101 protein-coding genes, 2 tRNA genes and 4 pseudogenes (2 of these 107 running past the window's edge) are annotated in these 113,575 nt (G+C 61.0%); 58 read left to right on the top strand and 49 right to left on the bottom strand.

The window, feature by feature from the left end; all coding sequences use genetic code 11:
• The 5 genes from WGT02_RS06200 to WGT02_RS06220 form a co-directional block, all read right to left on the bottom strand.
• Positions 1–16, bottom strand: the 5' end (the start) of a protein-coding gene (locus WGT02_RS06200; protein WP_024314222.1) for a metal ABC transporter solute-binding protein, Zn/Mn family. It extends 887 nt beyond the left edge of the window; 16 of the gene's 903 nt are visible here — the first part of the coding sequence; the start codon lies at positions 14–16; its stop codon lies beyond the left edge, outside the window.
• Between the two features lie 18 nt (positions 17–34).
• The gene (locus WGT02_RS06205) at positions 35–907 is read right to left on the bottom strand and encodes a metal ABC transporter permease (protein WP_024314221.1); all 873 of its coding nucleotides are present in this window, start codon (positions 905–907) and stop codon (positions 35–37) included.
• A complete protein-coding gene (locus WGT02_RS06210; protein ID WP_024314220.1) occupies positions 904–1,644 on the bottom strand; it encodes a metal ABC transporter ATP-binding protein in 741 nt (246 codons plus the stop codon). Before WGT02_RS06210 ends, WGT02_RS06205 begins: the two co-directional genes overlap by 4 nt.
• On the bottom strand, positions 1,641–1,775 hold the full coding sequence (locus WGT02_RS06215; RefSeq protein ID WP_258579358.1) for a hypothetical protein: 135 nt from the start codon (positions 1,773–1,775) through the stop codon (positions 1,641–1,643). The genes WGT02_RS06210 and WGT02_RS06215 overlap by 4 nt, the downstream gene beginning before the upstream one ends.
• Positions 1,776–1,892: 117 nt before the next feature.
• The gene (locus tag WGT02_RS06220) at positions 1,893–2,288 is read right to left on the bottom strand and encodes a hypothetical protein (protein WP_208248643.1); all 396 of its coding nucleotides are present in this window, start codon (positions 2,286–2,288) and stop codon (positions 1,893–1,895) included.
• Positions 2,289–2,465: 177 nt separating this feature from the next.
• Here WGT02_RS06220 and istA (WGT02_RS06225) point away from each other — a divergent pair, with 177 nt between their 5' ends.
• Positions 2,466–3,950 (top strand): IS21 family transposase, encoded by a 1,485-nt coding sequence (gene istA, locus WGT02_RS06225; RefSeq protein WP_208244988.1) that lies wholly within the window; start codon positions 2,466–2,468, stop codon positions 3,948–3,950.
• Positions 3,947–4,786, top strand: coding sequence for an IS21-like element helper ATPase IstB (istB, locus tag WGT02_RS06230; RefSeq protein ID WP_208245483.1), 840 nt, complete (start codon positions 3,947–3,949; stop codon positions 4,784–4,786). Before istA (WGT02_RS06225) ends, istB (WGT02_RS06230) begins: the two co-directional genes overlap by 4 nt.
• A 101-nt stretch (positions 4,787–4,887) precedes the next feature.
• On the opposite strand, the gene WGT02_RS06235 is transcribed toward istB (WGT02_RS06230), so the two are convergent.
• From WGT02_RS06235 to WGT02_RS06245, 3 genes are all read right to left on the bottom strand, one after another.
• Positions 4,888–5,877 carry an IS4 family transposase gene (locus tag WGT02_RS06235; protein WP_208248640.1) on the bottom strand — a complete coding sequence of 330 codons (990 nt, stop codon included), beginning with the start codon at positions 5,875–5,877 and terminating at the stop codon, positions 4,888–4,890.
• A gap of 86 nt (positions 5,878–5,963) precedes the next feature.
• The gene (locus WGT02_RS06240; RefSeq protein ID WP_024315830.1) at positions 5,964–6,449 is read right to left on the bottom strand and encodes a peroxiredoxin; all 486 of its coding nucleotides are present in this window, start codon (positions 6,447–6,449) and stop codon (positions 5,964–5,966) included.
• A gap of 69 nt (positions 6,450–6,518) precedes the next feature.
• Positions 6,519–7,355, bottom strand: a complete 837-nt coding sequence (locus WGT02_RS06245; protein ID WP_208248638.1) for a protein-disulfide reductase DsbD domain-containing protein — start codon at positions 7,353–7,355, stop codon at positions 6,519–6,521.
• Between the two features lie 140 nt (positions 7,356–7,495).
• On the opposite strand from WGT02_RS06245, the gene WGT02_RS06250 reads away from it, so the two are divergent.
• Positions 7,496–8,101, top strand: coding sequence for a YqgE/AlgH family protein (locus WGT02_RS06250; protein ID WP_024315828.1), 606 nt, complete (start codon positions 7,496–7,498; stop codon positions 8,099–8,101).
• A gap of 146 nt (positions 8,102–8,247) precedes the next feature.
• Positions 8,248–9,300, top strand: coding sequence for a putative zinc-binding metallopeptidase (locus WGT02_RS06255; protein WP_024315827.1), 1,053 nt, complete (start codon positions 8,248–8,250; stop codon positions 9,298–9,300).
• Between the two features lie 27 nt (positions 9,301–9,327).
• Here the strand turns inward: WGT02_RS06255 and WGT02_RS06260 are convergent, their stop codons facing one another.
• The 4 genes from WGT02_RS06260 to thrC are packed head-to-tail and all read right to left on the bottom strand — an operon-like array spanning position 9,328 to position 15,597.
• A complete protein-coding gene (locus WGT02_RS06260) occupies positions 9,328–12,240 on the bottom strand; it encodes a sensor domain-containing phosphodiesterase (protein WP_024315826.1) in 2,913 nt (970 codons plus the stop codon).
• Positions 12,237–12,851: a GNAT family N-acetyltransferase gene (locus WGT02_RS06265; protein WP_024315825.1), complete on the bottom strand. Its 615-nt coding sequence runs from the start codon at positions 12,849–12,851 to the stop codon at positions 12,237–12,239. Before WGT02_RS06265 ends, WGT02_RS06260 begins: the two co-directional genes overlap by 4 nt.
• A gap of 29 nt (positions 12,852–12,880) precedes the next feature.
• Positions 12,881–14,179 carry a pitrilysin family protein gene (locus tag WGT02_RS06270; protein ID WP_024315824.1) on the bottom strand — a complete coding sequence of 433 codons (1,299 nt, stop codon included), beginning with the start codon at positions 14,177–14,179 and terminating at the stop codon, positions 12,881–12,883.
• A 26-nt stretch (positions 14,180–14,205) separates the two neighbouring features.
• Positions 14,206–15,597 carry a threonine synthase gene (thrC, locus tag WGT02_RS06275; protein WP_037070204.1) on the bottom strand — a complete coding sequence of 464 codons (1,392 nt, stop codon included), beginning with the start codon at positions 15,595–15,597 and terminating at the stop codon, positions 14,206–14,208.
• 237 nt (positions 15,598–15,834) lie between these two features.
• Between thrC and WGT02_RS06280 the strand changes: the two genes are divergently transcribed.
• Together WGT02_RS06280 and WGT02_RS06285 are read left to right on the top strand one after the other, a co-directional pair.
• On the top strand, positions 15,835–16,488 hold the full coding sequence (locus tag WGT02_RS06280) for a hypothetical protein (protein WP_024315822.1): 654 nt from the start codon (positions 15,835–15,837) through the stop codon (positions 16,486–16,488).
• Positions 16,489–16,543: 55 nt separating this feature from the next.
• Positions 16,544–17,464 (top strand): diacylglycerol kinase family protein, encoded by a 921-nt coding sequence (locus WGT02_RS06285; RefSeq protein ID WP_024315821.1) that lies wholly within the window; start codon positions 16,544–16,546, stop codon positions 17,462–17,464.
• 254 nt (positions 17,465–17,718) lie between these two features.
• On the opposite strand, the gene WGT02_RS06290 is transcribed toward WGT02_RS06285, so the two are convergent.
• The 3 genes from WGT02_RS06290 to WGT02_RS06300 all read right to left on the bottom strand — a co-directional run bounded on the left by WGT02_RS06290 (position 17,719) and on the right by WGT02_RS06300 (position 20,294).
• Positions 17,719–18,588, bottom strand: a complete 870-nt coding sequence (locus WGT02_RS06290) for an MBL fold metallo-hydrolase (RefSeq protein WP_208248635.1) — start codon at positions 18,586–18,588, stop codon at positions 17,719–17,721.
• A gap of 209 nt (positions 18,589–18,797) precedes the next feature.
• Positions 18,798–19,487 carry an HAD family hydrolase gene (locus WGT02_RS06295; protein ID WP_024315819.1) on the bottom strand — a complete coding sequence of 230 codons (690 nt, stop codon included), beginning with the start codon at positions 19,485–19,487 and terminating at the stop codon, positions 18,798–18,800.
• A 120-nt stretch (positions 19,488–19,607) separates the two neighbouring features.
• On the bottom strand, positions 19,608–20,294 hold the full coding sequence (locus WGT02_RS06300) for a helix-turn-helix transcriptional regulator (protein WP_024315818.1): 687 nt from the start codon (positions 20,292–20,294) through the stop codon (positions 19,608–19,610).
• A 72-nt stretch (positions 20,295–20,366) separates the two neighbouring features.
• Here WGT02_RS06300 and WGT02_RS06305 point away from each other — a divergent pair, with 72 nt between their 5' ends.
• From WGT02_RS06305 to WGT02_RS06320, 4 genes are all read left to right on the top strand, one after another.
• Positions 20,367–20,696 (top strand): NIPSNAP family protein, encoded by a 330-nt coding sequence (locus tag WGT02_RS06305; RefSeq protein WP_024315817.1) that lies wholly within the window; start codon positions 20,367–20,369, stop codon positions 20,694–20,696.
• Complete coding sequence (locus WGT02_RS06310; RefSeq protein WP_024315816.1) at positions 20,693–21,046, top strand: antibiotic biosynthesis monooxygenase; 354 nt, start codon at positions 20,693–20,695, stop codon at positions 21,044–21,046. Before WGT02_RS06305 ends, WGT02_RS06310 begins: the two co-directional genes overlap by 4 nt.
• 655 nt (positions 21,047–21,701) lie before the next feature.
• A complete protein-coding gene (locus WGT02_RS06315; protein ID WP_024315815.1) occupies positions 21,702–22,832 on the top strand; it encodes a site-specific DNA-methyltransferase in 1,131 nt (376 codons plus the stop codon).
• A gap of 177 nt (positions 22,833–23,009) precedes the next feature.
• The gene (locus tag WGT02_RS06320; protein WP_024315814.1) at positions 23,010–23,477 is read left to right on the top strand and encodes a DUF6790 family protein; all 468 of its coding nucleotides are present in this window, start codon (positions 23,010–23,012) and stop codon (positions 23,475–23,477) included.
• Here WGT02_RS06320 and WGT02_RS06325 read toward each other — a convergent pair.
• From WGT02_RS06325 to mutY, 3 genes are read right to left on the bottom strand one after another with little or no spacing between them, the layout of a single operon-like run.
• Positions 23,465–23,830 carry a nuclear transport factor 2 family protein gene (locus tag WGT02_RS06325; protein WP_024315813.1) on the bottom strand — a complete coding sequence of 122 codons (366 nt, stop codon included), beginning with the start codon at positions 23,828–23,830 and terminating at the stop codon, positions 23,465–23,467. The genes WGT02_RS06320 and WGT02_RS06325 overlap by 13 nt on opposite strands.
• 2 nt (positions 23,831–23,832) lie before the next feature.
• A complete protein-coding gene (locus WGT02_RS06330; protein ID WP_024315812.1) occupies positions 23,833–24,441 on the bottom strand; it encodes an HAD family phosphatase in 609 nt (202 codons plus the stop codon).
• A gap of 3 nt (positions 24,442–24,444) precedes the next feature.
• Positions 24,445–25,536 carry an A/G-specific adenine glycosylase gene (gene mutY, locus WGT02_RS06335; RefSeq protein WP_024315811.1) on the bottom strand — a complete coding sequence of 364 codons (1,092 nt, stop codon included), beginning with the start codon at positions 25,534–25,536 and terminating at the stop codon, positions 24,445–24,447.
• A gap of 97 nt (positions 25,537–25,633) precedes the next feature.
• On the opposite strand from mutY, the gene WGT02_RS06340 reads away from it, so the two are divergent.
• The 4 genes from WGT02_RS06340 to ppdK all read left to right on the top strand — a co-directional run bounded on the left by WGT02_RS06340 (position 25,634) and on the right by ppdK (position 33,630).
• Positions 25,634–26,122 carry a DUF721 domain-containing protein gene (locus WGT02_RS06340; protein WP_024315810.1) on the top strand — a complete coding sequence of 163 codons (489 nt, stop codon included), beginning with the start codon at positions 25,634–25,636 and terminating at the stop codon, positions 26,120–26,122.
• A 158-nt stretch (positions 26,123–26,280) separates the two neighbouring features.
• Entirely contained in the window at positions 26,281–26,976 is a 696-nt protein-coding gene (locus tag WGT02_RS06345) for a DsbA family protein (RefSeq protein WP_024315809.1), read from the top strand.
• 78 nt (positions 26,977–27,054) lie between these two features.
• The gene (locus tag WGT02_RS06350) at positions 27,055–30,516 is read left to right on the top strand and encodes a chromosome segregation SMC family protein (RefSeq protein WP_208248633.1); all 3,462 of its coding nucleotides are present in this window, start codon (positions 27,055–27,057) and stop codon (positions 30,514–30,516) included.
• Positions 30,517–30,912: 396 nt separating this feature from the next.
• Complete coding sequence (gene ppdK, locus WGT02_RS06355; RefSeq protein ID WP_208248630.1) at positions 30,913–33,630, top strand: pyruvate, phosphate dikinase; 2,718 nt, start codon at positions 30,913–30,915, stop codon at positions 33,628–33,630.
• On the opposite strand, the gene WGT02_RS06360 is transcribed toward ppdK, so the two are convergent.
• Positions 33,563–33,838, bottom strand: a complete 276-nt coding sequence (locus WGT02_RS06360; protein WP_082321173.1) for a hypothetical protein — start codon at positions 33,836–33,838, stop codon at positions 33,563–33,565. The two genes, ppdK and WGT02_RS06360, sit on opposite strands and share 68 nt — an antisense overlap.
• Before the next feature lie 194 nt (positions 33,839–34,032).
• On the opposite strand from WGT02_RS06360, the gene WGT02_RS06365 reads away from it, so the two are divergent.
• Entirely contained in the window at positions 34,033–34,278 is a 246-nt protein-coding gene (locus WGT02_RS06365; protein ID WP_024315806.1) for a hypothetical protein, read from the top strand.
• A 1-nt stretch (position 34,279) separates the two neighbouring features.
• Here the strand turns inward: WGT02_RS06365 and WGT02_RS06370 are convergent, their stop codons facing one another.
• Complete coding sequence (locus WGT02_RS06370) at positions 34,280–34,666, bottom strand: hypothetical protein (protein WP_208248628.1); 387 nt, start codon at positions 34,664–34,666, stop codon at positions 34,280–34,282.
• A 219-nt stretch (positions 34,667–34,885) separates the two neighbouring features.
• On the opposite strand from WGT02_RS06370, the gene WGT02_RS06375 reads away from it, so the two are divergent.
• On the top strand, positions 34,886–35,794 hold the full coding sequence (locus WGT02_RS06375) for a DUF1499 domain-containing protein (RefSeq protein WP_208248626.1): 909 nt from the start codon (positions 34,886–34,888) through the stop codon (positions 35,792–35,794).
• 48 nt (positions 35,795–35,842) lie between these two features.
• On the opposite strand, the gene WGT02_RS06380 is transcribed toward WGT02_RS06375, so the two are convergent.
• Genes WGT02_RS06380 through WGT02_RS06390 form a run of 3 tightly spaced genes read right to left on the bottom strand, consistent with a single transcriptional unit; the run spans position 35,843 to position 37,510 of the window.
• Complete coding sequence (locus WGT02_RS06380; protein WP_024315803.1) at positions 35,843–36,292, bottom strand: thiol-disulfide oxidoreductase DCC family protein; 450 nt, start codon at positions 36,290–36,292, stop codon at positions 35,843–35,845.
• A gap of 3 nt (positions 36,293–36,295) precedes the next feature.
• Positions 36,296–37,213 carry an MBL fold metallo-hydrolase gene (locus WGT02_RS06385; RefSeq protein ID WP_024315802.1) on the bottom strand — a complete coding sequence of 306 codons (918 nt, stop codon included), beginning with the start codon at positions 37,211–37,213 and terminating at the stop codon, positions 36,296–36,298.
• Positions 37,214–37,510, bottom strand: a complete 297-nt coding sequence (locus tag WGT02_RS06390) for a cupin domain-containing protein (protein WP_208248624.1) — start codon at positions 37,508–37,510, stop codon at positions 37,214–37,216.
• A 162-nt stretch (positions 37,511–37,672) separates the two neighbouring features.
• Here WGT02_RS06390 and WGT02_RS06395 point away from each other — a divergent pair.
• Positions 37,673–37,747, top strand: a tRNA-Gln gene (locus WGT02_RS06395).
• Between the two features lie 387 nt (positions 37,748–38,134).
• Here WGT02_RS06395 and WGT02_RS06400 read toward each other — a convergent pair.
• A complete protein-coding gene (locus WGT02_RS06400; RefSeq protein ID WP_024315800.1) occupies positions 38,135–38,548 on the bottom strand; it encodes a hypothetical protein in 414 nt (137 codons plus the stop codon).
• A gap of 270 nt (positions 38,549–38,818) precedes the next feature.
• On the opposite strand from WGT02_RS06400, the gene WGT02_RS06405 reads away from it, so the two are divergent.
• From WGT02_RS06405 to istB (WGT02_RS06415), 3 genes are all read left to right on the top strand, one after another.
• A tRNA-Pro gene (locus WGT02_RS06405) sits at positions 38,819–38,895 on the top strand.
• Positions 38,896–39,651: 756 nt separating this feature from the next.
• Positions 39,652–41,124: an IS21 family transposase gene (gene istA, locus WGT02_RS06410; protein ID WP_208245170.1), complete on the top strand. Its 1,473-nt coding sequence runs from the start codon at positions 39,652–39,654 to the stop codon at positions 41,122–41,124.
• On the top strand, positions 41,121–42,017 hold the full coding sequence (gene istB, locus WGT02_RS06415) for an IS21-like element helper ATPase IstB (protein WP_208245168.1): 897 nt from the start codon (positions 41,121–41,123) through the stop codon (positions 42,015–42,017). The genes istA (WGT02_RS06410) and istB (WGT02_RS06415) overlap by 4 nt, the downstream gene beginning before the upstream one ends.
• Positions 42,018–42,066: 49 nt before the next feature.
• Here the strand turns inward: istB (WGT02_RS06415) and WGT02_RS06420 are convergent.
• Together WGT02_RS06420 and WGT02_RS06425 are read right to left on the bottom strand one after the other, a co-directional pair.
• Positions 42,067–42,518 (bottom strand): annotated as a pseudogene (locus WGT02_RS06420) (transposase); the annotation flags it as partial.
• 348 nt (positions 42,519–42,866) lie between these two features.
• Positions 42,867–43,630, bottom strand: a protein-coding gene (locus WGT02_RS06425; RefSeq protein WP_375679387.1) for an IS5 family transposase whose coding sequence is annotated in 2 segments (ribosomal slippage) — positions 42,867–43,294 and positions 43,294–43,630 — 765 coding nt in all. Because the reading frame shifts where the segments join, the coding sequence is not laid out codon by codon here.
• 238 nt (positions 43,631–43,868) lie between these two features.
• On the opposite strand from WGT02_RS06425, the gene WGT02_RS06430 reads away from it, so the two are divergent.
• Positions 43,869–48,116 carry a hypothetical protein gene (locus WGT02_RS06430; protein WP_208248621.1) on the top strand — a complete coding sequence of 1,416 codons (4,248 nt, stop codon included), beginning with the start codon at positions 43,869–43,871 and terminating at the stop codon, positions 48,114–48,116.
• 177 nt (positions 48,117–48,293) lie between these two features.
• On the opposite strand, the gene WGT02_RS06435 is transcribed toward WGT02_RS06430, so the two are convergent.
• On the bottom strand, positions 48,294–48,509 hold the full coding sequence (locus tag WGT02_RS06435) for a hypothetical protein (RefSeq protein ID WP_024318011.1): 216 nt from the start codon (positions 48,507–48,509) through the stop codon (positions 48,294–48,296).
• Positions 48,510–48,637: 128 nt separating this feature from the next.
• Here WGT02_RS06435 and WGT02_RS06440 point away from each other — a divergent pair, with 128 nt between their 5' ends.
• Positions 48,638–49,459: a bifunctional allantoicase/(S)-ureidoglycine aminohydrolase gene (locus WGT02_RS06440; protein WP_024318010.1), complete on the top strand. Its 822-nt coding sequence runs from the start codon at positions 48,638–48,640 to the stop codon at positions 49,457–49,459.
• Positions 49,460–49,520: 61 nt separating this feature from the next.
• Here the strand turns inward: WGT02_RS06440 and cysN are convergent, their stop codons facing one another.
• The 3 genes from cysN to WGT02_RS06455 form a co-directional block, all read right to left on the bottom strand.
• A complete protein-coding gene (cysN, locus tag WGT02_RS06445) occupies positions 49,521–51,005 on the bottom strand; it encodes a sulfate adenylyltransferase subunit CysN (protein ID WP_024318009.1) in 1,485 nt (494 codons plus the stop codon).
• A 1-nt stretch (position 51,006) separates the two neighbouring features.
• On the bottom strand, positions 51,007–51,960 hold the full coding sequence (gene cysD / locus WGT02_RS06450; RefSeq protein WP_024318008.1) for a sulfate adenylyltransferase subunit CysD: 954 nt from the start codon (positions 51,958–51,960) through the stop codon (positions 51,007–51,009).
• A gap of 111 nt (positions 51,961–52,071) precedes the next feature.
• A complete protein-coding gene (locus WGT02_RS06455) occupies positions 52,072–52,818 on the bottom strand; it encodes a phosphoadenylyl-sulfate reductase (RefSeq protein ID WP_024318007.1) in 747 nt (248 codons plus the stop codon).
• A 413-nt stretch (positions 52,819–53,231) separates the two neighbouring features.
• On the opposite strand from WGT02_RS06455, the gene WGT02_RS06460 reads away from it, so the two are divergent.
• The 4 genes and pseudogenes from WGT02_RS06460 to WGT02_RS06475 all read left to right on the top strand — a co-directional run.
• Positions 53,232–53,678: an Rrf2 family transcriptional regulator gene (locus tag WGT02_RS06460; protein ID WP_037125403.1), complete on the top strand. Its 447-nt coding sequence runs from the start codon at positions 53,232–53,234 to the stop codon at positions 53,676–53,678.
• Between the two features lie 200 nt (positions 53,679–53,878).
• Positions 53,879–54,265, top strand: coding sequence for a DUF6152 family protein (locus WGT02_RS06465; RefSeq protein ID WP_024318005.1), 387 nt, complete (start codon positions 53,879–53,881; stop codon positions 54,263–54,265).
• Positions 54,266–54,268: 3 nt separating this feature from the next.
• Positions 54,269–54,745 carry a hypothetical protein gene (locus WGT02_RS06470; protein ID WP_024318004.1) on the top strand — a complete coding sequence of 159 codons (477 nt, stop codon included), beginning with the start codon at positions 54,269–54,271 and terminating at the stop codon, positions 54,743–54,745.
• A gap of 57 nt (positions 54,746–54,802) precedes the next feature.
• A pseudogene (locus WGT02_RS06475) lies at positions 54,803–54,982 on the top strand (type II toxin-antitoxin system RelE/ParE family toxin); the annotation flags it as partial.
• Between the two features lie 12 nt (positions 54,983–54,994).
• Here WGT02_RS06475 and betA read toward each other — a convergent pair.
• The 3 genes from betA to betI form a co-directional block, all read right to left on the bottom strand.
• Positions 54,995–56,647 carry a choline dehydrogenase gene (gene betA / locus WGT02_RS06480; RefSeq protein ID WP_024318003.1) on the bottom strand — a complete coding sequence of 551 codons (1,653 nt, stop codon included), beginning with the start codon at positions 56,645–56,647 and terminating at the stop codon, positions 54,995–54,997.
• A gap of 135 nt (positions 56,648–56,782) precedes the next feature.
• Positions 56,783–58,252: a betaine-aldehyde dehydrogenase gene (betB, locus tag WGT02_RS06485; RefSeq protein ID WP_208248618.1), complete on the bottom strand. Its 1,470-nt coding sequence runs from the start codon at positions 58,250–58,252 to the stop codon at positions 56,783–56,785.
• The gene (betI, locus tag WGT02_RS06490; RefSeq protein WP_024318001.1) at positions 58,249–58,848 is read right to left on the bottom strand and encodes a transcriptional regulator BetI; all 600 of its coding nucleotides are present in this window, start codon (positions 58,846–58,848) and stop codon (positions 58,249–58,251) included. The genes betB and betI overlap by 4 nt, the downstream gene beginning before the upstream one ends.
• Before the next feature lie 141 nt (positions 58,849–58,989).
• Between betI and WGT02_RS06495 the strand changes: the two genes are divergently transcribed.
• The 4 genes from WGT02_RS06495 to WGT02_RS06510 all read left to right on the top strand — a co-directional run bounded on the left by WGT02_RS06495 (position 58,990) and on the right by WGT02_RS06510 (position 62,963).
• A complete protein-coding gene (locus tag WGT02_RS06495; protein WP_024318000.1) occupies positions 58,990–59,538 on the top strand; it encodes an HdeD family acid-resistance protein in 549 nt (182 codons plus the stop codon).
• A 186-nt stretch (positions 59,539–59,724) separates the two neighbouring features.
• Positions 59,725–59,967 carry a type II toxin-antitoxin system ParD family antitoxin gene (locus tag WGT02_RS06500; protein WP_024317999.1) on the top strand — a complete coding sequence of 81 codons (243 nt, stop codon included), beginning with the start codon at positions 59,725–59,727 and terminating at the stop codon, positions 59,965–59,967.
• 89 nt (positions 59,968–60,056) lie between these two features.
• On the top strand, positions 60,057–61,889 hold the full coding sequence (locus WGT02_RS06505) for a GGDEF domain-containing protein (protein ID WP_024317998.1): 1,833 nt from the start codon (positions 60,057–60,059) through the stop codon (positions 61,887–61,889).
• Between the two features lie 78 nt (positions 61,890–61,967).
• Positions 61,968–62,963 carry an NAD(P)H-quinone oxidoreductase gene (locus tag WGT02_RS06510; RefSeq protein ID WP_024317997.1) on the top strand — a complete coding sequence of 332 codons (996 nt, stop codon included), beginning with the start codon at positions 61,968–61,970 and terminating at the stop codon, positions 62,961–62,963.
• A 15-nt stretch (positions 62,964–62,978) separates the two neighbouring features.
• Here the strand turns inward: WGT02_RS06510 and WGT02_RS06515 are convergent.
• Positions 62,979–64,332, bottom strand: a pseudogene (locus WGT02_RS06515) (MFS transporter).
• A gap of 188 nt (positions 64,333–64,520) precedes the next feature.
• On the opposite strand from WGT02_RS06515, the gene WGT02_RS06520 reads away from it, so the two are divergent.
• The 3 genes from WGT02_RS06520 (at position 64,521) to WGT02_RS06530 (ending at position 67,123) form a co-directional block, all read left to right on the top strand.
• Positions 64,521–65,141 (top strand): metalloregulator ArsR/SmtB family transcription factor, encoded by a 621-nt coding sequence (locus WGT02_RS06520; RefSeq protein WP_024317995.1) that lies wholly within the window; start codon positions 64,521–64,523, stop codon positions 65,139–65,141.
• A gap of 88 nt (positions 65,142–65,229) precedes the next feature.
• A complete protein-coding gene (locus WGT02_RS06525; RefSeq protein ID WP_024317994.1) occupies positions 65,230–66,237 on the top strand; it encodes an asparaginase in 1,008 nt (335 codons plus the stop codon).
• A gap of 139 nt (positions 66,238–66,376) precedes the next feature.
• On the top strand, positions 66,377–67,123 hold the full coding sequence (locus WGT02_RS06530; RefSeq protein WP_024317993.1) for a hypothetical protein: 747 nt from the start codon (positions 66,377–66,379) through the stop codon (positions 67,121–67,123).
• On the opposite strand, the pseudogene WGT02_RS06535 reads toward WGT02_RS06530, so the two are convergent.
• Positions 67,098–67,523, bottom strand: a pseudogene (locus WGT02_RS06535) (DeoR/GlpR family DNA-binding transcription regulator); the annotation flags it as partial. The gene WGT02_RS06530 and the pseudogene WGT02_RS06535 overlap by 26 nt on opposite strands.
• Before the next feature lie 19 nt (positions 67,524–67,542).
• Here WGT02_RS06535 and WGT02_RS06540 point away from each other — a divergent pair.
• Both WGT02_RS06540 and WGT02_RS06545 read left to right on the top strand, forming a co-directional pair.
• Positions 67,543–67,899 (top strand): hypothetical protein, encoded by a 357-nt coding sequence (locus WGT02_RS06540; protein ID WP_024317991.1) that lies wholly within the window; start codon positions 67,543–67,545, stop codon positions 67,897–67,899.
• Between the two features lie 92 nt (positions 67,900–67,991).
• Positions 67,992–68,609: a glutathione S-transferase family protein gene (locus WGT02_RS06545; RefSeq protein ID WP_024317990.1), complete on the top strand. Its 618-nt coding sequence runs from the start codon at positions 67,992–67,994 to the stop codon at positions 68,607–68,609.
• Between the two features lie 59 nt (positions 68,610–68,668).
• Here the strand turns inward: WGT02_RS06545 and WGT02_RS06550 are convergent, their stop codons facing one another.
• Both WGT02_RS06550 and WGT02_RS06555 read right to left on the bottom strand, forming a co-directional pair.
• Positions 68,669–69,022: an MmcQ/YjbR family DNA-binding protein gene (locus WGT02_RS06550; protein ID WP_208248615.1), complete on the bottom strand. Its 354-nt coding sequence runs from the start codon at positions 69,020–69,022 to the stop codon at positions 68,669–68,671.
• Complete coding sequence (locus WGT02_RS06555; RefSeq protein ID WP_024317988.1) at positions 69,019–69,249, bottom strand: hypothetical protein; 231 nt, start codon at positions 69,247–69,249, stop codon at positions 69,019–69,021. Before WGT02_RS06555 ends, WGT02_RS06550 begins: the two co-directional genes overlap by 4 nt.
• Before the next feature lie 120 nt (positions 69,250–69,369).
• On the opposite strand from WGT02_RS06555, the gene WGT02_RS06560 reads away from it, so the two are divergent.
• Entirely contained in the window at positions 69,370–70,266 is an 897-nt protein-coding gene (locus WGT02_RS06560) for a LysR substrate-binding domain-containing protein (RefSeq protein WP_024317987.1), read from the top strand.
• Here WGT02_RS06560 and WGT02_RS06565 read toward each other — a convergent pair whose 3' ends face one another.
• Together WGT02_RS06565 and WGT02_RS06570 are read right to left on the bottom strand one after the other, a co-directional pair.
• Positions 70,267–70,926 (bottom strand): glutathione S-transferase family protein, encoded by a 660-nt coding sequence (locus tag WGT02_RS06565; protein WP_024317986.1) that lies wholly within the window; start codon positions 70,924–70,926, stop codon positions 70,267–70,269.
• Positions 70,927–71,025: 99 nt separating this feature from the next.
• Complete coding sequence (locus WGT02_RS06570) at positions 71,026–72,402, bottom strand: TIGR03808 family TAT-translocated repetitive protein (protein WP_029710376.1); 1,377 nt, start codon at positions 72,400–72,402, stop codon at positions 71,026–71,028.
• 132 nt (positions 72,403–72,534) lie between these two features.
• Here WGT02_RS06570 and WGT02_RS06575 point away from each other — a divergent pair, with 132 nt between their 5' ends.
• The 5 genes from WGT02_RS06575 (at position 72,535) to WGT02_RS06595 (ending at position 78,050) form a co-directional block, all read left to right on the top strand.
• Complete coding sequence (locus WGT02_RS06575; RefSeq protein WP_208248612.1) at positions 72,535–73,545, top strand: ligase-associated DNA damage response exonuclease; 1,011 nt, start codon at positions 72,535–72,537, stop codon at positions 73,543–73,545.
• Complete coding sequence (locus tag WGT02_RS06580; RefSeq protein ID WP_024317983.1) at positions 73,545–75,173, top strand: cisplatin damage response ATP-dependent DNA ligase; 1,629 nt, start codon at positions 73,545–73,547, stop codon at positions 75,171–75,173. The genes WGT02_RS06575 and WGT02_RS06580 overlap by 1 nt, the downstream gene beginning before the upstream one ends.
• 110 nt (positions 75,174–75,283) lie before the next feature.
• Positions 75,284–76,207, top strand: coding sequence for a S9 family peptidase (locus WGT02_RS06585; protein WP_024317982.1), 924 nt, complete (start codon positions 75,284–75,286; stop codon positions 76,205–76,207).
• A gap of 113 nt (positions 76,208–76,320) precedes the next feature.
• The gene (locus WGT02_RS06590; RefSeq protein ID WP_024317981.1) at positions 76,321–77,160 is read left to right on the top strand and encodes a L,D-transpeptidase; all 840 of its coding nucleotides are present in this window, start codon (positions 76,321–76,323) and stop codon (positions 77,158–77,160) included.
• Between the two features lie 167 nt (positions 77,161–77,327).
• Positions 77,328–78,050, top strand: coding sequence for a L,D-transpeptidase (locus WGT02_RS06595; RefSeq protein WP_024317980.1), 723 nt, complete (start codon positions 77,328–77,330; stop codon positions 78,048–78,050).
• Between the two features lie 37 nt (positions 78,051–78,087).
• Here the strand turns inward: WGT02_RS06595 and WGT02_RS06600 are convergent, their stop codons facing one another.
• The gene (locus WGT02_RS06600; protein WP_208248609.1) at positions 78,088–78,801 is read right to left on the bottom strand and encodes a DUF1194 domain-containing protein; all 714 of its coding nucleotides are present in this window, start codon (positions 78,799–78,801) and stop codon (positions 78,088–78,090) included.
• A 116-nt stretch (positions 78,802–78,917) separates the two neighbouring features.
• On the opposite strand from WGT02_RS06600, the gene WGT02_RS06605 reads away from it, so the two are divergent.
• Positions 78,918–80,852 (top strand): BTAD domain-containing putative transcriptional regulator, encoded by a 1,935-nt coding sequence (locus WGT02_RS06605; RefSeq protein ID WP_037069135.1) that lies wholly within the window; start codon positions 78,918–78,920, stop codon positions 80,850–80,852.
• Positions 80,853–80,877: 25 nt separating this feature from the next.
• On the opposite strand, the gene WGT02_RS06610 is transcribed toward WGT02_RS06605, so the two are convergent.
• A complete protein-coding gene (locus WGT02_RS06610) occupies positions 80,878–81,345 on the bottom strand; it encodes a MarR family winged helix-turn-helix transcriptional regulator (RefSeq protein WP_024318974.1) in 468 nt (155 codons plus the stop codon).
• A 123-nt stretch (positions 81,346–81,468) separates the two neighbouring features.
• On the opposite strand from WGT02_RS06610, the gene WGT02_RS06615 reads away from it, so the two are divergent.
• The 3 genes from WGT02_RS06615 to WGT02_RS06625 all read left to right on the top strand — a co-directional run bounded on the left by WGT02_RS06615 (position 81,469) and on the right by WGT02_RS06625 (position 83,077).
• Positions 81,469–81,891 carry an organic hydroperoxide resistance protein gene (locus WGT02_RS06615; RefSeq protein ID WP_007791565.1) on the top strand — a complete coding sequence of 141 codons (423 nt, stop codon included), beginning with the start codon at positions 81,469–81,471 and terminating at the stop codon, positions 81,889–81,891.
• Between the two features lie 87 nt (positions 81,892–81,978).
• A complete protein-coding gene (locus WGT02_RS06620; protein ID WP_072380361.1) occupies positions 81,979–82,362 on the top strand; it encodes an antitoxin Xre-like helix-turn-helix domain-containing protein in 384 nt (127 codons plus the stop codon).
• Positions 82,322–83,077 carry an RES family NAD+ phosphorylase gene (locus WGT02_RS06625; RefSeq protein WP_208248606.1) on the top strand — a complete coding sequence of 252 codons (756 nt, stop codon included), beginning with the start codon at positions 82,322–82,324 and terminating at the stop codon, positions 83,075–83,077. The genes WGT02_RS06620 and WGT02_RS06625 overlap by 41 nt, the downstream gene beginning before the upstream one ends.
• A gap of 23 nt (positions 83,078–83,100) precedes the next feature.
• Here the strand turns inward: WGT02_RS06625 and WGT02_RS06630 are convergent, their stop codons facing one another.
• Complete coding sequence (locus tag WGT02_RS06630) at positions 83,101–83,547, bottom strand: MarR family winged helix-turn-helix transcriptional regulator (protein ID WP_024318977.1); 447 nt, start codon at positions 83,545–83,547, stop codon at positions 83,101–83,103.
• 89 nt (positions 83,548–83,636) lie between these two features.
• Between WGT02_RS06630 and WGT02_RS06635 the strand changes: the two genes are divergently transcribed.
• The 4 genes from WGT02_RS06635 to WGT02_RS06650 all read left to right on the top strand — a co-directional run bounded on the left by WGT02_RS06635 (position 83,637) and on the right by WGT02_RS06650 (position 96,971).
• Positions 83,637–84,365: a thioredoxin family protein gene (locus WGT02_RS06635; RefSeq protein ID WP_024318978.1), complete on the top strand. Its 729-nt coding sequence runs from the start codon at positions 83,637–83,639 to the stop codon at positions 84,363–84,365.
• A gap of 33 nt (positions 84,366–84,398) precedes the next feature.
• Positions 84,399–84,866 (top strand): DUF1579 domain-containing protein, encoded by a 468-nt coding sequence (locus WGT02_RS06640; protein WP_024318979.1) that lies wholly within the window; start codon positions 84,399–84,401, stop codon positions 84,864–84,866.
• 44 nt (positions 84,867–84,910) lie between these two features.
• Positions 84,911–85,693 (top strand): VOC family protein, encoded by a 783-nt coding sequence (locus WGT02_RS06645; protein ID WP_208248604.1) that lies wholly within the window; start codon positions 84,911–84,913, stop codon positions 85,691–85,693.
• A 313-nt stretch (positions 85,694–86,006) separates the two neighbouring features.
• The gene (locus WGT02_RS06650; protein WP_208248600.1) at positions 86,007–96,971 is read left to right on the top strand and encodes a DUF5801 repeats-in-toxin domain-containing protein; all 10,965 of its coding nucleotides are present in this window, start codon (positions 86,007–86,009) and stop codon (positions 96,969–96,971) included.
• A 341-nt stretch (positions 96,972–97,312) separates the two neighbouring features.
• Here the strand turns inward: WGT02_RS06650 and WGT02_RS06655 are convergent, their stop codons facing one another.
• A complete protein-coding gene (locus tag WGT02_RS06655; RefSeq protein ID WP_225039581.1) occupies positions 97,313–97,936 on the bottom strand; it encodes a GGDEF domain-containing protein in 624 nt (207 codons plus the stop codon).
• A gap of 454 nt (positions 97,937–98,390) precedes the next feature.
• On the opposite strand from WGT02_RS06655, the gene WGT02_RS06660 reads away from it, so the two are divergent.
• Genes WGT02_RS06660 through WGT02_RS06675 form a run of 4 tightly spaced genes read left to right on the top strand, consistent with a single transcriptional unit; the run spans position 98,391 to position 103,884 of the window.
• Entirely contained in the window at positions 98,391–99,752 is a 1,362-nt protein-coding gene (locus WGT02_RS06660; protein ID WP_208250502.1) for a TolC family outer membrane protein, read from the top strand.
• A 19-nt stretch (positions 99,753–99,771) separates the two neighbouring features.
• Positions 99,772–101,934, top strand: coding sequence for a type I secretion system permease/ATPase (locus WGT02_RS06665; RefSeq protein ID WP_208248596.1), 2,163 nt, complete (start codon positions 99,772–99,774; stop codon positions 101,932–101,934).
• The gene (locus tag WGT02_RS06670) at positions 101,931–103,223 is read left to right on the top strand and encodes an HlyD family type I secretion periplasmic adaptor subunit (protein WP_208248593.1); all 1,293 of its coding nucleotides are present in this window, start codon (positions 101,931–101,933) and stop codon (positions 103,221–103,223) included. The genes WGT02_RS06665 and WGT02_RS06670 overlap by 4 nt, the downstream gene beginning before the upstream one ends.
• 1 nt (position 103,224) lies before the next feature.
• On the top strand, positions 103,225–103,884 hold the full coding sequence (locus WGT02_RS06675) for a ribbon-helix-helix domain-containing protein (RefSeq protein ID WP_208248591.1): 660 nt from the start codon (positions 103,225–103,227) through the stop codon (positions 103,882–103,884).
• A gap of 68 nt (positions 103,885–103,952) precedes the next feature.
• Here the strand turns inward: WGT02_RS06675 and WGT02_RS06680 are convergent, their stop codons facing one another.
• A complete protein-coding gene (locus tag WGT02_RS06680) occupies positions 103,953–104,909 on the bottom strand; it encodes a transglutaminase-like cysteine peptidase (protein WP_208248589.1) in 957 nt (318 codons plus the stop codon).
• Between the two features lie 227 nt (positions 104,910–105,136).
• On the opposite strand from WGT02_RS06680, the gene WGT02_RS06685 reads away from it, so the two are divergent.
• The 3 genes from WGT02_RS06685 (at position 105,137) to WGT02_RS06695 (ending at position 107,878) form a co-directional block, all read left to right on the top strand.
• The gene (locus tag WGT02_RS06685; protein WP_024317903.1) at positions 105,137–106,384 is read left to right on the top strand and encodes an ABC transporter substrate-binding protein; all 1,248 of its coding nucleotides are present in this window, start codon (positions 105,137–105,139) and stop codon (positions 106,382–106,384) included.
• 47 nt (positions 106,385–106,431) lie between these two features.
• A complete protein-coding gene (locus WGT02_RS06690) occupies positions 106,432–106,965 on the top strand; it encodes a GNAT family N-acetyltransferase (protein ID WP_029710364.1) in 534 nt (177 codons plus the stop codon).
• Between the two features lie 79 nt (positions 106,966–107,044).
• On the top strand, positions 107,045–107,878 hold the full coding sequence (locus WGT02_RS06695; RefSeq protein ID WP_208246952.1) for an IS5 family transposase: 834 nt from the start codon (positions 107,045–107,047) through the stop codon (positions 107,876–107,878).
• A gap of 19 nt (positions 107,879–107,897) precedes the next feature.
• On the opposite strand, the gene WGT02_RS06700 is transcribed toward WGT02_RS06695, so the two are convergent.
• From WGT02_RS06700 to WGT02_RS06710, 3 genes are all read right to left on the bottom strand, one after another.
• A complete protein-coding gene (locus tag WGT02_RS06700; protein ID WP_024317905.1) occupies positions 107,898–109,418 on the bottom strand; it encodes an ABC-F family ATP-binding cassette domain-containing protein in 1,521 nt (506 codons plus the stop codon).
• A 504-nt stretch (positions 109,419–109,922) separates the two neighbouring features.
• Entirely contained in the window at positions 109,923–110,138 is a 216-nt protein-coding gene (locus WGT02_RS06705; protein ID WP_024317907.1) for a GrpB family protein, read from the bottom strand.
• Between the two features lie 49 nt (positions 110,139–110,187).
• On the bottom strand, positions 110,188–110,421 hold the full coding sequence (locus tag WGT02_RS06710; RefSeq protein WP_258579414.1) for a GrpB family protein: 234 nt from the start codon (positions 110,419–110,421) through the stop codon (positions 110,188–110,190).
• 170 nt (positions 110,422–110,591) lie between these two features.
• Here WGT02_RS06710 and WGT02_RS06715 point away from each other — a divergent pair, with 170 nt between their 5' ends.
• Positions 110,592–110,894, top strand: coding sequence for an alkylphosphonate utilization protein (locus WGT02_RS06715; protein ID WP_024317909.1), 303 nt, complete (start codon positions 110,592–110,594; stop codon positions 110,892–110,894).
• Positions 110,895–110,955: 61 nt separating this feature from the next.
• On the opposite strand, the gene WGT02_RS06720 is transcribed toward WGT02_RS06715, so the two are convergent.
• On the bottom strand, positions 110,956–112,515 hold the full coding sequence (locus WGT02_RS06720; protein ID WP_208248587.1) for a helicase HerA-like C-terminal domain-containing protein: 1,560 nt from the start codon (positions 112,513–112,515) through the stop codon (positions 110,956–110,958).
• Between the two features lie 231 nt (positions 112,516–112,746).
• Here WGT02_RS06720 and WGT02_RS06725 point away from each other — a divergent pair, with 231 nt between their 5' ends.
• A complete protein-coding gene (locus WGT02_RS06725) occupies positions 112,747–113,142 on the top strand; it encodes a hypothetical protein (protein ID WP_024317911.1) in 396 nt (131 codons plus the stop codon).
• Positions 113,143–113,198: 56 nt separating this feature from the next.
• Here the strand turns inward: WGT02_RS06725 and WGT02_RS06730 are convergent, their stop codons facing one another.
• A protein-coding gene (locus tag WGT02_RS06730) for a hypothetical protein (RefSeq protein ID WP_024317912.1) crosses the window boundary here: on the bottom strand, positions 113,199–113,575 show its 3' portion. Its footprint extends 55 nt past the window's final position; the window shows 377 of its 432 coding nt (coding positions 56–432); its start codon lies beyond the right edge, outside the window; the stop codon is at positions 113,199–113,201.

Here is a 113,575-nt window from a genome sequence, read left to right on the forward strand (position 1 = left end):
GTCTGCGGGAAATCATGCGAAGTCTCCGGGGTTGTCAGCCGTTCAGGTGCGGGCGAGGGAAATACCGCCGGGCGAGGCCCGACGGGGCGAGGAAGATCGAAAGGCCGTAGATCAGCGCCGCCGTCATGATGATCGTCGGTCCGGACGCGAGTTCGAGATGGTAGGAGGCAACAAGCCCGAGATAGCCTGCGGCAGTTGCGCTCGCAGCCGCAATCGCCATCATGGATGGGAGGTTGCGTGACCAGAGTTGTGCGATCGCCGCCGGCAGCATCATCAGGCCGACCGCCATCAGCGTCCCCAAGGCTTGGAAACTGGCGACCAGATTAAGCACGACCAGCAGCAGGAAGAGAAAGTGATAGGTCGGTCCGCGCCCGCCGATGGCCCTTAGGAAACCGGGATCGAAGCATTCCGCGACCAGCGGCCTGTAGATGATCGCGAGCACTGCCAGTGTCACCGTGCTGATGGCGCCGATCTCATAAAGGGCCGGACTGTCGATAGCGAGGATGGTGCCGAAGAGGACGTGCAACAGGTCGATATTCGAACCGCGCAACGAAACGATGAGGACGCCGAGCGCCAGCGAGGACAGGTAGAAGCTGGCGAAGCTCGCATCCTCCTGCAAGGAGGTCACGCGGCTGACCATGCCCGACAGGAGTGCAACCGAAAGCCCGGCAACGAGCCCGCCGAGCCCCATTGCCGTCAGCGAGAGCGAGCCGGCAACAAGATAGCCGATGGCGGCGCCAGGCAGCACGGCATGGCTCATCGCGTCGCCGACGAGACTCATGCGCCGCAACATCAGGAAGACCCCGATCGGACCGGAGCCAAGTCCCAGGCACAGGCAGGCGACAAGCGCGCGGCGCATGAAGCCGTAGTCGGCGAAGGGCGCGAAAAGGAGATCATAGGCCGTCATGCTGCGGGCTCGCACATGCCGGCGCTTTCGTCCCACCGCTCGGCCATGGCACGCGCTTTGCCAAGGTTGAGGGGAGACATAACGTCTGCCGTCGCGCCCCAGCCGATGGTTTCGCGCGCAAGCAGGAGCGTTTGCGGAAAATGCGCCCGGATCTGCTCGAAATCATGAAGGACGGCGAGTACCGTGCGCCCTTCGGCGTGCCAGCGTGCGACGATGTCCAGCAGATCCCGCGTCGTGCGAGCATCGATGGCCGTGAACGGCTCGTCGAGAAGAATGACGCCGGCATCCTGCAGGAGCAGTCGCGCAAATAGGACGCGCTGAAACTGGCCGGCAGAGAGAGACCCAATGCTGCGCCCCTCGAAGCCTTCCAGTCCGACCACGCCAAGCGCCTTGTGCGCCCTGTTTCGCGCCGCCGGTACGACGCATCCGAAGGCTCCAGTTTGCCGCCAGGATCCCAACAGGACCGTGTCGAGCACCGAAATCGGGAACCGGCGGTTGATATCGGCAGCCTGTGGCAGGTAGCCGAAATCGGTGCGCTTCAACTCGTGCCTGACGATCCCCGAGGTGGGACGAAGTTCACCTATGATGGCCTTCAGCAGGCTGGATTTGCCGGCTCCATTCGGGCCGGCGATCGCGATCAGGCTTCCAGCCGCAATCGTTCCGGAGACATGATGGACGGCGGGATGCCGCTCGTAGGCGACGGTCAGATCCACAAGTTCGATCGCCGCGGTGCTCATGGCAGCAGCGTCGCCCAGTGGATCGCCGCCCAGAGCGGGAGGCTGATCAACGCGACGTAGAAGACACGACGCACGGCGGAAAGCTCCATCAGCCCCGCCGGACTATGATCTCGAATCTTTGAAAAACGCATATCGCACCAAAATGTAATAACATTACAGTTATGGTATAACGACTAAGGCGAAAAAGTGGCGATGGTCAATCATCTTTGATGTGAAAACAAAAAAGCGGCCGCAGGGGCTAATGCAGTTCACTTAGGTTTGCTTACGGCTCTTATCGGGTATCTGGCAGGCAGTTTTTTGACGACACGGGGGCATGATCGCCCCCGTTTTTCTGTCAGCAGCAAGTCTGCCAATCTGTTTCTCAATCTGGTGAGGTGGGCGGGGATTTTGCCGGGTGCTTCGATCGCCATCCATCCCCATTCGTGACGCAGGTAATGCAGGGCTGTGATAAAGCTTAGTCGGGTTGGCTCGACTTGGGCTTCGGTCGCGACCTCTGCCATTTCGAGCCGCACCAGATTGTAGGCCAGCAACGCGCCCCAGACCTCCTGATAGACAGTCTCCGGCGTGCCGCTTCGCAGGGTCAGTTCGCTACCGAGAAGCTCCTGCTTGTGCGGCGCGACAATCAGGATGAGAATGCGCGTCAATCAAGATGAGAATCTGTCAGCGCTGCTGGAACGTAGGGAGGGCGTAGCCCGACCGGAGTTCCAGCAGCGCTGATGGCGAGATTTTTCGGCTCGTTTGTGTATCGCGGCCGGCCCAGTATCGAGGTGTATTCCTGAGAGGAGCACCGATTGCCGGGTCGCCATGTAAACGATCATCAAATGAGGCTTTTTATGAAGTTGCGTCAGACGCATTCGGTCACTGTTGCGGCCGCCAAATCCTCCATAAGCGTTGCCACAGCCTACCGCCTTGATAGCGATGCCAGGCTACCATCCCAAAAGAAGCCGGCCCGTGAACGGCGGCGTCCCGATCCACTCGTCGACATCTTCGACGCCGAAGTTGTGCCGATCCTGAAGTCCTCGCCAGGTATTCGATCTGTGGCCCTCTACGAGGAGATGCTGCGGCGTCATCCGGAACTCGGACAGGGAATTCGGCGGACTCTGGAGAGGCGGATCAGTGCATGGCGGTCAATACATGGCCAAGAACAGGAGGTTATCTTTCGGCAGGTTCATGAGCCAGGCAGGCTTGGACTATCCGACTTCACCGATATGGGCAGCATTGGCGTTCGCGTCGCCGCTGCGCCGCTTGATCATCTTCTTTATCACTTTCGTCTTGTCTGGTCCGGCTTTGAGCATGCGCACGTCATCTTGGGCGGAGAGAGCTTTGTCGCCCTGGCGGAAGGTTTGCAGAATGCTTTGTGGTCGGTGGGTGGGGCACCATTGAACCACCGAACGGATAGCCTCTCTGCTGCTTTCCGCAATCTCGACAACGACGCAAAGCGGGATTTGACGCAACGCTACGAGCAGCTCTGCGAGCACTACCTGATGACGCCGACGCGCAACAACAAGGGTATCGCCCATGAGAACGGCTCGATCGAAAGCTCCCATGGCCATCTCAAGAGTGCGATTAAAGACGCACTCTTGATGCGAGGTTCAAATGATTTCGACGACCTCGACAGCTATCGCAGCTTCATCGATGAGATTATCGGCCGTCGCAATGCGCTGAAGGGCAAGCGAACCGATGTGGAACGAACGCATCTGCAACGTTTGCCCGAAAGACGAACGACCGATTTCGAGGAGATCGTTCTGCGTGTCGCGCGCACCGGGGGCTTCACACTGCGTAAAGTCTTCTACACAGTTCCTTCCCGACTGATCGGACACACGCTGCGCATTCGCCTTTTCGACGATCGCCTTGATCTGTTTGTCGGCGGAACACCATTGATGACACTGCCCCGAGGGCGCGCTCACTCCAGTGGCAAGCATAGTCAGATCGTCGACTATCGGCATGTCATTCATTCGCTGCGCCGCAAACCCATGGCTCTGCTCGGCCTTGTTTATCGCGATCAGCTCTTTCCACGGCAATCGTATCGGCAGACCTTCGACCTCTTGATTGAACGGATGCCAGAGAAGCAGGCGTGTAAGTTGATGGTCGAGCTCCTCGCACTTGCGCATGACCGCGGCTGCGAGGCTGAACTCGCCGACCAACTTCAGCTCAGTCTCGACGCCGGTAAACTGCCGAACATGCAGCGCCTGAACGCACTGTTCGCTCCCGATCCGGCCGCGATACCCGGTGTCGTCGTCCAACTGGCTCCTCTTTCCAGCTACGAAGTTCTGCTCGCATCGAACGAGATGGGAGATGCAGCATGAAGAATAGCAGCTCCGTCGACGCCGCACGCCTTTCCCTGCTGCTCAATGAACTCCGCCTGCCAGCGATCAAAGTTCTGTGGCCGCAATTTGCTGAACAGGCCGACAAGGAAGGCTGGCCAGCAGCGCGCTTCCTTGCGGCCATCGCCGAGCACGAGCTCTCGGAACGAGACCGGCGCAGGATTGAACGTCATCTCGCTGAGGCAAGACTGCCGCCCGGCAAGACCATTGACAGCTTCGACTTCGATGCCGTGCCAATGATCTCGAAAGCCCAGGTCATGGCGATCACCGCTGGCGACGCATGGATCGCTAAGGGCGCTAATGTCCTGATGTTCGGCCCACCAGGCGGAGGCAAGAGTCATTTGGCGGCCGCCATCGGGCTGGCACTTGTCGAAAATGGTTGGCGGGTTCTCTTCACGCGCACGACGGAACTTGTTCAAAAGCTTCAGGTCGCTCGCCGCGAACTTCAACTGGAATCCGCGATCAACAAGCTCGAAAGATTCGATCTGCTCATTCTCGATGATCTTGCTTACGTCACCAAGGATCAGGCCGAAACAAGCGTTCTGTTTGAACTGATCTCCGCGCGATACGAGCGTAAATCCATGCTGATTACGGCAAACCAGCCGTTTGGAGAATGGAACCGTGTATTCCCGGATCCGGCGATGACGCTCGCCGCGGTGGACCGGCTTGTTCATCACGCAACGATCTTCGAGATGAACGTCGAAAGTTACAGGCGTCGCTCTGCCATGGAGGCAAAACGCCAACGTGGAAGACCGTCCTCCTACGCGACAATCAACAACACAAACGAGATTGTCGCGGAGCGTCAATCAGACCAATGAATGACGCTTGCGAGCGTCAATCAAACAGATAAACTCACCCAGCCAGCGACACACGGGATTCTCATCCAGATTGTCGCGCGCCTCTCATCCAGATCGCCGCGCTATACCTGCTTGAGTTCGCGATAACTTGTCTCGATGCGCCATCGCTCTTCATACTGATGGACGATTTCGCTTGCCGGATAAGTTTGTCTGTCCATCAGCGATGTCAACAATATGCGCTTTTTGCCATGGCTGGTGGTCGTCTCGATGGCCCTGACCTCCCAGAAGGCCGGCAAGTCCGGTTCTGCCTGCCGCGCCTGGGGCGAGACCTTCATGCGCACCCGATAATCGGTGGGGTGCGGATCCAGTCGTTCCCATGTGCTGTTGGCTTTGGCCGGAATCAGCCAGTGACGCTCATGTCCCTTCGTCTGCAATTGCAAGAGAAGGCTGGCACTGAAGAAGCCCTTGTCGAAGACCGTCAGCGAATGGTCCGGAACCCGGTCGAGCAGGCTTTTGGCATAGAGCATCTCGTTTGTGCCATAGGCTCCGAACACCGCATCACGCACCAGATGCGTCGCCAGCGCCGTCAGCGTCAGCAGCCGCAATTGCGGATAGCTTGCGACAACGCCAGACGCGTAGGCCTGCGCTCCAAAATGCGCCCGGTTCTCCGGGCTGTCGGACGTCCGCAGCGTGCTGCCGTCCACGGCATAACGACAAAGACCCCGCCAGGCACGCCCGGATTGGTGGCGTTCATCCCAGCATGATGCACTCATTGCAAACAACTGCGCCAACGGTGCCTGACCCAAGCGCTGCCGTGCCTGTGTCAACGCGCTCTTGGCAATATCCGCGTTGACCTCATCGGGCAAAACCAGATCAAGATGGGCCACCACCTCCGGGATCGACTGATGACGATAAAGGGCCAACGCAATCACCAGCCAGACGACCTGCTCGGCTGGCAGCTTGCGCTTGCGGATGCTCGCCTTGCCTGTCGTGGCGAGAGCCTGAGCGATCCAGTCCGGGTCGATCGCCTGCGAAAGAGCCGATAATTCGGCCGAATGTCCAAGGGTGCGTGACATCACAAACAAAAACAGGATGGGAAAACGAATCCCCATCCTGAACCATCAAACTTGCCCGCAGCTCACTAAGTGAACTGCATTAGGCCGCAGGGGCCGCTTTCTGATGATCGAGATGCGAAGGCTTACAGTTGCCCTAGCATGGTCGCGGCGCCGGAAACGGTGGCCTGACCGGGGCTCTCTTCGATGTTCAGCGATTTCACGACGCCGTCCTCGACCAGCATGGAGTAGCGCCTCGATCGGACGCCAAGGCCGCCTGCCGAAAGATCGGTGTCGAGACCGAGGGCTTTGGTAAACCCTGCATCCCAATCGGCAAGGAAGTGGATCTTGCCCATGCCGCCGGAGGACTGAGCCCAGGCCCCCATCACGTGCCAATCGTTGACGGCGACGACGGCGATGTCATCGACGCCTCTGGAAAGAATGGTATCGCGGTTCTCCAGATAACCCGGCAGGTGGTTCAGCGAGCAGGTGGGCGTAAACGCGCCAGGGACCGCAAAGAGGACGACGCGCTTGCCCTTGAAGAGTTGCTCCGTGGTGATCTCGACCGGGCCATCCGCCGTCTTTTCCTTGAAGGTGGCCGTAGGAAGCTTGTCGCCGATTGCGATGGTCATGGACGTCTCCTTGTCATGTCTATTCAGGCGGCGCAAATACCGCGATTTGGGCGCGACTATAGAACGCGATCACTCAAAGGCAAGCGGTGCCTCGATGGCGCGCGTGCCATCGATGATGAGTGCGCTCCATGTCTTTCCATGGACATCGTATCCCTTGGGAAGCTTGCCAATGGAAAGCGTTGTCGCGAAGCTTTTGCCGTCGCGGTGGGTGGCCATCTGCCTGGTGAAGACGTGCCCGCTCGGGCCCGCCACAATCACCTCAGGTGCGCTCTCACCGCTCTCCGGCAGGGTAATGTTGAGGGAGAGTTCCTTCATGTCGGTCGACAGCTCGTGGTGGTCGACTTTGAATTCGGAAGAGGCGGCTTCCGGCAAGGTAGAATCGGCGTCCCTGAGAATTGCCTCCTCGGCCGGGCGCGATTGCGCCGATGGCTCAAGGGTCAGCGACAACTCGGCTTGAAAGGGGATACAGATTTCCTTGCAGATGCCGATGAAGGCATTTGCCTTGAGCTCGCGGACAGCGGGGTTTTTCGCCGTCAGCTGCAGCGGGAACGTCACCGACGCGTCGTAGGCGACCTCGTCGACCTTTCCGTCGACGATATGTTTCGGGATCGGGTAGCTGATCCTGTCAAGGGAAACACCCTCGGATAACAAGGTGACCTGCGGCGGAATGCCGCTGTTCCCGGGCTCGTGCCAATAGGTGATCCAGCCTGGCTTAGGCTCGATCTGCAGTCCGGCGCGTATCGTCCCGCTGTCGTCGGGCGGAAGCGCGATCAGCCGCATCCGGCCGCCTTCATTGTCGGCCCAAGCGCTCGTCTCCGCCCGCGCCGGCTGGGAAAGCTGCAGCATGGCCACGAGCAGGCACGAGGCGGGCCAGAGTTGGCGAACGGCGAGTGAAATAGTCTCCATGGATCAACCGTTTATTGAAAATCCCCATGCTCGGCTAGAACTCACCATCGTTTAAGTTTTCATTTTCAGTTGATTGATCTGTGACATTGGCTCATGCTCATCGTGTCGGGGCCTCGTGCGGTCTGGCAGCAGGAGGAATAATGTCCTTAGCAACCCTGAAAAACAGACGCGAACGTGGCTTCTTCGATGGCCAGTTCCTCATTGCCATGCCGGCCATGGAGGATCGCAACTTCGCCCGCACGGTAATCTACATCTGCGCCCATTCTGATGCCGGCGCGATGGGGTTTGTGATAAACCGCCCCCAGAATCTGACCTTTACCGATGTTCTCCTGCATCTCGATATGATCAAAGATGAGGAGGCGATCGTACTTCCCGCTCATGCGCGCGACTGCCCAATCCAGACCGGCGGGCCGGTGGAGAGCGGCCGCGGCTTCGTGCTGCACTCCGACGACTATCTCTGCGATTCCAGCATTCCGGTCAGCGACGATATCTGCATGACGGCGACGCTCGACATCATCCGGGCGATCTCCAAGGGCAAGGGACCGAAGCGGGCCACCATGCTGCTCGGCTATGCCGGCTGGGGCGCCGGCCAGCTGGAGGCCGAAGTCGGAAACAATGGCTGGCTTACATGCCCGGCGAACGAGGAACTGATCTTTGATCGCGGCCTCGACGACAAGTACGAGCGCGCGCTGGCCACCATGGGCATCAATGCTGCCATGCTTTCGGCCGATGCAGGCCACGCATAATCCGCGGAACGATCTGCAAAGAGCGCATTTGCTCCTGGCGCCGGGGCAGCAAGCCTGAGCTTTGAGCGCCGCCTGACGGCAGTCGAACACGCCCGCTGCGTTCCGCCTCGCGGGCTTTTTCGATGATGATATAGGCGAGGGGCGCGATGAGACTGTTTGCCTGCGACAACTGCGATCAGGTCGTGCATTTCGACAACCGTCAATGCGTCCGATGTCATCATCGGCTCGGCTTCCTGCCGAATGACCTTACCATGCATGCGGTGGAGCCGCTGGACGGTGATGTGTGGCAGCTAGCAGGCCGCCCGGATCGATCCGTCCGCTTTTGCGCCAATGCGGGGCTCGATATCTGCAATTGGCTGATCGGTGAGGGGGATGACGGCGATTTCTGCGTCGCCTGCCGCCACAATCGACTGGTACCGAACACCAACACACAGGACGGTGTGGACCGTTGGCGAAACATCAGCCAGGCACAGAGGCACTTGTTCTATTCCCTCCTGCGGCTGAAGCTTCCGCATCCGGATCGGCGGCAGGATCCAGAGGGCGGCCTGGTGTTCGATTTCCTCGAGGACACCGTGCAGAGCGACGGCAACGTCGTTGCCGCGATGACGGGCCACGAAGAAGGCGTGGTTGCGATCCGTGCGGCGGAAGCCGATGGCGTCACCCGCGAACTGGCGCGCACGTCGATGAACGAGCCCTATCGTACGCTGCTCGGTCACTTCCGTCATGAAGCCGGACACTTTATCTGGAACAAGCGGGTTCGCGACCGCAATGCCCTCGACGACTTCCGCACAATCTTCGGCGACGAGCGACAGGACTACGCCACCGCGCTGCAGAACCACTATGCAAACGGCGCGCCGCTCGGGTGGCAGGAAAACTTCATCAGCGCCTATGCGGCAGCACATCCCTGGGAGGATTTCGCCGAGTGTTTCGCCCACTATCTCCATATTGTCGACACTCTGGAGGCGGCGCGCGCATTTGGGATTGCGATCGATCCCCGAGGACATGAGGAGATGGCGGCGGAGGTGGACTTCAAGCCGTATCGGGCGCGCAGCGCCGAGCAGCTTGTCAGCGCCTGGATCCCGCTGAGCGTGGCGATCAACGCCATCCAGCGCAGCATGGGGCAGCCGGATTCCTATCCGTTCGTCCTGTCACCGCCTGTGGTGGCCAAGCTTGAATACGTGCATCAACTCGTCCAGTAACGCGACAGCAGAGCTGCCGCGACCGGCTTACGCGCGTTTCGTCAGCGGGAACCGCTCCTTCAGCAAGCGCAATACGGATTCCGATGCCATGGGCGGCCCGAAAAGATAGCTCTGCCCAAAGGTACAACCCATCTTGGCGAGCTCGATCGCATCCTCGTTCGACTCGATCCCCTCGGCAACGACCTTCATATCAAGTTCGCGCGCCATGGCGATCACGGAGCGAAGCACGGTCGCCTTCTTGTCACTGGCGTCGCGCACCATCGTCTTGTCGAGCTTGATCGTGTCGAACGGGAAGCGCGTCAGATAGGCGAGGGAGGAATAGCCGGTTCCGAAATCGTCGAGAGCAAGGCCGAGACCCATTTCCCTCAGCTTCTCGAGTACAAGGCGTGCCTGCTCCGGGTTCTCCATGACCATGGATTCCGTGAGCTCGAGCTTCAGACGCGAAGGATCGCAATGGGTCTTCGCCAGCACCGACCGCACGTCGTCGTAGAGCTCGTTGTTCAGCAACTGCGCACTGGAGAGATTGATCGAGACGAAGATCGGCAGCTCGCCGGTCTGGTTTTCCCAGCCCATCAGGTCGTTCGTCGCCTGCTCCAGAGCAAAGATCCCAAGCATGTCGATGATATCTGATGTCTCCGCAATCGGAATGAACTCCGAAGGCGGGATGCTGCCGCGCTTCGGATGCTCCCATCGCATAAGGGCTTCGAAGCCGGCGATCTCCACGTCCTCCAGCCCGGCGATCGGCTGGTAAACCATCGACAGTTCCTTGCGCTCGATGGCGCGGCGCAGATCGGATTCGAGCTGCAGCCTGTCGGCGCCGAAATCGCGGAAGGCTGGTTGGAACGGCTCGACGCGATTGCCGCCGGCGCGCTTGGCGCGGTACATCGCGAGCTCCGCGTCGCTGAGCATGCCAGCGGCGCTTTCCTGTTGATCAACGAAGGAGGCAAGCCCGATCGATGCCGTCAGAATGATCTCGCGATTGGCGAAGTTGATCGGCACCATGATCGCCTTGCTGATTGCATCGGCGAAGTCGGCAACCTTGGTCGGATCACGCTCGGAAGTCAGGATGAGGCCGAACTGGTCACCGGAGAGACGGGCGAGCGTATCCTGCGGCTTGAGCAGACGACGCAGGCGGCGCGTGAGCGCTATCAGGATATTGTCGCCAGCGGCGATCCCGAGCGTGTCGTTCACCAGCTTGTAGCGGTCGATATCGATCACCATCACGGTCGGGCGCAGCGTCTCGCCGCCGGGCGCCAGCGCAAGCACGGACTGCAAGCGATCGAGGAACAGCTGGCGGTTCGGCAGGCCGGTCAGGTTGTCGTGCAGCGCGTCGTGCAGCAGCCGCTCGACGGAATTCTTCTGTTCGGTGACGTCGACGATCGTGCCGACGCAGCGGATGATCTCGCCGTTGGAGCCAAGCACCGGCCGGGCGCGGATGAGAAGCCAATGGAAATGACCATCTTCCGCGCGGATACGGAATTCGTGGTTCAGCCGCCCGCGGCGATGTTCGAGCAGGACGTCGAGCGTCGCCCGGAAGCGATCGCGATCGTCGGGATGGAGCCGCGGCAGCCAGTTGCGGGCGGCGCCATGCATCGCGCCGGCCGGAAGGCCGAGCTTGACGGAAACATCCGGGATCGTGACGACGCGGTCGCGCGCCACATCCCAATCCCACACCATGTCTCCCGATCCCGTCAGAGCCAGCGATTGACGCTCCAGATCGGAAAAAAGACCCTGCTGGAACGCGCCGCCGGCAAAGGCGTGCTGCATGACGGTAAAGCCGATCAGCAAGACGATGAGAACGAGGCCGCCGCCGAGAGCCGGCTGGATGATGTCGTTGTCGAGCCGGCCGGTGATCGTCAGCCAGGCTCCGAAGATCCAGACGAGGATCAGCGCCCAGGCAGGCACCAGCAGGATAGCGCGGTCATAGCGGTTGAGGCCGAGATAGACGATCAACAGAAGGCCCATCGTCGCGGTCAGCGCAAACGACAGGCGTGCGATGCCGGCGGCGATTGCCGGGTCGTAGATCGCGACGCCGAAGAGCAGCGCCAGGCCGAGCACCCAGGCAAGCGTCAGGTAACCGAGATGCGTGTGCCAGCGGTTGAGGTTGAGGTAGGTAAACAGGAAGATGACGAAGCTGGAGGCGAGGGCGACTTCCGCACAGGCACGCCATATTCGCTGGTCGGTCGAAGCAATGCTGATCAGCTTGCCGAGAAAGCCGAAGTCGACGCAGATATAGCCAAGCACCGCCCAGGCGAGCGCGGCCGTTGCCGGAAGCATCGATGTGCCCTTGACCACGAAAAGGATCGTCAGGAACACCGCAAGCAGGCCGGCAATGCCGAGCACGATGCCGCGGTAGAGCGTGAAGGCGTTGATTGTGTCCTTGTAGGCGTCGGGTTCCCACAGATATATCTGCGGCAGCTCCGGCGTCGTCAGTTCGGCAACGAAGGTGATCACCGCACCGGGGTTGAGCGTGATGCGGAACACGTCGGCCTCGTCGCTCGGCTGCCGGTCGAGTGCGAAGCCTTCACTCGGCGTGATGGCGATGATGCGTTGCGAGCCCAGGTCCGGCCAGAACAGCTTCGAATTCACGAGACGGAAGTGGGGCGCTACGATCACGCGCTCAAGCTGCTCGTCGGAAACGTTGGCGAGCGCGAAGACGGCCCAGTCGCCCTGATGGTTGTCGGAGCTGGCACGTACCTCAATACGGCGGCGGATACCATCGGCAGCGGCAGCAGTGGAGACCTGAAAGGCTTCCCCCTGATTGGCGTAAATTTCCGTCGTGGCAGTCAGATCGAGTGCGGTATCGTCGCGGGAGATCTTGACCGGTTCGGCTGCCTGAACATGACCTGCCGCTAGCATGAATGCCGACAGCAAGAGAGCTGCGATCACCGCGATCAATCGTCCGGCCGGTGATGAGAGCAGCATGCGGTTGTTAGTCATCGGCTGTCGGTTATCCTGCCTTTATCCGTGTCGGTGGCGAGCAATGAGAACATCATATGGTCGTGCCACTGACCGTTGATTTTCAAGTATCCGCGCAGATAGCCTTCCCGCTGAAACCCGGCTTTTTCAAGCAGGCGTATGCTCCGAGCATTGTCTGGAATACAGGCTGCTTCGATACGGTGCAACTCAAGCCCTGCGAAGATGTAGGGTATAACCAATTGAAGTGCGGCGAACATATGGCCCTGGCCGGCGTATGCCTCGCCCATCCAGTAGCCGATCATACAGCTTTGTGCTGCGCCACGGCGGATGTAGCCGATCGTGATGCCGCCGAGCAGCGTCGCGTTCTGCTTGTGAAACAGGAAAAGCGGAATGGCCTGGCCGGAGGCGTATTCCTGCTTGCCGCGGATGACGCGGGCGCGGTAGGCGCCCTCCGTCAACTCATCGCGGCGCCATGTCGGTTCCCACGGTTCCAGAAACTGCCGGCTGGCCGCCCGCAGCTTGTGCCACTGGTTGAAATCCTGGTAGCGCGGCAGTCGCAGCACATAGTGCTCGTTCTCGAGCTCTACTGAATCCGGCTGCCGCGACAGGAACCGAAAAACCGATTTTGGCATCGATCACTCCCGGCAGGATGGATGTCAGATCAGACGAGGGCCTGTTTGCTCTGAGGAGCGGGCGAGGAAAGAGACGCGGCGATGTCTTCCATCGGCGCCAGATGTTCGAGCGGGCCGATGGCAGAGAGCGTCGGCACGGTATCGAAGAACAGGCGTCCTGCAAGATCCGTCAAGCGTTCGACCGTGATACCTTCCAACCGTTCCATCATCTCCGGGTTGGAAATAGGGCGGCCGTAGAGCATCATTTGCCTTGCGATCTGGCCGGCGCGGGCAGCCGGGCTTTCCTGGCCCATCAGCAGCTGGGCGCGGATCTGGGCGCGGGCGCGTTCGATTTCCTTCTGCTCGATGGTCGCTGCCGACTTGTGCAGCTCGTCAATGATAACGGGCACCAGTTCCGGCAGGTTCTCGCCACCGGTGGCGGCATGGATGCCGAAGATGCCGGTATCGGAAAAGCCCCAGTGGAAGGCATAGATGGAGTAGCAGAGGCCGCGGATCTCCCGCACTTCCTGGAACAGGCGGGACGACATGCCCCCGCCGAGGATGTTGGCGAGAATCTGCGAACAGTAGAAGTCGCGGGCGTGATAGGCCTTGCCTTCGAAGCCGAGCAAAATCTGCGCATCCATCAGGTCGCGCGTCTCGCGGATATTGCCGCCGATATATTTTGCCGGCTCCATGACGGGCGTTGCCGATGGAGAGGTCGGAAGGCTGGCGAAGCGTTCCTCGACCATGCGGACGAATTCGTCATGCTGGACGGCCCCGGTCGCGACGACGAACATCCGGTCGGTCGTGTAGTTGCGGCTGAGATAGCCGCGAATCTGCTGTGGCGTGAACGATACCACCGTCTGCGGCGTGCCGAGGATCGCCCGGCCGAGTGTCTGGTCGCGATAGGCGGTCTCGGAAAACTTGTCGAAAACCACGTCGTCAGGCGTGTCGTTCGCGGCGTTGATTTCCTGCAGGATGACCTGCTTTTCGCGCTCGAGTTCTTCCTCCTCGAAGGCCGATTCCGTCAGGATATCAGCAAGGATGTCGACCGCGAGCGGCACGTGGTCCTTGAGGACGCGGGCATAGTAGGAGGTCGTTTCCGTGGAGGTCGCGGCATTGACCTCGCCGCCGACATCCTCGATCTCTTCGGCGATTTCACGTGCGCTGCGGCGTGCAGTGCCCTTGAAGGCCATATGCTCGAGCAGGTGGGCGATGCCATGCTCGTCTGTCGTCTCATTGCGCGATCCTGATTTGATCCAAACACCCAGCGCAACGCTTTCCAGATGCGGCATGGTCTGTGTGACTACTGTCAGCCCGGATTTGAGCCGGGTGCACTCAACTGTCATTGGCTATCTTTCTGCGCCTGCGTTCCTTAGGCCCGAGCATGCTCGCCGATGAAGGTCTCAATGGCTTTGAGCTCAGGCTTCACAATCTGAAAGCGCTCCTCCTTGTGCATCAGATCAGCAAGCCACGTCGGAAGCGCGGGGTCAATACCGGAGGCCGATTTTACGGCGGCGGGGAATTTCGCCGGGTGTGCGGTGGCAAGGGTCACCATCGGCGTGTTCGGCTTCTCGTGCTTTGCTGCAACGAAGGTGCCGATCGCCGAATGCGGATCGAGAAGATAGCCCGTTTCGGCGTAGGTTTTCTTGATCGTCTGGGCGACCTGCTTCTCGCTGGCGCGGCCGGCGCGGAAGTCCTTCTTGATAAAGGCTAGCGCGTCCTTTCCAATTTCGAAGCCGCTGGACTGCTTCAGGCTGTCCATCGCTGCGCGAACCTTCGAGGCGTCGCGATCATAGGCTTCGAACAGCAGCCGCTCGAAGTTCGAGGAGATCTGGATGTCCATCGATGGCGAGGTCGTGGCCTTAACGGCCTTCATCTCGTAGCGGCCGGTTTTCAGCGTGCGGTCGAGGATATCGTTCTCGTTGGTGGCGACCACCAGCTTGCCGATTGGCAGGCCCATGCGCCTCGCGCAGTAACCGGCAAAGATGTCGCCGAAATTGCCGGTCGGTACGGTAAACGAGATCTTGCGATCCGGCCCGCCGAGCGCGATTGCCGTTGTGAAGTAGTAGACGATCTGGGCCATGATGCGGGCCCAGTTGATCGAGTTGACGCCGGAGAGCTTGACGCGGTCGCGGAACGGCGCGTCGTTGAACATCGCTTTGACGAGGTTCTGGCAGTCGTCGAAATTGCCTTCGACGGCAAGCGCGTGAACATTGGAGGCGGTGGAGGTCGTCATCTGGCGCTGCTGCACCGGCGAGACCTTGCCGTGCGGGAAGAGGATGAAAATGTCGGTGCGTTCGCGGCCGGCAAAGGCGTCGATCGCAGCTCCTCCCGTGTCGCCCGAGGTGGCGCCGACGATGGTCGCGCGCTGGCCGCGCTGTTCCAGCGCGTAGTCCATCAAGCGGGCGAGCAGCTGCATGGCGACATCCTTGAACGCCAGCGTCGTGCCATGGAAGAGCTCCATGATGAAGCTGTTCGGGCCGGTCTGCACGAGCGGGGCGATCGCCGGGTGGCGGAAAGTGCCGTAGGCCTCATCGATCATCGCGCGGAAGGTTTCGTCCGGAATTTCACCGTTGGTGAAGGGCGACAGGACCGCAAAGGCGACCTCCTGATAGCTCTTGCCGCGAAGCGCACGGATTTCCTTTTTCGAGAAATGCGGCCACTTGCGCGGTACATAGAGGCCGCCATCGCGCGCCAGACCCGCCAGCAATGCATCGCAGAAACCGAGGGAAGGGGCTTCGCCGCGGGTCGAGATATAATCCACTGTCGTTATCCTTGATGTGCCGGCCGGAGAAAGTCCGGGTTGGAGGGAAAGTAGGCCTCGCGCCGCATCTCGCTTGCTCTGCCGGCCGTCGCCTGCGATCCGGAAATGTGCATCAAAACGGTTCTTACCCAATCGATTTTTGTTTGCGCCGCTGATATAGACCATCGCAAACTGTCACGAAAGGCCTGCCATCAAGTGATTGGGCCTGCCAAAAAACTTTGTGGAGAGGGTGGAATAATCGTGCTTGGCAAGGTCTCGCGTCTCATCGTTTCGGCTTCGTTTGCGACAATGCTCGCCGGCTGCAATTCACTCGGCGTCGGCGGTGGCTCAGACAGCGCAACGGCACCAGCCCAGCCGAATGGCAATGGGCAGATCATGCCGCTGGCACCGGCCAATCCGTCGTCCAACAATCCTTCGATCGGTACCGCCACGACTGCGTCGGGCACAACTGCCCCCGTCGTCCAGGGTGCGTGCCCGCAGATGTTCATGAAGGACAGTGATGCGATCTTCCGCACCTATGCGGGCGGCGCCAAGACCGGCGATGCGCAGAAACTCGCCTACCAGGCATCGATCGGCGACTACACGCGCCAGTGCAGCCTGAACGATACGAACCTGACGATGACCGTGGTAGCGCAGCTTCGCGTTCTCGCCGGTCCGAGCGGTGGTTCGTCCGGCAAGATCACACTCCCGGTTCGCATCACGGTCTACGACGGTGAGGACGCGCTCTACTCGGAGGTGACGAATTTCCCGGTCGAGGTCGGCTCAGGAGCCTCGCAGGCCTTGTTCCGCAAGGACGGCATCAAGCTGCCGGTCGGTTCCGGCGCGCTGGTTCGTGTGAACATTGGCTTCGACCAGGGGCCGGTGCCGACGAGCAAGAAAAAGAAGACCTGAGGAACGCCCGTGTTTCCGCATCGCCATGCTGGCCGGCGCGGGGAGAGCAGATCGCTTGAAAATCGGTATCGTATTGAATCCGGCGTCGGGCCGTCGCGGGAAGAGGTTGTTCTGGTCGGCGCTGCGGCGCGCCATCGAGGCGAGATTCACCGATCTTAGCCTGCGTGAAACCAAGGGTTTCGGCGATGCCGAACGCTTCGGGCGCGAGCTGGCGGATGACGGGGCCGATCTGGTGATCGCCGTCGGTGGCGACGGGACGATCGGCGAGGTCGCCGGCGGCATTCTGAAGTCGCATCGGCCGGCCACGGCTTTCTCTTTCATCGCCACTGGCACCGGATGTGATTTCGCCCGCAATTTTCCGATGTCGCGCGATCCTGCCAAGATTGCCCATGAGCTGATCTCTCCTTGCGTTCGGCAGATCGATGCCGGATTGCTCACCTGCGACGATGAGGACGGCGATACGGTCGCGCGCCACTTCGCCAACATCGCGAGCTTTGGCGTGTCCGGTCATATCGTGCGTGCCGTCAATGCGGCGCGCAGGGGCAGACGCCTGACGGGACCGACAGTTTTTTTCTTCCACAGCCTGCTGCAGATCCTGCGCTACAAGCCTCCCAATATCCGCCTTCGGCTCGATGAAGAGAATATTTACGAGGGTCCGATCACGGCGGTCGCCGTTGCCAATGGCGCCTGGTTCGGTGGCGGCATGATGGTGGCTCCCGACGCGGATGTCGCCGATGGCCTGTTTGACGTGGTCATCATCCGCGGTGCGGGCAGGCTGAAGGTGCTGTCGCTGATGAACAGCATCTACAGTGGCGGCCACCTCAAGAGCCCGCTTGTCAGCATCCATCGCGCCAGGCTCGTTGAGGCTTGGCCGATTGGCAAGGCCGCGGTCCCGATCGACAGCGACGGCGAGGCGCCCGGGCAGCTCCCGGCGCGTTTCGAGATTTTGTCGGGCGCCCTCAGCTTGAAAGTGTAGTCTTTGCGGAGGAATTTGTGACCGGCCTCGAAAACCGCCGCCTGGTCAAGCTGGGCGCCGGCGCACACTCCCCGCAGGAAGATCACCCGAGGGATCGGCAGGGCCGTGGCTCAGTGAATGACCGAACACGGCTTATGCAACAGCGCAGATCTGCGGGAAAGCAAAGGTTCGGAGCCAGATCCACGATGCCCCCTGTGGAATTGCGCGTGAGCCAGCGAAAAGCCGCTCGTTGCAGCAGGCCGCGAGCGGCTATCTTATGCGAAGTTCAACCCTTCTATGCGTGCCTGAACCGTCGCGCCGAGGTTGTTTTCGTGGCATTTCTCATAGAATTCCACCACGTGCTGTGCCATGTCGGCCGGGATTGCGACGAAATCCTGAAGCCGAAGGCCAGTTGATTTACCTAGCTCGGGATTCGCTAACTGTGCCTCGCTTAAATTTGCGACGCAGCCGGCCAATGCTTTGAAGTATAACAAGTTGTCGTTCACTGTCGAAGGAGAGAGCGTCCTTCCATGGGCAGGGATGACGAATTCTGCGTCCAAGTCGCGTATTCGTTTGAGGGATGAGCAGATCAGCCGAAGATCACGCGCATTTCTGCCCCAGACCTCCGGGATGGGGTGCTCCACGGCGTCAACGGCCAAGCACACGCGGATTTCAGGAATCCATACCGCAATATGGTCAGGCGTATGAATCAATTCGAGCGTGAGATCGCCGCCATGAAGGACCGTTGAACCTGAAAAGGTAATGTCTGGACCTATGAGTTCGACGTTTCGAAATCGCGAATCCTCACGTGTCTTATCTTTCAGAGCTTGAAGAGAAGACGGATCACTCAACCGTTCACGCGCTGCAGCGTGGGCCACAACAAGGGCTTTCCCTGCAATCGCGGCGTTACCCCAGAAGTGATCCCAGTCCATGTGGGAGTTCACGACGACCAAGGGACGTGCGCGCACTTCCTCACCAAGTAGGTCCAGCGCCATCCGGCACTGCTCAGGCGTTCCGAGAGTGTCGATCAGGACGTTCAATCTCTCGGTGCGTACGAACATGGCATCAACTTCGTCTCCTGCCCTGACAACGGTGATCCGATCGTCGAGTTCGGGAAGAGAGCACAATTCCACGGAAACGTTCATGCGAGACAGCCCCACTGGACGGAGATTGTTGCTTCGATATCTGAATAGGTCCGCTTCGTCGCAGAGAGCAGACGTTCCGCTGCGACGGCGCAATTTATCGCAGTTCCCGCCGAAAAGGGGGCGCAGAGCTTCGACTTCTGGTACCGGCTGGGAACTAGCTTCGAATAGGGCTGGGCGCGAGCGCCGCCTGCGCTCGAGAGCAAGCTGAGTTACAAAACGCCTTCCCACTCGGCGAGTGCGGCGACGACGCCGGGCAGATCGCTCATGCGGGAAATCACCGTTTCAGCACCGGCATCGGTCAGTTTGTCGGCATGGGCGGGATAGGTGTGCGAGGCGCCGGTAAAGCCGATGACGCGCATGCCCGCAGCCCGCGCGGCGTGGATGCCATGAACGGAATCTTCGACGACAACGGCGCGATCAGGCGAAACGCCCATCTGCTTGGCGCCGTGCAGGAAGATATCCGGCTTCGGCTTCACGCGATCGGGCCCGAGGTCCTTCGCCGAGAAGATGTGGGGCGCAAAGAGGGGCTTCAAGCCCACCTTGCCGAGCATCATGTCGAGCCGCGCGCTGCCGGAGTTCGAGCAGATGCAACGCTTCAGCTTCAGTCGCGAAATCGCGGTTTCGGCGCCTGATATCGCCTGCACTTCTTGCTCCAGACGGAGATCGAGCAACGTCTCGGACTTATCAAGCAGGGAGGCCGGAATCGGAATGCTGGCCTCGCGCTCGACCTGGAAGAGAATGTTCTGCCAAGTCATGCCCGCGAAGCGCTCGCCCATTTCCTCGACGCTGATCGGGTAGCCCGCTTCGGTGAGAAGCTTGGATTCCACATCCGCAGCGATGATTTCCGAATCGACCAGAACGCCGTCGCAGTCGAAGATGATGAGGTCGAAGCCGTCCATTTACTCGCGCCTTGTTTGGGATGATGCCCCTTTACACGATGCCTGGGCGAAGCTCAACCGATAGCAGGGCATGGCTGGATTGCGCGCCGCGGGCGGCTTGGATCTTGCGGTCGTTCGCAGCTATTTGGTGGCGGGAAACAGGGCAAGAAACTGTCGTTCGCCTTCCGGGGAAAATATGACGGAGCGGCTTTCCGCGGTGCGACGGGCCCAACCCGTCTCCAGGAAATTGGAAAGCAGCGCCTTGCCGAGGCTGCCGGCCAGATGCGCCCGTCGCTCGCTCCAGTCCAGGCAAGAGCGGCAGAGCGGTCGGCGCGACGACTTCAGGGCGTGCACATCTATGCCGATGCGCTTCAGTTCGCTTTCGCCGTTCTCCGTTAATGCAAGGCCTTCGCCGATCGCATCGATCGCGCCCCGGGCAATCAGGCTGTCCAGCATCCGCACGCCGTAATCGCCGGCGAGGTGATCGTAGCAGATGCGGGCTTTGCGCAAGGCCGGCTCCTTCGGCCCTGGCTTGTGGCGCAGATGGCCGCGCCCTGCCGCAAAGCCCATGATGCTTTCCAGGAATTTGCCGACGCTGTCATCTGCCAAGGTGAAATAGCGATGGCGGCCCTGCTTGCGTTGCGCGAGGAGATTGCCTGCCTCGAGCTTGGCGAGGTGCGTGCTTGCCGTCTGCACAGTAATGCCGCCCACCGCTGCGAGCTCTGTCGCCGTCAACGCCTTGCCGCCCATTAGCGCGGTCAGCATGTTGGCACGGGCGGGGTCGCCGATCAGCGCACCGATCTGGGCTATGTCAGGTCCTTCATTCATACTTCGATCTTAACCGAAGCATCGTCGTCCGGCAATGTGCGAAAACTGTTTCCAGATAACAAGGAGACGACGATGATTACCTGTTTCATCCGCTATGAGATCGATCCGTTCAAGAAGGACGCCTTTGCCGAATATGCCCGCAACTGGGGCCAGGCGATCCCGCGCAATGGTGCCGATCTGATCGGTTATTTCGCACCGCATGAGGGCTCGGCGACGACCGCCTACGGCGTCTACAACATCGAGAGCCTCGCCGCTTACGAAGCCTATCGCGTTCGTCTTGCGACCGATCCGCTCGGCAAGGAAAACTACGAGTTTGCCAAACGCGAACGTTTTCTCCTGAAGGAAGATCGCATCTTCCTCAGGAACATTTCCCTGCCTCACGCAAAGCTGGTGATGCCATGATCGCTGTAATCTTCGAAGTTCTGCCCTTCATGGGCGAACGCCACACCTATCTCGATCTCGCCGGCGAGCTTCGGGGTGAACTGGAAAAGATCGACGGCTTCATCTCGATCGAGCGCTTCGAAAGCCTTACCAACCGCGGCAAGCTGCTCTCGCTGTCCTTCTGGCGCGATGAAGAGGCAGTAAGGGCATGGCGAAACCTGGAGGCACATCGCGCCGCCCAGCACGCCGGCCGCAACGGTATCTTCGCGGACTATCGGCTGCGCATCGGCCATATCGTCCGCGACTACGGCATGAACGAGCGAGCGGAAGCTCCCGCCGATAGCCGCAAGGAGCATGACGTCGCGGCTTAGATTAGGCCCCGTTCGCGAAACGCACAGATCGTCGATGGCGCCGCGGAGCCGCGCAATCTCATCGACGATTACACCCCAAAATATCTTGCCGGAGAGACCGTGATATTCGTGGCGTCCGCCGTTTCCGATTGCTTTGATCTGCGGCCAAGGAACCTCTGGACGGATTGCCTTGACGTCTTCTGGCAGGGCTCGGCTTGCGTGCCGGATTTCGCGCGGCATCAAAAGACCTGCCTGGTCGATTCTTCGATCCTTGATCGAAGGCGCGGATGCAAACCGTCACGCGTTGTAATGTCCACGGAGGCGTCAAGCCTTTCCCAGAGCATCAGCTTGATGCTGATCAGGTCGAAAGCGTTGAAACGACTGCTCGGGTCGTAATCGATGAACAATCGATATCACCTTCCCGTTCCGCCTCATCACGGGAGACCGAGCCAAACAGATAAAGCGAAGTAGCACCGAGTGCGCGGATCGCTTCGGCGTTGCTCTTCAATCGTTCGATTGTTCGCTCCTTCCCATGAAATCTGTCTCTAGCATTCCGCTGCGCTTTTCCACGAGACGAGTTATTTTCCTGAAATCGCTCATGCCTTCAGGCTTTGGTAACCAAACTGAGTAACCATAACAGACAGTAAAAGCGTAATGTGTATGAGCGAGTTTCCAGATGGCGTCAGTATTTCCGCTTGCCGATCTCAAGGCCTCCGCAAAGCCGGACTCCTGGATCGACACGATCATCAAGGGCGATTGCGTTGCTGCCCTTGAAGCCCTGCCGAACCATTCCGTAGACGTTATTTTCGCTGACCCGCCCTACAACCTCCAGCTCGGTGGCACCTTGCATCGTCCCGATCAGTCGCTGGTCGACGCCGTCGATGACGAATGGGATCAGTTTGCCTCCTTCGAAGCCTATGATGCCTTCACCCGCGCCTGGCTGCTCGCCTGCCGCCGCGTGCTGAAGCCGACGGGCACGATCTGGGTGATCGGCTCCTATCACAATATTTTCCGCGTTGGCGCCACGCTGCAGGACCTGACCTTCTGGATCCTGAACGACATCGTCTGGCGCAAGACCAACCCGATGCCGAACTTCAAGGGCCGTCGCTTCCAGAACGCGCATGAGACGATGATCTGGGCGAGCCCGAACGCCAAGGCCAAGGGCTACACGTTCAACTACGACGCAATGAAGGCGGCGAACGACGACGTGCAGATGCGCTCCGACTGGCTGTTCCCGATCTGCAGCGGCAATGAGCGCCTGAAGGGCGACGACGGCAAGAAGGTGCATCCGACACAGAAGCCGGAAGCGCTGCTTGCCCGCGTCATCATGGCCTCCTCGAAGCCAGGCGACATCATACTTGACCCGTTCTTCGGCTCGGGCACGACGGGAGCCGTCGCCAAGCGCCTCGGCCGCCACTTCGTTGGCATCGAGCGCGAGCAGGATTATATCGACGCAGCTTCCGCTCGCATCGAAGCGGTCGAGCCGCTCGGCAAGGCCGAACTGACCGTCATGACCGGCAAGAAGCAGGAAGTCCGCGTGGCTTTCAACGTGTTGGTCGAAAGTGGTCTGATCAAGCCCGGCCAGGTGCTGACCGATGCGAGACGCCGTTACAGCGCGATCGTTCGCGCTGACGGCACTGTCGCCTCCGGTGGCGAGGCAGGTTCCATTCATCGCCTTGGGGCAAGGGTCCAGGGTCTTGATGCATGCAACGGATGGACATTCTGGCACTTCGACGACGGGCAGTCCCTGCGCCCGATCGACGATTTGCGGTCCGTTATTCGCAGTGATCTGGCAAAGGCGGAATGACACCCGCTTCGACCTGACGAGACTGCCTTCTTCCGGTGTTTTGTACCTCCAGTTACGGAAGAAGGCCTGGCGCCCGGGGATCAACACCCCGGGCGCTCTTCATTTTGGCTCGCGCGGCGGCGCAATTCCGTGTCATGTATCGGCGACTGATGATCCGAAGCAGGCAAGGAACCCGCCATGTATTTTGCGATCATACTGTTGCTGATGCTTGTTCTGCCGTTGGGCTCCGTTGTCGCCGAAGCGCTCTGGAGCACAGATGCAAACCTCGTCTTCCTCGTCGGAAAATGGTTCGTCTTCTGGGGCGTAGGCCTGCGTCTGCTTGTTGCCAGCCTGAAGCAGATCATCAATCCGGCCTTCACGGCCGAGACGATTTTCGGTGTGACCGATCACAAAGCCCAGTCGCTGGTGCAGGAGATCGGCTTTGGCAACCTGTCGATCGGTATGTTCGGCGTGCTCAGCCTCTTCGAGCCGCAGTGGATTGTCCCGGCAGCGATGACCGGCAGCCTGTTCTACGGGCTTGCCGGTCTCAAGCATCTCCTTGAGCCGGCCAGAAACCGGTCGAGGAACATCGCCATGATCTCCGACCTGTGGCTCTCTTTTGTGCTCGTCTTCTATCTTTCCGCAGCGTTGTTTCAGAACACCTGATAGTCCGTCACTTCGACGTGGGTGACACGACCATCTTCGTTGAAGGTGATCGTCTCTTCGCCCTCCCGCACCAACGGTTTTCCCGTTTTGCTGTGCGTCGCGCGAACCGACCACACGGCGCGGCCGGCATTCGGGCTGACCTTCTCGACCAGCGTGTCGATTGCCGTCTGGTCCGGGTAGTCGTCGAAATACTTGCAGAAGGCGACCATGATGTCGGCTCGCCCGGAAAGGCTTCCAACACCATTCGAGACATAGGTCGCATCCTGCGCGAAGCAGTTCTCGATCGTATCGAAATCCAGCGCATTGATGGCGCCGTGGAAGCGCTTGATTTCCTCAACCGGATCGAATGCCATGGTCAGACCCTGACGCCGCGCGCTGCAAGATCGGCACGCAGCTTGTCGGCGCCGGTAAAGAGAACCGCATCCCAGCCGGCGGCTTTGGCGCCCTCGACGTTGGGGGCGGAGTCGTCGATGAAGATCGTCGCCGCCGGCTTGAGGCCGAAGCTCTTCGCATGCGTTTCGTAGATCGCGATATCGGGCTTGATCAGGCCGACGTCGCCGGAGACCGTGACGCCGCGCGGCTTGGTCAGGAACGGGAAGCGGACCTGTGCCTCGCGGAAGGTGTCGGATGCGAAGTTGGTGAGCATCGTCACATCCTTGCCGTCGGCAATCAGGCCCTCCATGATCGCGACGCTGTCGTCGTAGGAGTGCGGGACCATCTCATGCCAGTGCTTCCGGAACGCGCGGATATGCTCCTCACGATCCGGATGAACCTCGATCAGCAGGGCTTCGGCATCGGCCCAAGTGCGGCCGCGGTCCTGCTCGACGTTCCAATCATGGGTGCAGACATTCTCGAAGAACCACTTGCGCTCGCCATCATCAGGAATGAGGCGGCTGAATGGAATACTCGGATCGTAATGGATGAGAACTTTTCCGATGTCGAAAACAATATGATCAATGGGCATCGATTAATCCTTGGCATGTTTGAACGCGAGCGGGATAGCCGCGGCGATTGCTTTTTTCATGACAGTCGGCAGCGCCTGCGAGTCAAGATTTGTAACCGCTTCCCACCAACCGTTATCTGTTTGAATTAGAGAAGCGATCGCGGCCCGGTAGATCGAAAGCCGGAGTTCGAAATGGGTGAAGACGTGGATCACTGTCCCGCAAGGCTCCCAGGCTGCCGGGAAAGGCGCCGCATCGGCCGACGTCGCTCCGTCCTGTCGCGCCGTCCAATTCGTCGTCGGCACTTCGGTCATGCCGCCGAGCAGGCCGCTCTCGATGCGCCGCCGTAGCAAAATGTCGCCATCCGCCGTCACCGCGATGAAGGCTGCGCCATGGCGAACCGGCTTTTCTTTCTTGGTCGCCTTGACCGGGAAATGCTCGGGATCGTGCAGGCGCAACGCTTCGCACGATCCCCGGAAGGGACAGAGCGAACAAGCTGGCCGCTTCGGCGTGCAGATGGTGGCACCGAGATCCATCATTGCCTGCGCAAAGTCGCCGGGCCGGTGCTGCGGCGTCAGTAGCCCAACCTTCTGCTTGATCAGTGGCTTGGCTGTGGGCAGCGGCGCGGCGATCGCGAAGAGGCGGGAGATCACACGCTCGACATTGCCGTCCATGACCGCGGCTTGCCGGTTGAAGGCGATCGCCGCCACTGCGGCAGCGGTATAGTCGCCGATGCCGGGAAGCGATTTCAGACCCTCTTCGGTGCTTGGAAAGACGCCATCATGGTCGCGTGCCACGGCCTCGGCGCATTTCTTGAGGTTGCGGGCGCGGGCGTAATATCCGAGCCCGGCCCAAGCCGCCATCACGTCTTCGCTGGCGGCATCGGCAAGATCCCGCACGGTCGGCCAGCGTGCCAGGAAGTTGGTGAAGTAGGGCTTTACCGCTGGCACCGTGGTCTGCTGCAACATCACCTCGGAGAGCCAGACATGATAAGGATCGGCCTTGATGCCGCGCGCCGCCATCGGCGGCGAAACCCGCCACGGCAGGTCGCGATGGTGCCGGTCATACCAGTCGAGAAGGGGCTTGGCGGCGCGCGCGTCCAGTGTCGTCGATGTCATCATTTGCCGTCGTCAGGGGAAGTGCCCTATACTTGGCGAAGCAATGCCGCGCGATCAAGGCAGTGGCGCCGGATGGCAGCGCGATGTGAAGGTTTCGATGAGTTATCCACGCAAAGGTGAAAAGCAGATCTCCGAATTGGCGAACGGGCTGATCGATCCGGTGCTTGCAAAGCGCGCCGGCATCAACACGGCGCTGCTCGGCTCGTGGGACGAGATCGCCGGCGCGGAATTTGCCGATTGCACCCGGCCCGAAAAGATTGCCTGGGCGCGCGGCAATGATGACGGAGGCTTCCGCCCAGGTGTGCTCACGATTGCCTGCGAGGGCGCCCGAGCACTCTTTTTGACCCATGCGCAGGGCGAACTCATCCAACGCGTCAACAGTTTCTTCGGCTTCGCCGCCGTTCACCAGATCCGCATCGTCCAGAAGCCTGTTTATCAGGCGGTCAAGCGCTCCCGCACGCCCCCGCCTCTGAAGGGTGCGGCGGCCGCAAGGCTGGAGGATATGATGGAGGGCATCGAGGGCGACAGGCTGCGCGAAGCGGTGAAGCGTCTCGGCACGGCCGTGCTGGGGAAGCGCGGTCGCTAGCGCCTTCCAAGTATTGTCGCGGCAATTCTGTCCGATTTAATCTGGCCGTCCAACCAAGGTCACAATTCTTTGAAGAAAGTTGGCGAAGCGTGCCTTGTTCAGGGCTTCGAGCCGTTATATCGCACTGTCAGCCACTACTCTCATTCATGGGGAACTTCATGCCGATTTCCGAAATGCAACTGACGAAACGCCAGCTCCTGGGCGGCGTGGCTGCCGCGACCGCGTCGACCCTGGCCGGTTTCGGCACCGCGCGTGCCGCCACCGAAATGCCGCAGTCCGATGGCGACGTCGACATGGCCGCCGTCCTGGAGCCGGGCGAGTTGCCGGAAATGGCACTCGGCAAGGAAGACGCCCCGGTCAAGATCGTCGAATACATGTCGATGACCTGCCCGCACTGCGCCCACTTCCACACGACGACCTTCGACGAAATCAAGAAGAAGTACGTCGATACCGGCAAGGTGCGCTTCATCATCCGGGAATTCCCGTTTGATCCGCGTGCGGCTGCCGCCTTCATGCTGGCCCGCTGCAATCCTTCCAAGCCGGAAGAATTGAGCACGGCCGAACAGTATTTTCCGATGGTCGCCATGCTGTTCAAGCAGCAGCAGACCTGGGCTGCCGCGGACGATGGCCGCGCTGCACTGCTTCAGATGTCCAAACTTGCCGGATTTACTGAGGATAGCTTCACGAAGTGCTTGACGAACCAGAAGCTGCTGGATGAAGTGAACGCAACGCGGGAAAGGGGTTCCAAGGAGTTTGGCGTCAATGCCACGCCGACTTTCCTCATCAACGGCAAGCGCTATTCTGGAGACATGACGGTTGACACCATGTCGGCCCTTATCGAGAGCCTGCTCTAGCCTGAACCGTATCCGATCGACGGGCGACGGCGGAAGCCGTGCGCCCGTCGTTTGCTTTGTGCCGCGCGGGGGCGCCGCATGAAGTTCAACAAGCTTCGCGTCGTCGGCTTCAAGTCTTTCGTCGAACCCACCGAATTCATCATCGAGCGTGGATTGACCGGTGTCGTCGGCCCGAACGGTTGCGGCAAGTCGAACCTCGTCGAAGCGCTCCGCTGGGTGATGGGCGAGAATTCCTACAAGAACATGCGTGCGTCCGGGATGGACGACGTCATCTTCTCCGGCTCCGGCAATCGTCCTGCCCGCAACACCGCCGAAGTCGCTCTCTATCTCGACAATGGCGAGCGCACCGCGCCTGCCGCCTTCAACGATAGCGACGAAATCCAGGTCACTCGCCGCATCGAGCGCGAGCAGGGGTCGATCTATCGCATCAACGGCAAGGAAAGCCGCGCCAAGGATGTGCAGCTTCTCTTCGCTGATGCCTCCACCGGCGCCCGTTCGCCGTCGATGGTGGGGCAGGGGCGTATCGGTGAGCTAATCTCGGCAAAGCCGCAGGCCCGCCGCCAGCTCCTGGAAGAGGCAGCTGGCATTTCCGGCCTGCATTCGCGCCGGCATGAAGCCGAGCTTCGCCTGCGTGCTGCCGAAAGCAATCTCGAACGCCTCGACGACGTGACCTCTCAGCTTGAGAGCCAGATCGAGAGCTTGAAGCGTCAAGCCCGTCAGGCGAGCCGCTTCAAGTCGCTGTCCGCAGATATCCGCGCCCGGGAGGCGATGCTTCTGCATATCCGATGGGTTCAGGCCAAGGAAGCGGAAGCCGAGGCAGATAGCGCGCTCAATCAGGCCACGGTCATCGTCGCCGAGAAGGCGCAGATGCAGATGGAGGCTGCCAAGGCCCAGGGCATTGCGAGCCTCAAGCTGCCGGAACTGCGCGAGGGCGAAGCGCGTGCCGCCGCCGCGCTGCAGCGCCTGCAGATCGCCAAGACGCAACTCGAGGAGGATGCCAACCGCATCCTGCGCCGTCGCGATGAACTGACCCGCCGCCTTGCGCAGCTCGGCGAGGACATTCGCCGCGAGGAGCGGCTGGTCGCAGACAACGCCGCGATCTTGGCGAGGCTCGATGCCGAAGAGACCGAAATTGCCGAGATCCTTGCCGATTCCGGTCGGCTTGCCGAAGAGACGCGCGGGGCTTTCGAAGAGGCGGCCGCCAAGCTTGCCGACAGCGAGCGTGTCTTTGCAGTGCTGACCGCCGAACGCGCCGAGGCTGCAGCCGGGCGCAACCAGCTCGAGCGCGCCATCCGCGACCTTGCCGATCGCAAGATGCGCCTTGAGCGGCAGATGGACGAGGCCAATCGCGAGCTCTCCGCAATCGGCGAAACGATTGCCAGCCTACCCGATCCGGACGAGAAGCGGGCCGTGGTGAAGGCGGGCGAGCAGGCTGTTGCCGAGGCGGAAGCCGCGATCCAGGGTGTCGAGCAGGCCTTGGCCGCTGCCCGCCGGACCGAAGCTCTTTCCCGATCACCGGTCGATCAGGCGCGCGCCAAGCTGAACGCCATCGAAACCGAAGCCCGGACCATTTCGCGCATGCTCGCTGCCGGTGCCGCCGCAGGCGAATTTGCGACGGCCGCCGATCAGTTGCGCGTCGACCGCGGCTTTGAAACGGCGCTCGGCGCCGCGCTGGGCGACGACATTGAATCCCCGCTTGATCCCAAGGCGCCGGCTCATTGGTCTGGCAATGGCGACGGTGCCGCGGATGAAGCGCTGCCAGCCGGCACGACGCCGCTAATTGACTATGTTCGCGCCCCTGCCGCGCTAATGCGTCGCCTGAAGCAAATCGGCCTTGTCTCCAGTTCGGATGCTGCAGCCTTGATGAGGGACCTTAAACCCGGCCAGCGTCTTGTGACCAAGGAGGGCGCCGTCTACCGCTGGGACGGCCATGTCACCGGTGCCGATGCCCCGAGCGCGGCCGCGCTGCGGCTGGCGCAGAAGAACCGGCTCGCCGAACTGGAAAACGAAGCCGCACTTGCCCGCGACTTACTCACCGAAGCAGAGGAACGGTTGGCGGGTGCCGTCGATGCCATTGGCCTTCAAGAACAGCGCCTCGCCGAGGCGCGTGAAACAAGCCGCATCTCCGCTCGGCAACTCGCCGAGGCGCGCGAAGCGCTGGCCGTGGCGGAACGAGCCTCCGGCGATCTCATCCGTCGCCGCGATGTCATTGCCGAAGCGGTCAGCCAGCTTCAGATCCAGCTTGAGGATCTCTCTGTCCAGGAAGAGAACGCCCATATCGAGCTGGACGATGCCCCTGATCTAACGGCGATCGACGAGCGGCTTCGGTCGCAGCAGGTCGAGGTCGCGACCGACCGGGGCGCGCTCGCCGAAGCACGGGCCCGCCATGAAAGCCTCGACCGCGAAAACGAGGCCCGCCAGCGCCGCATCGTTGCCATCGGGCAGGAACGCGAGACCTGGCGCCAGCGCGCCGCGAGCGCCGAGGATCACATCGCCACGCTTCGCGACCGCGAGGAGGAAGCGCGCGAGGAAGCGGCCGAGCTCGAAATGGCTCCCGATGAGTTCGACGACAAGCGACGCGCGCTGTTGAACGCACTCCAGAAGACCGAGGATGCGCGCCGCCACGCAGCCGATGTGCTTGCCGAAGCCGAGCTCGTGCAGCGCGATGCCGACCACAAGGCGGCGACGGCTCTCTCCGAGCTCGCCGAGAGCCGCGAGCGCCGCGGTCGCGCCGAAGAACGCCTGGTATCCGCCCGTGAAAAGCGGCAGGAAACGGAGGCGCGAATTCGCGAGACCCTGAACGTCGCGCCCCATGAGGCACTTCGGCTTACCGGACTGGAGTCGCTGCAAACAGCACCTGACCTTCGCGAGGTCGAGCGCGAACTCGAGCGCCTCAAGATGGAGCGCGAGCGACTTGGCGCGGTCAACCTGCGCGCCGAGGAAGAACAGGAGGAGCTGAGCGGGAAACTCGAGGCACTGATCAAGGAGCGAGACGACGTGATCGACGCGATCCGCAAGTTGCGTGGCGCGATCCAGAGCCTCAATCGCGAGGGCCGCGAGCGGCTGATCGTTGCGTTTGATGTCGTCAACGGCCAGTTCCAGCGCCTCTTCACCCATCTTTTCGGCGGAGGCACGGCCGAACTGCAGCTGATCGAGTCCGACGATCCGCTCGAAGCCGGTCTCGAAATCCTCGCCCGTCCGCCAGGCAAGAAGCCGCAGACGATGACGCTCCTTTCGGGCGGCGAGCAGGCGCTAACGGCAATGGCGCTGATCTTTGCGGTCTTCTTGACCAATCCGGCACCGATCTGCGTTCTGGACGAAGTGGACGCCCCACTGGACGACCACAATGTCGAGCGCTATTGCAACCTGATGGACGAAATGGCTGCGTCCACCGAGACGCGTTTCGTCATCATCACGCACAATCCGATCACCATGGCGCGCATGAACAGGCTGTTCGGCGTGACGATGGCGGAGCAAGGGGTATCGCAGCTCGTGTCCGTCGATCTTCAGACGGCTGAGCAACTGCGTGAGATCGCCTGAGCAAGCGGCCGAGAAAAGCCCAAAAAAAGTCTGCCGGAATTGGGATATCTCCCCCTTCAGATGATGTTTTCGTACCGATCTTGTATTAGAGATTGCTTCATGTCGCCGCCGAATGACCGCGAAAGCGTATCGGCAGCAGAGTTTCCTGCGCGACGCGCTCGGAGCAATACGCTTTTGGCTCCGACAGTCGTATGGGCGGAACCCCCCGTCCGGTTTTCCTGGCCGGACGGACATAAGGCTTTGCGGGACTTTGTTGCAGTCCCGCAAAGCTTTTTTTCCCTTCAATTGCTTCAGTCTGTCGCAGTTATTGTGCGTCGCAACATTTCGGCCGCATTTGTCGATTTTCATTTCAACACCAACGGATTAAGTTGATCCGGATTTGGTGTTGGGGGGAATATGACCAAGTGGGTCTATACATTTGGCAGTGGTCAGGCAGAGGGCAGTGCCCTCGACGGTGAGCGCTTGGGCGGCAAAGGCGCAAACCTCGCGGAGATGTGCAATCTCGGCCTTCCTGTCTCTCCCGGTCTGACGATCATTGCTGACGCCTGCTCTGCTTACTACAAGAACGAGCGCCAGATTGCCGAAGAGCTGAAAGTGCAGGTCCGCGCCGGCATCGAACGCATCGAGGAAATCACCGGCCGTCGGTTCGGTGCGGGTGATCGGCCGCTGCTGCTGTCCGTGCGCTCCGGAGCGCGGGTTTCGATGCCAGGGATGATGGACACCGTCCTCAATCTCGGCCTCAACGACGAGACCGTCCAGGCGCTCGGCCACGACGCCGGCGACGCACGTTTCGCCTGGGATAGCTACCGGCGTTTCATCCAGATGTATGCCGACGTCGTCATGCGTCTCGATCATGAGGTGTTCGAGGAGATACTCGAGGATGAGAAGGCGCGCCTTGGCTATGAGTTCGACACCGAAATGACCGCCAGCGAATGGCAGCACGTGGTCTCGCTCTACAAGAGCGTGATTGAGGAAGAACTGGGTTTGGAATTTCCCCAGGATCCCGAGGTGCAGCTTTGGGGGGCAGTCGGCGCCGTATTCGCCAGTTGGATGAGCGCCCGTGCCGTTACCTATCGCCAGCTTCACAATATTCCCGAAGGCTGGGGAACGGCGATCAACATCCAGGCCATGGTCTTCGGCAATCATGGCAATTCGTCCGCGACGGGTGTTGCCTTCACGCGCAATCCTTCGACGGGCGACAAGTCGCTCTACGGCGAATTCCTCGTCAATGCGCAGGGCGAGGATGTCGTCGCCGGCATCCGCACGCCGCAGAGCATTACCGAGGAAGGCCGTATCAGTTCCGGCTCCGAGCGGCCGTCCATGGAAAAGCTGATGCCGGATGCCTTCAAGGAGCTGTCGCGCATCTGTTCCGAGCTTGAGACGCATTATCGCGACATGCAGGACATCGAGTTCACCATCGAGCGCGGAAAACTCTGGATGCTGCAGACGCGGTCCGGCAAGCGCTCCACGCGCGCGGCGATGAAGATTGCCGTCGACATGGTAGATGAGAAGGTGATCACCGAAGAGGAGGCGGTGCTGCGCATCGAACCTTCGTCCCTGGATCAGCTCCTGCATCCGACGATCGATCCGCGTGTTGCACGCGAGGTCATCGGCAGCGGCTTGCCGGCGTCGCCCGGCGCAGCCACCGGTGAAATCGTCTTCACGGCCGAGGAGGCTGTGACGGCGTCCGATGAGGGGCGCAAAGTCATCCTGCTGCGCGTCGAGACCAGTCCCGAAGACATCCATGGGATGCATGCAGCCGAGGGCATTCTGACGACGCGTGGCGGCATGACCAGCCATGCCGCTGTCGTCGCGCGTGGCATGGGTATCCCCTGTGTCGTCGGGGCCGGCAGCATGCGCATCGACGCCCGCAACGAGCGCCTGATTGGCGTCGGTGTCACGCTGAAGAAGGGCGATGTCATCACCATCGACGGCTCGGCTGGACAGGTGCTGAAGGGCGACGTGCAGATGGTCCAGCCTGAGCTTTCGGGTGATTTCGGGCGCATCATGCAATGGGCCGATCGGGCACGCCGCATGACCGTGCGCACAAATGCCGATACGCCGGCAGATGCGCGCGCAGCTCGCTCCTTCGGGGCCGAGGGCATCGGCCTTTGCCGCACCGAGCATATGTTCTTCGAGGGCGACCGCATTCATCTGATGCGCGAGATGATCCTTGCTGAGGACGAGACCGGCCGCCGTACCGCTCTCGACAGGCTGTTGCCGGTGCAACGGCACGATTTCACCAGCCTGTTCAATGTCATGCACGGACTGCCGGTGACGATCCGGCTGCTCGACCCGCCATTGCACGAATTCCTGCCGAAGACGGACGAGGAGATCGCCGACGTTGCCGCTGCGATGGGCATGGACGCGGCGGCGCTGCGCCTGCGCGTCGATGCGCTGCACGAATTCAATCCGATGCTCGGGCATCGCGGCTGCCGGTTGGCAATCTCCTATCCTGAAATTGTCGAAATGCAGGCGCGCGCCATTTTCGAGGCGGCCGTCGCGGCAGCCCATGAAACGGGTGCGGCTGTCGTGCCAGAGATCATGGTGCCGCTTGTCGGGCTGCGCTCGGAACTGGACTACGTCAAGGAGCGCATCGATGCCATCGCCGGGGACGTAATGGCGGAGGCGGGTATGCGGATCGATTACTTGGTCGGCACGATGATCGAACTGCCGCGCGCAGCTCTCAGAGCCCATATCATTGCAGAAGCGGCGGAATTCTTCTCCTTCGGCACCAACGACCTGACGCAGACGACCTTCGGCATCTCGCGCGATGATGCATCCGCCTTCATTCCCACCTATCAGCGCAAGGGAATCATCGAACACGATCCCTTCATTTCGCTGGATTTCGATGGTGTCGGGGAGTTGATCCGCATTGCCGCCGAACGCGGCAGACGGACGCGCAACGACATGAAGCTCGGAATCTGCGGCGAACATGGCGGCGATCCCGCATCCATCCATTTTTGCGAGGAAATTGGATTGGACTACGTGTCCTGTTCACCCTTCCGCGTGCCGATTGCGCGGCTGGCCGCGGCGCAGGCGGTGATTACCAATGGCGCCAGTATCGGCGGCCATAGTAAGGATGGTCGAGATCGTAAGCCATCTGCATCATGAGCATATCACTGTCGTAGCGGGCCTGTGCACGGCGATAGAGATCGATGCGTTGCAGGCACGCCGCAAAGCCATCCGTGCCACGTCTGAAACCATAGTGTAGGCATTGCGTCTCGTCGGCGGCGTGCCGCTGCTCCGGCGTCAGCGTTTGACATGCCGAGAGGCAAGTGGCGGCTGCGGCAAGTGCGAGAGATAAAGCGAGAATGCGCATCGGCGTGTCTTTGCAACGAAAATTCCCCACAGGCAGATGACGCTGATCGCGGCTTACAGTCAACTAAAAGAACGGCTTAGGGTTGATGTTGCTCTTTGGGATCGCGCCCAGCCACCCAACTTGGCGCGCGGACGGCTTTCGCCGGACCGGGATCGTCTGTAAGAAGGCTGCTCGGACGACATTGGAAGGCAAGCATGGCACTGCGCGATCGATTCTCGAAGAAACTGACCTGTCCGCAATGCGGCAATACCGGCTTTGCAGAAGCCTCCGAGATCGACGATGCGAAACGCAAGCATCCGGGCTTCAGCGTCGATCACCTGCCGCGCGGCTTCTTCGTCCAGCGCGCATCCAATCATCAGGAAACCTGCATGATCAAGTGCGAGTGCGGGCGAAAATTCCCATTCCGCAGCGTGGCGGAAGCGGCAGCCCAGCGCGACTAGGTCAGAACCGTGCGAGGACCTTGACGAAGGCCTCGGCGAAACGGGCGAGGTGGGCTGTCGCAGGGTCCGGCGCTTCCATGCGGATTTCGGTGCCGCTGTGATCGAGCACGGCAAGAACGACGCGCATTTGCTGTTCGGACGACGGGATACGAAGCACGGCGATCCGCTTGCAGTCGTCCATCAATCCTTCGGCCGGAAGATCGAAGAGAAGTTCTCCCCCGGCCTTGGCCGAAGCCACGCGGACTGTCTCGCAGAAGTCGGATTTGCCATCGTATCCGTCGAGCGACAGTTCCAGTTCCAGAAGCTCCATCGGCAGAAGTGGATCCGCATGATCGGCTCTCCTCAGCGGCGGCGCCTGGGTTCCCGATGCAAGCCCCGGTGCAATCATTGCCCTTCTCCTGTTGGTCGGTGTGCGACGCAATCTACACAACCGCAAATCAAGGAATATCAGAAAATGCTTACGCACGCCATTGTCGTCTTCTTCGTGGATTGCGCCCCCCGGATCGACACAACAGTTTCAATTTAGGCGAATCTTGCACTAAACAAGTCGAGGGCGATTTTGCGCGTTCATGCGGGACGCGCCGCTTGCGACTCACCGGTAAGTTTGATGGCAATCCGTTTCGACCGCCCTGTTTCAAATGCCGCCCGCTTCTCGCGACGCTTGGGGGCATTTGCACTGGTTCTCTGCCTTGCGGCTCTGGTTGGTCACCGCTTCGCCGGCCTTGTCACGCCATACCTGGTGCTGGTTCTGCTCGTTTCGGCCGGTTTCGCGCTGCTGGCGGCGCTGCTTGCCGTTGCCGGGCTGCGCAGCCTTTGGCTGACCGGTGCCGAAGGCGGGCTTGATGCGCTGAAGGCCCTGATTTTTGCTGCTCTTCCGCTTGCGATCGGCGGGATTGCGGTCGAGCGTTATTTCATGCTGCCGGCTATCTATGATGTATCGACCGATCTCGTCTCCGCGCCGGATTGGCTGAAGACGCCGAACGCCGATCAGATCTGGCTGAAGCGCCAGCCGGCGGTGACGCCGGAGGACCGTGAAAAGCAGCTCGAAGCCTATCCGGAACTCACAGGCCGTCGCTATGACGGCGCGATCGATCGTGTGCTCGAGGCCGTCAAGAAGGTCGCCAAGCAGGGCGGCGTCCGTATCACCCGCGCCGACGGCGACAGCGAGCCAAACCGCGATCTCGAAGACCGGCCGGCGAAGCCGCAGCCGGACGAAGGCGCGGTTGACGAAGCGCCGGAGGCCGTGCCGATCCCGATACCGCGGCCCTATGACGACGATGTGGCGCTGTTGATTCGCCGGGCTAATGGCGTGACGCTGCAGGGCGAAACCCGCACCCTCGTCCTCGGCCTGCGTTTCGACATCGTCATCCGCCTGCGCGAAGAAGCAGAAACCACCCTCGTCGACGTTCGCGTCGCCTCGCGCTACGGCCCGCACGACCTTGGCCTCAGCGCCGATATTGCTGAGGATTATCTAAGGGCTCTCGATTCCGAATTGCTCGGCATCGCCGGCAGCTAATCGGTCCGCATTTTGGCGATCGATTGAGCGGCCTTCGCCGCCGGACAGCTATCCCAGGAAGCGGTCCTTAAGCTCAGGGCTCGGCACGAAGCAGGTCTGGCGTTGGCCGGCAATTCGAAGCCGGTTGCGGGCGATAAGTTCGTAAAGCCTGTCGGCAAGTCCCTGCGGCAGCACCCGAAGGATCTTGACCAGCGACCAAGGAAAGCCGAGGCCTGCAAGCATCCGGATTGTGCCTCTCGACTTGAAGTGGGCGCTCCCGTCTTCGATCAGGATGTTGGTCTCGTAGTCGCGCTCGTTCAGTCCATAGTGCCGGTAAAGCGCTTCCCCGAGCGGCGACTGCGCCGCGAGGAAGCGATAGCGCTTCGCCTTGTCATGCCTCAGGACGAACTGGACCCAGGTGGAGCAGAACACACACGCTCCATCGAAGACGATGAGCGGCTTGTCATCGGCAAAGGTCGGCACAGCGACGTCGGCACGGTAACTGTAGGCATTGCCCATGAGCTATCTCCGCGTCGCAGGCCGGTACGATCCGAGCAGGGCAGGCGGGTCGTCCGTTTCGACCTCGCCGCGCTCTACCAGGTCCTCGATATGGGCAAGAACCGAAAGGGCCGCGGCGCCGTGGAGGCGCGGATCGGTCTCGCGATAAATCACCTTCACCATCTCGGGAATATTGCGATCGCCGGCACGGATGCGGCCGAGCACGGCGCGTTCGCGCATCCGCCGATGGGTTTTGAGCGCCCGCATGAACGAGATCGGCTTGCGGACTGGGCCCCCATGGCCGGGAAGCAGGAGACGATCGTGCCGCGCGATCAGCTTGTCGAGGGACGTCATGTAGTCGGACATGGAGCCGTCTGGCGGCGCGACGATGGAGGTAGCCCATGCCATCACATGATCGGCGGAAAACAGGATGCCCGTTCCCTCGAGCGCGAAGGCCGCATGGTTGGCGGTGTGGCCCGGCGTCAGCACGCCCGTCAGCCTCCATCCGTCGCCCTCTATCGTCTCTCCGTCGCCGATCGCAATGTCGGGCCGGAAATCCACGTCAGAGCTCTCGTCGAAGGGATTGACCTCGCCTTGGTGCAGCGGACGGGCTGCGCGGTGTGGCCCCTCCGCAACGATCTGCGCACCGGTAGCGGCCTGCAGGCGCCGAGACAGTGGGGAGTGGTCGCGATGCGTATGGCTGACGAAGATATGCGTGACTTCGCGTCCCCCGAGCGCTGCCATCAACGCCTGGAAATGCGCCTCGTCCTCAGGGCCGGGGTCGATGACCGCTGTGGAACCATGACCGACGATATAGCTGTTGGTGCCATGGAAGGTGAAGGGACTTGGATTGTTGACCGTGATCCGTTGCACGCCGGGGGCAATCGGAAGAGCCTGGCCGTACGCTGGCTCAAAGGCAAGATTGAACTCGGGACTTGCCATCTATTTGTATTCGATCTCGACGAAGGACATCGGCTGATCGCCGGCGTTGACGACATTGTGCTCGATGCCGGCATCGCGCCGGTAGGCCGCGCCCTTGGCGACATCGACCCTGCGGCTTTCACCCTTTTCCTCAAGCAGAAATTGGCAATCGGTCATCGGCACGACAACGTAGCCCAGACCATGCGTGTGAACGCCAGTGTCCGCCCCCGGCTCGAAATCCCAACGCGTGATCCGAACCACGGCATCGTCGAGCAGCAGCGTTGCAAGGGCAGGCGGGCGGGCGCGGTACTGGCTCATCGTCACTCCTGATCGTCTTGGACGGCTGACCCGAGACCTAGCATGGCGACGCAAAAAGCGCACAGAAATATGCCGTGGCCCGAAACTTAATGATTGTGACTGCCGGCGAGCTTTGCTAAGCAGGCGTCGATTTGGAAAGCGGTCTCCGCTTTCAAGCTCTGGTGGGGCGTCGCCAAGCGGTAAGGCACCGGTTTTTGGTACCGGCATTCCCAGGTTCGAATCCTGGCGCCCCAGCCATCCGACTGTTGCTCGCCTCTTGCTCGCCACATACCCCTGAACTTTCGCCACTGAAATTGAGCAAGCCAAATCGCAGGCGGCGGCTTCACAATGCTTGCTCTTAAATGCTATCTTCGGTTGCGCTGGTGGCGTGGCATCTCGTTTTACAACGAGCGAGGATTGGGCGAAGCTTCTCGTCTGGTCGTTCCGGCTTCTCTGAAAGGTTGGCGCCGGAGATTCTGGACAATCGGTCGGCCAGAGTGCGCACCTCGGAAGCCGGCTTTGCCGAGGCAGCCGAGCCAAAGGGGAACGCGACCAAGTGTGTGGCCGTCGATTGACGATCGGTGTTTGCGCTCGTCGAAAAGCGACCCGCCGGGCCGCCTTCCAAATTCGCTCGCTCTGAACCTCTTACTGCGTGGGCTGGGCCGGTGCCAGGAACTCGGCGCAATAGGACGGGCCGTTGACGCCGGGGATGTCGCCGACGACGCGGATGCTGCGGATCGTGTAGTCGGAGCTCGTGGCGATTTCCGCCTGGCAGCGCAGGTACTGCGTGCGTGCGGGCGAGATCTGCTTGCCGCGCTTGCCATCGGCACCTTCTGCGTATTTCGCCGGGACGCGAACCGTCTTGTAGCCGCCCTTCCAGGTGTAGTTGACGCCGGCGCCGTTCTCGGTGTCGCTGATCGGCGGGCCGAAGGCGGCGAAGAACTTGCCAGCCGACTGACCAACCCAGCGGCTGGAGATCGGATCGGCGGAGGTCGGAATCGTCGTGCAGCCGGCAAGCGCAATGGCAAGCCCAGCCGCGGCAAAGGTGCGGAGTGTCATTCTATCGTCCCTGAAGTTGTCGCGCATTCGACGGCGGGAAACGCTGGTCTGCAGCGGTTTCCGCTTGTCCCGCCGAGCGCTTTAGCGCGGAACCCGACAAAAGAAAATCGACCCACCTTCGCAATCGCAAAATTTGCCGCAAGTGTGTCTTTTTGCTCCAGTTAGCCCTGCGCAGAGGTGCGCCAGCCGCGCCGGCGAAAAATGCGCCGGCTTTTGAATTTTCGTGCTTGCGCAACAGGATGCGCCGGTCTATAGAGGCGCCGCTGGTCACGGAGTGTAGCGCAGTCTGGTAGCGCACCACGTTCGGGACGTGGGGGTCGAGTGTTCGAATCACTCCACTCCGACCAGCCGATAACCTCTTGAATTAAAAGAGGAAATGTCTCTCCCGAAACGCTCTCCGAATTTACGTCTCCTGAAATGTCTCCGGACTGAATCGGGGCAGACCCCTTATGCCTTCCTTCGAGTCGGCCAAACTTGCCGCAACATAGGTGCGCGCTGGCGACCGGGTCTTGATCGGAACATGACGATGTCCGTGGTCGATGTATGGCAGGACGGCCGGCCACACGAGACACCTCGCGCAGCGAAAAGGAAGCTTGAATTTGCACAATAGGGGAGGCCGAAAGCACCAGGAATGCGACAGCGCTTTTTGGGGAGCTTCTGACTGATAGACCATTGTGCGTGTGACCGGCCGAGGGCAATGTCGTTAGACCGAAGGGACCGAAGGTTGCACTGGAGACGCTGCACTAAGCCGCTCACTATCCGCCGGTATTTGGTTTTAGGGGTGCCGACTTAGACCTACCCATGGTCAAATTGAGTAGCCGAAACCATACATCTTACCCGGTGACGATAGGCGGATTGACGCCGGACGGCTCTGCGTGCGCGGCGACAAACAAGGTGAGACTCAGCGTCAATCAGGATGAGACTCGGCGGCGGGGGTGTGACGAAGGGAGGGCGTAGCCCGACTGGAGTTACACCCCCGCCGCGGCGCAATTTTTCGGCGTCTCATGATCGCGGTTGGCCCGGTAGCGTCGGTGATTTTCTGAGAATGGAGAATCACCTTTGTGCCGGGTCGCCATGTAACCGATCATCAGACGAGGCTTTTTATGAAGTACCGACAAAACAACCCCATTGAGGTCGCTGCCGCCAAGGCGTCGATCAGCCGGGCGACGGCTTACCGCATCGAGAAGGATGCGCGTCTTCCATCGCAGACCAAGCCGCCGCGCGACCGGCGTCGCCCCGATCCCCTTGAGCACATCTTCGACGCCGAGGTTGTTCCGCTCCTCAAGGCCGCGCCCGGCATCCGAGCGGTCGCCGTTTACAACGAGATGCTGCGGCGTCATCCAGAGCTGTCAGAAGGTGTTCGCCGTACGATTGAGCGTCGTATCCGATCATGGCGGGCTGTTCACGGTCAGGAGCAGGAAGTGATCTTCCGTCAGATGCACGAACCCGGTCGGTTAGGACTGTCGGATTTTACCGACATGGGCAGCCTCGGCGTGACGATCGCCGGCCAATCGCTCGATCATCTGCTTTATCACTTCCGGCTGGTCTGGTCGGGCTTCGAGCATGCCCATGTCATCCTGGGTGGAGAGAGCTTCGTCGCTCTGGCCGAGGGGCTGCAGAACGCCCTGTGGTCGGTTGGCGGTTCGCCGCTCTATCATCGCAGCGACAGCTTATCGGCCGCCTTCCGCAACCTCGATGCCGACGCCAAGGTCGATCTGACGCATCGCTACGACGAACTGTGCGCCCATTATCGCATGACGCCGACGCGCAACAACAAGGGCGTCGCGCACGAGAACGGCTCGATCGAAAGTTCCCACGGCCATCTCAAGAATGCGATCCGCGATGCTCTGCTGATGCGCGGAACCAGGGACTTTGGCGACCTCGGATCCTATCGCGCCTTCATCGATGAGATCGTCAGCCGCCGCAATGCCGCACATGGCAAGCGCATCGATGCCGAGCGCACGCATCTGCAAGCTCTTCCCGATCGTCGCACCACCGACTTCGAAGAGGTCATCGTCACCGTATCGAGCACCGGCGGCTTCGCCTTGCGCAAGGTCTTCTACACCGTGCCTTCCCGTCTGATTGGCCACCGGCTGCGGGTGCGTCTGTTCGACGATCGCCTCGACGTCTTCATCGGCGGCACGCATCTGCTGACATTACCCCGAGGCCGCGCCCATGCGAGTGGCAAGCACGATCAAGTCGTCAACTATCATCACGTCATTCATTCCCTGCGCAAAAAGCCGATGGCGCTTTTGGGGCTCGTCTATCGCGACAAGCTCTTCCCCAGGCCGGAATATCGCAGGACTTTCGACGCGCTCATCGAGCAACTGCCCGAGCGGCAGGCTTGCAAGATCACCGTGGAACTGCTTGCCTTGGCTCACGATCGCAGTTGCGAGCGTGAACTGGCCGAGGAGCTTGCCAAAACGCTCGACGCCCACAAACTGCCTGATCTGGCGGCTTTGAGAGCGGTCTTCAGCCCGGACCCGGATCAGTTGCCGATCGTTCATGTGCAACTCGCGTCGCTCAATGGTTATGAAGCCCTGATCGGCACGGCCTATGCGGGAGAGGTCGCATGAAGAGCAACATCCACACAGTCGATGAAGCCCGCCTCGGCATCATGCTCAACGAACTGAGGCTGCCGACGATCAAGACGTTCTGGCACCAATTTGCCGAGCAGGCCGATCGGGAAGGATGGCCTGCTGCCCGTTTCCTCTCGGCCATCGCCGAGCATGAATTGGCCGAACGCGCCCATCGCAGGATCGAAAGACACCTCGCCGAGGCCCACCTGCCACCCGGAAAGACGCTCGACAGCTTCGCCTTCGACGCTGTTCCCATGGTCTCCAAGGCCCAGGTCATGGCGATTGCAGCCGGCGATAGCTGGCTCGCCAAAGGCGCCAATATCCTGATGTTCGGTCCGCCCGGCGGCGGAAAGAGCCATCTCGCCGCAGCCGTCGGCCTCGCGCTAATCGAGAACGGCTGGCGCGTGCTCTTCACCCGCACGACCGATCTCGTCCAGAAGCTTCAGGTCGCGCGGAGGGAGCTTCAGCTCGAAGCCGCCATCGCAAAGCTCGACAAGTTCGATCTTCTCATCCTCGACGACCTGGCCTACGTCACCAAGGACCAGGCCGAAACGAGCGTGCTCTTCGAACTCATCTCCGCAAGATATGAGCGGCGTTCCATCATGATCACCGCCAATCAGCCCTTCGGAGAATGGAACCGCGTCTTTCCAGACCCGGCCATGACGCTTGCCGCGGTGGACCGACTTGTCCATCACGCAACAATCTTCGAGATGAATGTCGAAAGCTACCGGCGGCGTTCGGCCATGGAAGCCAAACGCCAGCGCGGCAGACCCGCCTCATTCGCGACAATCAAAAGCTCTTCCCAGCTTGTCGCGGAGCGGCAATCAGAACACGATGAAACTCTTGCCAGCGACAATCAACATGATAACTTCGCTCCAACCGCGACATAAGAATCTCATCCAGATTGTCGCTCGCGTCTCATCCTGATCGTCGCGCTATATCTGCGTCTCGTCGAAGCAGGATGAACAGCCGACGATAGCCAAAGCGCCGTCGTTCATTTGCGAGGTTGCGTAACTTCGCTCGCAACTCGACCTCCGGCGGTCGGCATCGGTAGCGGATCGACTTGCGGTCGGCGGATATAATCTGGCAGGCCCGCCGTTCCGAAAGACTTATGGCGGCCTTCAGATGTGTGACGGCATCACGATTGGCGGCAGGCCCGACCGTTTTTTTTGAAGAAGCTCGCGGAGTGCGGCTGCCAGCATATGCTCGCCAAGCAGTTTCTTCAGTCTGGCATCCTCATCTTCCAGCGCCTTTAACCGCTTCGCCTCGGACACTTCCATGCCGCCATATTTGGCTTTCCAGTTGTAGAAGGTCGCTTCCGAGATGCCGTGGTTGCGGCAAAGGTCGGCCGTTTTCGCGCCAGCTTCCTGCTCACGCAAAACGCCGATGATCTAATCAATTCTGGAGGAAATTCGCAGTGGCAGGTCACAGGACTTCTATCTTGGGATGGTGACTAGTCATAATGGGCACATTACTTCGCAGACTTATCAAGTGGGAGATCGTGTCCGGATATTCATGGGGCCATTACACAAAACGAGACATAACTTGAGGGGAATAACGGTACATTAACTCATAATTAGTGGTTGCAGCATAATTGTTTGCTCAGTCAGTCTATGGCGAATCTCATCGTCTAGGCTCAACGATGTTCGGGTTTGGTCCTGTCGAATGTCGAGGTTTAGGAGACGGTCGTTTCACGCACCGTGCGCATGATGCCTTATCCTAAACATTAGGGCGTCGACTCATAAACTCTGACACCAGATGCGCGCCGCGACAAGTTTGACAGCGGCGAGATAGTTTTCCGGGCGCTTGTCGTAGCGTGTGGCGATACCTCTGAACTGTTTGATCTTGTTGAAAAACCGCTCCACGAGGTTTCGCTGCCGATAAACCCAGCGCGAGAATGAGAAGGAGCCCGTCCGATTTGCTTTGGGCGGGATGTTGGCCCAGGCTTTGCGCGCGGCCGCCTTAGCCCGGATGGCGTTGCTGTCATAGCCCTTGTCGGCAAGCAGGATGTCGCCTTCGCCGAGGCTGTCAGTCAGCGCATCGGCTTCAGTGCAATCAGCAATCTGCCCGCCGGTCAGACGGAGCGTGACGGGCCGACCTTCAGCATCGACGAGCGCGTGGATTTTGCTCGTGAGCCCGCCGCGGGAACGTCCCATGCCACCATCGTCTTGATCCCCTTTTTTCCCGTGGCCGCGTGCTGGTGAACGCGAACACAGGTCGAGTCGATCATGACGATGTCGCCATCGTAAGCTTCTGAAACCGCTTCAAGAAGCCGATCCCAGACACCAGCCTTCCGCCAGCGGACGAAGCGGTTGTAGCAGGTGGTTGGCGGCCCATACCGCTCAGGAACTTCCGCCCAAGGAGAGCCTGTTCGGAAGCGCCAAAGGATGCCATTCAACACCCGTCGGTCGTCGACACGGGGAACGCCGCGCGGCTTGTTGGGAAGAAGTGGCGAAATAATCGACCATTCCTGGTCCGTGAGTTCGTAGCGGCGGCGTGTCATCATGGCTCCTCATTCGGAAGCCTTGAATCACGAGGCACGCAAAACGCCAAGAACATTAATGGGTTTACGCCCTAGCTCCTTCGAGCGATGTCTTCCGAAATATTTTGTCTAAGCGTCTCGGCCATGCAGTTGTGCACGGCGCGAACCCTCCACCTATGGACTGGCGCGCGCCAGCTTTTGCTACGAGACGCGAGACGAAAGACACCGTCACCGCTAACGCCAGTGCAAGGGCAATTTCATGACCTCGATCGTTTCTTCTCTTTCCAATACCCAGATCAAATCTCTATCGGCAAAGACGATTAAGGGCTTCTCTACCGAGGATGTCGCGGCGCTTTCCACAGAGCAGCTCAAGATTTTCAACAAAGATCAGATATCCGCCCTTGAGGCTGAAGATATCGAAGCGCTCGATTCAGATCAGCTCGGCGCGATTTCAACGACCGCGATCGCAGGATTGAAGCCGGAATTGCTTGCCGCACTCGACGCCACGAAAATCGGGGCTCTGGGGAACGATCAGATTGCAGCCTTCAGCGCCACGCAGATTGCGGCTCTTACTCCCGACCAGATCGAAGGCCTCACGGCTGATCAGATCAAGGGCCTAAATGCGACACAGATCGGCTCCATCGGTGCGGAAGACATTGCCAAGTTCTCTGACGACGAAATTGCGGCCATCAGCACCAAGGCCATCGGCAGCCTGAAGAACGAAGCGATCGCTGTGTTGAGCGACAGCCAGGTCGGCAAGCTCAGCGCCGATCAGATCAAGGTGATGACACCGAAGCAGATCAGCGGCTTCACGGCTGGCCAGATTGGCAAGTTCAGCGACGAGCAGATCGGTGCCCTGTCGGCAGCCCAGGTGGGTGCGCTCACCAACGACCAGATCGGCGGTCTTTCCGCAGGTCAGATCGGCAAGCTCAGCAACGCGGCCGTTGCCGGTCTGAAGGCAACGCAAGTCACTGCGATGAGCGCTGATCAGGTGGCGGGCATCACTGCGGGCCAGAGTGCTCTACTGAGCGCCGCACAGGTCGCAGGCTTCAGCGCCACGAACGTCACCAAGCTGACCGACGATGCCGTTGCAGCCCTCAGCACCAAGGCCATCGGCAGCCTGAAGAACGAAGCGATCGCTGTGTTGAGCGACAGCCAGGTCGGCAAGCTCAGCGCCGATCAGATCAAGGTGATGACGCCGAAGCAGATCAGCGGCTTCACGGCTGGCCAGATCGGCAAGTTCACCGATGAGCAGATCGGTGCGCTGTCGGCAGCCCAGGTCGGTTCGCTGACCAACGACCAGATCGGCGGTCTCTCCGCCGCTCAGATCGGCAAGCTCAGCAACGCGGCCGTTGGCGGTCTGAAGGCAACGCAGATCGCTGCGATGAGCGACACGCAGCTTGAAGGTCTGAGCGTTGCTCAGGCTGGTGCGCTGACGGCAGCCCAGGTGGGTGCTCTGAGTGCTGAAGACATTGCCAAGTTCTCTGACGACGAAATTGCGGCCATCAGCACCAAGGCCATCGGCAGCCTGAAGAACGAAGCGATCGCTGTGTTGAGCGACAGCCAGGTCGGCAAGCTCAGCGCCGATCAGATCAAGGTGATGACGCCGAAGCAGATCAGCGGCTTCACGGCTGGCCAGATTGGCAAGTTCAGCGACGAGCAGATCGGTGCCCTGTCGGCAGCCCAGGTGGGTGCGCTCACCAACGACCAGATCGGCGGTCTTTCCGCAGGTCAGATCGGCAAGCTCAGCAACGCGGCCGTTGCCGGTCTGAAGGCAACGCAGATCACTGCGATGAGTGCTGATCAGGTTGCTGGCATCACTGCAGGCCAGAGTGCTCTACTGAGCGCCGCACAGGTCGCAGGCTTCAGCGCCACGAACGTCACCAAGCTGACCGACGATGCCGTTGCAGCCCTCAGCACCAAGGCCATCGGCAGCCTGAAGAACGAAGCGATCGCTGTGTTGAGCGACAGCCAGGTCGGCAAGCTCAGCGCCGATCAGATCAAAGTGATGACACCGAAGCAGATCAGCGGCTTCACGGCTGGCCAGATCGGCAAGTTCACCGATGAGCAGATCGGTGCCCTGTCGGCAGCCCAGGTCGGCTCGCTGACCAACGATCAGATCGGCGGTCTCTCCGCCGCTCAGATCGGCAAGCTCAGCAACGCGGCCGTTGGCGGTCTGAAGGCAACGCAGATCGCTGCGATGAGCGACACGCAGCTTGAAGGTCTGAGCGTTGCTCAGGCTGGTGCGCTGACGGCAGCCCAGGTGGGTGCTCTGAGTGCTGAAGACATTGCCAAGTTCTCCGACGATGAAATCGGAGCGATCGGTGCGAAGGCGATCAACGGCCTGAAGAACGATGCGATTGCCGCCCTTCGCGAAAGCCAGATCGGCAAGCTCAGCACCGATCAGATCTCTGGTCTGCTATCGACTCAGGTCGCCAGCTTCACGGCAACCCAGATCGGCAAGTTCAGCGATGCGCAGATCGGTGCCCTGTCGGCAGCCCAGGTGGGTGCGCTCACCAACGACCAGATCGGCGGTCTTTCCGCAGGTCAGATCGGCAAGCTCAGCAACACGGCCGTTGCCGGTCTGAAGGCAACGCAGATCACTGCGATGAGCGCTGATCAGGTGGCGGGCATCACTGCAGGCCAGAGTGCTCTACTGAGCGCCGCACAGGTCGCAGGCTTCAGCGCCACGAACGTCACCAAGCTGACCGACGATGCCGTTGCAGCCCTCAGCACCAAGGCCATCGGCAGCCTGAAGAACGAAGCGATCGCTGTGTTGAGCGACAGCCAGGTCGGCAAGCTCAGCGCCGATCAGATCAAGGTGATGACACCGAAGCAGATCAGCGGCTTCACGGCTGGCCAGATTGGCAAGTTCAGCGACGAGCAGATCGGTGCGCTGTCGGCAGCCCAGGTGGGTGCGCTGACCAACGACCAGATCGGCGGTCTTTCCGCAGGTCAGATCGGCAAGCTCAGCAACGCGGCCGTTGCCGGTCTGAAGGCAACGCAAGTCACTGCGATGAGCGCTGATCAGGTGGCGGGCATCACTGCGGGCCAGAGTGCTCTACTGAGCGCCGCACAGGTCGCAGGCTTCAGCGCCACGAACGTCACCAAGCTGACCGACGATGCCGTTGCAGCCCTCAGCACCAAGGCCATCGGCAGCCTGAAGAACGAAGCGATCGCTGTGTTGAGCGACAGCCAGGTCGGCAAGCTCAGCGCCGATCAGATCAAGGTGATGACGCCGCAGCAGATCACCGGCTTCACGGCAGGCCAGCTCGGCAAGTTCACCGACGAACAGGTCGGCGCACTGTCGGCAGCCCAGGTCGGAGCGCTGACCAACGATCAGATCGCGGGTCTCTCCGCCGCTCAGATCGGCAAACTCAGCGACACGGCCGTTGCAGGTCTCAAGGCAACGCAGATCACCGCGATGAGCGACACGCAGCTCGAGGGTGTCAGCACTACTCAGGCTGGCGTGCTGACGGCAGCCCAGGTTGGGGCTCTGAGTGCAGCAGACATCGCCAAGTTCTCCGACGATGAAATCGGAGCGATCGGTGCGAAGGCGATCAACGGCCTGAAGAACGATGCGATTGCCGCCCTTAGCGAAAGCCAGATCGGTAAGCTCAGCACCGATCAGATCTCTGGTCTGCTATCGACTCAGATCCCTGGCTTCACGGCAACCCAGATCGGCAAGTTCAGCGATGCGCAGATCGGTGCACTGTCGGCAGCCCAGGTGGGTGCGCTCACCAACGATCAGATCGGCGGCTTGACTGCGGGTCAGATTGGCAAGCTCAGCAACACGGCCGTTACCGGTCTGAAGGCAAGCCAGATCACCGCGATGAGCGCTGATCAGGTGGCGGGCATTACTGCAGGCCAAGCTGGCCTTCTGACTGCGCTGCAGGTCGCAGGCTTCAGCGCTGCCAACGTTACCAAGCTGACCGATGACGCAGTCGCCGCGATCAACACCAAGTCGATCAGCGGTCTGAAGAACGAAGCCATCGGTGTTCTCAGCGACAGCCAGATCGGCAAGCTCAGCGCCGATCAGATCAAGGCTGTCACCACGCAGCAGATCACCGGCTTTACGGCAGGCCAGCTCGGCAAGTTCACCGATGAACAGATCGGCGCACTGTCGGCAGCTCAGGTCGGAGCGCTGACCAACGATCAGATCGCGGGTCTCTCCGCCGCTCAGATCGGCAAGCTCAGCGACACGGCCATCACCGGCCTGAAGGCAAGCCAGATCACCGGAATGAGCGTCGCTCAGATCGAAGGGATCACGCTGTCGCAGACTGCTAAACTGAACGCTGCACAGATCGGCGCAATGGCACCGGAAGGCGTAGCGAAATTCTCTGTCGACGAAATCGCCGCAATTGACGTCAGCGCGATCTCGGGACTTTCTGCGGATGACATCTCGGCCTTGGACAAGGATCACGCCAACGCCTTCACCACACCGCAGATCCAGGCAATGAATGACGATCAGCTGGCCGCCGTCGTGGCAGCCTACAACGAAGCCTAAAGAGCAAAGGAGGCGCGGTCTTCATGGCCGCGCCTCACCGAATTGTCGCGATCGGGCCTGCAGCCTTGCAGGCCCTCTTCGTTTTCTGACGTCAACTTCGGCGCGGGGGCCGGAAGCAAAGCGAGGAACTCGGCCAGGGGTTTAAACATCCCGAACATCACATCCGTCGGGTGCGTCCTATGCCCCGAGAATGGCATCGATTTCCGCAATCAGAGCCGCATAGGTCTCGATGTGCCGATAATACTCGTTGCGGATCTGCTCGGTGATATCGGAGAGCGGCCCGGCTCCCTCCGCGCGGAAGTGCTTGACCTCATTCTCGGTCATGGATTTGAGATTGTCCTCGTACTCCTTGACCCTCTGAACATAGTCTTCCCGAAGCTTTTCCAGGTTCATCACGTCCCTCCTGCGGTAGCCAAGCGCCGCGGACATTCTGACGCGCGGCGGCGGCAATCTAAAGGTTGCCTAGAAGAGATGCGGCGCTTAAAGCAGATTGACAATCCCGGCCGGTGAAAAGTGAACCAATGAGCAGCTCGAACTTCTATTCCAACATGGGCGGCCTGCCGCCACAGACCGAACTCCTGTCCAGCAAGGCCGTGTTCACGACGGCCTATGCCGTCATCCCCCGCACCGTTATGACCGACATTGTCACCAGCTATCTCCCGCACTGGGACGGTACGCGAGCCTGGGTCATCTCCCGCCCGTTGAGCGGTTTTTCCGAGACCTTTTCGCAATACATCATGGAAGTGCAGCCGGGCGGCGGCAGTGATAGGCCGGAGCCGGAAAAGCGCGCGCAAGGCGTGCTTTTCGTCGTCGAGGGCGAGATGACCGTCGAGTTCGAAGGTGCGTCGCATGCGATGCGTCCCGGCTCTTTCGCCTTCCTGCCGGCCGGCTCCCGCTGGACTTTGTGGAACAAGAGTGCTGCACCCGTGAAGTTTCATTGGATCCGCAAGGCCTTCCAGGAAGCCGAAGGCCTGGAGCCGCCGCCGGCGATCTTCACGCATGAGGAAAACCATCCGCCTCAGCCGATGCCAGATACGGACGGCGCCTGGGCGACGACGCGCTTCATCGACCCGGCCGATCTTCGTTATGACATGCACGTCACCATCGTCACCTTCGAGCCCGGCGGCGTGATCCCCTTCATGGAAACGCATGTCATGGAACACGGCCTCTATGTGCTCGAGGGCAGGGCCGTCTATCGTCTCAACAAGGATTGGGTTGAGGTCGAAGCGGGCGACTTCATGTGGCTGCGCGCCTTCTGCCCGCAGGCCTGCTACGCCGGTGGCCCCGGCCGCTTCCGCTACCTGCTCTACAAGGACGTCAACCGCCACATGCCTTTGTGGTAGGCGGAGAGAGAGACGGGTTACAATGAGAAACGGGGCCGATCTGGCCCCGTTTTCGTTTTATCTAGATGTCGCTTGCCGCATTCGACCAGAGGTCGGCGGCCTGGGCGGCGGTCATGCGCCGCACCTCCGCCTCGTGGCGGCGGTTGGCGAAGAGTTCGCTCGCCATGATCTGGTCGGCGAGGTCGGCGGGCAGCGACAGGATCACGCGGGCGTCGCCGCCGTGGATGCCGCCGAGTTCGCTGCGCTTTCCGCTCACCATGCCACCGGCCACCGTGTTGTTGGTGTCGGGGTCGATCAGGATGAACGAGCCGGATGCACGGTTCTGCTCATAGGGGTCGAAGATTGCCTGTTCGTCGAAGGCGAGGCGCACCTTGCCGATGGCATTCATGTAGAGCGTATCGACGGGAACCCAGGCACCGCTCTTCAGCTCAAGCTGCGCCAATGGCTGCACCTGCACACGCTGGCGGCGGCTGCCGCTCTTCAGCCAGTAGCGCTTGCCGGCTTCGATGCCTTCCGGCTGCAGCGCAACGATCTGTGCGTCGAAGGAGAGGCCGACCTGCGGCTGGCTGTCGATCGAGACGATCATGTCGCCGCGCGCGACGTCCACCTGCCGGTCGAGAACCAGCGTGATCGCGTCGCCGGCAACTGCGGCATTGCGCACCAGATCGAAGGTGACGATCTTGGAGACGTTGGCGACCATGCCCGAGGGCAGGATCATGACGCTGTCGCCCGGCTTGACGGAACCGCCGGCAACCGTGCCCTGGTAGCCGCGGAAGCTTTCGCCGGGGCGCGAGACGCGCTGCACAGAGAAACGGAAGCCCGTCGCCTGCGAGGAGCGGACGGTAGCAAGCTCAAGGGTTTCGACCAGCGTCGGGCCGGCATACCACGGCATCGACGCTTCACCGGAATAGACGACATTCTCGCCCTTCAGGGCGGACATCGGGATCGCGGTGATCTGCTTGACGCCGAGCGACAGCGCGAACTCGCGGAATTCATGGGTGATCTTGTCGAAGCCGGAGCGGTCGTAGTTCGTCAGGTCGATCTTGTTGATCGCAAGCACGAACTGCTTGATGCCGAGCAGGGAGGCGATAGTTGCGTGGCGGCGGGTCTGTTCCAGAATGCCGGCGCGGGCGTCGACCAGCAGGATGGCGAGGTCGGCGGTGGAAGCGCCGGTTGCCATGTTGCGGGTGTACTGCTCGTGGCCGGGTGTGTCGGCGACGATGAAGGAGCGCTTGTCAGTCGAGAAGTAGCGATAGGCAACATCGATGGTGATGCCCTGTTCGCGCTCGGCCTGAAGGCCGTCAAGCAACAGGGCAAAGTCAGGCAAGCCGAGGTCGTTCTGCTTGCCCGTCGAATCGCGCTGGAGCGTAGCGGCCTGGTCTTCCTTGACGGCCTTGGTATCCCAGAGCAGGCGGCCGATCAGGGTGGACTTGCCATCATCGACGCTGCCGCAGGTGATGAGGCGCAGCGGTCGCGCGTCGCGCGTCGCCGTTGCAGGTTCTGCGGCGGGCACGGTAAGGGCGTGTGCGGTTACGGCTGCGGTCATCTCAGAAATATCCTTCACGCTTCTTCTTTTCCATGGAGCCCGACTGGTCGCGGTCGATGGCGCGGCCCTGTCGTTCGGAAACCGTGGCAATTTCAAGTTCGGCGATCACCTCTTCGAGCGTGGTCGCTTTCGATGGGATGGCGCCCGTCAGCGGAAAATCGCCAAGGGTGCGGAAACGGATCATGCCTTCCTGGCGCACTTCGCCGGGAAGCAGTTCCAGCCGCGGATCTTCGGCGAGGATCATCATGCCGTCGCGCTCAACATAGGGACGCTTCTTGGCGTAGTAGAGCGGTACCAGCGGAATGTCTTCGGCCTGGATGTAGCGCCAGATATCGACCTCGGTCCAGTTCGACAGCGGGAAGACGCGAACGCTTTCGCCCTTGCGGATCTGGCCGTTATAGATGTTCCAGAGTTCCGGCCGCTGGTTGCGCGGGTCCCAGCGATGATCCGGCGTGCGGAATGAATAGATGCGCTCCTTGGCGCGGCTCGCCTCCTCGTCGCGGCGCGCGCCGCCGAAGGCTGCATCGAACTGGCCGGCATCGAGAGCCTGGCGCAGCCCTTCGGTCTTCATGATGTCGGTGAAGGCTGCCGAGCCATGCGTGAACGGCGTCACGTTTTCAGCCGCACCGCGCGGATTGATGTGCTCGATCAGGTCGAGGTCGTATTTCTTCGCGGTTTCGTCGCGAAAAGCGATCATCTCGCGGAATTTCCAGCCGGTGTTGACGTGCAGCAGCGGGAAGGGGACGCGACCGGGATAGAATGCCTTGCGTGCGAGATGCAGCAGGACGGACGAGTCCTTGCCGATCGAGTAGAGCATGACGGGCTTCTCGAACTCGGCGGCGACCTCGCGGAAAATGTGGATCGCTTCGTTTTCGAGCGCCTTCAAATGCGGATCGAGCGGCGGCTTCGCGCTCCGGGGATTGTTGATTTCCGTATCCGGACGGCTATCGGGCATTTCTAACTCCAGACTTCAATCATTCTCGGAAGGGAGGCGTCCGGAATGAGGTGCATTTCAGACTTCGAGGAGCGCAGGCGGCAGCCGCGCTCCGATCCCGAAGTCGACGGGTTACTGTTGCGCGGAAATCGCCGTGGCCTCTTCGGCCACGTGCAGACCGCATTCACGCTTTTCGTCCTGTTCCCACCACCAGCGGCCAGCGCGTTCCGGCTCGCCGGGCTTGATCGCCCGGGTGCAAGGCTCGCAGCCAATCGAGGGATAGCCGCGGGCGTGCAGCGGATTGACCGGCACGCTGTTGTCGGCAACGTAGGCCTTGATGATGTCGAGATCCCAGTCAGCGAGCGGGTTGACCTTCAAGAGATGACGCTCGGCGTCATACTCGGCAAACGGCGTGTCGGCGCGGTTGCTCGACTGGCCGCGGCGCAGACCGGTGATCCAGATCGTCGCCCCTGCCAGGGCTCGCGCAAGCGGCTTCAACTTGCGCACGCCACAACAGGCATGCCTGGCTTCGACGCTCTCATAGAAGCCGTTGAGGCCATATTTGGCGGCATAGGCGTCGATATCGGCCTGCTCGGGCTCGTAGCGGCTGATGTGGATGTCGTACTGCTTCTCGGTCTCGTCGATCAGGGAGAGCGTTTCCGGAAACAGCCGTCCGGTCTGCAGCGTCACGACATCGATCGGAAGGCGGTGGTTGCCGATCTCAGCGGTGATGACCTGGTCCTCAATACCGAGAGAGGTCGTGAAGACGACGCGGCCGCCGAGACCGGCGACAAGCGACAGACGCTCTGCAAGGTCAAGGCCTGCGAGTTTCGCGTTCAGCGTTTCCGCTTCGGCGTTTGGATTGGCAGCAACAGTCATGGGGATCCTGTCCTTGATGTTGGCCGGAGTATCGCAGGTCGGGGTCGGATCGGACAGAAAAACGCATTTCGAAAGCGGGCGCGATAGGAGCAAATATCTCTCCCCCGCCGCTGCAATGCGGAAAAGCAGCCGCACCGGCGATGTTTTGCCGACGGTCAGCCTAATTGGCTATTGATTTAGTAGAGTAACACGTTGCCTGTCAATCGGAAATGTGAATTGATGACATCAGGGGCACATTTTGCAGTAGATTTCAGGTATCGGCCGAGGGTGAAAAAACAAGGCCAAAAACCTTGTCTCTCAAGGGTTTCGCAGGCTTGTTCAAATTCCGTTCATGCTGCGCATGCCATAGAGGCAGGATCGAGCTTGCGGTGAGCTGGTGATTCCGCCCACCATGTGTGTGTCGACGGTCAAATATGATTACGCAGAAGGCAAAATATGCGCTGAGGGCGCTGACGGTATTGGCTGAAGCCGATGACGGCGAGCCTGTGATGATCTCCGACATCGCAGCGCAGCAGAAGATACCGAAGAAGTTCCTGGAACAGATTCTGCTCGACCTGAAACATCAGGGCATCGTCGTCAGCCGTCGCGGCAAGCAGGGGGGGTATCTCTTGCTGAAGCCGGCCGACATGATCACCTTCGGCGAGGTGCTGCGCATCATTGACGGTCCGATCGCACCGCTTCCCTGCCTCTCGATCACGGCTTATCGCAAATGCGATGATTGCGACGGCGAGCAGAACTGCGAGATCCGCCACGTCTTCGCCAAGGTGGCGGACGCAACCCGCAAGGTGCTGTTTTCCACGACGATCGCTGATGCCGTGGCGCCGGCAAAGGGCGCGCAAGTCACCCGCCTGCTGGCCTAGCGCAACCGCCTCGACGGCCGCTTATGCTCTGCCGCACGCCGCGCGCGAATGGCGGCCGCGACTGCAATTTGGGCACAGGATCGCAATTCACTGCCTTCCGGGATGTGCGCTTGATGCTTGCTTCAAGATTCGGTGAGATAGCTTTCAATCGCTCGCCTGTGCGCCAATTCGCTCCTGTCCAGTGGTAGGGAGAAACGAACATGCACGTCATGGGCTCGAAACGAATGGCAATCGGCGCAATCCTCGCAGTCACTTTGGCCACGGGAGCGGCCGCGCACCACGGCTGGTCATGGGCCGAGGGAGAGCAGACGGAATTGCGCGGCACCATCGAAAAGGTAACGATGGGCGGCCCACATCCGACGCTCGATGTTGCGACCGCCAGCGACGGCGTCTGGCTCGTCGAACTCGGCAACCCGCGGCAGACGGAGCGCTCGGGCTTTGTCGAAGGCTCGGCGAAGAAGGGGGATCCGGTTGTCGTTCTCGGAAACCGTTCGCTAAAGGCTGACGAAAAGCGAATGAAGGCCGTGCGGATCACGGTCGCCGACAAGCGCTACGATATTTACCCGGAACGGATCCAGACGAACTGAGTGATGGCGATCGAGTTCCTGGAATGGCTCGCCGCAACGCCGCTGTCGTCCGGGCTGCGGCGCTCAGCGCTTGTCTATATGGCAGTCAACGCCGCCCATATCCTCTCGATCGGGCTGCTGATAGGGGCAATCCTGCCGCTTGATCTGCGGCTGATGGGCCTCTTCGGATCGGTGCCGCTGGCGGTCATAGGTCCGTTCTTGTCGAGGGCGGCGGCCATCGGACTTGTCGGAGCGGTGATCACCGGCCTTGCCCTTTTCAGCGTAAAGCCGGTCGAATATGCGTCCAACACTGCCTTTCTTTGGAAGCTTGGACTGATCTCATTCGGGTTCTGTAATGCAGCGTTTGTTCATCTCGGGCGAGGATGGCGGGCGGGCCTTTCCAAGGGTTCGGCTACGACTGGCGTCAGATTGTCCGCAGCCCTATCGGCCGCGATTTGGGTCAGCGCTCTGATCTCAGGGCGATGGATCGGTTTTCTGTAATGATTCTGAGCTCCAAGAAGGTCGCTGTGCATTGCAATTGCAACGATCGTATAGGGCATTGCGACGTTGGAGGAGTTTCCGTTCAGTTGTCGAAAGGCGACGGGCAGCAGCGCTCTCTTGCGCGAACTGCTGATCCCCTTCGGTTCGGCAGGCCACGTCGTGCTTTTCCAGATCGAAGACAGCCACACAGTCATCATCGCTGCCGTCCGTCATCAGCGCGAAGAAGACTACCACTGATCGCGCGGCAGTCTACCGATCACTCACCGCCCAGCGCGGGCTGATCCATGGCTCCTGGTTGGAGCGCGGCAGCGCCTGCTTGCCGAGGATATGGTCGGCCGCCTTCTCACCGGTCATGATCGAGGGACCGTTGAGGTTTCCGTAGGTGACGTGCGGAAAGATCGACGAATCTGCTACGCGCAGCCCGTCTACGCCGATGACACGGGTCTCGGGATCGACGACCGCCATCGGGTCGCTCTTCGCGCCCATCTTGCAGGTGCCGCAGGGGTGGTAGGCGCTTTCCAGATGCTTGCGCAGGAAGGCGTCGATCTGCTCGTCGGTCTGCACAGTCTCGCCCGGCTGGATCTCCGGTCCGCGATACTGGTCGAAGGCCTTTTGTCCGAAGATCTCGCGCGTGAGCCGCACACAATGACGGAATTTCTCCCAGTCCTCTGGATGGCTCATATAGTTGAAGCGAATGACGGGGTCGGCCTTCGGGTCCGAGGACTGCAGCGTGACGTTGCCGCGCGACTTCGACAGATTGTAGCCGACATGCACCTGGAAGCCATGGCTCTTGGCCGCCGCCTTGCCGTCATAGCTGATCGCCACCGGCAGGAAGTGATACTGGAGGTCAGGCTGCTTGACACCAGGCGCCGAGCGCAGGAAGGCGCAGGCCTCGAACTGGTTCGAGGTGCCGAGCCCGGATCTGGTGAACATCCACTGCGCGCCGGCGACGCCCTGCCAGAACCAGGGAAGCCACGAATAGAGCGAGACCGGTTTGGTGCTGACCTGCTGGAAGTAGAATTCCATGTGATCCTGCAGATTGGCGCCGACGCCCGCCCGGTTCGCCTTCACCTCGATGCCCATGTCCTGCAGATGGGCGCCGGGGCCGATGCCCGAGAGCATCAAGAGCTTCGGCGAGTTGAAGGAGGAGGCCGAAACGATGACCTCCCGGTTCGCCTTCACCACCTCGACCCTGCCGCCGCGCTCGATCTCGACGCCGGTCGCCCGGCCGTTCTCGACCACCACCTTGTGGGCGTGGCCATAGACGACCTCCACGTTCGGCCGCTTCAGCGCCGGTTTCAGATAGGCGTTGGCCGCCGACCAACGGCGGCCGCCGAAGATGGTTTGCTCCATCAGCCCGAAGCCTTCCTGCTTCGAGCCGTTGTAATCCTCCGTCGCCTCGAAGCCCGCCTGCTTGCCAGCCTCGATGAAGGCGTGGAACAGTGGGTTGCGAAAGACGCCGCGCTGGACATGCAACGGTCCGTCAGTGCCGCGCCAGCCTTCCTCGCCGCCGTGGCTGTGCTCCATCCGCTTGAAGTAGGGCAAGACGTCCGCATAGGCCCATCCCTGGGCCCCGAGCTCTTCCCAGCGATTATAGTCCTCGGCGTGGCCGCGCACATAGACCATGCCGTTGATCGAGGAGGAGCCACCGATCACTTTGCCGCGCGGCGCGGTGATGCGCCGGTTGTTGAGAGCAGGCTCGGGCTCGGAGAGATAGCCCCAGTTGTAGCGCTTCATGCTCATCGGCCAGGCAAGGGCTGCCGGCATCTGGATGAACGGCCCGAAATCGGAGCCGCCCGCCTCGATGACGATCACGGTGTTCTTGCCGTCTTCCGAAAGCCGATAGGCGAGGGCGGAGCCCGCCGAGCCGGAGCCAATAATGACGAAATCTGCCTGCTGCATGGTAGTTCCTCTAGTGTTTTATCGTGCCGTGCCGCTCGTATGGCCTCGTGGTTCGAGACGGCCCTCAGGGCGGGCCTCCTCACCATGAGGCGGGAGCGAAGCGACCCTCGAAGGGTGAGGGCAGGCCGCGCCCCGTCAATACGGCGCCTCGACCTTTCCCATGCCGACGTACACCGTCTTCAGTTCCGAATAGTGTTCCAGCGCTGCGAGCGAGTTCTCGCGCCCGAAGCCGGATTGCTTTAAGCCGCCGAAGGGAATCTCGACAGGGCAGAGGTTGTAGGTGTTGATCCAGAGCGTGCCGGCCTCGAGCTGATCGACGACGCGATGGGCGCGTGTCAGATCGGCGGTGAAGACGCCGGCCGAGAGGCCGAATTCCGTGGCGTTGCCGCGCGCGATCACCTCTGCCTCGTCGTCGAAGTCGAGAACGCACATGACAGGCCCGAAGATCTCTTCACGAGCGATCGTCATATCGTCAGTGACGTCGGCAAAGACCGTCGGCTGGACGTAATAGCCTTCGCCGGAGACATTGTTCGGAATGCCACCGCCGGTGACAAGCGTCGCGCCCTCCGCCTTGCCCTTCTCGACGTAGGATAGAACCTTGTCGCGCTGCGCCCAGGAGACCATGGGCCCGAGCTGCGTGGCCTCATCCATCGGGTCGCCGATCAGGATGGCCTCCGTACGGGCCTTCAGCCGCTTCAGGAATTCCGCCTTGATCTTTCGCTGCACGAAGACACGCGTGCCGTTCGAGCAGACCTGGCCGGTCGAATAGAAGTTGCCGAGCATGGCGCCGCCAACGGCACTGTCGATATCGGCATCGTCGAAGACGACAAGCGGCGACTTGCCGCCGAGCTCCATGGTGACGTGCTTCAGGCTGCCGGCAGCAGCGGCAGCGACCTTGCGGCCGGTCGGCACCGAGCCCGTCAGCGACACCTTGGCGACGTCAGGATGGTTGACGAGCAGCGGGCCGGTTTCGCGGTCACCCTGGATGACATTGTAGAGCCCCTTCGGCAGGCCGGCCTCGTGCAGGATCTCTGCGATGGCAAGCGCGCCAAGCGGCGTGTTCTCCGACGGCTTGAAGACCATGGCATTGCCGGCGGCGAGCGCCGGCGCGCCCTTCCAGCATGCGATCTGCTGCGGATAGTTCCAGGCGCCGATGCCGACGCAGACACCGAGCGGCACGCGCTTGGTGTAGGCGAAGTCGCCGCCGAGAGGGATGTAGGAACCGTTGAGGCCGGCAGCGGCGATGCCGCCGAAGAACTCGAAACTGTCGGCGCCCGAGGTCGCATCGGCAACGATGGTTTCCTGGATCGGCTTGCCGGTGTCGAGTGTCTCCAGCTCGGACAGCTCGCGATTGCGCTCGCGCATGATCTCGGCAGCCCGCTTGAGGATACGGCCGCGCGCCGTCGGACTCATCGCCGCCCATTCGGGCTGGGCGCGCTTGGCCGCGGCGATCGCCTTTTCGACGATCGCGGGTGTCGCCGCGTGCAGCCGGGCGATCACCTCGCCGGTCGCCGGATAGATGCTTTCGATGACGCTGCCTGCTTCATCCTCGACATATTCGCCGTCAATGAAGTGGGAGGCTTTCGGCTGGGCTTTGAGGGTCACTGGATTTGTCCTTTCGCAAGGGCGGCAAGCTGTGAATTGATGTAGTCTTCGGTGAGCGAGATCGATGCCTCGATGCTGACAGGCGCTGACCTCAGACTTTGGCGGATGTAGAGCCCGTCGATCATCGCAGCCGCGCCTTCAGCAATGCGTTCTGCGGCATCCGCAGGGCAGAGCGCCTTCAGGTTGGCAAGCAGGTTCGACCGCAGGCGGCGGGCATAGATGACGAGGAAGCGCCGCGTCTCCTCCGAGCGCTGCGCCTCGGCATAGAAGGCAAGCCAGGCGGCGATGGTTGACGGCGCAAACTGGTCGGCCTGGAAGCTGACCCGGATCACGGCGGAGAGCTTTTCGCGCGACGTGACTGCCGCCTTCAACGCTTTCACCGCGTCGTCGCGCAACTGCTTTAAGAGAGAGCGAACGGTCTCGATCAGCAGCTGTTCCTTGCTGCCGAAATAGTGATGCGCCAGCGCCGGCGAAACACCGGCCTGCCGGGCAATTTCGGACATGGTGACGGTGAGCGAGCCGTGATCCCCGATCACGCGCAGCGCTGCATCCACGAGCGCCTTGCGGCGTACAGGCTCCATTCCGACTTTGGGCATGCCGCCACTCCATCAATGGAGATGAGTATAATTTTGATTGACTGATCAATCAATAAAAAACGCGCACTGCGCCCGGATGGGCGAACCCCTTCCCATTCCGTGTTTTTGCGGCATATTCTCCTACCAACCAGGAGGTGCGTCATGGCTGATATTCCTGACCGACTGAGCTTTCCGTCCTTGCAATCGAAATGGGGTTGGTTCGTTGCACTTGGGGTCCTGTTGATCGCATGCGGCCTTATAGCAGCGGCAAATATCGTGCTCGCGACCGTCGCGTCCGTCTACTACGTCGGGATGCTGATGCTGATCGGCGGCATCGTCTATCTGGTTCACGCGTTTCAGGTGCGAAGCTGGGACCAGGTGCTGTTTTGGGCGCTGAGCGGCGTACTTTATGTGCTGGCCGGTGTTTTCGCCTTCACGAATCCGCTACTTGCCTCGGCCGCGCTGACGCTGTTCCTCTCGATCGCGCTTCTGATTGCCGGCGTGTTCCGCACGTGGGTCGGCTGGCGCATGCGTCCGGTGAAGGGGTGGGGTTGGGTGCTCGCAAGCGGCATCATCACCGCGCTGGCGGGCGTGGTCATCGCGCTCGGATGGCCCGTCAATAGTCTCTGGATCCTGGGGCTTTTCCTCGCCTGCGACCTTCTCATCCAAGGCTGGTCGATGCTTGCCTTCGGCTTCGCGATCCGCCGCTAAGTTATGCCCGGAATTCACAGCCCTGGCTCACGAATTGTTTCTTTTTTGACAAGCATGTGAGCGAGGGCTAAAATTTGTCCCCACGAGAGGCAGCCGAGGCGGCGGGTGCATCGGTCATGCCGTGGACTGGCTAACCGTCCCCTGAGAGGGCAGTCATATGCCCGACGAGGTAAAGGGAGGAATCTCATGCCGATGGTCACCGTATCCATTTCACCACTGCAGGCGGCGGACATTCGCGCCGCGGTAGACAATGGCAGCTATGCTTCGAGCAGCGAGGTCGTGCGCGAAGCCCTGCGTCTGTGGGACGCCGCCCGAAAGGTCGGTGGACACGACAGCGAAATGCTCAATCAGGACTGCATCCCTGGAGGCGGCAAATGCGTTGCCGAGATGTTCGCCGATCACGAGGCCGAGCATCGGCGCACCGCCTGACCAAACCATTGATCGGGGAGCAAAATTCGCTCGCTTGAACGGTCGGGTTCGCCGGTTTCACAAAAGTTTCATATTGGGGAAAGGGTTCGTTGATCCTTCTCCGCCAGTGTCCCTGCGAAAAAACAATAAGACACAGCGATCCGGCGCTCGTTCGTCGCTACGCAAGCGATCAAATCGTAACCCTTGCGAAACTCGTCATCGAAAATGCGTTTCAACCCATCGTCGAGGCCGGGACGGGTGTCGTATTCGGCTATGAATCGCTGATGCGCGGACAGGAGCGCATCGGCTTCAGCTCCCCGGTCGAGATTCTGGACGAGGCCCATAAGAACCAGCAGCTGCTGCAGCTGGAGCAGATGGTGGCAAGCCGCGCGCTTGCGAAGTTCGCCACGCTCCCGCATTTCTCGAGCTCGACGCTGTTCCTCAATCTCGATGTCCGTCTGATCCCACATGGCGAGCGGCTGGTGGAAGGCCTGCTGCAGCATCTGAAGCTTGCCAATATCCCACCCTCCTCGATCTGTTTCGAATTCTCCGAGCGCTTCGACAATACCAGTGTGCCGGAGTTTGCGGCCCTCGTATCACTGCTGCGCAAGGCCGGCTTCAAACTGGCGATTGACGATTTCGGCGTCGGCCACGGCGAAATGAAGCTGCTCTGCGACCACCCGGTAGACTATCTGAAGATCGACCGGCATTTCATCGCCGATATCGACAGCAGCCCGCGCAAGCGACACCTTCTGAAGAACATCGTCCACATCGCCCACGTGCTTGGCACCCGCGTCATCGCGGAGGGGATCGAGACCGAGGCAGAGTTCGTCGCCTGCCGCGAATTCGGCGTCGATCTCGTCCAGGGCTGGTTCATCTCCCGCCCGACGACCCATATCACCGAGCTGCAGCCGTCGTTTCCGCACCTGCTGGACCTTCCCAAGGGCAAGCGCAGCCCGCAATCGCTCGACGAGATCCTGATCCGCAAGCAGATCGAGATGCTGCCGACGGTCTACGAGAACGACACGATCGACAGCGTCTTCGAGCTCTTCCGTCGCAATCCGCATCAGGCCTTTTTCCCGGTATTGAACGCGAACGGCGAGCCGCGCGGCATCCTGCACGAGCGGCATCTGAAGGAATACATCTACCAGCCCTTCGGCCGGGATCTGCTGAAGAACAAGGTCTACGAGCGAACCATCTCGCATTTCGTCGAAATGGCTCCGATCGTCGGTCTTGACTCCGATACCGAACAGCTGATGGCGATCTTCGCCAACATGGAAGGCACGAACTGCCTGCTGCTGACCGACAACATGCGCTATGCGGGCGTCGTATCTGCCGCGTCGCTCATCAAGGTCATGAACGAGAAGAAGCTGAAGACCGCCCAGGACCAGAACCCGCTGACCGGGCTGCCGGGCAACAGGGCGATCCGCGACTTCATGCGCGAGTCGAGCCTCGATGGGGACGAGAAGCGTCACTTCTGCTACTGCGATTTCGACAACATCAAGCCGTTCAACGATGCCTACGGTTTCCACCTCGGCGATCACGCGATTTCGCTCTTTGCCGCGCTCATGCGTCGCTATTTCTTCGCCGAGCGCCACTTCCTGGGGCATGTCGGTGGCGACGATTTTTTCATCGGCGTCCGTGGTTGGACCAACGAAGAGCTGACTGAAATTCTCGATCGCTTGATCAGCGATTTCCACGATGATGTGCTCGACCTCTATTCCGACGCCGATCGGGCCGCCGGCCGCATTCGCGGCCATGACCGCGCCGGCGTCGAAGCGCTGTTCCCCCTGATGCGCTGCTCGATCGGCGTGCTGGAGCTGCCGGAAGGTCTCGTCATCGACGACATCAATCGCGTCAGCGCCGAAATCGCCCATATCAAGGCCGAGGCCAAGGAAAGCGATGAAGGGCTCGTCTTCCATCTCTTGGGCGAGACGAATTGACGCCACCTGCGCTTGCCTCCTTCTCAAGTCCGTAGAGCTGAACTATCTGACATGCTTTCGGAACGAGGAGACCGGATCATGTCTTTGCCCACGCAGATGCGCTTCATCGACCTGCCGAGCTTCGGCGCGCCTGATGTGATGCGGATTGCCACCGAACCCTTGCCGGTACCGGGGGAGGGCCAGCTCCTTGTTCGCACCGAGGCGATCGGCGTCAACCGGCCCGACGTCGCACAGCGCCAGGGCATTTATCCGCCGCCGAAGGATGCAAGCCCCGTTCTCGGCCTTGAGATGGCAGGAGAGATCGTCGCCGTCGGCGCGGGCGTTCGTGACTTTGCTGTCGGCGACAAGGTGTGCGGCCTGACCAACGGCGGTGCCTATGCCGAATATTGCCTGCTGCCCGCGGGCCAGGCTCTGCGCTTCCCCAAGGGCTACGACGCGGTCAAGGCCGCGGCGCTTCCGGAGAATTATTTCACGGTCTGGGCAAACATGTTCCAGATGGCCGGGCTGACCGAAGGCGAGACGGTTCTCGTGCATGGCGGCTCGAGCGGCATTGGAACGACCGCTATCCAGCTTGCGCGGTCCTTCGGCGCAAAGGTCTACGCGACGGCCGGTTCGCAGGAGAAATGCGACGCCTGCGTAAAGCTCGGCGCAAAGCGGGCGATCAACTACAAGACAGAGGATTTTGCAGAGGTCATCAAGGCCGAGACCGGCCACGGTGTCGATATCATCCTGGATATGATCGGGGCTGCCTACTTCGAGCGGAACGTGGCATCGCTTGCAAAGGACGGTTGCCTGTCGATCATCGCCTTCCTTGGCGGGGCGGTCGCCGAGAAGGTCAATCTGGCGCCGATCATGGTCAAACGGCTGACGATCACCGGCTCGACGCTACGCCCGCGCACTGCCGAGGAAAAGCGGGCGATCCGCGACGATCTCCTGTCGCAGGTCTGGCCGCTTCTGGATGAAGGCAAGCTTGCGCCGGTCATCGATACCGTCGTCCCCTTCGAAAACGTTGCCGAGGCGCATCGGCGGATGGAAACGAGCGGTCACATCGGCAAGATCATGCTGCGTCTGTGACCGCTCGCACGTCGCTCACCGGGCCTGCCGTTCGGCGGGCGACGAGAGGGTCAAGGATATTGTGACGGCAATCAGGCCAGGAAGTGCCATCAGCACGTAGAGCCAGTGTGCGGCCGAGACGCCGCCCGCAACGCCACCGGGATCCACCAGCCCAGTGCTGTTGACAATCACGCCAGCAACGGCGGCGCCGAAGGCGCTGCCGAGCGACTGCACCGTCGAGATCGCCGCCGAGGCCTTGTCCTGTTCGGCGTTGCCGACGAGGCTAAGAACCTTGGTCACCAGATGCGCCCAGCCAAGGCCGACGCCGAAGCCCATCAGGAACATGCCGATGACGGCCGGTCCCAGCACCGCCAGATTGCCGGACGGATTGTCCGTTGCGAGGAAGGTCGTCAGGGACGCAACCGCAACCATCTCGATCACGCAACCGGCGACGATTGCCGTGTTGGCACCGCGTCCGGAGAGCGTTGCGCTGAAGAACGCGGCAAAGGTCCAGCCGAGTGCGACAAGGGCGGTCAGATAGCCTGACATCAGCGGTGTCACGCCGTGCAGCACCTGCAGGAAATAGGGAATGTAGATGTCGCTTGTCAGCACCAGCAGCAGCACGAACATCGTCAGGTAGACGCGTGCCACGGGCTTTGCGAGCATGACGGCGCCCGTCGGCAGAAGACGGTTCTTGCCGCGCCGCTCGACGGTCAGCATCGATAGGGTCGCAACGATCGATGCGGCAATCAGCAACGCTTTTGAGCTTGCTTCGTCGATCGTTCCGGCAATGCTGACGAGCAGAACGGCCGCAAGCAGCAAAGCAATCTGAAGGATCGGTATCTTGCCATGGGCGCGATCGTCTTCGGCGCGCGGCAGCAACAAGGGCGCGAGTGCCGCCATCAGCACACAGAGCGGAACCAGCAGCATGAAGGCATGCCGCCATGCGCTGCCTTCGGAAGAAGAGGCCTCCGAGGCTAGGGCCGAGCAAGGTCGACACGCCCCAGATGGCCGCATAGAGCGTTGAAGCCTTCTGCCACAGCGGCTCGGGGTAGGCGAAGCGAATGAAGGCGTAGGCAAGTCCGGCAAGAATGCCGGCGCCGAACCCCTGTACCGTGCGCCCGGCTAGCACCAGTGGCATCGCCGGGGCCAGCGCACAGATCAGGCTGCCGGCCCCGAACATGAGCGCGCCTGCGACGTAGACGCTGCGAAGCCCGATACCGCGCGGACGCATGGCGACGAAGATCGACCCCAGGACCGCCGCGGCGACGAATAGCGTCGTCATCCATGACAGCAGTTCGAGCCCGCCAATGTCGCGCACGATCGATGGTGCGATTGTCGCCGTGATGTAGGTCTCAACGGCGTAGAGCGTGACGCCGCCCCCGAGCATGAGGGTCGCGGGCAGCAGCGGCGCGGAAAACAGATGAAAGACGGAGGGCCTGTCTGCGGAAATCTCATCAATGCCGGTCATAATTCATGCCTTGTGTGCTTCCAGGGATGTGCATTATTTTTGCAAGTTATTACTTGGAAAAAATACACGGCCATGATATTAAAGCAAGTGTGAACTTGGAAAATTAGATGAGACAATCCCCGGCGAACCGCATTCTGCTGCTGATCAAGACCGAAGGACCCCAGCTTGCCGCCGCACTTGCGGCAAGGCTCGGGATTTCCTCGGAGGCTGTCCGTCAGCAATTGACGAAGATGGCGCAGGAGGGGCTTGTCGAAGCGGTGAGCGAAGCCGCAGCCGGCCGGGGTCGACCGAGGCAGTTCTGGAGCCTGACGCCTGCCGGCAACCAAACCTTTCCAGATGGTCACGCCGAACTCACCGCCACGCTCCTGACGACACTGGTCACGCAACTGGGGAAGCCCGCCCTGGATGCCGTCATTTGCGCCCGGGAAGCAGAAACCCTCAAGCGCTACCGCGAGGAAGTCGACGCTGAGGATGTCCAATCCCGTGTGTTGCAGCTCGCCGCCGTGCGCACGCGCGAAGGATACATGGCCGACAGCTGGCAGGAGGCTGACGGCTCGCTGCTGCTTGTCGAAAATCATTGCCCGATCTGCGCCGCTGCAAGTGTTTGCGCCGGCTTCTGCCGGTCGGAGCTGGACACCTTTCGAACCGTCCTCGGCGCTAACGTGGAGCGCGAGGAGCACATACTGCTTGGGGCCCGTCGTTGCGCCTACCGCATCACGCCGCTTTGACCTGCATCTGCGCGTGCCGAAAGGCAATTGCATTATCGGCGTGACTCGCTATGCGTGACGCATCTGCGCAAACGATCAGGACCATGCCATGACCAATCCCGTCATCGTCGAAGTTACTCGAGGCTCGCTCGTTGAAAGCCAGCATCGTGGCGCCCTCGTTGCCGTCGATGGCGATGGAAAGGTCGTGTTCTCGATCGGCGATATCGATGCGCCGACGTTCCCGCGTTCGGCCTGCAAGGCGATGCAAGCGTTGCCGCTGATGGAAAGTGGCGCGGCGGATGCCTATGGCTTCGGCGACAAGGAATTGGCGCTCGCCTGCTCCTCGCACAATGGCGAGGACGCGCATGTGGCGCTCGCCGCCGCCATGCTGGCACGGGCCGGACGCGGTGTCGAAACGCTCGAATGCGGGGCGCATTGGTCCTCGAGCCAAAAGGTGCTGATCCACCAGGCGCGCACGATGGACAAGCCGACGGCACTGCATAACAACTGCTCGGGCAAGCATGCCGGCTTTATCTGCGCTTGCTGCCATCGGGGCATCGACCCTAACGGATATGTTGGCTACGACCATCCGCTGCAGGCCGAAATCCGCGGCGTCATGGAAAGCCTGACCGGCGCCGTGCTCGGCCACGACAATTGTGGCACCGACGGCTGCTCCATTCCGACCTACGCGGTTCCCTTGCGCGGTCTGGCGCACGGCTTTGCCAAGATGGCGACCGGCAATGGCCTGGAACCGCTTCGCGCCAAGGCGTCCCGACGGCTTTTCGACGCCTGCATGGCCGAACCCTTCTATGTTGCCGGAACCGGCCGCGCCTGCACCGCGCTGATGGAGGCAGCACCGGGCCGCATCTTCGCCAAAACGGGCGCTGAGGGTGTCTTCTGCGCAGCCATTCCCGAGCAGGGAATTGCGATCGCCGTCAAATGCGACGACGGCCATTCGCGTGCCTCCGAGGCGATGGTTGCCGCCGCGCTCAGCCGCTTCTTCGGCAAGGACGACCCGATTCGCGCAAGCTTGGCCGCCATGGCGACTATCGAGATGCACAATTGGAACGGTATTCATGTTGGCGACATTCGCGCGACGGCTGCGCCGACCGCATAAGCCGTTCCGGAACGGGACAGTCGCATCGCCAGAACAGAAATTGCTAATGTATGCGAAACTACAGCCCACGAGAACGGATGCGGTTTTCGAGGGTTGAGTTACCCTTTGCCCAGTACAGCGAACGCCATGAGGGCAGGATATGTTTGCGGGCCGCTATCTTTGGTGGATGTTGATCGCGATCGCGATCTTTCTCTTCTTCACCATGTGTTTCGATTATGTGACCTGGCTGACGGTCGTTTCCTCGGGTTGCGCCCGGATCGCCGGCTCCTGCGGACCGATCATCCTGACCATGACCGGGTCCATGAAACCGTCGGGCGTCTACCTCGCGGGCGGCATCATTCTCGTCGTTACCCTTGCCCGCATCCACTATCTGTCGATGGGCTGGGTCTGGGGTGTCGTCGTCGCAATCTGGTTCGTTGCATCGGCGTCGTTTCCGCTGCTGCTCGCCAATGGTTGGACCGGCCAGTTGAAGCCGGAGACCGTACTTGAGGGGTTGCCTGTGGCGTTCCTGTTCCTCGTGGTCTTCTGCGCCTATATCGGCTGGTCATTTGAAGACAGTGGCGCGCGGCCGCTTGGTGTGTGGCGTACGCTGCGAGCGACCATTTTCCTCTCTGCCGTCTATGGCACCCTGCTGGCGCTGTCGGAGACGCCTGCCGTTGCCACCATGCCCGGTCGTCTCCTCGGTGAGATGCAGCTTTCGACGTCGATCGCCGCGTTGCAGCCCACGCTGCATGATGTCCTGACACTCGGGATGGCCCGCGACACCTTCGCCTATATTGTCGTCGCAATCTTTGTCGCCGGCCTCGCCGTGAGCCTGCTGCAGAACCTCGGGGAACTAAAGGCGCGCTTCATCCAGCCGTTCATGCTTCGAGGATCTCGGCAGTGATCTTGCGATAGGGCTCAATGGCCGCCGCGGCGATGTCCGCGGTGACGATCAGCCCCGACACGCCTGACACTGGCAGAATATGACAAGGAGAGACGTGGTCGAACTTCTCCTGCGTCAGCGGCACGTAGGTCTCGGCTGCGCAGGACGCGATGTGCCGCTTGATGGCCGCTTCCTCGAAATCGCCCGTCGACAGGCCGTGTACGGGATGGGCAGCCGTCACGCCGAGAAAGAAGATGTCGGGCCGAAGCTGCGAAATCGCGGCCATGGCAACAGATCCGACTGAGACCATTGAGTGCTTGTAGAGCTTGCCGCCGATCAGGATCACACTCGCCGTCGGGTGATGTTCTAGCTCCGCGGCGATCGTCGGGCTGTGTGTCGCCACCGAGAACGCGAAGTTCCGGGAGAAATGGAGTTTGAGCATGTTGATTTTGATTGCTGGGCCTTACAGGTCCGGGACGCGGGACGATCCCGCAAAAATGGCAGCCAATTTGCAGCGGCTGGAGCAGCCCTCGCATAGGCTGTTCAAGGCCGGTCACGTGCCGATGATCGGGGAATGGGTGGCTCTGCCGGTGTGGAACGCCGCCGGCGGAAAGGCTGTTGGTGATGATCTCTACGAAGAGATATTCCACCCCGTTGCCGGTCGCCTGCTGCAGCTTTGCGACGGCGTGCTTCGGCTCGAGGGAGAATCGAAAGGCGCCGACAACGACGTTCGTATCGCGCGCGAACGCGGCATCCCGGTCTGGCACCGGGTCGAAGATGTTCCGGGCTGTGCCTGAAGCAGCTTGATTTTTGGAGGCCGGCTTGCCGGCCTCGATCTGTGCGTTTGCAGATAGCCGCGCTATAACGTCAGCATCGAAGGGAGTCGATTATGCTGACATTGTATTTTGCGCCGCACACTTGCGCGCTTGCAAGCCTCATTGCGCTGGAGGAGTCCGGTCTGCCGTTCAAAACCAAGAAACTGAACTTCGCCGAAGCGGAGCAGCGTTCGCCAGAGTATCTCGAAATCAACCCGAAGGGCCGGGTCCCCGCGCTTGGGACGGAACGCGGCATCCTAACCGAAACGCCGGCAATCCTGGCCTACATCGCGCAGCTCGCGCCGGCCGCGCAGCTGGCGCCGCTCGATCCTTTCGAGTTCGCCCGCATGCAGGCCTTCAACAATTACATCTGCGCGACCGTGCATGTGAACCACGCGCATGGCCGCCGGGGCAGCCGATGGGCGGATGATCCGACGGCTCACGAGGCGATGAAGGCGAAGGTGCCGCAGACCATGAGCGAGTGCTTCGAGCTTATCGACGAGCGGATGCTGGAGGGCCCGTGGGTCATGGGCGAGTACTACTCGGTCGCCGACCCCTACCTCTTCGTCATGACCGGATGGCTGCGGTCCGATGGCGTCGATCCGATCCGTTTCAGGAAGTCGACGGCGCACTATGCCCAGATGATGGAGCGCCCGGCCGTCCAGCGAGCATTGGAGCGCGAGCAGGCATAACGACCATAGCCGAAGCGCGAGTGCGACGTTGGTATGGGTGGCGCCTGCAGCGCATGCGCTCACCCCTGGAAACGTGCGGCAAGCTTTTTCGGTGCGCGGAACCGCCAGGCGCCGATCAGCCGCTCTTTCAGTTCCGCGTCGCTGATTTCGCCGGCGCGCAAGGGCAGCGATGGCCAGCCGACAGAGTGGTCGGTCTGATAGTAGATGTCGGGCGCCATCTCGATCAGACGTTCCTTATCGTCGATCGAGACGGAAAGCACGACGGTCTCGTTGTTCTTGACCGCCACAAAGGATTTGCCGCCCACCTTCAGCGCCGGGTTGCCGTAGGACGTGCTTTCCTCCACGCCTGGCAAATTCGCTTCCGCAGAAAGACGCTTGAGGCGCGCATATATCGTGTCGACGCTGTCGGTCATGGGCTCGCTCGAATGAAAAGCTCACGCAGACTAGCAGATTTCACGCACCTTGCGAGCGGTTGCGGTTCGGGCTTTGGCGTGCTTGGCTGCGGGCCGAGCGGCAGGTCCGCCAACGCGGTCGGTGACATCCGCGCCAGATCAGGATGGTACAGCGGATCCCGGTTGATATCAGCGCCGTAGGGCGGCTCTATTGTCTCGACGCTAAAGAAAAACTTCAGGATTTGCATGGCGTGCCTCGCTTCCTTTCAGGGTGGCGAACGGAGCATCTGCTCAACACAGGCACATTATTGCGGCCGGCCGGGCACGTTTCAATTGAGATTACCAATCTCGCAGTATAGAAAAACTATATGCGGAACCTGAACTCGGTCCACCTGAACGGATTGCGGGCGCTCGAAGCGGTGGGGCGGCTTGGCTCTCTGCAGGCCGCTGCAGAAGAGCTGGGTGTCTCGATCGGTGCGGTTAGCCAGCAGGTCATCAAGGCCGAAGCGCAGCTCGACCACGTGATTTTCGAACGCAGGCCGAAAGGTATGGTCGCGACGGAGGCAGGCGCGCGATTGCTGGCCGGTCTGACGGAGGGCTTCAATGCCTTGTCACAGGCGGTGGCGACGACACAGCGACGCGACGACGGTATCCTGACAATCTCGGTGGCGCCGGTGTTTGCTGCACGCTGGCTCGTCTATCGGCTCGATCGCTTTGCGGAAAGGCATCCCGAAATCAGCCTGCGGATGGATGCCACCACCCGCCTCGTCAATCCGGCGCTGTGCGATGTCGATATCGGCATTCGCGTCGGAAGCGGGCAGTGGCCGGATGTGAAGGCGGAATTGTTGCTTGCGCAGGAGGTCTTTCCCGTCTGCTCGCCAGCGATGGCGGCGCGGTTGCGCGAGCCCGCCGATATCCTCTCGCTTCCGGCGGTGATCGACGGCCGCGCCATGTTCACCTGGGAGGTTTGGATGCGCGAGGCTGGCCTTTCGGGTGCCACGCTTGAGACGCGCCACGTCTTCAACGACGCCTCGCTCTGCCTCGATGCGGCAATCGCAGGGCAGGGCGTCATGCTCGCCTGGCAGACTCTGGCGGACTTTGCCCTGCAGCAGGGACAGCTGGTCGCACCGTTTGCCATCCGCGCCAAAACCGGCTTCGGCCACTATTTCATAACGGCCGAAGGTTCGCGCGAGCCCAAGAGCGTCAGGGATTTCAAGGCCTGGATCCGTGAGGAAATGGCCGGCACCCTGAAGCTCTTTGCCTGATCAGACCGGCTCCTCGGAACGCGTCGCCTGCATGGCAATATAGGCCGGACGAGACTGGCAGCGCTTGATCCAGGCGCTGATATTGGGATGGGCGTCAAACAGCGCCTGTTGCGTCTGCGCGTAGCGAAGCACCTCGGCGATATTGAGATCGGCGGCGGTGAAGCGGTTGCCAACAATGTAATCGTTGGTCGCCAGGTGCTTCTCCAGCGTCGCGAATGGCTTTTTCAGCGAGCGCACAGCAACGTTGATCGTCGCCTTGCCGTCGTCGCTGTTCTGCTTCTCATCGTCGTAGACGTAGACGATCCTCACCGAATGCGGTTCCACCTCGGTTGCCGCCCAGATCGTCCACATGGTCATCAAACCGTCTTCCTCGACTGTTTTACCGGAAAGCGGTCCGCCATGCTTGCGCGCGAGATAGAGCGTGATGGCAAGCGACTCGTGCATCACGAGGTCGCCGTCCTTGATGCTCGGGATGAGCGCCATCGGATTGATCGCCAGAAAGTCCGGCGACAGCGTGTTGATCAACGCATCGGCGGCGAGCGGGTTGGCAAGGCGCCGCGCTTGAATGACGCGCACGGACTCGAATTCCAGCCCGAGCTCTTCCACCATCCAGTAAACGCGCGAGGCGCGCGAGCGATAGACCCCATAGATCGTCAGCATGTCGATGTCCCCCTTGTTCGGCTGGCCTCAGGGTAGGAGCCGAAGCGTCACGGCGGAAGCTGCCAAGCCTTATGAATCGATGAAAGCTTTTGATGCATCTCAGGAGATGCGGTTGCGCTCGACCGTCAGTTGCCCATAGGGCGAGGAACCCGCCGTCGCCAGCTCGCCGGACACCTTCTTGTCCCATTCGAAACCGAGGACTGCACCGTCTGGTGTTTCCTGAAACACGTTGTCGGTGATGACGGCCGGTCCCGCGCCCTTGGCGACCGAGACGGCGCAGCCGACAGGCGCCTTGCGGATGATATTGCCGGTCACGACGAGATTACGCAGATAGGGTCCCCAACCGAGTTGCATGCCCCACCGCGGCGCACCTTCGATGACGTTGCCGGAGACCAGCGTATCGGCCTCGGCGGCGATGCCGATGCCAAAGCCGACCTCGTGTTCATAGGGGCCTTTCAAGGTCAGGTTGCGCACCACGTTGCCGGTGACGCTTGCCAGCCTGCCGCCCTGGTCGAAATTGGCGATCGAGATGCCGTTCGCCGCGCCATCCACCATGTTGTCGGAGACGAGGGCGCCCTGGAACTCGAATTCGACGTAGATCGCCGTCTCGCCCGAGCGCTGGCACTGGTTGCCGGTGATCTGGATGTTGGAGGCCGAGTTGGCGCGGATGGCGGTGAAGGCGCAATCGGAGATGTGGTTGTTCGCCACCATGACATTGTCGGCGCGAAAGATGTTGATGCCATTGCCGTTCTGGCCGGTGCCGCCGGCATTGGCCTTGATCCTGTGGATGCGGTTGCCGTTGACGACGCTGTTGTCGACCGCCTTCTTCCAGCGATGCACGAGAATGCCGCCATTGCCGCAGTCGAAGACCTCGTTGCCGGTGATCGAGAGGCCGTTGGCTTCGACGGCATAGATGCCGGATTGGGCGGCACCCGATATGCGGCTGCGCTCGATCCGTCCGCCGCATCGCTCGAGCTGGACGGCGTGTTTGCGGCTGCCGCCGATCTCGCAATTGTCGATCAGCACCTCGTCGACGCCGGTAAATTGCAGCAGCGCGCTGGCATAGTCGCCAAGCCAGCGGTTCTGCCCGTCGATGACGATGTCCGACAGTTCGACGCGCTTGATGTTCTCTGCGCTGAAGAGGTGGCCGTCGCCGGTGTAGACGATGCGTGATGCGCCGGGCACGCCTGTTATGCGGGTATTCTCCGGTAGCACGAGATTGGAAACCTTGTAGGTGCCTGGCGGCAGGAAAACCGGGACATTTTCTGCGGCGGCCTGATCGATCATTTTCTGCAGGCTGACGCTTTTTCGATCGGCCGCGCTCGACGTCGTCTTGTACCGGACGGCATCGATCGGTCCGCGCAGATCGCCCTCCCGCGTGGTCGCGAAGCTGCGGAAGGCAATCAGCGTAAGCGCGGATGCTCCCGCAAGACGGAGCAGGTGACGGCGCGAGGAGACCAACGAACTGTTTTTCATTCGGTAAGCTCTGCAGGAAACGTGCCAGCGCACCTGTTTCATTTCGATACAGGCGACAGTTTCAGGAGCACGACGCTTGTCCGAACCTGCATCCCACTGGCCCTTCCGTTCTTTCCCGCTATCTTTGCACGCATGAAACCAGACGCCTTGCTCTATCCCGCCCCCGAGGGGCTCTATTGTCCGGAGGGGGGATTCTATGTGGATCCCGTGCGACCGGTAGAGCGAGCGCTGATAACCCACGGCCATTCGGACCACGCGCGACCCGGCCACACAAACGTGCTCGCCACGCGACAGACGCTGGACATCATGCAGATCCGCTATGGTGACGGCTTCTGCGCAAGCGAGCAGGCAGCGGCGTTCGCAGAGGAGATCCTGATCAATGGCGTCAGGGTCAGCTTCCATCCTGCCGGCCATGTGCTCGGCTCCGCGCAGATCGCCATCGAAAAGAACGGTACCCGCATCGTTGTCTCAGGCGACTACAAACGACGGGCGGACCCGACGTGCGCTGCCTACGTGCCGGTTCCCTGCGATGTCTTCATCACCGAGGCCACCTTTGGGCTGCCCGTCTTTCATCATCCGGATCCGGTCGATGAGATGGGCAAGCTCTATGCGTCGCTGCGCCAGTTTCCGGAGCGCACGCATCTGATCGGGGCCTATGCGCTTGGCAAGGCACAGCGGGTCATCCGTCTGCTGCGCGATACCGGTTATGACCAGCCGATCTATATTCATGGCGCGATGGAAAAGCTCTGCGACTACTATGTAGGGCAGGGCATTGATCTCGGTGAGCTTCGCCCCGCGACCATCGAAAGTCGTGACAGATCCGCCTTCAAGGGAGCCGTCGTCGTCGGTCCGTCCTCTGCCTTTGCAGATCGCTGGGCGCGCCGCTTCCATGAACCCTTGCCGGCTTTCGCCTCGGGCTGGATGATGGTGCGTCAGCGCGCCAAACAGCAAGGCGTCGAACTGCCGCTCGTCATCTCCGACCATTGTGATTGGCCCGAGCTCACAGAGACAATCACCGATCTGCATCCGGGGGAGGTGTGGGTCACGCATGGCCGTGAGGAAGCCCTGGTGCGCTGGTGCCAGCTGCAGGGAATCAGGGCCCGACCGCTCCACCTGGTCGGCTACGAAGATGAGGCCGATTGATGAAAGCATTCGCCGACCTGCTCGACCGCCTCGTGCTCACCCCCAGCCGCAACGGCAAGCTGAAGCTGCTCACCGATTACTTCCGAAACACCCCGGACCCGGATCGCGGCTACGGTCTTGCCGCCATTGCCGGCACGCTCGAAGTGCGCAACGTCAAGCCAGCCATGCTGCGCGAGTTGGTGCTGGAACGCATGGATGACGTGCTCTTTCGCTATTCTTACGACTATGTCGGCGATCTCGCAGAAACGATTTCCCTGGTGTGGGACAACGAGAAGGACATCGAGCGGTCGCCGCTTGCCCAGCCGCGTCTCGGCGAGGTCCTCACGCAGATGAATGCACTCGGCCGCACCGAGGTACGCAGCTTCGTGCGCGATCTGCTCGACAGGCTGGATACCTCAGGTCGCTTCGCCTTCATCAAGCTCGCGACCGGGGCGCTGCGCATCGGCGTTTCCTCGCGTCTGGCGAAGCAGGCGCTCGCCGATCTCGGCAGCCGAGACGTGACGGAAATCGAGACGCTGTGGCATGGCCTGCAGCCGCCCTATGAATCCTTGTTTCGTTGGCTGGAAGGGCAGGGCGACAAGCCGATCCTGGCAACGCCTGCAATCTTCCACTCCGTCATGCTCGCCAATCCGGTCGAGGAGGGGGATCTGGATCAACTTGATCCAGCCGAATATGCCGCGGAATGGAAATGGGACGGCATCCGCGTGCAGCTGTCGCGCTCCGGCGACACGCGCAAGATCTACTCGCGCTCCGGCGACGATATCTCAGGCGCGTTCCCCGATATCCTTGAGTCGATCAGCTTCGACGGCGTCGTCGACGGCGAGCTGCTGGTCGGGGGAACGAGACGCTCGAACAGCCCGACGCGCACCTTTTCCGATCTGCAGCAACGCCTGAACCGCAAGACGGTGACGACGAAGATGCTCGACGAGTATCCAGCCTTCATTCGTGCCTACGATTTGCTTTTCGATCGGGAGGAGGACGTGCGTGGCCGCTCCTACGTCGATCGCCGTGCGCGTCTTGCGGAGGTCATCGATAGCGCGCCGCACGACCGCTTCGACCTCTCCCCTCTGGTGGAATTCTCTTCATGGGACGAACTGGACGAGCTGCGGTCGATGCCGCCGGACCCTGTCATCGAAGGGGTGATGATCAAGCGCCGCGACAGCATCTATCAGGCCGGGCGACTGAAGGGGCCTTGGTTCAAGTGGAAGCGCAATCCCTACAATGTCGACGCCGTGCTGATGTATGCGCAGCGCGGCCACGGCAAGCGCTCGAGCTATTATTCGGACTTCACCTTTGGTGTGTGGACCGAGACCCCGGAAGGAGAACAGCTGGTTCCCGTCGGCAAGGCCTATTTTGGCTTCACGGATGCCGAACTCGAAGTGCTGGACAAGTTCGTTCGCAACAACACGACGGAGCGGTTTGGCCCTGTGCGGGCCGTCAGAGCGGACAAGGACTTCGGCTTCGTCGTGGAAGTCGCCTTCGAAGGCATCAACCGCTCGACCCGCCACAAGTCGGGCGTGGCAATGCGCTTTCCGCGAATCGCGCGCCTGCGTCCCGACAAACCGTCCTACGAGGCGGATCGCCTTCAGACGCTGGTCGCCATGATCGATGCCAAGGGTCAGCAGTAGGCTTTTCTGGAGCAAAACGCCGCAGGGCCACCTTTTTCAACACAACGTGTGTTGGCGACCGCGCGCTTCCGGTGCAATTCTCGAACCGCCGGGAACAATGGAAGTGTGAAATGACGTCAGACGAAGGTAATGCATTTTTCCGCCACCGCCGCATGGTTCTTGCCGGCCTGGCCGGAGCCCTTGTACTCCCGGGCATAGCAAGTGCATTCGAGGTTCCGGAGGTGCCAAAGCTGATCGATCATGATTATGCCAAGGCCCGCAAGCGCTTCCGCACCAAGCTGCTCCAGAAGGGGCCGGCTCCCGACAAGTACGAACCGCTGGATGCGCCTCCGGAGGGCGAGAAGATTCTCTATCGGTCCGGCTACGGCGGCGAATTGGAGCTGGTTGCCTGGGTCTCCAAGTACAAGCGCGGTAGCAAGCCGAAGCCCGGCGTTCTTTTCCTGCACGGCGGCAACGCCATGGGTCTTGGCCACTGGGTTCTGCTCAAGACCTATGCCGATGCCGGCTTCGTGGTGATGATGCCATCGCTGCGTGGCGAAAACGGCCAGATGGGCAATTTCTCCGGTTTCTATGACGAGGTGGATGACGTGCTTTCAGCGGCCGATCGTCTGCGCCATCTTCCGGGCGTCGATGCCGATCGTCTGTTTATCGCCGGCCACAGCATTGGCGGCACGCTGACCATGCTTGCGGCGATGAGCAGCCACAAGTTCCGTGCCGCCGCGCCGATCTCGGGCAATCCGGACGCTTTCCGCTTCTTCAATCGCTACCCGCAGGACATTCGTTTCGACGATAGCAACGCCCACGAGTTCGAGGTCCGCAGCGCGCTCTGCTATGCCAAGAGCTTCAAATGCCCGGTCCGCGTCGTTCATGGCACGGAGGAGGCGCATTTCAACGACCGCGCCGGTCTGCTTGCCAGCCGCGCGCGCTCGGGCGGTGTCCGTATCGAAACGGATACCGTGACCGGCAACCACACGTCGGCGCTGCCGGCCGAGATCGAACAAAGCATACGGTTCTTTCACGGCGTTGCAGCCTGAGTGTGGTCCGACTCCAATTGATGCGAGGCTGATGTCGTCACCAGCCTCGCGCCAGCCGCAAGTGCCATCCTTGCCGCAGCTATACGTCTCGCTGTTGTCGATGAGGGTGCTTTATGACTGTTTTCAGCCGGGTGTCGCCACTTGCCGGGCTTGCGGCCGCTGCTTTTTGTCTGAGCGGTTGTAATATCCTCATTCCAGATACCGGCGCCACCGATCCCGCCCGTTTCGTGCAGGAGACGTCGCCCGTCTTCTATAATCCGCCTGGCGTCGATCCCATGCGCGTCAAGGCGGTGGATACGCCGGTGCCGCAGAGGCGCGAGATCGAGCCGCCGACGCTGTACAATCAGACCTACGGCCTGTCGGCCACGAGTTACAATCGGACCTACGGCCTGCCGGTCACCAATCCGGTGAATAGCGCCATGTATAGCCAGGTGCGCGACACCGACTTCACGTTGCCGGCCATACCGATCAGCCGCATCGATCCGCAGTATCTGCGGCAGGAAGTCGACTATCCCTCGAACGAGAAGCCGGGCACGATCATCGTCGATACGAAGAGCAAGCATCTCTACTTAATCGAGCCGGGCGGTAAGGCGATGCGCTACGGCGTCGGGCTCGGCCGCGAAGGCTACGCATGGTCCGGCCGCGGTCTCATTCAATGGAAGCAGAAATGGCCGCGCTGGACACCGCCGGCCGAAATGGTCTCGCGTCAGCCCGACATACGCTCCTTTTCCGCAGAAAACGGCGGCATGAACCCCGGCCTCGGAAACCCGCTTGGTGCGCGCGCCCTCTATATCTTCAAGGATGGGAAGGATACGCTTTACCGTATCCACGGTACGCCGGATTGGCAGTCGGTCGGAAAGGCCACGTCGTCGGGCTGCGTGCGCATGCTGAACCAGGACGTGGTTGACCTTTACAATCGCGTTCCGGCGAAGGCCGAGATTGTCGTGATGTAGCCGCGCAACAGCGTTTGGGATATCGTGTGTCCACGGGCGGACACGACTTCGTGAGGTGATGGTTTATTTAGCGCAAGTGGATAGATTTCTTGTGCGTCACCGGCGTTGACCCACCCTCCGCGAAGGGCGTTCGTCCTTCCAGCGCAACAGGAAACCAGACCCGCGTCATGAGCTTTGAAAAATCCCTTTCCCGCCGCAGCTTCCTTTCGCTTTCGGCAATGACCGCAGCTTCGGCGCTGACCGGGTGTGCATCCACCGCCGGGCCGTCTGCGACGGCTCAGCCGGTCGTCATGCGCAATCCGATCAACATGTTCCAGGCGCCGCAGACGCCGGGTGATGCCGAGCTGGCGGTCATGTACGGTCCGATTGAGGATGGTGGCTTTCTCATTCCGGCCGTGCCCTACCAGCAGATCGATCCGCGCTTCTATCGCCAGCAGGTCGTCGATCCGACCGGCCAGGCGCCCGGCACGATCGTCGTCGATACCCCCTCGCGTTTCCTCTACCTGGTGCAGCCCGGCGGCACGGCGATGCGCTATGGCGTCGGCATCGGCCGCGAAGGCTTCGCATGGCAGGGCTCGGGCGTCATCCAGTGGCGTCAGAGATGGCCGCGCTGGAAGCCGCCGAACGAGATGGTCGCGCGTCAGCCAGAGCTTGCCAAGTATTCGATCGAAAACGGCGGCATGGAGCCGGGCCTGAAGAACCCGCTTGGTGCACGCGCACTCTACATCTTCTCGAGTGGCGAAGACACGCTCTACCGCCTGCACGGCAACCCGGAATGGCGTTCGATCGGCAAGGCGGTGTCGTCTGGCTGCGTGCGCCTGCTGAACCAGGACATCATCGATCTCTATGACCGCGTGCCGAACAAGGCGCCGGTCGTCGTTCTGCAGTAATCCGCGCAGGTGCGGCCGGCCGATTGGCTGGCCGCATTCATTGCCGATTTTCGGCGATCTGGAATTCGGTTGGCGGCGACAGTTCCCTGATCAGCTTCTTGCGGATCGCTGCCGAATAGTCTGCAAAACTCCTGACTTCCATCACGAACGCGTCCTCGCCGAGGATGACGCGTCTTTCGTAGTAGCCGGGAAGATCGGGTTCCTCGTCGGAAATGACCAGTCCATTGACCGTTGTGCCCGTCTTCATGGCGCGCTGGCGCGCCTGATAGAGAGATGGCGTCTGCCGTCGTTTCGGCGCAATCGTCTCCTTGCCATCGCCGGAGACGTTGATGATGGTTTTGACGGCGCAGAAGCGTGGATCAGATAGCATGTCGAGCGCGGACCACATGCCGTTGCCGATATCGGTGTTGCCAAAGACTTTGCGCCGGTTGGCCTCCATCGCCAGCGCGAAGGGCTCGGCGCCGTTGCCGCTCTCTATGACGAACCAGTCGAGTTTCTGGGTGGAGAACTCGCCGTCGCCCCAGAATACCGCCGATACGGCGACGCCGCCGGCATTTCTCAAGGCCGCCAGGACGTCATCGTCCCGGAAGGCCGCGGCGATGGCAGACTTCTGAAACTTGTATTCGTCGTCGGTGATGCTGCCGGATCCGTCGACGGCGAGAACAAGTGCGATATCGATACAGGCCGAGGATTGAGAGGCTGCCATAGTCCAAACCAATGCCACAGCCAAACCGATCAGCTTCTTCAGCATCGCCGCATCATCCCCTCGCTCACCGCCCCGTGAAAATGACTATGACAAACGGCCGCTTTCCTGCTGTTATCGGAATGTTAAAGCGATCGCTAAAATAAGGCTCGGAGGGGAGCTCGATGGGGTTCACGCTGCGCCTGCTTGGTCGATTCCAGATGCTCTCGCCCACAGGCGAGAGCATTGCGATCGCCTCGCGCAAACATCAGGCGCTGATCGCGATGCTCGCGCTCTCGAACGGAAAGCCGATCGCGCGATCGAAACTGGCCGGCATGCTGTGGGCCGAGCGGACGGAAGAGCATGCCCGCAACAGCCTCCGCCAGGCGTTCTTCACGATCCGTCAGGCCGTCGACGGCCACGGCGTGTCACCTCTCGTGTTCGACAACGGCTGCGGTTGGACGAGAAGCGATGCCATTGTCACCGATATCCAGGCTCTTACTGAAAGCGCAAGGGCAGGGTGTCTGCCACCGTCGCTTGATGCTTTCGAGGGGGAATTTCTCGAGGGGCTGAGCTTCAACGACGAGACGTTGGAAGCATGGCTTCGCATGGAGCGCGGCCGACACCGCGATTTACTGGTCGATTGCCTTGCGAGCCTGGTCGACGGATTGGAGAAGGCGGGCGACCTGGAGCCGGCGCTTCTCGCTGCACAATACCTTTTACGGCACGATCCCTACCACGAACCATCTCACCGGACGATCCTGCGCCGTTACCGGGCGCACGGCGAGCGCGCTCGCGCCATCAAGCACTACGAGAGCCTGAAAGCATTGCTGGAGGCCAATCTGAGTGTTGCGCCTGATCCGGAGACGCAGCAACTCATCGGTCAAATTCGCGAGCGGCAGGAGCCGCCGGCGCAGGTGGATTTGACCAATGGCAAGCCTAGGATCGCCATTCTGCCGATCAGGAGCCTGTCACATGAACGAGACGACAGTCTGGTCGCCGAGTCCCTGACGCGCAAGCTGATCGGAGAACTCGGCCTGTTCTCGCCGCTCTCAGTGGTTGCCGCCGCGACGATGTTTGCCTTGAATGCGAGGCACGAGACCGTGGAAGAAATCGGCAAGCGGGTCGGCGCCGACTACGTCCTGGAAATTGCGGTTCAGGGCCACGAGGAAGGTGGCTGGGCGCTGGTGCAACTCGTGTTGGTGCAAAGCGGGACACAGGTATGGAGCCGCAAGTATCTCGGCGAAAGCGCGGGTTCGGACCTCGGTCAGGACCGGCTCGTCCGCAAGATCAGCGGTAACCTCTATCATGTTCTGATGAAGCACGCGGCAGCCCGTTCGGCGATGGAGCCGGAAGGTGGGATCGGCACCGAGAAGCTGTATCTGCAGGTGTTCAACCACGTCGAGCGGCCGACATTGAAGGGGATGATCCGCGCCCGGCGTCTGTGCGAGCGGCTCCTGGCCATCGATCCCAATCACGTTCTGGTCCGCGAGAGCCTTGCCTGGATAAACTTCCACTCCTGCTTCAACGGCTGGCTCGACGATCCGGTGCATGGTTTCAGGCAGGCCCGCGATATCGTGCGGGCCGGACTGGGGCTGGACGATCGCGAGCCCTATCTGCTGAGCGCCTTTGGCCTCGCCGAAACGTATCTCGGAAACGCTCGAGCCGGCCTGGATGCACTGAAAAGGGCTGTCGACCTCAATCCGAACGACGCCGAGTTTCATACATGGCTCGGCATCGGCCTGACCTTTGCCGGTCGGATCGGCGACGCGCATATGGCGTTCGACCAGGCTGATCAGGTCAGTCCAGACTATCATCCGATCTTCCTGTTTCGGGGCGACGCTCATTTCGTTTCTGGGAACTATGAGGAGGCGGTTGCCTGCCTGGACCGTTTCCTGATCGTGCTGCCGGAATATCATTGGGCGCGGCTGCTGCGAGCGGCGTCATACGAGGCGCTCGGCAAAGACATGGTGGCGCGGCTCGACGTGGCGTATGTCAGGGAGAACACGCTTCTGTTGAATGGCCGATATCTCGAACAATTACTTCAGGCTCGCGCCCTGTCGTTCCGGCAAAATCTGTGGCTGAGGCTGGAGGCCGCAGGGCTGCCCTGGGCGAAATAAGGCGTTGACGCTGGTTGCCTTCTGCTCACACCGCCGACATCAGGTTAGACCGCAACCCTTTCAGCATCTCGCGTATTGTCGCCATTTCCTCGAGCGTGCAGCCTGCCGCCTGGCCGATCGCGGCCATGATCCTATCGACCTCGCTCCTCATCATGCGGCCTTTCTCGGTCAGCGACACGATGACCTGCCGCTCGTCGCGGGAATCGCGGGTGCGCTTGATCAGGCCATTCTGCTCCAGGCGCTTGAGCAGCGGCGAGAGTGTGCCCGAATCGAGATCGAGCTGCTCGCCGATCGCTTTCACCGGCTGCTCTGACTTTTCCCACAGCGCCAGCATGACAAGATATTGCGGGTAGGTGAGGCCGACCTTGTCCAGGATCGGCTTGTAGGCGCGGGTGAAAGCATGCGCCGTCGAGTAGACCGCAAAGCAGAGCTGGTTTTCCAGCCGTCTTTCCTCTTCCGGAATTTCCATCGTGTTTGCCAGATGCGCTTTCATTGTCGTTGTCCTCGAGGCGCGATTGTCCTCTTTTCGAATTCCAAATGCAATTTGCAAAATTAACTTGCGTACAATTTAATTGCGCATTATACAAAATCCAACCCCAACGCAAAGGAGACTGACATGCCTATCCTCTACACGACCAAAGCTTCCGCCACCGGTGGCCGCGCAGGCCGCGCCGTTTCCGAAAACGGCGTTCTCGATGTCACGCTGACGGTTCCGAAAGAACTCGGCGGCGATGGCGCGACCGGCACCAACCCTGAGCAGCTCTTTGCGGCCGGCTATTCAGCCTGCTTCCTCGGTGCTTTGAAATTTGTCGCCGGCAAGGAAAAGGTCAAGATTCCGGAAGAAACCACTGTCAGCGCCACCGTCGGCATCGGCCCGCGCGAAGACGGCACAGGCTTCGGCATCGAAGTCGCCCTGACGGTCAACATTCCCGGCCTTGACAAGCCGACCGCCGAAAAGCTTGCCGCGGCGGCTCACATCGTGTGCCCCTATAGCCACGCAATGCGCACGTCGACCGAAGTTCCGGTTACCGTTGCTTGACCAAAGCAAAAAAGAGCGTCGTGCATCGCGGCGCTCTTTTCATCTGAAATAAATTCGCTATATTCTTTCTAGTGAAAGGAGTATGGCATGGCAGTAGCACATCCGATCTCCGGCGCCCGGTCCCCCGAGGCTGCCGTGATCACCAAAGCGGCCGTCAATGCTGCCGACCATCTTGGCCTCAACGCCCGAACGCTTTCGGCGGTGCTCGGTGTTTCCGAAGCAACCATCTCGCGCATGAAGCGACAGGATTATCTGCTCGAGCGCGGCTCGAAGTCCTTTGAACTCGCCATCCTGCTCGTGCGTCTGTTTCGTTCGCTCGATGCGATCGTCGGCGGCGACGAGGCGGTTGCCCGGCAATGGTTGCGCAACGCCAATACCGCCCTCGGCGCCAAGCCGCTCGAAAAGATCGTCAGCATCTCCGGATTGACCGATGTCCTTGCCTATCTGGACGCCCGCCGCGCTATCGTCTGAAAAGCGGGCGATCTCGGGCAGGTTCTGGCGTCTGGTCGAGGCGCAGCACCAGATTTCGACGCTGAAGCTTGTCGATACGCTCGAGGAGCAGGCGCTGCTCGAAACCCTGCTCGAAGAAAGCAAGCCGGCATTGCCGCCGGAGTGCATCGGGCTGGACTATCTGCTCGCCACTCCGTTCCGCTATGGGGCCGTCTACCCGCATGGCTCGCGCTTTCGCCGGGCAGGGCGAACGCTCGGCGTCTTCTACGCCTCCGAGCGGGTGGAAACCGCGCTCGCCGAAATGGCCTTCTACCGGTTGCTGTTCTATGCCGAGTCGCCGGCGACATCGCTTCCTGCCAATGCCGCCGAGTACACGGCCTTTGCTGCAGCGATCGCCACTGCGTCCGCAATTGACCTGACCCGCGCGCCTCTCGATGCCGACCGTATCATATGGACCGATCTCCAGAACTATGCACCGTGCCAGGCTTTGGCCGATGCTGCCCGCGAAGCGGGCTGCCAGGCGATCCACTACGAATCCGTGCGGGACCCGCAGCGCGGCCGCAACATCGCGCTTTTGACCGCCGCGGCATTTGCGGCCCGCGAGCCCGTCGAACGTCAGACATGGAGGATCCGGCTTTCGGGGATCGGTGTCCAGGCGCTTTGCGATTTCCCGAGGGTCAGGATTGGATTTTCGGTCGAGGATTTCGCCAGGGACCCGCGCATGGCGGGCGACTGACGTATGCCGCAGGCGACCGGTCTTTAGGCGAGGGCCTGCAGGTCGCGGCGCAGCCGCTCCGGATCGCCGTCCGGTAAGGCCGCCTCAATACTGGCGTGCGTGCTTTCCCAGATCGGCAGTGCGGCGGCGAGCACTGCCTTGCCCTCCGGTGTCAGGCTCAGCAGACGCCGGCGCTTGTCTTTCGCATTCTGCGTTACATTTACCCAGCCACGGCGCTGCAATGGCTTGAGCGCTGCCGTCAACGTGGTCTGATCCATCGCAAGCAGGGTCGCGACCGGTCCCATCGGCGGCGGCTCAGGCCGGTTCAGCGACATCATCAGCGAGAACTGGCCGTTGGTGAGCCCGACAGGGCGAAGGGCATCGTCGAATAGCCGCGCAAGTGCGCGCGCTGCCCGCTGCACATGCAGGCAAAGGCATGTGTCGCGTACCAGAAGCGTCGTCGAAAAAGGAATCTCTACCACGTTTGACATCCTCAATTTATATTGATATCAATGTAAATAGTCAAGGAAAAGGAGCATGGACCGCCACGTTTCGGTCGCGCCGGAGGAGGGCGCACGTGATGCAGAACCAAGTCGTTTCCCGTGAAGAATGGCTGGAGGCCCGCCGCGCGCTGCTTCTCAAGGAGAAGGAAGCAACGCATTTGAGGGAGAAGGTCAACGCCGAGCGCATGGCCTTGCCCTGGGTCAGGGTCGATAAGAACTACGTCTTTGATACGCCGCAGGGAAAGAAAAGCCTTGCTGAACTCTTCGATGGCCGCAGCCAGCTTTTGATCTATCACTTCATGCTTGGCCCCGATTGGGAGGCCGGTTGCCCCGGCTGCTCGTTCCTGTCCGATCATGTCGATGGAACGCTGCCGCATCTCAACAACCACGATGTCACCTGGGTCGCCGTTTCGCGCGCGCCGCTCGAAAAGATCGAGGCCTACAAGAAACGCATGGGCTGGAAATTCCCGTGGGTTTCGTCCTTCGATAACAGCTTCAACTTCGATTACCACGTGTCCTTCAGCCCGGAAGATCTGGCCAAGGACAAGGTCTTCTACAATTTCGAGGCAATCGAGCCCGCCAACGCCAATGACGAGCTTCCGGGCCTCAGTGCGTTCTACAGGAATGAGAATGGTGAGGTCTTCCATACTTATTCGACGTATGCCCGCGGCCTTGAAGAGGCGGTCGGCACCTTGATGATCCTCGATCGCGCCCCGAAGGGCCGCAACGAGGACAGCACGATGGACTTCGTCAAGCGCCACGACGAATACGAACCGGCCAAGAACGCGCCATCCAGCTGTCACTGATATCTGCGACCATCATCCCAAGGGAGAAGGACGATGCAGCAAGCCAAAGTGTTGAAGGAGCATGAATTCCTCGAAGACCTCGTTGGCGTCTGGGACGTCAGCGCGCCTGAAATGACGGGGCAGGAACCCTGGACGGAGATCGTCCGTTCGCTGCATGGCATCTGGTTCGTTGCCGAAGGTTCCGGCCAGATGCCGGGTGGCGGGGCCGCCACCACGGTCCTGACGCTGGGCTACAGCGCCGACAAGGGCAAATACGTCGGCACTTGGATCGGCACGATGATGGACCATATGTGGGTCTATGAGGGCGAGGTCTCCGACGACGGCAAGGTTTTGAACCTCTATACGACAGGCCTCGATTTCAGCGACGCGAACAAGCTCGCCGACTACCGCGAGCAGATCATCTTTCACGATCGCGACCACCGCACGTTCAACTCGGCTGCCAAGCAACCGGACGGCAGCTGGAAGCAGTTCATGGAAGCGCATTACACGCGCAAGCCGTGATCGCGAGCGAAACTCGACCGGTACTCATGAAAAGGAAAGAGATCATGGCTTCCGATACGCATGGAAAATTCATCTGGTGCGAATTGATGACCCCCGACCCCAAGGCCGCAGCCGAATTCTACGGCAAGGTCGTCGGCTGGACGACGAACGAAATGAAGATCCAGGACCTGCCGCCCTATACGATCTTTGAAGCGAATGGCGCAGGCGTCGCCGGCCTCATGGATTTTCCAGCCGAACTGGAAGGGAAGGGCATTCCGCCGAACTGGACGGGCTATGTCGCCGTTGATGATGTCGACCAGACGGCGAAGGATTTTACTGCCAATGGTGGCTCGGTCCGCCGCCAGCCGGAGGATATTCCGACGGTCGGACGCTTTGCCGTCCTCGCCGATCCGCATGGCGCCGTGATCTGCGTCATGACCCCGCTGCCGAGAGACAATCCGACCCCGCCCGCGCCGGCGGGCACGCCCGGCCATATCGGTTGGCACGAACTGATGGCCGGCAACATGGAGGAAGCCTTCGCCTTTTATTCGAAGATCTTCGGCTGGACCAAGGACCACGATTTCGACATGGGCGAGATGGGCGCCTATCGCATCTTCGCCGAGCATGGAAAGCAGATCGGCGGCATGATGACCAAACCCGCCAACGTGCTGATGTGCTATTGGGGTTACTACTTCAACGTGCCGGGGATCGACAGCGCCATCGAACGCGTCAATGCGGGCGGCGGCAAGGTGATCGTCGGTCCGATGGAAGTGCCCGGCGGCAGCTGGATCATCAATGCGACCGATCCGCAGGGCGCATTCTTCTGCCTCGTGGCGCCCACCCGATAGGGCAGTCACGACCTTTTTGAAAGCTGAGCTGCATTTGAGGGTTCGAAGCGCGCTGCCGGAATGCCCTGGAGGCGGCGTGAGTATCGAATCGACGCCCGGAACGCACAGCCATCAATGTCTGACCGCGTTCGTATTTCATTAATTTTATTAGAATTTTAGCGTTTCCAGCCACATTCAGGGCCTCGCCGTTAACTCTTCCTAAAACATTTTTGGGTGGATGCATAACCGGCTATGTCCGAAACGGCTGCAAGTATTGCTTTTGGCTCCTCTGCGTAATTGATTGGCCCCAGTTTCTCATTGGGGTTATTTTGTTATGTCTATCGAAGATCCGCGCATTTCCGCTACATCAAGCGAAAACGTCTCGCACGACTTCCGCCAGGACATTCATGAAGATGCAAGTATTGAGGCTTCCGCCCAGCCAGGCGTCGAGGTCGCGCAAGCTGATAATAGCCAGCAGCCTGAGAAGACCGACCGCGTGCCGGCGGCGCCGCAGGCGGTAGCTGCCAACGCCCATCCAGGTGAAATCGTCCCGGATCAGAACAACATCGCCCACCTGCCGGCTGATGTATCGATCGACGACATTCGCGTCGAAGGCAACAATCTCGTGCTCGTTCAGGCCGACGGCACGGAGATCGTCATCGTCAACGGCGCCCTGCACGTGCCGACCTTCCTGCTCGGCGAAGTCGAGCTGCCGCAACAGGCCGTGATCGCCGCCCTCGAGCAGAACAACATCAACGTCGCGGCCGGTCCCGACGGCTCCTATTCGGCAAGTGCATCCGCCCCGAGCTCCGGCGCCGATTTCCAGGATACGATCCAGCAGGACGCCGGCGACCCGACGCAGCTTGCCCAGCTTCTGGCTGACACGCAGCAGCCCGACCCGGGTCTCGGGGACGGTCAGGAGCTATTCGACGATCTGCCGACGATCTCCGACACCACAACGCTGAGCCTGACGGAAATCGAAGGCCAGGAAGGCGGCTTCGAGACGCAATCGGTGAACGGCGCGTTCGGTTTCAACGGCGGCGCAGATGTCGGCCAGATCACCGCGGTCCAGTTCGTCGATTCGCTGAACATCGATGAAGGCACCCAGAACGGTTCGCACCTTGATCTGACGTCCGATGGCAAGCCTGTCGTCATCACGGTCGATGGCCTGACCATCACCGGTAGCGTCGACGGCCAGTCTGTCTTCGTGCTGACCGTTACGAACGCGGCAACCGGCGCCTTCACCTTTACGCAATTCGGCCCGCTCGACCATCCGGACAAGGGACAGGCAGGTATCGATGATATCCTGCGCCTGCAGTTCAGCTACACCGTTACCGACAAGGACGGCGACCAGGCTACCGGCGTGGCCTCGATCGACATCAACGACGATGGTCCAAGCACCAGCAGTGTCGTCGACTCAAGCTCGATTGACGAGTCCGACCTGCTTTCGGGCGAAGGCGGCAATGCGAAGGTAGAAGATGTCTCGCTCGGCATTCACTGGGGCGCAGACGCCGGCACAAACCGGAATCTGACATTCGCGAGCGTTCAGGATCAGCTCAGCGGCCTGAAGTCCGACGGCCAGACCGTTCACTTCGAAATCTCCGCCGACGGTCATACGCTGACCGGCTTCACCGGCGAAGGCGAGGGCCGTACCGAAGTCTTCGTCGTCACCCTTGATCCGACGGCGCCGAACGGCGCCTATAGCTTCACCCTGCTGCAGCCCCTCGATCATCTGCATGAACAAGGCTCCGAGGGCGGCGAAGGCGAAATCAAGCCGCTCGCCGTCGATATGCAGGACACGCAAATCGACCTGAGCTTCAAAGTGACCGCCAAGGACGCCGACGGCGACACCGTTCAGACCGGCTTCACGGTTACGGTCAATGACGACGTGCCGGTCGCCGGAGAAAATTCGGACGTCAAGCTCGACGACGACGCGTTGCTTGGCGGCAATGCGGGTGGCCAGGGCGACGATGCCGACGCGCAGAACGTGACGGGTACGCTGAACCACTCCTACGGCGCCGACGGCGCAGGTTCGGTTCTGCTGACGGGTGCCGGCCTCGGTACGACGCCGGGTGCGGAGGGTTCGTTCTCGCAGTCGGTCTCCGCCGACGGCAAGACCCTGGTGATCTCGCAGGTCCAGCATGGCGTGTCGGCCGCGGTTCTGACGGTGACGCTGTCGGATACGGCGTCGGGCCAGTACATGGTGACGCAGAACCATGCGATCCAGCATGCTGCGGGCAACAACGAGAACAACCAGAGCTTCACGATCGGCTATCAGGCGACGGACGGCGACGGCGACACCGCCAACGGCTCGATCACCATCAATGTCGATGACGATACGATTTCCTGGACGGCCTCCGGCAGCGGCTCGGTGAACGAGGATGACCTGTGGTTCGGCAACGACCTGTCGCGTGAATCGACGACGGCGACCGGCAGCCTGAACATCTCCTGGGGTGCGGACAATTACGACGTTGCCGGCCGCAACGACGGCGCCGGCCGTTCGCTGGTCTTTGCCGCGACGGGCACGGTCTCTGCGGTCGACGGCCTCAACCAGGCGGTTGCGCTGACGTCGAACGGCGAAGCGCTGAGCTACACGCTATCTGACAACGGCACGAAGCTGGTTGCGACGGCGCATGGCGAGACGATCTTCACGGTGACGGTGACGGTGAACGATGACGGCAGCGGCAGCTACCGTTTCGATCTGCAGGGCAACCTCGACCAGAAGCTATCCGGCGAAGATGCGCTGAAGCTGACGTTCCAGGCGGTTGCGACGGATTCGGACGGTGATGCGAAGACCGTCAACTTCGCGGTCCCGGTGACGGACGACGTTCCGGTCGCGATCGGCCAGCTTCTGCCGCATTATGTCGAGGAAGAAGAGCTTTCCGGCGGCAACGAGGACCATTCTCCGAACAGCGACCTGGATACCAGCATCTTCGGCTTCCCGGTCGACGTGACGACGAAGAGCACGTCTGGTTCGCTTTTGATCTCCTGGGGTTCGGACCATGCCAACAGTGCGGTGAACGGCGGCTTCGGCGGCGTTCAGGTTCTGGGCGACCGTTCGGTCTCGTTTGCCGGCGCCTCTGGTGATCTGACGTCCGCGCAGGTCGATGCGATCCTGTCGATCAAGAGCGGCAACCAGACGATTGCGGCGAGCGACCTGACCTCGGGCGGCCAGCACCTGACCTATACGCTGTCTGCGAACGGCACGGTGCTGACGGCGCATGCCGGCGACGAGACGGTGTTCACGGCAACGCTGACGGATACGGGTGCGGGCGGCTACAGCTTCGACCTGTCGGGTGTCCTCGATCATCCGGTCAAGGCCTCGGGCGCTCAGAACGAAGACGTGATCTCGCTGAACTTCACGGCGACGGTGCGCGACGGCGACGGCGACCAGACGACCGCCGGCTTCACGGTGGGCGTCATCGACGACAGCCCGATCGTTGGCAACAACGCGACGGTCAAGCTCGACGACGACGCGTTGCTTGGCGGCAATGCGGGTGGCCAGGGCGACGATGCCGACGCGCAGAACGTGACGGGTACGCTGAACCACTCCTACGGCGCCGACGGCGCAGGTTCGGTTCTGCTGACGGGTGCCGGCCTCGGTACGACGCCGGGTGCGGAGGGTTCGTTCTCGCAGTCGGTCTCCGCCGACGGCAAGACCCTGGTGATCTCGCAGGTCCAGCATGGCGTGTCGGCCGCGGTTCTGACGGTGACGCTGTCGGATACGGCGTCGGGCCAGTACATGGTGACGCAGAACCATGCGATCCAGCATGCTGCGCGCAACAACGAGAACAACCAGAGCTTCACGATCGGCTATCAGGCGACGGACGGCGACGGCGACACCGCCAACGGCTCGATCACCATCAATGTCGATGACGATACGCCGACCGCAGGCTTCTCCGGTACGAGCGTTGTTACCGAGAACGGCACAAACGGCGTGTTCGCGACGCAGTCTGCGACCGGCACGCTGGTGTTCAACGGCGGTGCCGACGGCGCGACGGTCACCGACCTGTCGTTCCGCACGTCGATCGACATGGATCATTCGAACAGCTATCCGCCGCTCAGCTCGCACGGTGTTGCGCTGACCTATGCGACGACGGCTGCCAACGGCGTGATCACGCTGACGGCCTCGGCCGGCGGCACGGTCGTCTTCACGCTGTCGGCCAACCAGTCGACGGGTGCCTACGAGTTCAAGCAGTTTGGCTCGATCGATCATCCGGCCAACAGCGACGATCTGCGTCTGGTGTTCGACTTCGCCGCCACCGACGGCGACGGTGACAAGACCGCCTGGAACACCGGCACGGTGCAGGTCGATATTCGCGACGACGTACCGACGGCAAGCTATTCCGGGCGCATTACAGTTCAGGAAGCCGCCAATGCCGACGATTCTTTCCAGGAAGCCTCTGTAACCGACACCATGAAGTTCGACGGCGGCGCTGACGGCGCCAAGGTCACCTCGATCGCTTACGGCCTCGGCAGCACCGCTCACCCGTTGATTGCTGATGCCGATGCGGCCCAATATACCGCTCATGCCCTGCAGTCCGGCGGCAAGGACATCCACATCGAGCAGCCGGATGGACTGACGCTGCTGGGCAAGCTTGCGGACGGCACGGTGATCTTCAAGATCGAGGTGACGGACGCGGCGACGGGTGCCTACAAGTTCACGCAGCTTGGTCCGATCGACCAGCCCGACGCCAACGAGACGGGTGCCGCCGACGGCGGCCGCATGAAGATCGTCTTCACGGTCACCGACGGCGATGGCGACACTGCGACGAACAGCCTGCAGATCGACATCAATGACGATGGCCCGAAGGCATCCTTCTCCAACACCGTTACGGTTACGGAAGCGGGAACTGATGCCGGCATTTTCGCGCAGCAGTCCGTTAATGGCACGCTGCTCTTTGATGGCGGTGCCGACACGGCAGCGGTCACCAATGTCAACTACCGCTTCGGCTCTTCCATCATGGAAATGCCGGAAAACCAAAGTGAATCCATCCGCTTCCCAGCGCTGACCTCCAACGGTCAGCCGATCACGGTCACGACCTCTGTTGACGGTCTCACGGTTACCGGTAAGGTCGGCAACGTGGAAGTCTTCACCCTGCACGTTACTGATGCGAAGACCGGCGCCTACACTTTCACGCAGAGCGGCCCGATCGATCATCCAGACAAGGGGCAGGCCGGCGCGGACGACTCCCTGCGCATGGTCTTCGACTTCACCGTCACGGACAAAGATGGCGATACGGCTACCAACGCGGTTCAGCTTGATATCCGCGATGACGCTCCGACAGCAGGCTATGCCGGCCGTGTGACGGTCCAGGAAACCGCAAACGCCAACGGTAGCTTCCATGAGGTCTCCGGCACTGGCACGATGTCGTTCCATGCCGGCGCGGACGGCGCGAAGATCACGTCGATTGCCTATGGCTTCGGCCAGTCGGGTGGCCATGAGGTCATTTCCGATGCTGACGCACCGACCTTCACGACCCATGCCCTTCAGTCGGCGGGCCAGGATATTCGCATCGAGTCCGCTAACGGCGGCTTGACCCTGCTCGGTAAGGTCGGCGATACGGTCATCTTCAAGGTCGAGGTCACCAATCCGGCGACAGGCGCCTACACGTTCACCCAATACCGCCCGATCGACAATCCCGATGTCAATGAGAGCGGCGCGAACGACGGCGCTCGGATGAAGATCGTTTTCACCGTCACCGACAATGACGGCGACACGGCGACTGGCAGCGTTCAGATCGACATCAACGACGACAAGCCGGTTATTGCGGCCGCTGCAGATTTCGGCCATCTCTCCGAAACCGGCCTGCCGAGCGTATCCAGCGACTTCGGCTCGCTGCACGTCAATGTCGGCGCGGACAACAAAAGTGCCCACGTTGAGATTGGTCGCGGTGTTGACGGACAGCCGATTATCAACAATGGCTTGACGTCCGACGGCGTCGCTCTGGAATACCTCGTCCGCACGACAAACGGCGTGGATCAGGAAATCGTCGCCTTCAAGCATGGCGATAGCGCCGACAATCCGGTGTTCATCGTCAGCGTTCTCCATCCAGGCAGCTTCGCCACGACGCTGTTCCAGAACCTCGACCATGCGGCCGGCAACGATCCGTTGGTCCTCAACCTCGTTGCCCGTGTCTTCGACGGCGATGGCGACTATGTCGATCAGCCGTTCTCGGTGAACGTAGCCGATAGCGTGCCGACGATTACCGGTTCGCTGCAGCCTGCAAACCTGCTCGCCAACGGAAGCTTCGAGGACGGCGTTTGGGCTCATCCGGAATCATGGGGCGCCTGGGCGACGGAATCGACTGGCTGGAAGATCGAAGGAACAGCTCCGAACCAGCAGGGTGTCCAGCTTGAGCGCGTAATTGACGACTACCTCGGCATGCAAGCCACGCGCGGCTCCCCGATGGTCGATCTCGGCGCTTCGCCGGGCAACATCGCAATCTCGCAGAACATCACCGGCCTGATCGCTGGCGACAGTTACAAGCTGACCTTCGAGGCCGGTTCGCCGGATGCGGCGTCCTCCAAACTCGAAGTCTATTGGAACAGCCAGCTTGTCGGCACGATCCAGCCGACCGGCTCGATGGCGCAGCAGACGCTGAACCTGACGGCAGGTAACGGCATCAACACGCTGACCTTCAAGGAAGTCGGCAACGCCAACGACAACACCGGCACCTACCTCGCCAATGTCAGCCTGACCCACGGTTCAGACGTTCCGGTGTTCCACGCCACGACCGGCGAAGACAGTGGCGTGATCTCCTTCCACCTGGCCCAGGGCACCGACTTCTCGTTCGGCGCCGATGAAAAGGGCACCGTCAGCTTTGACACCGCCCATGTCACGATTGCCACGCCGAACGGCACTACTATTACCTTGCCGCCCGAATCGTACCACTATGATGCCGCGACCGGCATCTTCACGATCAACCCGGGCTGGGGCTTCAACGGCCTCAGTGAAGGCGAAGTCGCGACGCTCACCGTTCCCTTCAAGGTCACCGATGGCGATGGTGACAGCCAGTTGGCTGTCTACCAGGTCGCCATCACCGGCACCAACGATGCGCCGGTCGTCAGCAGCGCCGTCACCGGCACGGCGACGGAGGATGGCGCAGGCGTCACGCTTGATGCGCTTGCCCATGCAAGCGACGTCGATGCCAGCACGACCCTTGCGGTCACCGGTGTGCCGGGCACTCTGCCGGCCGGCGTGATCTACGATGCGGCGACGCATTCCTTCACGCTCGATCCGAGCCACTCGGCCTACCAATCGCTGGCATCAGGCCAGACCACAACGGTCACGGTGAACTACAGTGTCTCGGACGGTATGGCATCGACGCCCACCTCCGTCTCCTGGACGGTGACCGGTACCAATGATGCGGCAGTCGTCGATCTCAATGGCTCTGGTGCCGGGAATGATGCCACGACCACGGCGGTCGAGCAGTTGGGTCAGCAATTTGCTTGGCAGGCAACGCTCGGCGATGTCGATTCCTCGACATTGCAGTCGATGACCCTGACGCTTGCTCACAATCTGGATGGAGCAACCGAAAGCCTGACGCTCAATGCTGCCGCAACGGCAGCGGCAAACGGTTTGACGGTCAGCTATGTCAACGGCGTCCTGTCGATCAGCGGTACGGCATCGATCGCCACCTATCAAACGATCCTGAAAAACGTGGTCTACACCAACAGCAGCGATAACCCGGATGCCTCGATCGATCGAACCGTTACCGTTGTCGTCAACGATGGCCATGATAACAGTGCCGCGCAGGTCGCAACCATTCACATTCAGCCGCTCAACGACGCGCCGGTTCTCGCCGGTACGCTGGCAGCTTCGGTTGTCGAGGGGCAGACGCATACGCTGACCGCCGCCGAACTCGGTTATGCCGATCCGGATGACATTGCCTCTGGCGTCGTATTCCAGGTGTCGAATCTGTCTCATGGGGTGATAACCAACGGAGGGGCGTCTGCAGCGTCGTTTACCGCCGCAGAGCTGAATGCTGGGCTGATCAAATTCACCCACGATGGCTCAGAAGGACCTTCGGCGTCGTTCCAGGTCAAGGTCGAAGACGGAAACGAAGATAATTCGGCCCCGGTGACAGGCACCTTCAATTTCACCGTGACCCCGGTTAACGATGGTGCTGCGACAATCTCCATTAGCGATACGACGCAGACGGCAAGCGCGCCGAAAGTCGGCGACGTTCTCCAGGCGACGCTTGGTGCCGATCCGGATGGTGCGCAGTCCAATATCGTCTATCACTGGCTGCGCGATGGCGTTGACACTGGCGCGAGCGGCGCGACTTACACACTGGTCGCAGCCGATGCCGGACATGCGATTTCGGTGAAGACTACCTATATCGATGGGCAGAACGTCAATGAAACGGTGACCAGTGCTGTTACGGCGGCCGTCGTCACGGCAAATAGCGCTCCATCAGGGGCAAACGCAACAATAGGGCTCATCGAAGACAATACCTATACGTTCAAGGCAGCAGACTTCGGCTATAGCGATGCTGATGGCGATGCCTTTGGAGGCGTCACCGTAAATGCCCCTGCTTCGGCAGGCCCCGGCAAGTTGATGCTTGGCGATGTGGCTGTCACATCCGCCACTTTTGTCACGGCGGCGCAGATCGCATCCGGCATGCTGACATGGGCTCCGGCTGACAACGTTGTCGGCGCGAATGGCACCACCAGCTTCACCTTCCAGGTGCGCGACAGCGCGGGCAACAATGATTTGACTGCCAACACGCTAACGCTCTCGATGAGCGGATCCAACTACGCTGATGTCACCTATGACGATGATGATGCCGACCTCGGAGTAGGTCCGGGTTACGGCAGCATCTCCATTCAACAGACAGACTCTGGCAATCAGAGCATAAAATTTGAAACCGCAAGCAGCACCGTCTTTGCCGATCTGGAATTTGTTCGCTCGGACAACAATCTGGAAATAACGTTGGCGGCAAATGGCGCGACCAGAACCGTCACGGCTATCAATCAGTTCTCCGGAGGAATTTCGACTTGGGAACAGGTTGACTTCGACGGCGGCAGTTTCGCCGGCTATGGACTGGGCGATAGCGCTTACAGCCTCGCCACGGGACTCGTCGGTGGCAACGGCAACTCCAGGTATATCATTGCCGGGTCGGCTGCAAGCGAGAGCATGAGCGGTGGCAACGGCAATGACCTGCTGTTCGGCAATGGTGGCGATGACACGCTTCACGGAGATTCCGGCGACGATCTGTTGGTCGGCGGGCTCGGCCGCGACACCCTCTACGGCGATCAGGGCAATGATACTCTTGTCGGCGATCAGAGCGACCTTCTCCTCGACGGGGGGGCAAATACCGACACGGTTGCCGTTGGTGCAAACTTCACTAGCACCAGCGACGCGCAAATCGCCAATATCGAGAATGTCATCCTGACTTCGGCGGCAACGCTCGATCTATCGAACCAGACCGAGGACTTCAAAATCACCGGCTCGTCGAGTGCGGATATCATCACCGGCGGCGCCGGAGACGATACACTGACAGGCAATGGCGGCAATGACACTTTCCACGTGGCCGCCGGCACCGACACGATCACCGATCTTGGGGGTAATGATGTCCTCACCGTCGGCGCGGGCGCAACCGCCAGCACAACGGCCACGGGGAATTGGACAGCGACGAGTGCAAGCAGCAATGTCGGCACGGCATCCATCAATGCAAATGGTCACGATGTCAGCGTGGCGAATGCATCCGGAAGCAATGGCTGGGCATTGACGAACAGCGACGACGATGCTGTCATTCTCACCGGATCGTCAAATGCCGACAAGATCACCTCCGGCACGGCAGGGGACACGATCAACGCGGGCGCCGGCGCCGATACAGTAACCATCAACGCTTCCAGCGCCAGCAGGACGTGGACGGTCGATTTGGGATCCGATTCGGCGAAAGACAAGATTGTCTTCAACCACAGCAGTCTGAGTTCCTCACACAACACCGTGGCCATCGTGTCGCACTTCGACGTGCTGAACGACAAGATTGCGGTCAATTTGAACAACAGCAGCCTGACGGACGGTGGTTTCCAGTCACTGACGTCGGATGGCACTGCCATCGCGTCCGCCCGGATCATCGAAGTCGCGATCAACAGCGGCGATCGTGTCACATTGTCGCTGGCGGATGACGGCAATGGTGACGCCATCGAAGACATCATCGCAGCCGCGACAAACAACATCGCGGTTGGGACCTATACGTTCATCATCTATTCATCGACGAACACCTCCACGGCAAATGCCGGCATCTATACCGTAAGCATTACCGACGGCACGAACCCGGACTCCGGGGGAATGACAGTCAAGCATATCATGACGCTCAACGGCGTCGGGTTCGGGAAGCTGACAAGTGAAAACTTTGCCAACGCCATCGACCCCATCATCCTCGACCTCGACCACAACGGCGTCGCCCTCACGTCCCTCGACAACGGCGTGCAGTTCGACATCAATGCCGACGGTCACAAGGATCAGATCGCCTGGACGGCCGGCAGCGACGGCATCTTGGCGCTCGATGTGGACGGCAACGGCAAGATCGACAACGGCAGCGAGATCTTCTCGCCGCACTTTGCCGGTGGCAGCTATGTGGATGGCCTGGCGGCGCTGGCGACGCTTGACAGCAACCACGACGGCAAGATCGATGCGGCCGACGAGGCCTTCTCGAAGCTCACCGTCTGGCAGGACCTGAACCATAACGGCATCACCGACAGCGGCGAGCTTTCGAGCCTGGCGGATCATTCGATCACCAGCATCTCGCTCGATGCCAACGCTTCCAACTCGGAGATCAGCGGCCAGTCGATCCTAGCCGATGGCGACTACACCCTGACGGGCGGCTCGACCGGCCACTTTGTCGAGGTTGCCTTCGACACGACGCTCGGCGGCAGCGAAAATGGCAGCAATGCCTACTCACTGATCGGCAGCGACGGCGACGACATCCTGTCCGGCAGCGGCGGCATGTTCACGCTATCGGGCGGGGCAGGGGCGGACACTTTCGTCCTCGACGCCGATGCCCTGAACGACGTCAAGCTCGCCGATGTCATCACCGACTTCAAGGCAAGCGAAGGCGATACGCTCGACGTCTCGAAGCTCCTCGACAGCCTCCTCGGCCACGAGGCGAGCGAGGCGGAGGCACTCGCCAGCGTCAAGACGACCGTCAGCGGCACGGATACCGTCGTCAGCGTCAACGCCAATGGCGGCTGGCACGATGTGGCGGTTCTTCAAAACACCACGGAAGCGGTCAAGATCCTGTTCGACGACAAGCACGACACGACAACGGCACCGCACGTCGGCTGATGCTTGCAGAAACCAGTAGAGGAAAAGGCGCCGTTCGGCGCCTTTTTCGTTTGCTATCAGCTCAGGACGCTTCGTCTCTTGCCGCCGCTGCACGCCATTTCGTCGGCTGCGGACGGATGTGATTGAAGTCCGGTGGCCCTCGAAGGCCGTGCCCGACGGCGTCAATGATATTCGCGTACCCTCACCAAGAATGAGGCCAGCGGCCAGCGGCTGGCGCATGCGGGTGCCGACATCCTGAGCGTTCTCGACGATCGAACGACGCCGAGCTCGTTGAAGACGCGAACAACAACGAAAAGGGCGCCTCTCGGCCCCCTTCCTTGGTTCTTGTGGCTCCTGTCAGCTCAGGCTGCCGGCAGCCGCGACATCGGGATGGCGTCTTCGCTCTCGCCGCCGCGTTGCATCGCCATTTCGTCGGCCAGTTGGCGGATGTGGTTGAAGTCGGTTGGTCCCTCGAAGACCGCGCCGCCGAGACGAACGCCGATCGTCATCGGCGTGCCTTCGGCCGAGAAGGAGGCCTCAGCCACGCGCCGGCGAATACGGGTGCCGACATCCTGGGCATTCTCAACTGTCGCGCCGGGGAGGAAGACCCCGAGTTCGTTGGTGGCGAGGCGGGCAACCAGATCGCCCTTTCTGACCGACGACTGGATGATCGCGGCAAGCGACTGCATGACCGTGTCGGCCCATTGCGGACCGTAGCGCCGGCTGATCTCGTCGAGCGTATCGATGACGACCGCGATCATCACGCCGCCTGCATCGGTGGCGATTCGCTTGCGCCGGTCGATGTAGTGTTCGACAGCCGCGGCAAAGGCCGTGCCGTTCAGCGTCTTGGTCACGCTGTCGTGGCGCGCAGTATAGTTAACCGTTTCCTGCAGTTTTCGGAGCTCGCTGACCTTGAACTGCAAGATCAGAAGCAGCGGAAATGCAACAAAAAGAGAAATTACGCCGGCGCCGGCGAATCCTACCAAAAATGGTCGATCCGGCATGAGAAGGTTTAAGATAAGTAAAACGCCGACGGATCCAGCCGCGTAGCAGATAGCGCCGACGGTGGCGATCCGAAGAGCTGAAACGATTGTGGCGGAAGAGTAACGCTGGCTGAAATTCATCGCGGTTCATGTCCGTTTGAAAGTAATGCCAGATAAACAGGTTCGGGCAAAGCCCCCGTTAAAAAATCCTGTAAAATTCTCGCTTTAGGCAGTTGTCCACCGCGATTAACTGTCTTGGCAGGAATGCTCGCCGTCGCGATTGGAATGTGGAAAGATTGGTGTTACTTACTTGCTAAAGAAAATCTTTGGTATACGGGTACGCCGGGTGAATCTTTGATGTTGAGGGGCATCGATCTTGTTTAAAGGCAAAAGAATTTTTGCAGCATTGGCTGCGACCGTTGCTTTCAGTTTTTCGTTTTATGCTGATGCCAATGCAATATCTCTGCAGCAGGCCATCGAAAAGACGATGAAAACGAACCCGCAGATCTTGCGGGCTGCGAAGGATCGTGAAGCTGTCGAGTTTGAACTTCGCCAGGCGCGCGGTTTATACTTGCCATCTGTGGATCTGGAGAGCGGGATCGGGCGTCGTCGGCTCTCGAATGCCAGCTCGGGTTCGCTGAGAGATGATCATGACTATCTGTCGCCAGGCGATGTTGGTCTGACGATCTCGCAGACGCTTTATGATGGCGGCAGCCGCCGCTCCCAAGTCGAGCAGCAGGCCTCGCGCGTCGATGGCGCCTCCTTTCGGGTGCTCGAACGCTCCGAGTCGCTCGCCCTCGAAGTGACGCAGGATTATCTGGAGTACGTGCTCCAGAACCAGATCGTTGCTGCTGCCAAGCAGAACGTCGCCTTCCACTCGCAGATGGTCGACGACATCGACGAGAGCATCAAGGGCGGCGCCCTGACGGATGCCGACCGGCTGCAGGGCAGTGAGCGCTTGCAGGCCGCCAAGGCGCGGCTGCGCGAAGCACTCGAAGAACTTGAGCAGACGAAGATCCGCTTCCTGCAGGTCGTCGGCGAGCCGATCACCAATGCGCAGACGCCGCCGTCGGTCGGCAAGTTCGTGCCGAAGACGTTGAACGATGCGGTCTTCGTTGCTGGCAAGAACAGCCCGCGCATCTATTCGGCCAATGCGGATATCAACGCAGCCGATGCCGGCGTTCGCGGCGCGCGCGCCAACTATATGCCGAAGGTCAATCTCGAAGGCACGGCCCGCGTCGGCAACGACATCGATGGCGACGAAGGCAACACCAACGACTATCAGGTTCGCGTCGTTGCCCGCTGGAACCTCTATCGCGGCGGCATCGATGTCGCCCGCGAGCAGGAGCAGATCCGCCGCGCCGATGAGCAGCGCTACAATCTCGCCCAGGTTCAGCGCGAGGTCGAGCAGTCGGTTCGCTCGGCCTGGAACGAGCGCGTCAGCCGCGGCGAGCTTTCCGGTATCCTCAACAAGCAGGCCTCGATCAACAACCAGCTCGTCGGTTCCTACCGCGAGCAGTTCAAGGTTGGCCAGCGCTCGCTGCTCGACGTCCTCGATGCGCAGAACACCAGATTCAACACGCAGGTTCTCGCCGATACCGCGCGCGTCGCATCGCAGTTTGCCGAGTACAAGATCCTGGCGGCCTCGGGCAATCTGCTTCAGACGATGAAGCTGAGGCCGGTCGATCAGTCCAAGCCTTATGCGCGGGAAGAGTTTGCTGTCCCCGCCAGTGTCGCGAATCCCGGATATGTCGAGCTTGATTCCCATCAGAAAGCCGGCTTGCCCCTGGATCTCCTAGCGCCAATTCGACAGCAGTAGTCGAGATGGCCATGGAACAATGCTGAACGTAGCGCTCGAGACTTCCAGCAGCACATCGCTGCAGACATTCAAAGCCGCATTCAAATCCGTGGCTGCGTTCTATGGCCGACCAAGCTCCGACACGGTCCTCTTCTCCGGTCTTCCGGATGAGGTGACCGAGTCGCTTGAGGTTGACGATGTCGAACGCATGGCCGAGCGCATCGGCCTGCAGGTGATCAAGCATCAGGAGCGCGAATGCCGTCAGGGCAATTTCGATTGTCCGGCGATCGCTGCGTTCGCCGATGGCAGCGTGCTGCCTCTGCTCGAGGTCGCCGAGGACGGCTCCTATGTCACGGATATCGTTCCCATCGCCGGCAGTCAGATCCGGCTGACGCGCGAAGAATTCCTGGCGCTGAAGCCGCAGCTGGCATTTGCCTTCACGCTTTACTATCAGAACGCCTCGGAAGAGGCACTGGTTGGTAATGCCGTGGAGATCGAGAAGCGGCATTGGCTGGCAACGACCCTCGCACCTTACTGGCGCACCTATGTGCGCGTCATGGTCGCGGCGCTCTTTATCAATCTGATTGCGCTCGGCTCGCCGCTCTTTACGATGAACGTCTATGACCGGGTGCTGCCGAACAAGGCAATCTCGACGCTTTGGGTGTTGGCCGCGGGTATCTCGCTTGCCTATATCTTCGACTTCCTCTTGAAGACGGCGCGCTCGTCGCTCATCGATTATGCCGGGCGAAAGGCCGACCTGCGTCTGTCGCAGCTTCTCTTCGACAAAGTGCTCAACTCGACGCTCGCCTCGCGGCCGATGTCGACGGGTGAATATGCCAACCGCGTCACGCAGTACGAATTCGTTCGCGAGTTCTTCACCTCGAACACCATCGGCGTGCTGATCGACAGTCTGTTCGTTTTCATCTTCCTCGCGGTCATTTATCTGATTTCCGGCTGGCTGGTGGTCATTCCGGCCGTAGCATTCGTGTTGTCTGTCATCATTGGCCTCTACGCGCAGGCCGCGATCGGCAAGCGCATGGCGACCGCCGCCAACGAGGCATCGCGGCGCCAATCCTTGCTGGTGGAGACGATTTCGACGATCGAAACGCTGAAGAGCCTGCGCGCCGAAGCGACGATGCTGCGTCGCTGGCGGGAGCTTACCAAGTATTCGAGCCGCACCAGCGAGGACATCAAGCATATCTCGACGAACGCCATCAACATGACGATGTTCATCCAGCAGATGGTGAGCGTCCTGATCGTGATTGCCGGTACCTACGAGTTCTCCGAAGGCCGCATTGCCATGGGCGCGATTGTCGCGACGGTCATGCTGGCGAGCCGCGCGGGCGCACCGCTCGGCCAGATCGCCATGACGCTGGCGCGCTTCCGCCAGGCAACCATGTCCCTTCGCATTCTCGATAAGATCATGGAGCAGCCCGACGATCGTCCGTCCACCGTCGGCTTCGTCAACCGCGAGATCACCCGCGGTGCCTTCAGCTTCCAGGATGTGTCCTTCCAGTATCCGGGATCGGACTATCCCGTCATCAACAAGCTGTCCTTTACGGTGCAGCCGGGTGAACGCATCGGCATCATTGGCCGCATCGGCTCCGGCAAGACCACTCTCGGCCGCTTGCTTGACGGGCTCTTTTGTCCCTCGGGCGGCCGCGTGCTGATCGATGGCGTCGATATCCGGCAATATCACATGGCCGAAGTTCGCTCGGCGGTCGCCGTGGCCGGCCAGTCGTCCGATCTCTTCTCGGGCACGGTCAAGGAAAACCTGCTGATCGGGCGCGCCGATGCGACCGACGAGGAGCTCCTCGAGGTCGCCCGCATGACCGGTGTCGACGAGTTCGTGGGCAATCATCCTCGCGGTTTCGACATGCCGGTTGGCGAACGCGGCACCAACCTGTCGAGCGGCCAGAAGCAGGTGCTGACGATCGCCCGTCTGCTGCTCACCAAGCCGAAGATCGTATTTCTCGACGAGCCATCGGGCGCCATGGACCTGGCGACCGAGCGCAACCTGATTGCGCGCCTGTCGACGGCCATCAGGCGCGACACCACGCTGCTGATCGCCACCCACCGCTACAGCATGCTCGAGCTCGTCGACCGTCTGATCGTTATCGACAAGGGTCGGATCATCGCCGACGGACCGAAGAATGCGGTCATCGAAGCGATGCAGCGCAAACCGGCGGGTGCGCAGCCATGAGCCTCAACAATCGCCACGACAATCCTCCGCTTCTCGCCCGCGGCATTCTGGCGTTGGTGGCTCTGGTCATTGCGAGCTTCCTCGCCTGGGCAGCGATAGCCGATGTCAACGAGATCGCCCGCGGCGAGGGCAAAGTCATTCCGGTGTCGAAGACGCAGATCATCCAGTCTTCGGAGCCCGGCGTTGTCCAGCAAATTGCCGTCGTCCTCGGTCAGGTCGTTCGCAAGGGCCAGCTGCTGGTCCAGCTCGACAACACGACGACGTCGTCGTCGCTTGGTGAATCCGTCGCCAAGGCCCGGGCGCTTGGTGCCAAGGTGGCCCGATTGAAGCTCGAGGAAGCCGGCCAGTACGATACGCCCTTTATCTGCCCGCAAGAGATTTTGGCCGTTGCCAAGGAAGTGTGCGCAAACGAGGAGCAGCTTTTTGCCGCCGATCGTGCCAGCTACCAGAACAAGCTCGGGGTTCTGAAGGAACGTGTTCGCCAGCGCGAGAACGAGCTCAGCGAAGCCCACGCCAATATCGATCGCCTGCAGCAGAACATCGAAGGCGCACAACGCCAATATGACCTCATCCACCCATTGGCCCAGAAAAAGCTTGTGGCCCAGACCGAAGTCCTGAAAACCGAGCGTGATCTCACCGACCAGCAGGGCCAGCTCAAGGTCTATCAGGAAAGCATCGACCGTCTGGAAGCAGCCGTGCAGGAAGCCAAGCTGCAGCTCGGCGATCTTGCCCTGGAATTGCGCCAGCAGGCGCTGACCGATAAGGCGCAGGCCCTGGCCGAGCTCTCGGTCGTCGACGAGACCATTCGCGGCGCCTCTGACCGCGTGAAGCGCACCGACATCCGCTCGCCCGACGGCATCGTCAACACACTCGAGGTCAACACCATTGGAGCCTATGTCGATCCCGGCCGCGTCATCGCCGGCATCGTGCCGACCGCCGATACGCTGCTGATCGAAGCGAAGATCTCGCCGCGCGATGTCGCCTTCGTGCGCCGCGGCCAGCCGGCCGTCGTCAAGGTCACGGCCTACGACTTCTCGATCTTCGGCGGCCTCGAAGGCGTCGTCGAGAACATCTCGGCCGACAGCCTCGTCGAAAAGGAAAAGGGCGAGACCTACTACCTGGTTCAGGTCAAGACCGACACGTCGGCGCTCGAGCGCAACGGCAAGTCCTATCCGATCATCCCCGGCATGGTTGCCTCGGTCGAAATCATGACCGGCAACAAGACGGTGCTCAGCTATCTGATGAAGCCGATCAACAAGGCGCGCAGCGAAGCGCTGACGGAGCGATAGGATGCTGATCGTCAAGCCAGGCAGCAATGCACTCACCGAGCTTGAACCGATCGATGAGCCTTTGCCGGCCATCGGCGCCGATGAAATCGAGCCGCGCTTCCGCGCTGTCGTCGGCCGCGGCGGCGAACGACGTGGCATCCGGCTCGAACGGATCTACTGGGATGGCCTCGGTCGCATGTCGTCGCCCGGCAAGATGAGCACTGCCGACCTCGTGCACCACACAGCCTCGCAGATGCCCGAGTCTGGCAATCTCGCCTCGCTGCTGCGCGTCCTCAGCTTCAAGTGGGCGCTGCGCCGGCTGGACACGGTCGAGGACGCGTCATCGCTGGCAAACGTCAATGCCATCATCCAGGCGTCGCCGTCGCCGACGATCCTGCTTACGCAGGAGAAGAAGATCCAACTCTTCAACGATCCCTTCCTGACCATGCTGCGCCAGCGTCTCCCGCTTGGAGATACGGCGCAGTTGACGAAAAGCTTGAGGTTTTCGATCGACACGCAGATCGACGAAGCGATCGCAACGCTCTATCGCAACCGCGGCAAGACGCTGAACACCGGCTTCACCATTGCCGTCGGCTCACAGTCGATGAAGGGGCAGATCAATCTGGCTCTGGCGCCGACGCATGAGAAGTCGATGCTGATCGGCTACATCTCACGTTATTGATCGACTAATCGGACATGAAAAAAGGCAGCTGAACTCAACCGCCTTTTTCTGTGTCTTGCTTGTGATCCTCAAAACGCCACGCCTTCGCCGGGAGCCACCTTTTCCAGCGGCATTGCCGAAGCCACCTGCTTGGCGCCGGTGCGCGTTCCGTGCAGATAGCCTTTGCCGTCCGCAATCGAATAGAGCGGCACGTAGTCGGGCAGCTTTGTATCGGGCAGAACCTCGTCACGCATGTTGTCGAGGATGAAGCGATTGCCGTTGACCGCGACGGAAAGCACCGCGTGGTAGAAGTGCCGCTTCTGGTCGAACAGGACGACAACTGACATGTCCTTGAGATCGACGCCTTCGGCGTGCAGGGCCGCCATCTTCAGGATCGCGAAGTCCTCGCAATCGCCCTGCTGGCGCAAAAGCGTTTCGGCGGGCGTTGCCCAGTAGTCAGCCACCTTGTAGGTGTCGATGTCGCGGCTGTAGCGGATCGTGTGGTTGATCGTGACGTTGACCGCGTTCAGCTTGTCGCGGATCGAGGACTGCGAAGTCTTGGTGAAGGCAACCTTGATCGCGGTCGCGGCGTCGGAGCATCTGCCTGCGCTGCAGTTGATCGCGGTTCCATCCGCCATTTCCGACAGCGACGGTGCTAACTTCTTCAGAGCGGCAAGACGCTTGAAAGGAATGGCGACGGTTCCGAATGCGCCGCTGCCCATCGGCGCCGCAATCGCCGGGCGCTCGGCTGGCTGCACCGGTGCGACGCCCTCCTTCACCCAGCCGGCAGGCTCGGGCTGCAGCGATCGGGTCAGCGCAGTAACGTCCATGGTACCGATGGCGTTCGCCGCCAGGCTGAGGAGGTTGGCGACGCCGCCAAGGGTCAGCACGCGGGCTGTGTCAGCAGCGAAGTCAACGGAGTACATCGCGCCGGAAATCCGTGGAGACGGAAGCGCGGAGGCCGACGAGATATTCGGCGACAACGCAAGGGAAAATGCGGAGAAAGTAAAAGCGGCGATATTGCTTTTCTTTATACTGCGCTTCATGGATCGTCGTCTCTCGTTGGCTGAGAGAAACGTACAAAACAGCTATAAAAATCAGGTATTTAAGCGTGGATAAGGCCAGTATAAATTATCCATTCAAAAGAACATAAAAGTTTAGCGTGTCCATCAACCAAGTTTGGGCGAAGGGTTTGCTTTCCCGTGTTGCCTGTGCAGATATGAAATCTGCCAAAAGGCCGGAAGAGGCCGCGATTACGAGAGTGGGGGAACAGGTGACAGTGCAGTCAATCGGGCAGGTGCTAGGCTCGCATGGTTTACGCTCGACACGGCAAGTGTCGCCTTCGGAAGGCGTCGGTTCTCTGAAACTCATCAAATCCGTTCTCGCAATGTCGATCGTCGTCGCCTGCGGGCTGCTCGCGGGCTGCCAATCCGGCGTCGATGGCATCGCCAAGAATGTGAAGACCAATGATATCAAGGCGCCCTCGAGCGAGGTCGAGGAGAGCTTCGGAGAAACGGGAGCGGAGATCACGCTACTGTTGCCCAAGGGCGCGACCGGCATTTACGACGGCGCTGCACGTGACGTGCGCGACGGCGCCGGCCTCGGCGTCGGCGAACTCGGGGGTAATCAGGTCTTCGTCAAGGTTGTCGACGTGGCCTTCGGCGCTGCGGCTGCCACGACTGCGGTGAGCGCTGCCAAGGCGCGCGGTTCCGTTCTCCTCGTCAGCTATGCATCACCTGCCGTCACTTCGGCTATTGCCGCGGTCCCTGCCGACCAGCGACCGCCTTTGCTCAATCTCGGCGTGCCGGTGCCGCCGACATCTGGCAATGTCTACAACTTCGTTTCCGATGAGATCGACAGCGCCATCGACGGCGCACGGGCAGCCTTTGCCAGCGGGCACAAGAAGGTACTGGTTTTTGCGCAGAGCGATTTTCCGGCCGCGGGCGAGGAGCGGCTGGCAAGCGCCATCCGCGCCGGCGGTGGTACATACCTCGGCCTCACCCGCTATGATCTGACCGATGCCGCCGCATCGGACGCGGTCAAGAGGGCTGGCGCCCATCTGCAGAATGCCGACACCGTGCTCGTCCTCGGGAAAACGGTGATCACGACGACCATTGTGGGCGCTGTGAAAGCAAGCGGCAAGACGAACGTAACCTTCGTCGGCACCAGCGCCTGGCCGTCGCAGGCTTATTCGAATCCCTCGGTGACGGGCACGGTGATTGCCATGGTCGAGCCCGAGGGCGCGACGATGATTGGCGAGCGCTACCAGCGCCACTACAAGCGCACGCTCTCTACCGATGCGGCTTACGGTTATGATGCAGTGGCCGTTGCCTCCGGCATTGTCCGAACAAAGGGGCCGGAGGGGATGAACGCGCAGAACCTGACCAGTAACGTCGGCTTCCGCGGTGTGACCGGTCTCTTCAGGTTGACGCCCGCCGGTACCGTGGAGCGCAAGATGAGCCTCTATTCCCTCAGCGGCGGCAAGCTCACTCTGCTCGGAGCGACGCCGGCGTCGTTCTGATGTTGACACCATCCTCGGGCATAACCACGTCTCCAGGCGCTGCACGCATGGAGGAGCCGATGCTCGTCGAGGATGCCGAAACCTTGCCGCCCGCGATCATGGACTGCAACTTCTCGTTCGACGTCACCTCGGAGCTATTGGCGCCATATGACGATCCGTTCGGGCAGGTTCGGGTTGTAGAGCCCTATCGCAAGTCGTACGGCTTTGACCCGGACGACTTTACGGCTGGACCAGATCGGCGCTTGGTGATTGCAAGCCGAGCGGGCAGGGCGTGCGGTTACCTCCTCTTGTCGAAGAGCTGGAACGGCTTTGTCTCGGTGGAAGACCTCGCGGTCGATCGGACAGCCAGGAGATCCGGTGCCGGCAGGATGCTTATGGACCGCGCCGTCGGCTGGGCGCGCGAGCAAGATGCGCCCGGCATCCGTTTGGAGACCCAATCGAACAACGTGGCCGCCTGCCGCTTCCACAAGCGATATGGCTTCGAACTCGGCGGATACGACAAGTATCTCTACGCCGCGTTGGAGCAGCGCAGAGAGACGGCGCTCTTCTTGTACCTGTTCCTTACGGCTGTTGAAGTCTAAGAGGCTGCCTCAAAAAGAAGTGGGTGATTTCAACAGGTTGTGATTCCTTCGGATTTGCGAAGATTCGATGGAGTTCACGATGGCCTGGACCGAAACCACCCGTCGGCAATATGCCCGGCGAGCAGCACGCTATGCAAGCGATATGACGGATAGAGAATGGCGAATTGTCGAGCCGCTCCTACCTGCGCCCCGTCGACTTGGGCGACCGCGAACAACGGTGCTGCGTGAGGTCATGAATGCGCTTTTGTATATCGCCTCGACCGGCTGCCAATGGCGGATGCTGCCAAAGGACTTTCCGCCGTGCTCGACGGTTCAGCGATACTTCTATGCGTGGCGGGGTATTGGGCTTTGGGCCCGCATCAACCACCATCTAGTGATGGCGGCGCGCGAACTGGAAGGCAAAGAGGCCAGTCCTACGGCAGGCGTGATCGACAGCCAAAGCGTCAAAACCACCGAAAGCGGCGGCATTCGAGGTTACGACGCCGGCAAAAAGATCAAGGGCCGCAAGCGCCATATCGTCGTCGACACACTCGGCCTGCTGGTTGGCCTCATGGTTCACAGCGCCGATATCCAGGACCGCGATGGCGCTCCCGATTTACTGAAATCCATTTGTCACAGATGGCCATGGTTGCTGCATGTTTTCGCCGACGGTGGCTATGCGGGCGACAAATTGAAACGGAAGCTGAAGAAGGTCGGTCGCTTCACGGTCGAAATCATCAAGCGCAGCGACAAGACCAAAGGCTTCGAAGTGCTACCACGCCGTTGGGTCGTCGAGCGAACATTTGCATGGCTTGGAAGGTGCCGGAGATTGGCGAAGGACGTCGAAAACTCCATCGCTTCAGCCGAGGCATGGATCATGATCGCCCATATCCGCCTCATCACTAGACGTCTCGCAAGGTATTGTTACCATTGAACTCTTTTCGAGTCCGACTCTAAGGCCGTGCCGAAGCAAAGAAAAGCTCTGGGCTTTCCACTTCAACGAGCCGTCGGCGCTCGATCTGCCAGAACCGGTTGCCGACCGCGCGGACGAAGCTGCGGTCGTGCGAGACCACGAGGCAACTGGCCTGACGTGCCATGAGCTCGCCCTCCAGCGCTTCCTGCCCGTCGATGTCGAGGTGGTTCGTGGGCTCGTCGAGCAGGTAGAAATTCGGCTCCGCCAGCCGCAGGACCAGCATGCCGAGCCGCGCCTTCTGGCCGCCCGAAAGCCGCCCGACGGCGCGCGACTGCATGTCGATGGTCATGCCGGCACCCGCCAGCAGCGCCCGCGCCCGCTGATCGCCGACCTCGAAACGGCGGATGATCGTCTCCATCGGCGTGTCCTTGTCCTTGAGGTCGGCAAGCGCCTGATCTCTGTAGCCGAGAACCAGGGAAGGTGTCGCCTTGATACCGTCCTGTGCCGTCTCGGCATTGCCGATCGCCTTTCGCAGCATCGCAATCAGCCGCGATTTGCCGGCGCCGTTCTCGCCGAGCAGCACGATCCGGTCACCCTGGCAGATGAACTGCTTGCCGGTCCGGAAGAGCGGCGTGCCGTCGGGCGTGCAGACCACGGCGTCGTCGAGCGTCACCAGCACCTTGGCATGCGTGCCGCGGTTGGCGAGCTTGATCGCACCGGCCGACCGCTCGAGGTGGGCGGGCTTGGCCGCATCCTCCAGCTTGTCGGCGCGTTGCTTCAGCTGTTTGGTCTTGACCACCAGCAGGTCGCTGCCGGAGTTGATGCCGATATTGTTGAGCTTCGCGGCCTGCTTCCGCAGTTGCTCGGCCGTCTTCATGTCGCGCTCGTAGCGTCGCTTGTCGGCTGTATCCGCCTCGTCCAGCGCCGCCCGCGCCCGACTGTAAGGTAGGGAAAAGACCTGCGATTGCTCCGGTCGCAGGAACAGCGTGCGATTGGTGACGGCATCGAGAAAGGCGCGATCATGGCTGGAGATAATGACTGGAACGTCGCGGGGCAGGGCATTCAACCATTCCTCGAGTGCCGCTATCTTGCCGAGATCAAGGTGGTTGGTCGGCTCGTCGAGCAGCAGTGCGTCCGGCTCCAGCACCCAAGTACGCGCCAGCATCGCCAGCCGCTGCCAGCCGCCGCTGAGCTGTCCGACCGGGCGGCTGCGCAAGGCTTCCGGCACGTCGAGTGACTCCAGCGCGATGTCGACGCGCCAGCTTTCGTTCGCCTGCTGGTCGGCGGGCAGCGCCTGAAGGACCGCATCGTGGAACGGAACGTCAAGCAACCCTGTCGGCACGTCCTGCTCGACATGGCCGATCGTCAGTCCGCGCGAGCGCGTGATGTCGCCATGGGTTGCCTCCAGCGTGCCTGAAATGCAACGCAGCAGCGTGGACTTGCCACGGCCGTTGGCGGCGACGAGACCGAGACGGTCGCCGGCATTGATGATGAGGTCGAGCTTGGCAAAGAGTGGTGCGCTCAGAGTGACGCCGAGATTGCGGATATTGATAAGGGTCACGATCTTGCTCTGGTCTTGCCGAGCGATCACACGGGCGAGGGCATGCGGCCTTCATCGCGTGCGTGTGCTCAAGCTCGGTGGATGGATCGTTGCAGACGAGCTGAATGCCCGAACTGCTGCCACGAGGGGCAGACCAGGAAGAGAGTTTGTGAGAAACGGTCTCTGGTCAGCCCTGCAAACGCATTTGCAGGGCGTTGACGGGGCCACGCTGCCGGTTGAACCGGAAATAGCATTTTTGCACGCGACCCTCCTTTCTCTTTGAGTGCACAGGCGAAATACCATCAGGCATGCAGAAATGCAACCGAAACGGTTGCATCGGCCCATTCAGAAACTCTGTGCGGAGGAGGATTGCCACGCGCCGGGACAAGGCCCGGACATGATCCGCGGCGCTCCTGGTGATGGCCACCACCAAAATCTGGCTTCCACGTCCACGCCTCTTGAACATGGCCTAGTCACCGGGCGGCTCCGACCACAATGTCACCTTCGTCCATTCGTTGGCGCCCTCTATAATATGGAAGACGGGGTTTTGATATCGTAATAGGCGTCTTCATCTGTGGGGAAGCGCTCGGCCAGACGCTGCTTGATGACCCCACAGGCGTTTCCAGCTATCCGATCGGTCCGCAAGAAATCGCGGCAAAGGAGCGGATAAAGCCGGTTGAATCGCGCTTTTTCGCAAACGTGCGCATTTGTTGCCCGTCGGTTGGTGCTACGGAAGAGCATCTTTCTCAGCTCCTCTTCAGCCAACTCAATTCCGGGGGGCAATGATCAATCACCGCCAAATTGCGTCTAAAGCCCCTCGTTCAAAAGCGGCGCTGTCAACGTTTTCCAGATCGTCCACGGTGAGTTGAATATCGATGATATCCTTTGCGGCAAGACCTGGGGCCGCTGTGGAGCCAATGTGGTGTATATATGCGCCTGCCGGCGCGGTCCGCATGGCAACTATCCTCAGATCTGCGAAATCTTCGAGCCACCTCGGTCGAGATTGCCCAATTTCTATTCGCACCGAAGCTCCTCACCTGGACTACGATCGATGGCAGGGTTGCCTTGCGGCCAACCGATCACATCCGGACAAAGACGCTGATCAGTTGAGTCAGCATGGCCTAACTTGCACAGGGCGGTTTGGCTGTTATAAGCGCCCCGATTGGCAAATTCTTGCTTTCAGGAGAAAAGCCCATGGCAGGCGGTGACGACGACTACGTTTATGACGAAGTGACGGGTGAATGGCGTCCGGCTGCGGAATTGGCTGCCGCCGGGCAGGGGGCGAGCGAGGTCCGGGATGCTTCCGGAAATGTCCTCACGGATGGCGATTCCGTCACCTTGATCAAGGATCTGAAGGTCAAGGGGGCCAATCAGACCCTGAAGCAAGGTACGGTTATCAGGTCGATCCGGTTGACGGATAACCCGGAAGAGATCGACTGCCGCCACGACACCATCAAAGGCCTTGTCTTGCGCACGGAGTTCGTGCGCAAGCGGTGAGCGCCGTGATTGGCGGAGAACTATGGGACGCGGCGCAGGACGAGCGCAGCGCCCTTTCCGCTCAGCGCTTCAAACTGCCCAGGATGCCGCGCACCAGTGCCCGGCCGACCTGTGTCGCGACCGTGCGAGCTACGCTCTTCATCGCGGCCTCGACGACCGTCTCGCGCTGGTAGCCGGACGAGCGGGCGCGGCCCTCGGTCTTGCTCTGCTGCTCGTTGTCGTCATCGCCGAAGCCCGGCAGCGTCCAGCGACCCGAGGCACTGCCCTCGGTCGGCTGCGTCGGTTGCGCCTGCTTGGCTGCGTCGGAGTCAGACGCTTTCTTGGCGCGCGCAGCCAGGATCTCGAAGGCGGATTCTCGATCGAGATCCTCGTCGTAGACGCCGAGCACCGGGCTCTTGTCCATGACCCGCTGGCGCTCCGGATCGGTCAACGGGCCGACGCGGCCGGACGGTGGACGGATCAGCGTCCGCTCGACGATCGAGGGCGATCCTTTTGCCTCGAGTGTGGACAGCAGCGCCTCGCCCGTGTCGAGCGTGGTGATGACGGTGGCACAGTCGAAGGCTGGGTTGGGCCGGAAGGTGTCCGCAGCCGTCTTCACCGCCTTCTGCTCGCGTGGGGAATAGGCGCGCAGCGCGTGCTGCACCCGGTTGCCGAGCTGCGCGAGTACGGTCTCCGGCACGTCGAGCGGATTCTGCGTCACGAAATAGACGCCGACGCCCTTCGAACGGATGAGGCGGACAACCTGTTCGACACGCTCGATCAGCACCTTCGGCGCGTCGTTGAAGAGCAGATGTGCCTCGTCGAAGAAGAAAACGAGGTTCGGCTTCTCGGGATCTCCGACCTCAGGCAGTTCCTCGAAGAGTTCGGAGAGCAGCCACAGCAAGAAGGTTGCATAGAGGCGCGGGTTCATCATCAGCTTGTCGGCGGCAAGCACCGAGATCTGACCATAGCCGCGGTTGTTGGTCCGCATGATGTCGGTGATCTTGAGTGCGGGTTCGCCGAAGAAATGCTCCGCACCCTGTTGTTCCAGCACGAGCAAGCCTCGCTGGATCGAGGCGACCGACGCCTTCGAGATCAGGCCGAATTGGCTGGATAGTACGGTTGCGTTCTCCGCCATGTAGTTAAGCAGCGAGGAAAAATCCTTGAGGTCGAGCAGCGGCATGCCGCCCTGGTCGGCGATCTTGAAGGCGATGTTGATGACGCCTTCCTGTGGCTCGGAAGCATCCATCAGCCGCGCAAGCAGCAGCGGTCCCATCTCGGCGATCGTGGTACGGACGCGGTGGCCCTTTTCACCGAAGAGGTCCCAGAAGATCACCGGGAACTGGTCGAATTCGTAGTCGTCGAAGCCGATCTGCTCGGCCCGTTTGGTCAGGAAGTCCTTCGGTTCGCCCTTGGCGGCGATGCCGGAGAGGTCGCCCTTGATGTCGGCGCAGAAGACGGGCACGCCGGCCTTCGAAAAGCCCTCGGCAAGCACCTGCAGCGTTACCGTCTTGCCGGTGCCGGTGGCGCCCGTCACCAGGCCATGGCGGTTTCCGAATTTCAGGTCGAGATATTCCGGCTTGTTGATGCTGTCGTCCGGATTGCGGCTGACGCCGACGAAAATCTTGCCTTCCTCGAGCATTTCGAAAATTCTCCCTACGGCTGTCGGCGCCGATTGCGTCAAAGTGCGGAGCGTCGTTTTCCGCACGGTCATTGTAATATCGCTTCCCTGTTATAAGCAGGGAGTCCAGTGCGGACAACGGTCTGCATTAAAAGGAAAAGTAGGATAAAGCCTGCTTTTGCGGCAGGCGGCTTGAGTTGCCCCGAAAGTTCAATTAACGTTGACGTCAACGTCAAAAATAGGAGGCTGACAATGAATGAAATCGTAGACCAGATCGCCGCGCGCGTGGGCATCCCCGCAGAGGTGGCCGAAAAGGCGCTCGGCATGATGCTCGGCTTCCTGCAGCGCGAAGCGGCAGACGGTCCGGTCGCCAAGATGATCGAGGCCATTCCGGGCGCCTCCGATCTCGTTGCCAAGTATAACGGCGAAGGCGAGGGCGGTGGCGGCGGGATCCTTGGCAGCATCATGGGCGCGCTCGGCGGCGGCGGCATCATGGCGCTCGGCCAGCAACTGATGTCGGAAGGCCTCGGCATGGGCGAGATCACGACACTTGCCAAGGAAACCATCGCGATTGCCGAGCAGCATGCCGGCAAGGAAGTCGTAGACGAGGTTGTCGGCTCGGTTCCGGGTCTCAGCCAGTTCGTCTAAGCGGCAAGCCAAGACTTTCGGCGGGCGGGCTTGTCCCCGCCCGTTTGCATTTGTAGCTATGGCGTTACGCCGAGCAAGGTCAGCCAGGTTTGCGACTGGTCTCTGGCAGCTTTGCGCCCGGCATCGTCAAGCGCGCGAGGGCCGCAGTAACGGTTGATGTTAGCCCGGTCGGCGTCGTTGATCTGAGGATTGCGCGATGCGGCGATGACCTGGCGCCAGGCGCAGCCAAGGATGGGCTCGACAACGATGCCCTTGTTGCAGCCGGTGCTCAGGCAGAAAGAGACTTTTCGCTGACTTTCAACGCGGCCAGCGATCGCATCGGCGTAAAGGCCGGTCCAAGCCGCACGAATTTCAGCGCAGCGCTCGGCGGCATCGCTTTCGTGGCAACTGATCTTCGGCACATAGCTGTCCGCAGGCGGCCAGTCGGCAACCT

Origin of the sequence: Rhizobium sp. T1470 (assembly GCF_042140505.1) — a bacterium.
Lineage (GTDB): Bacteria > Pseudomonadota > Alphaproteobacteria > Rhizobiales > Rhizobiaceae > Rhizobium > Rhizobium favelukesii.

What these genes read in the sequence shown, in the direction of transcription:
- WGT02_RS06270 (WP_024315824.1), bottom strand. Translation starts at nt 14,179, where the DNA reads ATGACAGTTGAGTGCACCCGGCTCAAATCCGGGCTGACAGTAGTCACA.
- WGT02_RS06645 (WP_208248604.1), top strand. Translation starts at nt 84,911, where the DNA reads ATGGCTTCCGATACGCATGGAAAATTCATCTGGTGCGAATTGATGACC.
- WGT02_RS06300 (WP_024315818.1), bottom strand. Translation starts at nt 20,294, where the DNA reads ATGAATGAAGGACCTGACATAGCCCAGATCGGTGCGCTGATCGGCGAC.
- betI (WP_024318001.1), bottom strand. Translation starts at nt 58,848, where the DNA reads ATGCCCAAAGTCGGAATGGAGCCTGTACGCCGCAAGGCGCTCGTGGAT.
- mutY (WP_024315811.1), bottom strand. Translation starts at nt 25,536, where the DNA reads ATGACATCGACGACACTGGACGCGCGCGCCGCCAAGCCCCTTCTCGAC.
- WGT02_RS06585 (WP_024317982.1), top strand. Translation starts at nt 75,284, where the DNA reads ATGACGTCAGACGAAGGTAATGCATTTTTCCGCCACCGCCGCATGGTT.
- WGT02_RS06440 (WP_024318010.1), top strand. Translation starts at nt 48,638, where the DNA reads ATGAGCAGCTCGAACTTCTATTCCAACATGGGCGGCCTGCCGCCACAG.
- WGT02_RS06580 (WP_024317983.1), top strand. Translation starts at nt 73,545, where the DNA reads ATGAAAGCATTCGCCGACCTGCTCGACCGCCTCGTGCTCACCCCCAGC.
- WGT02_RS06370 (WP_208248628.1), bottom strand. Translation starts at nt 34,666, where the DNA reads ATGATTGCACCGGGGCTTGCATCGGGAACCCAGGCGCCGCCGCTGAGG.
- WGT02_RS06625 (WP_208248606.1), top strand. Translation starts at nt 82,322, where the DNA reads ATGTCCTTGCCTATCTGGACGCCCGCCGCGCTATCGTCTGAAAAGCGG.
- WGT02_RS06215 (WP_258579358.1), bottom strand. Translation starts at nt 1,775, where the DNA reads ATGCGTTTTTCAAAGATTCGAGATCATAGTCCGGCGGGGCTGATGGAG.
- WGT02_RS06385 (WP_024315802.1), bottom strand. Translation starts at nt 37,213, where the DNA reads ATGGCAAGTCCCGAGTTCAATCTTGCCTTTGAGCCAGCGTACGGCCAG.
- istB (WP_208245168.1), top strand. Translation starts at nt 41,121, where the DNA reads ATGAAGAGCAACATCCACACAGTCGATGAAGCCCGCCTCGGCATCATG.
- WGT02_RS06560 (WP_024317987.1), top strand. Translation starts at nt 69,370, where the DNA reads ATGCGGAACCTGAACTCGGTCCACCTGAACGGATTGCGGGCGCTCGAA.
- cysD (WP_024318008.1), bottom strand. Translation starts at nt 51,960, where the DNA reads ATGCCCGATAGCCGTCCGGATACGGAAATCAACAATCCCCGGAGCGCG.
- WGT02_RS06255 (WP_024315827.1), top strand. Translation starts at nt 8,248, where the DNA reads ATGAGACTGTTTGCCTGCGACAACTGCGATCAGGTCGTGCATTTCGAC.
- WGT02_RS06340 (WP_024315810.1), top strand. Translation starts at nt 25,634, where the DNA reads ATGAGTTATCCACGCAAAGGTGAAAAGCAGATCTCCGAATTGGCGAAC.
- WGT02_RS06630 (WP_024318977.1), bottom strand. Translation starts at nt 83,547, where the DNA reads ATGTCAAACGTGGTAGAGATTCCTTTTTCGACGACGCTTCTGGTACGC.
- WGT02_RS06570 (WP_029710376.1), bottom strand. Translation starts at nt 72,402, where the DNA reads ATGAAAAACAGTTCGTTGGTCTCCTCGCGCCGTCACCTGCTCCGTCTT.
- WGT02_RS06575 (WP_208248612.1), top strand. Translation starts at nt 72,535, where the DNA reads ATGAAACCAGACGCCTTGCTCTATCCCGCCCCCGAGGGGCTCTATTGT.
- WGT02_RS06260 (WP_024315826.1), bottom strand. Translation starts at nt 12,240, where the DNA reads ATGACTAACAACCGCATGCTGCTCTCATCACCGGCCGGACGATTGATC.
- WGT02_RS06545 (WP_024317990.1), top strand. Translation starts at nt 67,992, where the DNA reads ATGCTGACATTGTATTTTGCGCCGCACACTTGCGCGCTTGCAAGCCTC.
- WGT02_RS06240 (WP_024315830.1), bottom strand. Translation starts at nt 6,449, where the DNA reads ATGACCATCGCAATCGGCGACAAGCTTCCTACGGCCACCTTCAAGGAA.
- WGT02_RS06205 (WP_024314221.1), bottom strand. Translation starts at nt 907, where the DNA reads ATGACGGCCTATGATCTCCTTTTCGCGCCCTTCGCCGACTACGGCTTC.
- WGT02_RS06375 (WP_208248626.1), top strand. Translation starts at nt 34,886, where the DNA reads ATGGCAATCCGTTTCGACCGCCCTGTTTCAAATGCCGCCCGCTTCTCG.
- istA (WP_208245170.1), top strand. Translation starts at nt 39,652, where the DNA reads ATGAAGTACCGACAAAACAACCCCATTGAGGTCGCTGCCGCCAAGGCG.
- WGT02_RS06695 (WP_208246952.1), top strand. Translation starts at nt 107,045, where the DNA reads ATGGCCTGGACCGAAACCACCCGTCGGCAATATGCCCGGCGAGCAGCA.
- WGT02_RS06390 (WP_208248624.1), bottom strand. Translation starts at nt 37,510, where the DNA reads ATGAGCCAGTACCGCGCCCGCCCGCCTGCCCTTGCAACGCTGCTGCTC.
- WGT02_RS06495 (WP_024318000.1), top strand. Translation starts at nt 58,990, where the DNA reads ATGGCTGATATTCCTGACCGACTGAGCTTTCCGTCCTTGCAATCGAAA.
- WGT02_RS06530 (WP_024317993.1), top strand. Translation starts at nt 66,377, where the DNA reads ATGTTTGCGGGCCGCTATCTTTGGTGGATGTTGATCGCGATCGCGATC.
- WGT02_RS06470 (WP_024318004.1), top strand. Translation starts at nt 54,269, where the DNA reads ATGGCGATCGAGTTCCTGGAATGGCTCGCCGCAACGCCGCTGTCGTCC.
- WGT02_RS06365 (WP_024315806.1), top strand. Translation starts at nt 34,033, where the DNA reads ATGGCACTGCGCGATCGATTCTCGAAGAAACTGACCTGTCCGCAATGC.
- WGT02_RS06380 (WP_024315803.1), bottom strand. Translation starts at nt 36,292, where the DNA reads ATGGGCAATGCCTACAGTTACCGTGCCGACGTCGCTGTGCCGACCTTT.
- WGT02_RS06670 (WP_208248593.1), top strand. Translation starts at nt 101,931, where the DNA reads ATGAGCCTCAACAATCGCCACGACAATCCTCCGCTTCTCGCCCGCGGC.
- WGT02_RS06520 (WP_024317995.1), top strand. Translation starts at nt 64,521, where the DNA reads ATGAGACAATCCCCGGCGAACCGCATTCTGCTGCTGATCAAGACCGAA.
- WGT02_RS06510 (WP_024317997.1), top strand. Translation starts at nt 61,968, where the DNA reads ATGTCTTTGCCCACGCAGATGCGCTTCATCGACCTGCCGAGCTTCGGC.
- WGT02_RS06360 (WP_082321173.1), bottom strand. Translation starts at nt 33,838, where the DNA reads ATGCGCATTCTCGCTTTATCTCTCGCACTTGCCGCAGCCGCCACTTGC.
- WGT02_RS06400 (WP_024315800.1), bottom strand. Translation starts at nt 38,548, where the DNA reads ATGACACTCCGCACCTTTGCCGCGGCTGGGCTTGCCATTGCGCTTGCC.
- WGT02_RS06665 (WP_208248596.1), top strand. Translation starts at nt 99,772, where the DNA reads ATGCTGAACGTAGCGCTCGAGACTTCCAGCAGCACATCGCTGCAGACA.
- WGT02_RS06620 (WP_072380361.1), top strand. Translation starts at nt 81,979, where the DNA reads ATGGCAGTAGCACATCCGATCTCCGGCGCCCGGTCCCCCGAGGCTGCC.
- WGT02_RS06725 (WP_024317911.1), top strand. Translation starts at nt 112,747, where the DNA reads ATGAATGAAATCGTAGACCAGATCGCCGCGCGCGTGGGCATCCCCGCA.
- WGT02_RS06235 (WP_208248640.1), bottom strand. Translation starts at nt 5,877, where the DNA reads ATGGGGATTCGTTTTCCCATCCTGTTTTTGTTTGTGATGTCACGCACC.
- WGT02_RS06465 (WP_024318005.1), top strand. Translation starts at nt 53,879, where the DNA reads ATGCACGTCATGGGCTCGAAACGAATGGCAATCGGCGCAATCCTCGCA.
- WGT02_RS06600 (WP_208248609.1), bottom strand. Translation starts at nt 78,801, where the DNA reads ATGCTGAAGAAGCTGATCGGTTTGGCTGTGGCATTGGTTTGGACTATG.
- WGT02_RS06675 (WP_208248591.1), top strand. Translation starts at nt 103,225, where the DNA reads ATGCTGATCGTCAAGCCAGGCAGCAATGCACTCACCGAGCTTGAACCG.
- WGT02_RS06705 (WP_024317907.1), bottom strand. Translation starts at nt 110,138, where the DNA reads ATGCTCTTCCGTAGCACCAACCGACGGGCAACAAATGCGCACGTTTGC.
- WGT02_RS06650 (WP_208248600.1), top strand. Translation starts at nt 86,007, where the DNA reads ATGTCTATCGAAGATCCGCGCATTTCCGCTACATCAAGCGAAAACGTC.
- WGT02_RS06540 (WP_024317991.1), top strand. Translation starts at nt 67,543, where the DNA reads ATGTTGATTTTGATTGCTGGGCCTTACAGGTCCGGGACGCGGGACGAT.
- WGT02_RS06680 (WP_208248589.1), bottom strand. Translation starts at nt 104,909, where the DNA reads ATGAAGCGCAGTATAAAGAAAAGCAATATCGCCGCTTTTACTTTCTCC.
- WGT02_RS06565 (WP_024317986.1), bottom strand. Translation starts at nt 70,926, where the DNA reads ATGCTGACGATCTATGGGGTCTATCGCTCGCGCGCCTCGCGCGTTTAC.
- WGT02_RS06265 (WP_024315825.1), bottom strand. Translation starts at nt 12,851, where the DNA reads ATGCCAAAATCGGTTTTTCGGTTCCTGTCGCGGCAGCCGGATTCAGTA.
- WGT02_RS06330 (WP_024315812.1), bottom strand. Translation starts at nt 24,441, where the DNA reads ATGCCCATTGATCATATTGTTTTCGACATCGGAAAAGTTCTCATCCAT.
- WGT02_RS06350 (WP_208248633.1), top strand. Translation starts at nt 27,055, where the DNA reads ATGAAGTTCAACAAGCTTCGCGTCGTCGGCTTCAAGTCTTTCGTCGAA.
- WGT02_RS06250 (WP_024315828.1), top strand. Translation starts at nt 7,496, where the DNA reads ATGTCCTTAGCAACCCTGAAAAACAGACGCGAACGTGGCTTCTTCGAT.
- WGT02_RS06690 (WP_029710364.1), top strand. Translation starts at nt 106,432, where the DNA reads ATGGAGGAGCCGATGCTCGTCGAGGATGCCGAAACCTTGCCGCCCGCG.
- WGT02_RS06430 (WP_208248621.1), top strand. Translation starts at nt 43,869, where the DNA reads ATGACCTCGATCGTTTCTTCTCTTTCCAATACCCAGATCAAATCTCTA.
- WGT02_RS06305 (WP_024315817.1), top strand. Translation starts at nt 20,367, where the DNA reads ATGATTACCTGTTTCATCCGCTATGAGATCGATCCGTTCAAGAAGGAC.
- WGT02_RS06320 (WP_024315814.1), top strand. Translation starts at nt 23,010, where the DNA reads ATGTATTTTGCGATCATACTGTTGCTGATGCTTGTTCTGCCGTTGGGC.
- WGT02_RS06455 (WP_024318007.1), bottom strand. Translation starts at nt 52,818, where the DNA reads ATGACTGTTGCTGCCAATCCAAACGCCGAAGCGGAAACGCTGAACGCG.
- WGT02_RS06640 (WP_024318979.1), top strand. Translation starts at nt 84,399, where the DNA reads ATGCAGCAAGCCAAAGTGTTGAAGGAGCATGAATTCCTCGAAGACCTC.
- WGT02_RS06720 (WP_208248587.1), bottom strand. Translation starts at nt 112,515, where the DNA reads ATGCTCGAGGAAGGCAAGATTTTCGTCGGCGTCAGCCGCAATCCGGAC.
- istA (WP_208244988.1), top strand. Translation starts at nt 2,466, where the DNA reads ATGAGGCTTTTTATGAAGTTGCGTCAGACGCATTCGGTCACTGTTGCG.
- WGT02_RS06500 (WP_024317999.1), top strand. Translation starts at nt 59,725, where the DNA reads ATGCCGATGGTCACCGTATCCATTTCACCACTGCAGGCGGCGGACATT.
- WGT02_RS06295 (WP_024315819.1), bottom strand. Translation starts at nt 19,487, where the DNA reads ATGGACGGCTTCGACCTCATCATCTTCGACTGCGACGGCGTTCTGGTC.
- WGT02_RS06635 (WP_024318978.1), top strand. Translation starts at nt 83,637, where the DNA reads ATGCAGAACCAAGTCGTTTCCCGTGAAGAATGGCTGGAGGCCCGCCGC.
- WGT02_RS06605 (WP_037069135.1), top strand. Translation starts at nt 78,918, where the DNA reads ATGGGGTTCACGCTGCGCCTGCTTGGTCGATTCCAGATGCTCTCGCCC.
- WGT02_RS06315 (WP_024315815.1), top strand. Translation starts at nt 21,702, where the DNA reads ATGGCGTCAGTATTTCCGCTTGCCGATCTCAAGGCCTCCGCAAAGCCG.
- WGT02_RS06525 (WP_024317994.1), top strand. Translation starts at nt 65,230, where the DNA reads ATGACCAATCCCGTCATCGTCGAAGTTACTCGAGGCTCGCTCGTTGAA.
- WGT02_RS06610 (WP_024318974.1), bottom strand. Translation starts at nt 81,345, where the DNA reads ATGAAAGCGCATCTGGCAAACACGATGGAAATTCCGGAAGAGGAAAGA.
- WGT02_RS06460 (WP_037125403.1), top strand. Translation starts at nt 53,232, where the DNA reads ATGATTACGCAGAAGGCAAAATATGCGCTGAGGGCGCTGACGGTATTG.
- WGT02_RS06595 (WP_024317980.1), top strand. Translation starts at nt 77,328, where the DNA reads ATGAGCTTTGAAAAATCCCTTTCCCGCCGCAGCTTCCTTTCGCTTTCG.
- ppdK (WP_208248630.1), top strand. Translation starts at nt 30,913, where the DNA reads ATGACCAAGTGGGTCTATACATTTGGCAGTGGTCAGGCAGAGGGCAGT.
- istB (WP_208245483.1), top strand. Translation starts at nt 3,947, where the DNA reads ATGAAGAATAGCAGCTCCGTCGACGCCGCACGCCTTTCCCTGCTGCTC.
- WGT02_RS06615 (WP_007791565.1), top strand. Translation starts at nt 81,469, where the DNA reads ATGCCTATCCTCTACACGACCAAAGCTTCCGCCACCGGTGGCCGCGCA.
- WGT02_RS06550 (WP_208248615.1), bottom strand. Translation starts at nt 69,022, where the DNA reads ATGACCGACAGCGTCGACACGATATATGCGCGCCTCAAGCGTCTTTCT.
- betA (WP_024318003.1), bottom strand. Translation starts at nt 56,647, where the DNA reads ATGCAGCAGGCAGATTTCGTCATTATTGGCTCCGGCTCGGCGGGCTCC.
- WGT02_RS06590 (WP_024317981.1), top strand. Translation starts at nt 76,321, where the DNA reads ATGACTGTTTTCAGCCGGGTGTCGCCACTTGCCGGGCTTGCGGCCGCT.
- WGT02_RS06325 (WP_024315813.1), bottom strand. Translation starts at nt 23,830, where the DNA reads ATGGCATTCGATCCGGTTGAGGAAATCAAGCGCTTCCACGGCGCCATC.
- WGT02_RS06345 (WP_024315809.1), top strand. Translation starts at nt 26,281, where the DNA reads ATGCCGATTTCCGAAATGCAACTGACGAAACGCCAGCTCCTGGGCGGC.
- WGT02_RS06210 (WP_024314220.1), bottom strand. Translation starts at nt 1,644, where the DNA reads ATGAGCACCGCGGCGATCGAACTTGTGGATCTGACCGTCGCCTACGAG.
- WGT02_RS06310 (WP_024315816.1), top strand. Translation starts at nt 20,693, where the DNA reads ATGATCGCTGTAATCTTCGAAGTTCTGCCCTTCATGGGCGAACGCCAC.
- WGT02_RS06435 (WP_024318011.1), bottom strand. Translation starts at nt 48,509, where the DNA reads ATGAACCTGGAAAAGCTTCGGGAAGACTATGTTCAGAGGGTCAAGGAG.
- WGT02_RS06290 (WP_208248635.1), bottom strand. Translation starts at nt 18,588, where the DNA reads ATGAACGTTTCCGTGGAATTGTGCTCTCTTCCCGAACTCGACGATCGG.
- WGT02_RS06555 (WP_024317988.1), bottom strand. Translation starts at nt 69,249, where the DNA reads ATGCAAATCCTGAAGTTTTTCTTTAGCGTCGAGACAATAGAGCCGCCC.
- WGT02_RS06245 (WP_208248638.1), bottom strand. Translation starts at nt 7,355, where the DNA reads ATGGAGACTATTTCACTCGCCGTTCGCCAACTCTGGCCCGCCTCGTGC.
- WGT02_RS06715 (WP_024317909.1), top strand. Translation starts at nt 110,592, where the DNA reads ATGGCAGGCGGTGACGACGACTACGTTTATGACGAAGTGACGGGTGAA.
- cysN (WP_024318009.1), bottom strand. Translation starts at nt 51,005, where the DNA reads ATGACCGCAGCCGTAACCGCACACGCCCTTACCGTGCCCGCCGCAGAA.